This is a genomic window from Halobellus marinus (genome assembly GCF_032113415.1).
GTDB lineage: Archaea > Halobacteriota > Halobacteria > Halobacteriales > Haloferacaceae > Haloquadratum > Haloquadratum marinus.
The window spans coordinates 226872-337027 of record NZ_CP134946.1 but is presented as its reverse complement, the minus strand read 5'-3'; the positions used below and the strand labels follow the sequence as shown (position 1 = coordinate 337027).

Here is a 110156-nt window from a genome sequence, read left to right as displayed (position 1 = left end):
CGGGGGCACTCATCTCCGGTTTGAGATCGTACGTGGGGACGTCCGGACTCTCCACGATACACCGGATTTCGCCATCGAACTCGACCTCGCGGCCGCCGTTGAGAAAGTAGGTGACGTGGGCGTACTTCTCGGATTCGGCGATTCTGAGCTGCGTCTTTCCGGCCGCCGCGAGCGCCTTGCCGAGCGTCTGTTTGGGCTCTTCCGGGGGGAACGCCACCGGGAGGTCGAACGTCTCGTCGTACTCGGTCATCGTGACCACCCGCGTCTCCGGCGGCGACGTCTCGACGGGCCACTCGGGATCGATGTCGGCGAGCATCCTGACGAGCTGGCGCGCTCGGTCCGGGCGGAAATTGAAGAAGAGGACCGCGTCGCCGTCCGCAAGCGCGGGGGCGTCGTCGACGAGCGTCGGTTCGACGAACTCGTCGGTATCGCCGCGGTCGTAGGAGTCGCGGACGGCCGCAACGGCCGTCGGTGCTCTGTGGTCGGCTTCGCGGTTGACGATGGCGTCGTAGGCGCGCTTCGTCCGCTCCCAGTTCTCGTCGCGGTCCATCGCGTAGTAGCGTCCCGAAACGGTGGCGACGTCGCCTGTGCCGTGCTCCTCGACGACCGCTTCGAGGGTTTCGAGGTACTCTTCGCCGCCGTACGGGTCCGTGTCGCGACCGTCGGTGAACGGATGCGAGACGGCGTCGACGCCGCGGTCGCCGGCGAGCTCGATCAAGGCGTGGAGGTGGCCCTGCTCGGAGTGGACGCCGCCGTCACTGAGGAGCCCCATAAAGTGAACGCGGCCGCCGGTCTCCTCGACGTGATCGAAGACGGAGGCTATCGCCTCGTTCGTCCGGAAACTCCCGTCTGCGATGGCGTCCTCGATGCGGGTGTACGCCTGCTTGACCACGCGCCCGGCGCCGATGTGGAGGTGGCCGACCTCGCTGTTGCCCATCTGTCCCTCGGGCAGGCCGACGCGGCGCCCGGAGACGTCGAGCGTCCCGTACGCGCCGGCCTCGGCGTACCGATCGACGTTCGGCGTCGACGCCGCCTTCACTGCGTCGCGTCGGTCGTGATCCCCGAGACCCCACCCGTCGAGGATGACCAGCGCTGCTTGCATACCTGTCGCAAGGTCGACCGAGGGTGAATAGCCTTCGCTTCACCCCGGTCGCGCCCAACTTGGCCGTTTGGCCTCGTCGACGAAGTCGCGCCCCGACGCGACACCTTCTTTCGGCTTCCCGCCGTCCTCCGAGGCGATGGCCGACGACCGCGGGATGGGGGACGGGCGTTCGGAGCGCGGCAGTGACGAGCGTTCGGAGCGCGGCGCGGACGCGGGTGAGGAAAGCCGGTGGGCGCGACTCCGACGCCCGATCCCCGAGCGCTGGGTGCAGTACTACCTCGGCAACGGCGCGAGTCTCGGCTGGCTTTTGATCGTCGACGCGGCGGCGTTCCTCCTCGGCGTCAGCTTCTACGTCCACTCCGATCCGTCGCTGGGCGACATCAGCGCGCTCGCCTATCCGCTCTTCGGCGATTCGCCGACGGCCCTGGCGCTCGCGACGCTGTCGGTCGCGACGCTGCTTCCCAACCTCGGGCGCCCCGTCACGGAGGCGCCGTCGAATCGCGTGCTCGCAGTCCTGCATACGCTCGCGTTCGTCTGGCTCGTGAAGTACGGGCTCTGGACCGCCATTGCGCTGAATCTCCGTCCGGACCTCTACGTCGGCTTCACGCCGGCACTCCTGTGGGAGTACTGGGTCATACTCCTCACGCACCTGCTTTTCCTCGTGCAGGCCGCGCTGATCCCGTACTACGGGGAGACGTCGCGAGAGGCGCTCGTGATGGCGCTCCTTCTGCTGCTCGTCAACGACGTCTTCGACTACGGACTCGGCCTCTATCCGCCGCTCCGCTACGAGGCGGGGGCACTTCTGGCGGCGATCACGGTCGCGCTCTCGTTCCTCGCGGTCGGATACGCCGCGCGGGCTTTCGACAGCCGTGAGTCACAGTAGGCGGAGACGGCGCGGGCCGGGAGCCCCGAAATACGGAGCTATTTTATATCTTGAAGGTTTACCTTCGGTTATGGACTCTGCGGTGCTCCTGGATCTCCTCGGCAACGAGAACAGGCGGCGCATCCTTCGACTTCTCTCGCATAAGCCCTGTTACGTCACCGAGATCAGCGAGTACCTGGGGGTCAGCCCGAAGGCGGTCATCGACCACCTGCGACGGCTGGAGGAGGCCGGACTCATCGAAAGCCGGACCGACGAAAAGCGGCGGAAGTACTTCCACATCGCGCGGAACCTCCGTCTCGAGGTGAGCGTCTCGCCGTACCGGTTCGGCGCGAAGAGCGCCTATCCAGCCAGCCGAAGCCTCGATATGCGGGGGCGGTGTGAACACATCTCGATCGACTTCCCGGCCAGCGAGGACGACGCCGAACCGAGCGCGGCCAGAGATGCTCCCGAGGCTGCAGTCGATGAACCCGAAGATCACGCCGACGTCCCGGAAATCGAGGGCCAGCGCATCAAGGCCAACGGCGGCGCCGAGAAAGCGGATCCGAACGACGTCGCCGCGCTCGCCCGCGAGTACGCCTACCTCGAAGACGTCGAGAGCGAACTCTCCCTGGCGCAACGGTGGGTGCACGGTCGCGTGACCGACATCCTCGATAGCCTCTCCGAGCGGTTGGGCACCGAGGCCGACAGCCGATTTCACGCGGAGGTTCTCGCAGCCATCGTCCGCGATGCGCGGAGCGCCCGCGAGGTGGCCCGCGAACTCAACGCCAGCCCCGAACGGGTCGAGACCGCCCTGGATCGGCTCGCAGAGCGCGGCCTCGTGGAATACGAGGGATCGCGCTGGCGAATCGCCTGAGACGGAACCAGATCACGCCGGCGAATCGCCTGAGACGCAACCGGGTCGGAGACGCGAATGCAGGGGACAGAGCGCCCTCGGGAACGCGGACGCACAAACTACCCTTTGAGCCTCCACGAAGTACTTGCACGTGCCCCATCGAGTACGGATATGCATCGACGGACGCTCCTGGTCGGGCTGGGTGTCGGAACGCTTTCGATCGCTGGGTGTCTCAGCGGCGCCGACGAACCCGGCGCGAGTGGAACGACCCCCGGCGATACAGCAACCGAGCACTCGGAAACGGCGACAGACGCCTCACCCGGTACCGACGACGGGAACGCACGCACCGACCTCCCCAGCGAGTGTCCGACGTCGCAGGACCTCGATGTCGAGTGGCCTACGGAACTCGACGAATCGACCGTCGAACCGTTCGTCGAGGAGTACGAGGACGCCTACTACCGCGAGGTCGTCGTCGAGTACGAACCCGAGTCCCAACTCGACGAATACGACCTGGCGGGGAGCGTGAGCGGGTCGCCCCGAGCGGCCGGTGATGGCTGGATCCTGCAGTACGCCGGAGGAGGTGGCGTCTATCGGCCGACCCTGCTCGGCGGTGCGACGCCCGCCGAGGCGCCCGACGGCGTCGAACCGATTCCGATCGCCGAAGTCGACGACGAGCGGGTCGTCGACACGCTCGAAGCCGCCGCCGAAACGGGGGAGGCCGAGTTCCACGTCGACACGCCCGGCGAGGAGGTCGACCGCTACGTGGACCTCTTCTCGTCGCTCTCGTCAGACTTCTATCTCTCGGGACCGGGCGACAGCGACACGCTGTACTTCGACGTCGACGGCACGACGGTCGAACTCTCGGTGACGGCGACCAACTTCCACGGCGACTACGCGTGGGAGGCGTGGTACTACGTCGACGAGCAGGTCGTCCGCCGGGCGGACGACGACGAGACCGATCCTCGCGAGGGTACGCTGCTCGAATGTCGAAGCGTGGAGTAACGCAAACCAGGACGAATGCAAACTAACGCGTGGAGTGACACAAACGAGGACGAACGCGAGAGTGACACAAACGAGGACGAACGCGAGAGTGACACAAACGAGGACGAACGCTAAAAACTACCACGCCCGCGCAGTGCGCACGCGGACAAATAGCCCGTTCAGATCTCCCGCGTGAGCCCGTCCCGGAGGTCGCGACCGAAGTAGTGACCGGCGAGTGCGGCGAGCACACCGGCCCCCGTGCCGATCCCAGCGATGGCGAGGCCGTAGTCGGCCAAGACGCCAATCGCGACCGGCGCAAAGAGGCTCGTGAGCGTTCCGATCACGAACGCGACGCCGGCGGCGATCGCACCCGCCAGCGCGACCTCGAAATACCGGCCGCGGGAGCCGACGAGGCCGACCACGAAGGCAGCGAGAAAGAGGCCGACGAACTGGCCGATCGACCCAACGAGCGGGATCGACCCACCGGCAACGGTACCGAAAAGCAAGAGCGCGAGGACGACGAGGAACGACCGGAGCGAAAACGAGGGGAAGAGCCCCCGGAGTCGGCCGCCGTTCTCCGTCGTCTCCGCAGCAGTTCCTTCGCCGGTGGCGGCCGCGGAGCCAGCCCGGTCGTCGATCCCGTCCACGTCGTCGAGCAGTGACGACGGGTCGACCCGCTCGGTCCGTTCCTCCTCGTTCGAGCGCTGCATACAGATACACTGTGCCCAGCGGCCCTGACTCTTGTGCCTCATTATCAGTGGCCGTCGGTCCCCGACGCGCCCGCCGCGAACGAGTGGATTCAAGTCCGCGCCACCGGTACCCGGAGGTATGAGCCCGGGAGACCGTGTCCGCGTCGAGCGCGCGGACGTCACGAACGAGGGCGTCCTGATGCCCTCCTCGACGCCTGAGCAGATCGTCGTGAAACTCGACGGAGGGTACAACGTCGGCCTCGATCGAGCCGAAGCGGAAGTCGAGGTCCTCGAGTCGGACGTCTACGACGTCGAGTCCGCACAATCCGAATCCGACGCCTCCGAGATCGCCTTCGACGACGAGCTGCCGACGGTGTCGCTCATCTCGACCGGTGGGACGATCGCCTCGACCGTCGACTACCGGACCGGCGCCGTGACGGCCCAGTTCGACGCCGAGGACGTGCTGCGGGCGGTCCCGGACCTCGCGGGCCGGGCCAACTACCGCGGCCGCGTGGTCGCCAACATCCTCTCGGAGAATATGACGCCAGCCGTCTGGCGCGACCTCGCCGAGGCCGTCGCCGAGGAGATCCGGGCCGGCGCCGACGGCGTCGTCGTGATGCACGGGACCGACACGATGCAGTTCTCCGCGTCGGCACTGTCGTATATGCTCGATACACCCGTACCGATAATCTTCACCGGGAGCCAACGCTCCGCGGATCGGCCCTCCTCAGACAACGTGATGAACGCCGTCTGTGCGGTCGAGGCCGCGAAGGCCGACGCCGCGGAGGTGCTGGTCTGTATGCACGCCTCGACGTCGGACGACGTCTGTGCGCTCCACCGGGGCACGCGCGTCCGCAAGAACCACACCTCCCGGCGGGACGCCTTCGAGACCGTCGGCGCGGAACCGCTCGGGACCGTCGACTACGACGCGGAGGAGGTCGAATTCCGACGCGAGTACACCGAACGCGACGCCGACGACCTCGCCCTCGATCCGGACCTCGACGAGAACGTCGACCTGCTGAAGTTCACGCCGGGGATGGACGTCGACCGCTACGGGGCGATCCTCCGCGAGGCCGACCTCGACGGTCTCGTCGTCGAGGGAACCGGACTGGGCCACGTCCACACCGACCTCATCCCCGTTCTCGGAGACCTGGTCGACGACGGCGTCGTCGTCGCGATGACGAGCCAGTGTCTCGAAGGCCGCGTCTGCGACCGCGTCTACGACACCGGCCGCGACCTCCTCGACGCGGGCGTCGTCGAGGCGGGCGACACCCTCCCGGGCACGGCGAAGGTGAAACTGATGTGGGCGCTCGAAAACCTCGACAGGCCGGAAGCGGCGATGGAACGCTCCCTCGCCGGCGAGCTACAGGAGCGATCGGTTCCCTGGACGTAGGCCATCGTCCCGGGAAAACGCTCGGGCGACAACCGACACCTGATTTCCGCAGAAATGACAGATCACCAATCCACGTCGACTGCGACTGCCTCGACCGAAACAGAGAGCCCGACGCACGTCTGTGACGTCTGCGGTCGCGCGTTCCACGCAGAGGAACTGCTCGTGTTGCACCGCGGGGTCAGGCACCCGAGTGACCTCGACGAGACCGAACGGCAGGCGTACCGCGAGGCCTATGCGGCCGAAGAGCGGGAGATCCGCTCGTTTCGGATTCGGGCGCTTTTCGTCCTAGTGATCCTGTACTTCGGCTTCCTCCTCCTGTATGTGTTCTATGCCTCCCCGTGAGGACACACGCCGCAGGCGTGCGGCACTGTGGCTCGGACGGCTCGGAGCGGTCGCGTTCGCTGTTGTGGGCGTTCTCGTCCTCGCACGCGGGGTGGCCGCAAGCAACGCTGCCGTCGGGCTCTCCGACGCGTCGCGCGAGGGGCTCGCGGTCCCACGGTGGCTCTACGTCGCCACGGGCGGCGCCGCGATCGGTGCCTCGGCGCTTTTGGCCGGGTTCGTGACCGATCGGCGGTTCGTCGCACGCGTCCACGAGTGGCGGGCCGACCTCGGCACCGACGGGCGATTCCGGCGAGTCGGCGGCGCGTTCGCGGGCGTCCTCGGGGTCGTCCTCCTCGCGCTGGTCGTCTACCGCGGGATCGACGGGCCACAGCTCGCGACGATCAATTTCGCGGTCGTGGTCGCCTTCGCCGGCGGACGCGCGGGCCTGACGATGGCGGCGTACGCCGTCGGGAACGTCTGGCCGGCGCTGAATCCGTTCCGGACCATCGCCGCACGGCTGCCGACCGGACTCCTTGCGTATCCCGACCGGTTCGGCCGGTGGCCCGCTGTCGCCGGGATCCTCGTTCTCGTGTGGATCGAGACGACGACGGGAATCACCGACAGCCCAGCCACGCTGGCGTGGGTCGTCGTCGGCTACACGGTCGTGTCCGTCGGCGGTGCGATCCTCGTCGGTAGCGACACCTGGTTCCGGAACGTCGATCCGATCGCGACGTTCTTCCGGTTCTACGGACGGGTCGCACCACTCTCGTGGGAGGATGGGCGACTCCGCGCGTCGCTACCGGCGATGCGTCTCGTCGAGCGCGAGGGCGGCGGGGCAGTCGACGAGACTGACGGTGGGTCCGGCTCGAATCTGCTCGTCACCGGTCTCGACGACGTCGGCGTCGCAATCGCGCTGATCTGGGAACTCACGTTCAGCGGGTTCGTCACGACGGAACAGGGCGCCGCGGCGATCCGTACCGTTGCTGGGCTCGGCGTCCCACCGATGCTCATCTACGTAGTGCTCTTTCTCGGTGGTTTCGGGCTCTTCTACGGCGCGTACATCGTCGCGGCACGGGTCTCGGTGCGTCGAATCCGCACGACACGGACCCCCCGGGAACTCGCGGTCGCCTTCGCGCCGTCACTGCTCGTCATCGCCGCGGGCTACCATCTCGCGCACTACTTCGGCTTCTTCCTGTCGCTGTCGCCATCGCTTCTGGCGGTGCTCGCCGCGCCGCTTTCGGCGCCGACGAATCCCGTCGTCCTCACGCTGCCGGCGTGGGTCTCGGCGCTGAACATTGCCTTCGTCCTCGGCGGCCACCTGGTGGCGATCTGGGTGGCGCATTCGACCGCCTACCGGCTCTTCCCGAGTCGGCTCCAGGCGATCAGGAGCCAGTACCCGTTCGTGCTCGCGATGATCAGCTACACAGTCGTGAGCCTGTGGCTGGTGTCGCTGCCGACGGCCTCGCCCGCGTTCATCGGCTGATACTGAACTCTCTTCGCTTCCCGCCGAGCGTAAGGCACTTGTCGCCGCGTCCACTCCGCGTTGTGGGATGCTCCTCGCAGGAACCGTCGTCGCCGATCCAGGGACCGTCCACGACGAGGGCGCAATCGTGATCGACGGCGATCGGATCGCGGCCGTGGGACCGCGCGCTGGTCTCGAAGACGCCTATCCGGATCAGCCGGTCCGGGAGTTCGACCTGCTCGCCCCGGGACTCGTCGGCGGACACGTCCACTCCGTCCAGAGCGTCGGCCGCGGGATCGCCGACGACACCGCGCTGCTGGAGTGGCTCTTCGAGCACATCCTCCCGATGGAGGCGTCGCTCGGCGCCGAAGAGATGCGGACCGCCGCGGAACTCGGCTACCTCGAACTCCTCGAGAGCGGGACGACGACCGCCATCGATCACCTCTCGGTCCGCCACGCCGGGGAGGCGTTCGAGGCCGCGATCGATCTGGGGATCCGCGGGCGACTCGGGAAGGTGCTGATGGACAAGCGCGCACCCGGGGGACTACAGGAGGACACTGACGAGGCCCTTGCGGAGACCGAGCGGCTGCTGCGGACGTACCACGGCGCCGCCGACGATCGGATCAAGTACGCGGTCACCCCCCGGTTCGCTGTGAGTTGTACGGAATCGTGCCTCCGTGGCGCCCGAGAGATCGCCGACCGCCACGAGGACGTCCGCATTCACACCCACGCCAGCGAGAACCACGACGAGATCGAGACGGTCGAAGAAGATACCGGACTGCGGAACATCGAGTGGCTCGACGAGGTCGGGCTGACTGGCGAGGACGTCGTGTTGGCCCACTGTATTCACACGAACGAGCGCGAGCGCGACATCCTCGAACGGACGGGGACGCACGTCACCTACTGCCCCTCCTCGAATATGAAACTCGCCTCCGGGATCGCGCCGATCGTCGACTACCTCGACCGCGGGATCGACGTCGCGCTGGGCAACGACGGGCCGCCCTGTAACAACACGCTCGACCCGTTCACGGAGATGCGACAGGCTAGCCTCCTCCAGAAGGTCGACCGTCTCGATCCGGAGGTCACGCCCGCGGCTGTCGTCTTCGAGATGGCGACCCTCGGCGGCGCTCGCGCGGCCGGGTTCGACGACGTCGGAGCACTCCGCGAGGGATGGAAGGCGGACGTGATCGCACTCGATACCGACGTGACCCGCGCGACGCCGATGTACGATCCGCTCTCGCATCTGGTCTTCTCGGCCCACGGCGACGACGTCACGTTCACGATGGTGGACGGCGACGTCGTCTACGATGAGGACTTCGGCGGCTTGCAGACCGGCGACGCCGCGGCGATTCGGCGGCGAGCCCGACGCGTTGCGGACGGTCTCACCGAGTGACGAATTCGGCTGCCTTCCGTGACTGACTCTTGCTCTACCGGCGGGACAAGGTGAGTGCCTTGGGGCTTGACCCCGAGGGTGAAACAGACACTATTATGACATAAGCCACCGTATCTTATAGCACAGTTGCGACGTGGGTTAAAGACCTTAATCCGAAGCAACTGCGCGCAGTTGCAGAGAAATGCGACACCTCTCAAAACCCACGCCGAAGGCGTGGTGCGACGGGTGTTGTCGGGCGAGGTGGAGTCGCCGACCCTCACGGACGCACCGGGCGTTCGGGTGTTAATTTCAACCGACCCGTTTCGGGGAGGCCGAGGGGAATTAAATTCGCCTGCGTCTGTCCGTCCGTTTCTGGACGACACAGACAAAACGGTGAAGCCTCGGGGCTTGTCCCGAGGTACTTCACGCGGGGTCGTGCTTCAATCGGTAGCCCTCCTCGGTTCGCCGCAGGTCGTCGACGACGCGGAGACGGATATCCCGCTCCTGTCGCGTCCGCACTGGAACGTCGTAGTGCGTGGCTTCGTACTCGAAGTCGGTCCCCTCGGCGCGTTCGGCCGCGACGAACTCCCGGTGGGACGCGAGACGGTCCGCGGTGACGCGACGGGAGCGTTCCGGGACCGTCTCGACCCGCACATCGAGTTCCGCGAGGACGTCGGCGTCGAGTTCGTACCCGACGGAGTTGCGGCCGGCCACCATCGCCGCGAGTGTGGTCGTGCCCGTCCCCAGGAACGGATCGAGGACGGTGTCACCGTAGACCGAGTACATACAGACGAGTCGGTAGGGGATCTCGAACGGGTAGGCCGCGGTGCGGTCGCGGACCTCGCGCTGCTCCGAGCCCTGATCGGAGCCGTCGGTGGCTCGTGAAGGCCGGTCCGCGTCGCGGGCCTGCCGGGCGCCGCCCACGTCGGTCCAGACGTCGGAAAACCAGCGGTTGCGCTCCTCCCAGAAGTACGCCGCCTCGTAGCGGCGCGTCGCGTTCGGCTCGAAGGATCGGCTCGACTCGCCGTTGCGGAAGAGGAGAATGTACTCGTGTTCGAGCGTCACGTAGGCGTTCGGTGGCACCATCCCGCTGCCCATAAACTTCGCCGCGCCGTTGGTCGGCTTCCGCCACAGCACGTCGGGCAGCGGATCGAACCCCAGCGACTCGAACGCCTCCGTCACGCGGGCGTGGTTCGGATAGACCCGGAAGCGACCGCCGAGACTGCGGGTCGCGTCGCCGACCACGACCGCTGCGATTCCTCCCGGCGCGAGCACGCGCTTGACTTCCTGCCAGACCGGATCGAGGACGTCGTGCATCGCCTCGAACGCGCGCTCGCCGTCGGCCTCATCGAGCGCCGCCGCCACCCCCTCGGAGCGCTCGGCGAACTGCTGGTCCCACAGTTCGATCATCGGATACGGCGGCGACGTGACGACCAACTCTACCGCGTCGTCGTCGACCGCCGCCATCTCGCCCGCGTCGCCGACGTAGGTTCGGTGGCGGGTCTCCACAGGACCGAGTGTGTGCCGACGGGTCTAGAGACTGTCGATTCTCAGGAACGTTGGTCGTGGTCGTCGGTGGATGAGCGGTACTCGTCGCCCTTTTGGAGGGTCGACGGCCTTCATCGACCGCAACGGGGATAAGCCTCCACGGAAATCAAGATAGCGCGTCGACGAGTCGGTCCCGAAGCGGCTCTTTGGCCGATTCTTCCTGGAGGTTCAACGCCGGACAGCCGGCGAGTTGCTCGACGAGGTCGATACCGGCCGATGTGTTCGTCGCGATTCCTGCCACGAGGTCGGGAGCGCAGTCGAACGCCTCTTCGATTCCGATGACAGCGTACGGATCCGAAGCACAGAGGAGGGTGAACGCGACCTGCTCTTCCACCAGATCGACCGCAGCGGCGCCGTTGTACGGTTCGAGCGGACTGGCCCCGACCTCGGCGACGATCACATCGGCATCCTGTAACTCGTCGAGAACGCCGCCGATCGCAGTCCGGAACCGCCGTTCGGGGACGATAGTCGTCGGCAACCCCCCGTCGACGAAGTCGTAGATGGGATCGGCGCCTGCCACTTCCATCGACAGCACATCTTCGTAGGTGCCCGCGCCGGTCAGTTTGCAGGCCGCGACCCTGTAGCCTTCCTCGACGAGGACGCGGGTCACCACGCGGCCGGTCATCGTCTTCCCGGCAGACATACTCGTGCCGAGAACCAGGACGACTGGCGTCGAAAGCGTCGGCGAATCGGCCCCCAGCCCGTAGTCAGCCATCCGAGCGACGGTACCGTCGACGACGACGTGACCCTCGTATTCGACCTCTACCGGCGTCAGCGTGAATGGGGAGGCGGACGTGAGCCGACCGAGCACGCCGCCGCCGGTCAGGACGTGCATACGACCGTCCGAACCCACGTCGCGCCAGTCCCCGACCAGTTCGCGGGTCGCTTTGCGGGTGCCAAGCGCGCCGACGATGGTTTCACCCTCCATCAACTCGACGCGGCGGCCCCGTGGATTTTCGACCCGGACGTCGGGCGCTGGTCGCTCTGTGACGCGGGCGAACACGTACTCGCCGGCCGCCCACTGCTCTCTCGCGCGTGGTTCGACCTCGTAGGACCGCGCTTCGAGGTCGGCGATTCGTGTGACCGATGTGTGGACGTCAGCGTTCATCGTTTCCTCCCAGTTCACGGTGCGGATCAGCCGGCAGCGGTTCGTCGAGCAGACAGGCCGAAAGCAGCGCGACCCGGTCGACGAGCGCGTCGAGTTTCACGTACTCGAACTCCTGGTGGGCGCCGTCGCCGACCGCGCCGAACCCGTCGATAGTGGGGGCGTGCTGGCTGGCGTCGTTGCCGTCGCTGGCGCCGCCGGAGTGGGTTCCTTCCAGTTCGAGACCGAGTCGCTGACCGACGTCAGTGACGCGCTCCCAGAGGAGTCGATTGCCCGGCGTCTGTTCCATCGGCGGCCGGCCGAACCCGCCCTCAACGGTGAGTTCGGTGCCCGGCAACGTCGCCTCCAGGGAGCGAATCTCCGCGGCGACGGCGTCTGCGGCGTCCGCAGTCGGCGCGCGGACGTCGACCTCTGCGCGGGCTTTCGGGGCGACCACGTTCGAGCGCAGGCCCGCCTCGACTTGGCCGACGTTCACCGTCACGCCCGAGTCGATATCGGTGAGGTTGTGCAGCCTATGGATGACGGTGCCGAGTTCCTCGGTCGCGCTTGCGCCCTCCTCCGGTTCGAGGCCGGCGTGGGCGGCCTTCCCCTTGATGGTGACCGTGAAATGGCCGACCGCCTTGCGGGCGATCTTGATCTTTCCCTCCGGGCCGCTTGCCGGTTCGAGGACGAACACGCGGTTGGCCTTCCGGGCGAGGTCGGCGATGCGGGCTTTCGACTCCGGACTCCCGATCTCCTCGTCGCTCGAAACCAGCACGTGTACCGGCAGCGACGGCGAAAGCGACAGTGCGTCGAGCGCCCGAAGCGCGAACACGAGCTGAGCCAACCCCCCCTTCATATCGAGTGCGCCCGGACCTTCGAGGACGTCTTCGCGAATCTCCGGGGGGTTGTTTTCGACAGTCCCTAGCGGCCAGACGGTGTCGGCGTGGCCGAGCACGAGCTGCACTTCTCCGTCGGGGTCCGGCGACCACGCCTCCAGTCGACCGCCCGTCTCCTCGCCCGGGGCGCGTTCGGTCTCTAGGCCGATCGCAGCGAGGTCGTCGGCCAGTCGGTCGAAAAACCGGTCGAAGGTCTCCGGCGCCTCCGACGGTGTCTCGGTCTCGACCAGGTCCAGAAGGTACGCCGAGAGCGCCTCCCGATGCTTTTCGGCCCACGTCTGAAGCGCTCGGTCGGTCGCCGGCGACTCTCCCGTGGCAGTCATCGGTGAAAGCCCTCCGGGAACGGGAACGCCTGTGAGTCGTCGACCTCCGCGAAGCGATCCGGGTAGAGGTACGCAAGCACCGGCGCGCGTTCAAGCAAGGTCTCCGGTTCGACGTCGTCAGATCTGTACGCGTCGCTGTGGACGTGTTTGCCGACGGTTTTGCCGACGACGAGTCCAGCGTCGCCGAAGTCGTCGACGATGCGGTCGAGTTCGAGCTCCAACACCCCATAGGCGTCCTCTACGGCCGGCGCGTCGACGGTGTCGGCGGCCACCGTCTCGACTTCCGTTAATGTCGGTTTGTCGCCGGATGCGTCCCGGGGAGCAGCGGCCAGGCTAGCGTCGAGGACGTTCTCGGGCCGGGGATAGCTGACGGTGAACTCGCCCGTCCGCTGGACGTTCCGGTAGGTGCTATGTTCCGGTGTGCAGACGAAGCCGAAATACTCCGACCATCCGAGCGGGAACGCGATGTGCTTGGGCGCCAGGTTTTCGGTGCCGTCCTGCTCGCGCGTGCCGACGATGACCAGCGGCGAGGCAGTGTACAACGCCTCGAAGAACGGCTGGTCCGGCTGCAGGGTGACGAGGTCCGAGTCCTCTGTGAGGGTCATCTGTCTCGTTCTACTACTGCATCAATCGGAAAACCGATTTCGGTCGGTGAGCCTTCGCCGAACCGGTTTGTTGTCGGTTTCGATCGAGGAGCGGCCGCCGGCCCGTGTCGGTCTTCCTATCGGACGGATCGCTCGCCATCGGCCTCGTCGAGCGCCGCCACCGCCTCGGAGCGCTCGGCGAACTGCTCGTCCCGCAGTTCGATCATCGGGTACGGCGGCGACGTGACCACCAACTCTACCGCGTCATCGACCGCGGCCATCTCGCCCGCGTCCCCGACGTAGGTTCGGTGGCGAGTCTCCACAGGACCGAATGTGTACTGACGGGTCTAGAGACTGTCGGTCCTCGACGGGTTCGTGCCCCGGAGGGCGGCGACCGCGCTCGATCAGGAGTTCCCGGCCAGCCGGGTTCCGATTATGCGTATCGGACAAACGCGTGGATCAGCGCGCGCGGCCGAACTTCGATCCGGTCCAGAGACAGCAGTTCCGAGAGCAGACCAGGCGCGGCCTCCCTCCCGGCGACAGCGATGACCGTCGTTCCGACCCGTATCTCGGCAGTCAGGTCGGCCTCCGAGAGCACACGGGAGAGCGCCGGGAGCCTGTCGTGTTCACTTCGCAGCAGGCGAACGCCAGCCCCCAGGGACGGGAGTTGGACCCGGATCCGGTCGTCGACGGTACCGACAGTGATATCGATACCGTCGATCGACACCGACAGATCGGCCGTGACACTGAGACTGGGACCGTCACGGGCGAGACGCTCGACAGTCGATACCAGGTCACCGCTCGCCGCCACGATCACTCACGCTCGTGTGTCGTGATGCGAACCGTTCCGTCGACGTGCCAATGTGCGTGTTCGGCGTCCTCACCGACCTTGCTCGGAACGGCCACGTCCATATCCTCGAATTCGTACACGATTTCCGCTCCGCGACCGGTCAGTCTGTCGTACAGACCGATAGCTAACTCGGGCCAGGACGTGGTCTCGTCGATTTCCGTGTGAGATTCAGTTTCACTCATAGGGCATACTATGCGACGTCGACTCTTATACCTATGGTCCGTTCGGGCCCCGATCGGCGGACTCTCGTGGGGATAGCTGATGGTCTTTTGCGGACGTGCTCGGCCAGGCGTAAACTACAGTCGCAACGGAACTGCCCCTGATTCAAATCCCTCCATAGGCACTGCACCGCTCACTTCGTTCGCAGAAACGGATGCTCGGTCAGGGATTTGAACCCTGGTCCTCGGCTCGAAAGGCCAAGATGATTGGCCGGACTACACCAACCGAGCCTGCATTTTGTCTTGACGGGCAGACTCGTTTAAATATTCCGTTACGGGGGCAGTGCGACACTCGTTCGCGCACGCTCGCCGTCCGCACCGCGGGTGGGTTTCACGCCGCCGTCGGCGCGATCACTGCCCCTCGAATTCGGGCTCGCCGTCGCCCATAAACGCGGTCATTCCCGCCATCAGATCGTCGGTGTCGAACAACAGCCCGAAGGACTGCGACTCCACGTCGAGTCCGGCGTCGAAATCGTCCCAGCCGCGGTGCATCGCGCGTTTCGTGTACCGCTGTGCGATCGGCGGCCCGGCGGCGAGGTCCCGTGCCCACTCGAAGGCTCGCTCCTCGAGGTCGCCGTTGTCGGTCACTTCGTTGATCAGGCCGTAGTCGGCCATCGTCTCGGCGTCGTAGCGGTCCGCGGTGAAGATGATCTCCTTGGCGCGGCCCATTCCGACGATCCGCGGGAGGCGGACGGTCCCGCCCCACCCCGGGAGGAGACCGAGGTCGTGCTCGGGTTGGCCGAACTCCGAACGCTCCGAGGCAATCCGGAGATCCGCGCCCAGCGCCAGTTCCATCCCGCCGCCGAGACAGTAGCCGTCGATGCCGGCCACAACCGGGAGGTCCGACGATTCGAGACGCCCGCACGTCTCCTGGCCCAGCCGGGAGATGTCGGCGGCGCGGTTGGCGTCGCCCGCGCCGCCCGCCATCGCCTGGATGTCAGCGCCCGCGGAGAACGCCTCGTCGCCCGTGCCCGTCACGAGGATCGTACGGACCGAATCCGACTCCTCGAATCGCTCGACGATGTCGACTACTTCCGTCAGAAGCTCCTCGGTGACCGTGTTCATCCGGTGGGGGCGGTCCAGTTCGATGTGCCCGACCCGGTCGCAGACCGAGATCCGGAGCGTCTCGTAGTCGTCCGTAAACTCGGCTTCACTCGCCTGAGCCGACTCCTGTGCACCAGAAGCGTCGGTATCGGCTCCGTCGTCCGCGGCGCCGTGGAACGACCGCCCGGCGTCTGCGAGTTCGCGGAGGTACGGGTCGGCTTCGTAGCGTGCCGCCCCCGTCTCGGCGTGCCGCTCGTCGAGCACGTCGAGCAGGTCCGAAAGCCCCGCCTGGTCGACCATCTTTGCGGGTCCGTCAGGCCAGCGAGCGCCGAGTTTCACCGCCGTGTCGATCGCCGCCGGATCCGCGACATCGCCGCCGACGAGGGCAGCGACTTCGTTGGCGAGGACGGCCTGCAGGCGCTCTTTGATCTCCTCACGAGTCTCGTCGGAGGGCACCTGCGCGCCGTCCCCGTCCTCGTACTCGTAGAACCCCGTGCCGGTCTTCTGACCGAACTCTCCGGCGTCGACTTTCGCCGCGAGCAACGGACACGGTTCGTAGGCGTCGCCGAGTTCCTCGTGCAGGTATTCGAGGACGTGATACGCGACGTCGATCCCGACCTGATCTGCGAGCTCGAAGGCACCCATCGGGAGTCCCAGGCCGTACTTCGTCGTCGAATCGACCGCTGCCATCGTCGCCTCGTCGGTATCGACCAGCCAGGCCGCCTCGTTCAGAAGCGGCACGAGCACGCGGTTGACGATGAACCCGGGGCTGTCCCGGTTGACGCGGACCGGCGTCTTATTCATCGATTCGGCGAGATCCTCAATTAGGTCCAGGGTCTCCTCGCTCGTGGCCGCGCCAGCGACGACCTCGACGAGGTCCATCCTGACGGGCGGATTGAAGAAGTGCATCCCGCAGAACCGCTCGGGTCGCTCCGTCACGTCCGCCAGTTCCGTAATCGACAGGCTGGAGGTGTTCGTCGCGAAGACCGTCCGGTCCGGCGCGACCGCCTCCAGGTCCTCGTAGACCTCCCGTTTGATCTCCATCCGCTCGGGCACTGCCTCGATCACCACGTCGGCGTCGGCGACGGCATCCCCCAGATCGACGTGCGTCTCGATCCGATCGAGTGTCGCGTCCGCCTCCTCGCGATCGATCCGGCCGTTTTCGACGAGTTTGTCGAGCGACCACTCGATCGACTCATAGCCCTCCTGGACGAGATCAGCTTCGATGTCGCGGAGCGTGACCTCGTACCCGGCGAGGGCGGCGACCTCGGCGATCCCGTGGCCCATACTGCCCGCGCCGAGAACCGCGACGGCGTTGACATCGTCGATGTCCATACCGGCGTGACGGCGGCTCGCTCTTTCAACGTTTCTGTCACCCGGGCTGGAAAACTCACGCGCCGTTTATCGCGCAGTCAGTCGACCGCGCGCCAGAGATACCGGCTCGCGTAACTCCGATACGGCCGCCACCGGTCGGCGTGCTCCACCATCGCCGCCCTGTCGCCGTCGTCGTATCCGTACAGTTCAGCCATCCCCGTCCGGATTCCGAGATCCTCGATGGGGAACACGTCGGGACGGCCGAGCACGAAGATGAGGTACATCTTCGCCGTCCAGGGGCCGACGCCCCGGATCTCCGTCAGCGACTCGATGACCGCGTCGTCGGTTTCGTCGCGCAGTCCGGCCCGGGTCAGGTCGCGATCCTGAAACGCCGCGGCGACGTTGCGGACGTACTCGACTTTCTGCCCGGAGAGCCCGACCTCGCGGAGAGTCGACTCGTCGGCCGCGAGGATGCTCGCGGGCGTCACCTCGACGCGGTCGAACAGGCGCTCGCGGATCGCCGCCGCGGAGTCGACCGAGAGCTGCTGGTTCACGATTGCGACGACGAGACGCTCGAACGCGTCGTCGGCCGTACCGATCGACAGTTCCCCGTGCTCGTCGACGAGCGGTCCCAGTTGCGGATCGGTCCGTACCGGTTCCATCAGTCTCTCGTCGCACCGGCGGAGAGAAAGGTGCGTCGTTCGGGCGGCCGTCAGGACTGAGATCGCTCCTAGGGGTCGAAGATCTCAGTCTCGCGGTCCGCGGAGCCGTCTTCGATCCCGGATTCGATATCCGAGAGCGGGTCCGTCGAGCCGACCTGCGATTCTATCGTATCGAGCAGGTCGTCGACCGCGGATTCCACCCGCCCGGAGCGGCGTTCGACCATCGCCCGGATCTCCGAGCGCTCGTACTCGATATCCGCATCGATCGTCTCGTAGGCCCTCGCGATGCCAAGGAGTTGTGCCTCGAAGGCGGTGCAGGCCGCGCCGACGAGTTGGCTCCGGAACTGTTCCCGGGAGCCCGGATCGTGATCGGTGCCGACGTGGTTTACGTAGGAGAATACAGCGTTACGGACGGCGTTTTCGATGAGCGCCTCCAGGATCCCGTCGAGTTTCGACTCCAACTCCTCGTTCATAGTAGCCATCTGTCAGAGAGCGAACTTAACAGTTTACACGACAGCGCCGAGGTTCTGTCGGGCGAGGTCAGAGCGGCACCGCTGCCGAATCTGTCGAAAACCACGTGTGCTCTTTCCACGCTACCGCCGACCCCAAACCCGACGATATTTTGCTCTCTCCGACGAACGGAGGGTATGGGGGAATCGGGCGAGACGGCCGATCGGGACCAGTCCCCGGACGCGGACGCCGCTGCGTCGTCCGAGCAGGTCACGATCGGGCGTCCCGACGTGGGCGTCGTCGACGCCCTCGTGGACCTGTGGGTTTCACTCGCGGGCGATCAGCGCGCACACGACTCGCACATCCTGCCGACGGAGAACCGGAGTCTGGTCCGCGAGACGCTCGCCCGCCAGGTCGTCGCCGACGGCGTCCGGATCGCCCAGTCCGGCGACGAGGTCGTCGGATTCGTCAGTTTCGATCTCGAACGCGGCTCCTTCGAGCAGGACGCGACCCGGGGCGTCGTCCGCAACGTCTACGTCCGCCCCGAGTACAGAGGCCGGGGAGTCGGGACCGACCTGATGGATGCTGCCGAGGACACACTGCGTGCGGCGGGCGCGAGCGTCGTCTCGCTGGAGGCGATGGCGGGGAACGACCGCGCCCGCGCGTTCTACCGCGATCGGGGCTATGCGCCCCACCGGATCCAGTTCGAGAAGCGGGTTCGCAGCGGCGACGAGATGGATGATGAATCCGGCGAGACGTCGTCCGACCCGTCCGCCGAAAACGACACACACTCAAAGGAGGACTGAATACGTCGACGCAGGCCAGGGGAGCATGGGCGGTTCATGCACTCGACTTGTAATCGAGACTTCGTGGGTTCAAATCCCACCCCTGGCTCGTCTCGGGTTTTTCGGCTCCCGCCTGCGACCCCCGCGTGGTGGATCGCTGCGGTTTTCGTAACGGCTTTGCCGTGGCCACCCAACACCCCGGTATGGACTGGCCACACGACCCCGACGGTGAGAAGGGCTCCGAGGGTAGACGCAAGTACGGCCACGCGGTAATCGCAAAGAAGGTCGACGAAGAGGAGGACTTCCCGCTCTCGACCGCCGAGTTCGTCGCGGAGTACGGGGACCATCCCGTCAGACTCGACTACGAGCGGGTCGTCTCCGTCGCGGAGATCTTCGAGCACATCGAGGAGGAGGAGTTCGCAGATTTCGTCTCGTTCCACAAGGCCGTCGGAAAAGCGATGCGCGAGAACGGCTACTGGTTCTACGAGGGCGCCGAGGAGTTCGTCGACGCGTCGGAAGCCTGACTCTGTCGAGCGCGTCGGCAACACTTTGGTATCCCGGAGCGACAACCCTCTCGCCGCCGATCAGACCGCCGCAACCCACGCGCGGTAGTCTTCCTCGCGACCGTAAACGCCGAGGAACACCTGATCGGCGAAGGCTGCGAGTCGGTTGGCGTCCGAGCGCGCGGTGACGCGGACGTTCGTCCCCTCGGCCTCCTCGGGCGATTCGATCTGGTCGATCCGGAACTCGGGGAACGATTCGATCAGATCCTTCAGCCGATCGAGTTCGTCGTCCTCGACGTCGAGATTGAACGTACTCTCGGAGAACTGCAACCACGGCGCGGGGGCGTCCTCGCCGTCGGGGTCGCTGTCGGCCCCGACTCCGGGATCGTCTTCACTCTCATCGTCGCGGTCGCTGTCGGCTTCGATCGTCAGAAACGGGCTGGCCCGCGCCCGGTGTGCGGCGATGGCGTCCGCGAACAGTTTCCGTCGCGCCTGCGGATCGTCGGCGTCGAATCTGGTCATAGGGGACAGTATCCGTCGCAGGGGTGAAAAAACGCCGATCGGCCGGCGAACGCCGGCGCCGCGCCGGCGACCACCCGGCGGACGCGTTTCTTCAACGTTATACGGACGGGCGAAGATTCCGGGATATGGGCAAGCACATCTTGCTTCTGGGCCCGCCGGGTGCCGGGAAGGGAACGCAGTCGAAGCGCCTCGCCGACGAGTTCGACCTCGAACACGTCACGACGGGCGATGCGCTCCGCAACAACAAGCAGATGGACATCAGCGGGATGGACACCGAGTACGACACGCCGGGGGCGTACATGGACGCCGGCGAACTCGTCCCCGACGAGGTCGTCAACGCCATCGTCGAGGAGGCGCTCTCGACCGCCGACGGGTACGTCCTCGACGGCTATCCGCGGAACCTCGAACAGGCGGAGGAGCTGTCGGAGATGACCGACCTCGACGCCGTCGTGTACCTCTCGGTCGACGACGACGAACTGGTCGACCGGCTGACCGGCCGCCGCGTCTGTCCGGACTGCGGTGCGAGCTACCACGTCGAGTTCGAACCGCCCGCCGAGTCCGGCGTCTGCGACGAGTGTGGCGCCGAACTCGTCCAGCGCGACGACGATACCGAGGAGACCGTCCGCGAACGACTCCGCGTCTACGAAGAGAACACCGCGCCCGTCGTCGAGCACTACCGCGAGGAGGGCGTCCTCGTCGAAGTCGACGGCGAGGGCACGCCCGACGAGGTCTTCGAGGCGATCGCCGACGTCGTCGACGAGTAACGCGCGAGGCGTCGCGGACACGTACGCGCGAGGCGTTGTGGACGAGTAACGCGCGAGGCGTCGTGGACACGTACGCGCTGGACGCGCGCCGTGGCCAAGCGAGCCGTCTTTGTTGTCGTGCTGACGCGCGCAGAGTGTAAGGTTGATAACCGACGGGCGGTTACCGACGGGCAGATGCCACGAATCGAATCGAAAGTCCGCACGCTCGTCTCCGACGACGGGATGCGCGAGGCCGTCGAGACGGTCCTCGAGGCGACCGACGACGGCGACAGCGAGGTCCAGTGGCTCGACGTGAAGGGCGATCTCACGTCCGGGCAGTGGGGCCGGCTCATCGAGAAGGAAATCCTCGTCGAGGGCGAGGCAGGGTTCAAGCTGGCTGATCCCGACGCGACTGAAGCGGGGCTGGAGCCCGCATCAAGCGCCTCGTCGGATACCAGCATCGACACCGAGATCCCCGACGACGACGAGTCCTCGTGGTCGAGTTACGACAAGGGCGCGGCGGTCCTGACGCTCGGCCTGTTCGTCGGCTACTCCTGGAAGCCGCTCCGGGACGTCATCGGCACGACGATGGACATTCCGCTGGGCCCGCTACAGGAGTTTCTGCCCTTCTACGCCGTCGTGATGATCCTCGCACTCGCGACTGGCCTGTATTCGACGTTGCTGCAGGCGAACCTGATGGATATGGACAAGATGGGCGCCTACCAGGAGCGGATGCAGGAGATCCAAGAGCGCCGGAAAGAGGCCAAAGAGGCCGGCGACGACGAGGCCCTCGACGCGATCCAGGAGGAACAGATGGACGCGATGGGCGACCAACTCGGGATGTTCAAAGAGCAGTTCCGCCCGATGGTGTGGATTATGTTCCTCACCATCCCGGTGTTCCTCTGGATGTACTGGTCGATCGGCGTCGGCCAGAACGCGACCGCCCACACCGCCCTGGACTCGCTCGTGCTCCCGCTGGTCGGACAGGTCGAGTGGACGGAGTCGGTGCTGGGGCCGATCCAGGCGTGGATCGTCTGGTACTTCCTCTGCTCGATGGGCTTCACCCAGATCATCCGCAAGAGCCTGAACATCGACATCTCGCCGACCTCCGCCTGATCCGGCGACCGGATCGGACGATCCCGCCCCGCGTTCGGCCGACCGCAAAGACAACCTCTTTTACCCGCCTTCTCCCAGCAATGGTATGTTGTTGACCGTCTCTGGCCCCCCCGGGGCTGGCAAGAGTACGACCGTGACTGCCCTCGCGGAGACGTTCGACCTGGAACACGTCAGCGGCGGGGATATCTTCCGCGAACTCGCCGCCGAGCGCGGAATGACCGCGGTGGAGTTCAACAGACTCGCCGAGGACGACGACCAGATCGACCGCGACCTCGATCGGCGCCTCCGCGAGGTCGCCCTCGAACGCGACGACGTGCTGCTGGAATCGCGCCTCGCTGGGTGGCTCGCCGGCGACGCCGCGGATCTGCGGCTCTGGCTCGATGCCCCCATCGAGGTCCGCGCGGCCCGCATCGCCGGCCGCGAAGAGAAATCCGCGGAGACGGCGCTCGATGAGACCCGCTCCCGAGAGGAGAGCGAGGCGCTTCGCTACCAGGAGTATTACGGGATCGACATCTCGGATCTCTCGATCTACGACGTCGTCCTGAACACCGCCCGCTGGGACGAACACGCCGTCCCGGAGATTCTGACGGCGGCGGTCGAAGCGTACGACCCGGCGGTCGACGAAGGGAAATACCCCACCGAAGGCGTCAGGTACGACTTCTGACGATGAGGGAACCCCAGACGACCGGCAAGGCCGAGACGGAGCGGCGGTGACGATGGCGACGCTTCGTAGCCCTCCGGGCGAGCGGTCGGTCGAGGAACTGCTGTCGTTCGGGGTCGTGAACCTCGACAAGCCGCCGGGTCCCTCGGCGCACCAGGTCTCGGCGTGGGCCCGTGACCTGGCCGGCGTCGGGCGCGCGGCACACGCCGGGACGCTCGATCCGAAGGTCACCGGCTGTCTCCCGATCCTGCTCGCCGACGCGACCCGGCTGGCGCAGGTGTTTCTGGAAGGGACCAAAGAGTACGTCGCGGTCCTCGAACTCCACGGACCGGCGCCGACCGACCTGGCGGCGGTGCTCGACGCCTTCGAGGGGGAGATCTACCAGAAGCCACCGCGGAAGAGCGCGGTCGCGCGTCGCCTCCGAACGCGGGAGCTCCACGCTCTCGACCTCCTCGAGGTCCGCGAGCGGCAGGCGCTCGTCCGTATCCGCTGTGAGAGCGGCACGTACGTCCGGAAACTCTGTCACGACATCGGCCTCGCAGCGGGGACCGGCGCCCACATGGGCGACCTACGCCGCACCGCTACCGACCCCTTCGACGACACGGATCTGGTCTCGACGGCGGATCTGACCGACGCACTCGCGTTCGCCGAGGAGGGCGACGAGGCGCCCCTCCGCGACGTGGTCGCTCCGGCCGAGCGCGCGCTGACGCATCTCCCCCGACTCACGGTCGCGTTCTCCGCGGCCGAACAGATCGCGGAGGGCGCACCGGTGTATGCGCCCGGCATCGTCGACGTGGGGCCAGACGTGGAAGCGCTGGACGAGGCCTCGGCGTCGACAGCGGAGAACGCGCCGCTCGTCGCCTGTTTCACGCCCGACGGGTCGGCGGTCTGTCTCGGGCACCTCACGGGAGATCCGCGGGCGGAGTCCGGCGAGGCCGTGTCGCTCGAACGCGTCCTGGTCTGATCGACAGTGTCGTTCCCGAGACGCCCGCAGGTCGCAGTGAAACGAAGGACTTAACGTCGACACTCGTCTCCTTTCGAGTGCACACTGGGACCGTGGGGTAGTGGTATCCTCTGCCGATGGGGTCGGTAGGACCTGAGTTCGACTCTCAGCGGTCCCACTTTTCGCGAAGCGAAAATGGGAGGACGAGATTCCACCTGCTGGAATCTCAGCGGTCCCATACCAGTTCTGCTGGAAATGACACGGGAGCGGTGCGTCTCGTGGACCGTCACTCCGGCCCGTCGAGGTACGAATCGAGTGGCACGCGCTCGACGCCGACGGTGTCGTAGTCTGTCTCTGTCGAGAGGGCGATATCGCCGTTGACGTGGGCAATACCCGCGTGGATAGCATCGAACGGCGTCGTTCCGTACTCGTCGATGAAGGCTGCGGCGGCGAGCAGCGCTTCCTCGTGTTCCTCGGGGCGGACTGGCACGAGTTCGAGGAGGTTCGGCACGATCGACGCCGCATCGATCGCGTATGTTCCGGTGTCTTCGTCGTACCAGTACACCAGAAATTCCGTATACGCAGCGAGTGAGGTGTATACGGCTTCCGCATCGAGCGCGGCTTCGGCGTTCTCCTTCAGCCAGTCCTCCGGCTTCGCGAGCGCGAAGAGGAAATCACTCTCGACGTACATACCGAATCAGGCCCTATCGTTCGAGTTGCGTTCGTCTGCGACCTCGCGGGCAGCTTTCTCGCGGGCTTCGACTTTGAGTTCGTCAAGGTCTTTATCAGCCAGGGCGTCGCCGACTTCCGCCTCGATTGCAGCCAGCGGATCGTCGGCGACGGGAAACAGCGCGACGTGGGACGGGAGTTCGACGATGCGGAATTTCCGTCCGTGTTTCTCTCTGATCTCCTTTGGAAGATAAATCCGACCCCGCTTGTCGGCTTTCGACGTCATAGACGCAGATAACGCCTGTACAGACAAAGTTTTTCCCGTTATTCGGAAGATCTTCCCGTACAACTAACTCGCCGGAGTCGGCGAAGAGTAAGCAGTATCACCGCTCGTCGCCGAAGTCGTCGAAGTCGTCGAAGTCGTCCGGTTCCTCGGGCACTTCCGGGTCGGAACCGCCGCCGAGTTCGAACCGCTCCGGCGGCTGCCCCGCCTCGTCGAGGACGACGTCCGCGATCTCGATGGGGCAGTCGACCCGGACCGCAAGCGCGATCGCGTCGCTCGGGCGAGCGTCGAAGACGAACTTCCGCGCCGTGCCGTTATCATAGCGCTCGGCGTCGATCTTCGCGTAGAACGTGCCGTCAGCGACATCGTCGACCCGGACTTTGTCGATCGCGCCGCCGAACTCGGTGAGTATCTCCACGAGCAGGTCGTGGGTCAGCGGCCGCTCGAACGGCTCTCCGGAGAGCGCAAGCTGGATGGCGCGGGCCTGATCGGCGGTCACCACGATCGGCAGGAACTCAGACCGGGCCGCAACAACGACCGCGGGGATGTTCTCGCCCTCGGCGTCGACGCCGACGGCGATGCCCTCGACCTCGCCCGGATGATTCATACGAAACAGTAGAACGCCCGGGTACGAATACTTACGGGAGCGAAGTCCGTGGCGATCTGCCAGCGACGCTCCCCGTGGTCGCGGCGACAGCGCCGTGCCGGGGGCCGGCGGAGCCGCAAGAAGCTACCGCTGGCGGACGAACCAGACCGCGAACCACACCAGCAGGACGGTCAGGCCGCCCAGAAAGACCAGGAGACCGGGCGGCGGGCCGGTAGCGGCGGCCGTATCCGCGGCCACCTGGACCGAATCGGCCGTCTCCGCCGAGTAGCCACCGCCCGTCTGTGCGCCGAACGGCAGTCCTTCGATCGCGAACTGCGCGAGGAGACTCACGAATGCGACGACGGCGACGCCACCGAGCAGGCGCGTGAGCATCGCCGAGAGCCCGTCGGTCTCCTCGTCGTCGGCCGCGACGACGACGAGCGGCTGGTCGGCCGGGGCGTAGACGTTCATCTCCCGGCCCTTCTCGGAGTAGACGGTGTCGACGACCTCGACCGCGCCGGCGGATTCGAGACGTTCGAGGTGGTACTGGACGTTCTGTAGCGAGGTGTCGACCGACTCCGCGAGGGCGGCGGGATTTGTCGGGTCCTCGTGGAGCGCTCCGAGGATGCGCCGCGCCGTCGACGACGAGAGTGCCGACAGCAGGTCGTCGGCGTCCTCGTCGTCGAGACCGACGACGCGGGGTTCGGCGGCGACCTCGGGGTCGGAACTGGAGGGCAGGAGGCGGGCCATCGCCTTCGGCTAGGCCGTGCTGCGATACAAAACTGTTGTTTGCGGGAGTACAGTCGCCTCGATCCCCCCGGCTGCAGGCGGGTGATCTGCTCATACTGTCGGACACAAGTCTATGAAGAATTTCGCCGCCCTGGGCGGCAAATGTCTTGAAACAGTTGTGTCCGACAGTATCAGACGAGGATGACTACGACCAGCGCGACGAGCACGGCGCTCGTCAGAATCACCTGCACCACCGTCGACGCGAGCACGCCGACCGTGGAATACAGCGCCACGCGGAATCCCGCCTCTGCGTCGGCGTGCTGTGCGAACTCGACGGCGAATACGGTCGCAGCGAGTCCCAGAATAAAGCCGAGCGGGCCGGCGACGAAGAGGAGGACGAGGCCGACGAGCACTGCTGCGGCGGTCGTGAGCACCGATGCGCCGCCCGCGCGAGCCGCGATCGCGCCGGCGAAGTAATCGACGAACGTCGTGAGAAGCCCGACGGCGACGAGGGCAGCCACGAGAACGACCGAGGGCTCCGCATAGCCCGTCGAGTGCCAGTAGAGGAGCACGCCGGCCGCAGAGAGGAGACCGCCGGGAAGCAGCGGGAGCACCGCGCCAACGACGCCGACGGCGACGAGGACGAGAGCGAGCCAGCCGAGCGGGGTCATACGGGGAAGAGCGGCGGCAACGGTGATGAAGCCGACGGTGTCGGAACAGTCCCGCCTACCCCTCCTCGAACCGCGCACGCTCTTCCCGAACGGCGTCGACGTCAGCGCCGTAGCGATCCACGAGCGACGCGTACGCCGAGCCGAGCGCCCGGAGACACGTCCGGACGGAGGCGTACCCCAGTTCGTCAGCGACCGCCGACGCCGGGTGCGCTTGCAGGATTTTCCGAACCAGCAGCCGTTCTTCTCGCGGCGTGAGCGGCCGTTCGGAGTCGTCGCCGTCGGCGGTCGCGCAGGAGTCAGTCCGTTGGTCTCCCGGCACGTCGAGCAGCGCGGCGAGCGCGAGTCGGCGGAACGCCTCCGGCGCGGTCGCGTACTGTCCCGGTCCCGTGGCAACCCCGACCACGATTCGCCACTCGCGGTCTGTGAGTTCCACCGACGCGTCGACCCCGCAGGCCGAAAGCGCGCCGCGGACGACGTCCGGATCGGCGTCGCGGAGTTGATCCGCGAGGACGGCCCCGATCCGGTCCCGGAACCATCGCGCGTGCCGGTCGCGGAGTTCCCGTCCCGCCGAGGAGAGCGGGTCGAGCATCACCGCGGAGTACTCCCCGCTGGCCTCGTTGCGCGTCGTCGAGAGGTGGACCGTCTCGAAACCGTTCTCGGCCCAGAAGTCGAGCAGGTCGGGCGTCGCGCCGTAGCCGACGCCGAGATAGTCCGCCTCGCGGTCGAACTCGGCGCGGACCTCAGAGAGGAGCCTCGACCCGAGCCCTCGGGAACGCGCGGCGTGGTGTGTCGCGATCCGGACGACGCGGTACCCGACCGGAATGGCTGCCGCCTCGTCGCGGAGTTGGCTGGTGAGGATGTCCGGCAGCATATTGCCCCGGACCCGCTCGCCCTCGTACATCGCGCGCCTGGTGTCGGCGTCGAGTCCGCCCTCGCGGGCGAGCAGCGCGACGCTGACCACGTGCCCCTCGTGTTCGAGGACCCGGACGCGAAGGTTCGGCGCATCCAGCAGGCGCGCCAGATCGTTGGGCTCGGTCCGGTAGTGGGCGAACACGAGGAGGCCGAACACCGCCCGCAGCAGGTGTTCGTCGGCAGCGAGTTCGTCCGACTCGACCGCACGGTAGGTCACCGACGACGGCGACGCGTCGGCGACGAGGTCGGCGACAGGCGGGCGGGCATCGAAACACAGCGTCCGGAACGCCCACGCCTCGATCGGATCCGCGGGCGCGTACCGGATCGGTTCGCTCATCGTCACATCCCGCACCGCGTGGTCCGTCTCCGTCAACTGCTCGCGGAAACGGACCGAAAAGCCCCGCCCGGCACCCTCGTAGCCGTGAACAGTCGTGAAAAAGGCGATGTCGGGGCAAGCGAGGAAGGCCGAAAGTCGTCGCACTGACAGCCCCGCCGCCTCGTCGACGAGGACGACGTCGGGGTCGCCGGGCAGCGCCGTCGCCTCAGCGGGTGGGACAAACCGAATCCGACCGCCGTCGGCGGTTTGCAGCGCATCCGGTGGCGCATCCGTCTCCGTCGACGCGGATCCGTCCGGCGGGTCGAACGTCGAGTCGTCGAGCCCGTCAAGCGTCGAGAGCAGTTCCCGGGCGCGGGCGAACAGATCGCTGGCGTTTCGGGATTTCGGGGCCGTGACGAGAACGTCGTCGCCGGCAGCCGCAAGCGACGCCCCGGCGAGACCGGCAGCACTCGATTTCCCGCGGCCGCGATCCGCCTCCACGACGACCGCGTTCGCGCCCGCGTCCGCAGTCGGCGGGTGCAGCGACTCCAGCGCCCGGAGCACCCGCGACTGGTCGGCAGTCAGACAGGCCTCGTAGGCTGCCCCCGGGAACCGACGCCGATCGGCGGGCGGGACGACCGGCGAGGAGCGCGACGGACTGGCTTCGGAAGCCTCGCCGCGGCGTTCGACCGTGCCCGAGTCGACGTCGACGACCGCGACACCAGGATGTTCCCGGAGCGTCCGAGCCAGCCGCCTCCGGAACTGCCCACCGACGTCCGCCGCTCCGTAGGGCGGGACCGCCAGCGAGGATTCGAACTTCCCGTCGCGGTCGGGCCAGGAGGAAAGCGGCGGTGTCAAGAGCACGAACAGGCCGCCGCCGTCGACGACGCCGACGAGGCGGCCGAGGACGTTCGGGGAGAACCCTTCGTGGGCGTCGCAAATCACGGCTGTCCGCGTGGTCCCGAGGAGCCGGCCAGCGTGGTCAGGGTGGAGGCGCTCGAAGCGAAACCCCTCCCAAGTGGAGACAAGGGCCGTCTCCGTGGCCGGAATCTCGGCGCCCTCGATCGCAGAGAACGCGGCGTCGATGCAGGCGTCCCGCTCACCCGCGAGAACGAGCAACCGACGGTGGTCGGTTCGGCGCGCCGCCGCGCGGAGGTCCGCGGCGAGGGCGGCAACGGTCATACCCGACTCGTGGCCGCGGCCGCGTAAGGTGATTTCGTTTGTGGGGATTCGTCGGCGCTCAGATCGCTGAATCGACGGCGGGCTCAAAGTCGCGTGTGGCGGCGTGTCACGGCACGACGCCAACGAAAGCCCTTTTATGCGATCCCGGGCTACCGGACTGTACAGCCTGCCCGGGGTTGATGATGCTCCCCGCCGTCAGGGAATGCGTTTCCGGCGGGGCAGTCGAGCCCGCGAGCAGGAGAGGTGAACAACAATGCCAGTCTACGTAGAATTCGACGTTCCAGCCGACCTCGCCGAGGACGCCCTCGAGGCGCTCGAGGTCGCCCGAGACACCGGTACAGTGAAGAAAGGTACGAACGAGACGACCAAAGCCGTCGAGCGCGGCACCGCGGAACTCGTCTTCGTCGCCGAGGACGTCTCCCCCGAGGAGATCGTGATGCACCTGCCCGAACTCGCAGACGAGAAGGGAATCCCCTACGTCTTCATCGAGACGCAGGACGAACTCGGGGAGGCCGCAGGCCTCGAAGTCGGCTCGGCCGCCGCCGCGATCGTCGACGCGGGCGAGTCCGAGGACGACCTCGAAGACATCACCGCGAAGGTCGAGGAACTGCGGTAAGCGACGATGAGCGCAGAAGAGACCGCCAGCGACTCGACGTCCGCGGAGGTCATCGAGATCGTTGGCAAGACAGGGATGCACGGCGAGGCGATGCAGGTCAAGTGCCGCATCCGCGAGGGCTCGAACCAGGGCCGAATCATCACCCGGAACGTCCTGGGCCCGGTTCGCGAGGGCGACATCCTGCAGCTTCGCGAAACCCAGCGCGACGCCGACTCCATCGGAGGGCGATAACCTATGGTCGAGACACGAACCTGCGATTTCACCGGCGAGGAGATCGAACCTGGCACGGGCACGATGCTCGTGAAAAACGACGGAACGATCCTCCACTTCAAGAACTCGAAGGCCGAGAAGAACTACCGGCTCGGCCGCGAGCCCCGCGATCTGGAGTGGACGGAAGCGGGACGCGCCGAGGGCAGTAACGAATGAGCGAAGACGAACGCACGTTCGTGATGGTCAAGCCCGACGGCGTCCAGCGTGGGCTGATCGGCGAGATCGTCTCCCGGTTCGAGGAGCGCGGGCTGAAACTCGTCGGCGGGAAGTTCATCCAGATCGACGAGGAACTGGCGCACGAACACTACGGCGAGCACGAGGACAAGCCGTTCTTCGACGGGCTCGTCGACTTCATCACGTCCGATCCGGTCTTCGCGATGGTCTGGGAGGGCGCCGACGCGACCCGACAGGTCCGCTCGATGGTCGGTGAGACCGACCCCGCCGAATCGCCGCCGGGAACGATCCGCGGCGACCTCGGTCTGGACCTCGGGCGCAACGTCATCCACGCCTCAGACCACGAGGACGAGGGCGCAAACGAGCGCGAGATCGACCTCTTCTTCGACGACGAGGAACTGCTCGACTACGAGCGGATCGACGAAGCCTGGCTCTACGAGGAGTAACCGGCGCCGTCGCTTCTTCGCACCAACTCGCTCGTTCCATCTATCGCTGATACTGTCGGACGTACCTATCTGGAAATTCTCAGCACCTCGTGGTGCCGAAATGTTCCACGAACGTACGTCCGACAGTATGAATCCCACCGAGCGGGAGCCACCGGTTGCCTCTTCACTCGCCGGTGGGTACTGTCTCCTATGCGAATGGTGCCTACCCCAATGTGTGCTGCGATGGCGATGGTCTTCGGACTCGTCGGCGCCGCGTTCCCCCGACGCGTGCTGGACACCGCCGGGCGCTTCCTGCTCGCGGGCTATGAGAACCCCGAGGATCTCGAACCGAGCGACTGGTACGTCGCCGCGACGCGGGCACAGTTCGGCCTGTCGGCGCTCGCCGGCGGCATCGTGCTCGCGCTGGAATACGGTCGTGGCGACGGCAACGACGGCTCCGAGGCCGAGGCGGACGCTGAATAAGAAGTAGATCCCGCCCCGCCCTACACCTGCGGCGGCGCGACGTCGAGTTTCCCGGCGTCGAGTTCGGCCTCGATCTCGCGGGCGGCCGTCACCAGGTTCTCGATCTTCTGGTAGGCGATCTCCCGCGGCAGCAGTTTCACGCCGCAGTCCGGTGAGACGGTGAGTTTCTCGGGCGGGACCACCTTCAGGCCCTGTTTGATGTTACGTTTGATCTCCGCGACTGGCTCGACTTTGGCCTCGTGGACGTCGACGACGCCGAGGCCGAGATCGGGCTCGAAATCGGGCTCCTGGAAGGTCTCGATCTGCTGGTAGCCGTCGTTGCAGAGTTCGACGTCGAACTCGTCGATCGGGAAGTCGTTGATCTCGGGGTAGATCCGCGAGTAGTCGCCGTAGCAGACGTGAAGGCCGATCCGGACGTCCTCGGAGATCCCGTCGACGATGCGCTCCAGTGACTCGCCGACGATGGCGTGATCGTCGGGCGTCGTCGCGAGCGCGGGTTCGTCGATCTGGATGTAGCGCGCACCGGCGTCGACGAGCCCTTCGATCTCCCGGTTGACGAGATCCGCGAGGTCGTAGGCGAGTGCCGCCTCGTCATCGTAGGCCTCGTTGAACGACCACCGCGCGAGCGTGTACGGGCCGGTGATCGGCACTTTCACCGGCTTGCTCGCGACGTCTGCGGTGAACTCGAACTCGTCGAGGAGCCACGGGTCGTCGTACTCGACTTCCGAGACGACCGAGGGCTTGTCGAAGTAGTTGTGGCCCCACACCTTCACCGGGCCGTTGAACTCGTAGCCGGGGATGCGACCCGCGAAGTACTCGACCATCTCCTCGCGGCGCATCTCGCCGTCGACGACGGTGTCCAACCCCGCTCGCTCGTGTTCCCGCGTGATGAGCCGGGCGGCGTCGTCGTGGGCCTCCGCCAGGTCGTCGTCGTCGAACTTCGCATCGGGGTCCTCCGAGAGGTCCCGGGCGCGGTTGAGCCACTTCGGTTTGGGGTAGCTTCCGACGACCGTCGTCAGGAGGAAGTGGTCGCCGTCGTGGCCGTCGGGCCGGAACTGCGCGCGGTTGTCTGCGTCTCTGGCCATCAGACGCTCACCTCCCGGTCGAGTTCGACGGCTGCCGCAAGCGACTCGAGTTTATCCTCGTATTTGTTCACCGGCAGGTAGAACGGCTCGGTGTTGGTCGTCAGATAGACCGTCTCGAAATCGGCAGCGGGGACACCATCGGCGAACCACTCGACTCGTTCGCGGAGGGTTCCGGGCGACTCCACGAGCGTGTTCTGCCCGTCAGCGACGCCGAGTGCGACATCGTCCGTCACACCGTACTCCGAGGCGTTGTAGACGGTCTGGTCTCGGTCTCCGGCCACGATGTCGAACCCGAGCGCCGAGACGTCGGTATCCATCAGGTGCGCGTACGTCTTTTCGTCGAGCGCCCCGAAGTACGTGTAGACGACGACGTCGGCGTCTGTGGCGTCGGCGACCGTGTCGATCGCTTCCGGCACGGCCGCGGCGATGTCGTCGTCCGGTGGGGCCGTGACGAGCGACGGTTCGAGCAAGAACAGCGTCTCGTGGGCGGGGAACATCCCGACCTCCTCGGCGAGAAACGTCGCGATGGCGGAGAGAAACTCCCCGTCGTCGCCGTAGTACTCGTCGGTCGCCAGATCGGCGAGTGAGTACGGCCCGGGCAACACTGCCTGGAGGGGCTCCCCGTCGAGGAGATCGACCGCCGCCTCGAGTTCCGCGGCGACGTCGCCGGAGGCGGTGAGTCCGTCGACGACACGCGGGTCGCGATAGAAGTTGTTGTTGTCGTAGTAGCGGACGATGCCACCGGTCTCGACCCCTTCGGCGACCGCAAGCGGGTGGGCGAGCATATCGTCCCAGCGGAGCCCGCCCTCGACGATGCGATCGAGACCGGCCTCACGCTGGTCGCTCACGACCGCCGATCGGGCGTCGGCGTACGTCTCACGGATCTCTTCGGACTCCTCGCCGGAAATCAGGTCACCCTTCTGGTGGCCCTTGAGGTCGGACAGCTCCGACTTCGCCCAGTCCGGTAGCGGGAACAGCCCGGGCGTCGTCGCGACGTAGTGCGTCATCGGCCAGGGCTAAGAAATGCTGCCGCTTAATATTTGCTATCGTAATATACGTTTCAGTTATTTATCCGCGTTCGCAGCCCGTTCAGCTCCCTCGCGAGTCAACGCCACGACCGAGAGCGTCTCGAAGGGGTACGACTCTTCGACGACGACCTCGTGTGTGAAACCGCGAGACTCGGCGCGGTCGAGGACCGCTTCGTACCCCGTCAGCGAACTCACGAGGAGCAGAACCACGCCGCCGGGGGCGAGGACGCGTCCGACCGAGTCGATGAACGGGTCGACCAGTTCGCGGCCGGTCTCGCCGCCGGAGAGGGCCTGTTCCATCCAGTCGTCCCACTCGTTTTCGGGGTCGGTCGGGAGATACGGCGGATTGAACGCGACCGTGTCGAAGGCGTCGGCGGCGAACGGGTCGACGAGGTCGGCTCTGACGACATCGAAAGCGGGGGGGACGTTCGTCCCGTCGCCCGTCGCAGCGACTGAACGGAGGCGGGCCTCGTGACAGGCGTGTGGACTGAGGTCGCTCGCCACGACTCTGGTCACGCCCTCGGCGTCCCGGACTGCGCGCTCTGCGACCCATCCTGAGCCGGTGCCGACTTCGAGCAGCCGGCCGCGGCCGCGGTCGACGACCGCCGAGGCGAGCAGCCCGGAGTCCTCCGCCGGCTGGTACACTTTCGTGTCGACGCCGCGGCGCTCGGCCAAGCCACTCCGCGTGTCCTCGCCTGCGTCGCGTTCGGTCCCCGTCTCCGCCGCCGCGGCGCTTTCCTTTCCTGTCTCCGCCGCCGCGCCACTTTCGTCCTCCGCGTCGTCTGATTCGTCGGTCACGCTCTGTCTCCCTCGGCCTCGGCCTGTGGGGCCTCCTCGTTGTCCTCTCCGGCGAGGACGAATCCCCCGGCCTCCTCCCGCCCGGCGAGTTCGCGCTGCGGGAAGGGAATCTTGATACCTTCCTCCTCCAAGGCCGCCTTGACGGCGCCGATGACAGCGGTCTTCGAGCGCCACTGCCGGCGCGCACTGGGGTTGTCGATCCAGTAGCGGACGCCCAGCACGACCGCCGAGTCGTCGAGGCGCTTGAGAACGACCTGCGGTGTCGGGACGGTCATCGTGTCGTCGACTTCGGCGACAGCCTGCCGGGCGACCGTCGCTGCCCGCTCTGGATCCGCGTCGTAGTCGACGCCGACTTCGACCTCGATCCGGAGGCGACCCTTCCGGCTCCGATTGACCAGACTCTCGGAGGACACCACGTCGTTAGGGATCATCACGTACTCGCCGTCGTACGTCTGGATTCGCGTGTTGACGATCGTGATGCCGGTGACGATCCCCTCGTGGTCGCCGACCTGGATCCAGTCGCCGATCTCGAAGGGCCGGGAGAACATCAGGACGAAACCCGCGATCATCGCACCGAGGGTCTGCCTGGCGGCCATCCCGACGACGATGCCGAGGAAGCCGGCCCCGACGAGGATGCCGCCGATATTCACCCGCCACAGCGAGAGCACGATCAGGAGCGCGATCAGATATACGGTGACCTGCCCGACTCGGAACGCGATCTCGCTTTCGTGCTCGCCGAGCGACGAGCGACTTTCGGCGAGTTCCTCGACCAGCTGCCGGATCAGCCCGATCATCGTGTACGCGCCGATCAGGAACAGAAGCGAGATCCCCAGCCGGACGAGCGCCTCCGGACCGAGGTTCTCGGCGAACATACCGAGCAACTGGTCGGAGAGTCCCCAGACGCCGACGATCACGAGCCCGGCGGCCGCGGCGATAGCCATCGTCCCGGCCGTCACGAGCAGGTGCCACACCGTCGACGGGATCCGGTCGGGACCGACGGCGTGGAACCGCCCTGTCCGGGTCAGAAGCGCCATCACGAGGAGCGCGAGGACGAGGGTGATCGCGATCCGCGCGGTGAGCGACGGTACCACTTCGGGAATCGCCGCGAGCGCGCCACCGACGTCTGTCCCGGGCGTCGGTGTCGGCGTCGTCTGCAGCAGGGAGAGAGCAGGCACGGTCGACACCTCAGCGCCCGTGTTCGTCCGCGAGGGCAGTCAGTTCGGCGAACTGTTCGGGCGAGAGCGATCCGGCGCGCCGGCGCAACAGCTCCTCGTCCTCGGCCTCGACGGCCGCGACGACCGCTTCGGGGTCCGAGAGCCCGGAGATGTGTGCCGTATTGCGGATGCCGTTGCGGATCGTCTTCCGCCGCTGGGTGAAAAGCGCCTTCACGAAGTCGAAGAAGAACGATTCGTCGTCGACTTCGTACGTTGGCTCCGCGGGACGGAGTCGGACGATCGCGCTCTCGACGGCCGGGGCGGGTTCGAACGCCGTCGGCGGGACCACCTCGACGACTTCGACGTCTGCGTAATGTTGGGCGCTCACCGACAGGCGGCCGTAGTCGTCGGAGCCCGGTTCGGCCGCCATCCGCTCTCCGAACTCCCGCTGGAACATCAGCACCTGTGGCCGTTTGCGCGGGAGCAAGCGGAAGGCGATCTCCGAGGAGATGCCGTACGGGAGGTTCGAGACGCACGCCGTGAACTCAGGGAGGTCGACCGCGAGCGCGTCGCCCTCGATCACGTGGAGCCGGTCGGCCGCGATCTCGCCGGCGAACTCCTCACGGAGAAACGCCGCGAGCGCGGCGTCACGCTCGACGACGGTCACCTGCTCGCCCACGCGGAGCAGGCGATCGGTGAGCGCACCCGTCCCGCCGCCGATCTCCAGGAAGTGGGTCGTGTCGGCGTCGGCCGGCAGATACGTCGGGACGCGGTCCAGCACCCGGTCGTCGACGAGGAAATGTTGGTCGCGGTCCGGGTCGCCGCGGACGCCCGCCCGCCGAAGGAGATCGTCGGGATCGCGCGGGGGGGCCGCACGGTCGCCGGCGGTAGTTTCGGTATCGGGCGTCTGATCAGTCATCGAACGTGGTAGCGACCGGGCGCGTGTAAACGTCTCGACTTCGGGCTACTCGTCGCGGCCGACGAAGGCCTTGTACTTCAGGTCGTCGTCGCGGAGTTCTTCGAGAATCCGTTCGACGAGAACCTCCTTCGGGCGGTGCAGGCCCGACACCCGCTCTTCGACCTCCTCGAAGCTCTCGAAGGGTCCCCGCTTTCGCTGATCGAGCACGTTGTTCCGGAGTTTCTTCCCGATCCCCGGCAGGAGATTCAGCTGGTGGAGCCGCAGCGTGATCGGCTGGGCATCGTTGTAGAAGTCGACGAACCGTCGTTCGTGTTCGTCGATGATCGCTTCGATCGCGTACTCCAGTTCGCCGGTCGCGGTGTTGGAGAGTTTGTCGTACGGCACCTGCTTGAACCCGTCGACGGCATCGCGGGCCTCCGTGGGGCCGATGACGACCCGGTCGCCGATCGAGACGTCGGCGTCGTCCGTTAGCGTCAGCTCGAAAAGCCGGAAGTCACGTTCCCCGAGCGCGTAGGCCATCGGCGACTTCCGATGTCGCGGCCGGTCGTCGTCGGCGCGCCCGTGCGGGAGGTGATCGAGCACGACCGCGTGTCGCACTTCGGCCGCGTCGGTCTCTGAGCCCGCGTCGGACCCCTCGCCCGCCGCAGTGGCGTCGTCGGCGTCCTCGCTCTCGCTGGCAGTCATAGCTCCACGTACGACCACGGCGTATTTAAAAAGTGGGCCGGCAGATCCGCCCCGCGTTCCGCTGAAGTCGACAGAATCTTTCCGCAGGCGACGAAGTATAGTAGCGTTTGCAACTGATTGCACATCCGATCGCACGACTGCGTGCGATCGTGTGAGTGAAGACTTGCAAACGCTACTATAGGTGGATATGGTCCACCAGTTCGACCGTGACGACGGGACGAGATGTCGTCGCCCCGGGTGGGTACCTCCAGTTCGCCGGTCGCGGTGTTGGGTAACCAGATATAGTTAGGTACTCTTATTACGAAACCATATATGGTTCTCACTATGTCGGAGGAACCGACAGTGTCACGGCGGTCGTTCGTTGCTGCGGTCGGAACCGCGGCTGTCGGGAGTGCTGCCGGTTGTCTGAATATGTCGTCGCAGTCCGTCAGTCTGCTGTCGGCCGGAAGCCTCGCCACGACGTTCGAGGACTACGTCGGACCGGCGTTCGCGGAGGAGACCGGGATCAACGTTCACGGCGAGTACTACGGAACGAACGCCGTGATGCGGATGGTGGAAGATCGAACGAAACACCCCGACGTGATCGTGAGCGCCGATGCGACGCTCCTCCGCGATCGGCTCTACGGGGAGTTCACCGACTGGGACGTCGCCTTTGCGACGAACAGCCTGGGAATCGGCTACCGGGAGGCGACCCGGTTCGGGGAGGGACTCGCCGCCGGAGAGCCGTGGTACGAACTCGCCCGCGAGGCCGACGAAGGCGACATCGCCATCAGCGATCCGGATCTGGATCCGCTCGGCTACCGTGCGGTCCAGGCCTTCGAACTCGCCGAAGCCGAACACGGTCTCGACGGTTTCCGCCAGGCGATGCTTTCGTCGGTCTACACCGAACCGGAGGAGCCACAGATGATGGCGGGTGTCGAAACTGGTTCCCGTGCCGCAGCGATCGTCTACCGGAATATGGCCGTCGACCACGACCTGCCGTTCTTCCGGTTCCCCGATGCCTACAACTTCTCCGATCCCGAACTGAAAGACCACTACGCGACGGCCACCTACACCACGGACGACGGGTACACCGTCCCGGGGCGGCCGATCATCTACAATATGACGGTGAACGAGGCGGCAGACAGTCCGGAAGCGGGTCGAAAGCTGGTGTCATTTGTCGCGGAAAACCCGGAGATACTCGACGAGGCGGGGCTGACGACGCGGTCGAGCCTCCCGCGGACACACGGATCAGTTCCGGAGGCGATCGACGTATGAACCGACTCGTTCCGGAGGCGATCGCTGTATGAGCCGCGTCGACGCGATCCGCTCCCGGGAGTCGTTCCGAACCCCCGACCGGCTCGTGCCGGCGTTGCTAGGCGGGGTGTTACTCGTGTACTTTGCGATCCCGTTCGTGGTGTTCCTCTCGCGGACCGGCACGGCGAGCCTCGTTTCCAGGCTTGCCGCCCCGGAAACGCAGGTCGCGGTCAGAAACTCGCTCATCACGGCCCCAGTCTCGACAGCGATCGCGACGGTCTTCGGCGTCCCGCTGGCGTACGTGCTTGCACGGACCTCGTTCGTCGGCAAACGGCTCGTCGAGGGCGTCGTGATTATGCCGCTGGTCGTCCCGCCGGTCGTGGGGGGTGCGATGTTGCTGACGGCGGTCGGCCGGTTCACCCCGATCGGGAGCGCGGCCGCCGCGATCGGGGTTCCGCTCACCGGAAGCCTCCTGGGAGTCGTGCTCGCTCAGACGTTCGTCGCGGCACCCTTCGTCATTATCACGGCCCAGGCGGGCTTCGGCGCGGTCGACGAGCGCCTGGAACAGGCGTCGCGGTCGCTCGGCTTCGGGCCGCTCGCGACGTTCTGGAACGTCTCGCTCCCGCTCGCGAGGGGTGCGATCCTCGCCGGCGTGGTCCTGACGTTCGCGCGGGCACTCGGGGAGTTCGGAGCCACGATGATGGTCGCGTACAATCCGCGAACGATCCCGACCCGGATCTGGGTGAACTTCATTTCGGGCGGCATCGACACCGTGGTGCCGCTGGCGCTCGTCTTGCTCGGGGTCACGCTCCTTGTCATCACCGCTGTCCAGCGGTTCGGACGGATCCCGACGGTGGTGGATCGATGATGCTCGACGTCGACTCGCTCACCCACCGCTACGGGGCCGAAACGGCCGTCGACGACGTCTCCTTCGGGATCGAACGGGGGGAACTGGTCGCGCTGCTCGGCCCCAGCGGGTGTGGCAAGACGACGATCGTCCAGGCGATCGCCGGGCACGTCTCGCCCGCTACCGGACGGATATGCCTCCGCGGCGAGGACGTCACGGACCGCCCGCCGGAAGCCCGACAGGTGGGGGTCGTCTTCCAGCAGCCGACGTTGTATCCGCATATGACCGTCGGCGAGAACGTGGCCTACGGGTTGCGGGCTCAGGGGATCGAGCCGCCGCGCCGGGACGAACTGGTCGGTGAATATCTGTCGTTGGTTTCCCTGGAAACGCAGCGCGAGGCTTACCCTGTCGAACTCAGCGGCGGCCAGCGACGACGGGGAGAACTCGCGCGAGCACTGGCCCCTCAACCGGACGTCCTGCTGCTCGATGAGCCGCTCTCGGCGCTCGATCGATCGCTGCGGACCCGGTTACGTGACGAGATCGCCCGCATCCAGCGGGAAACGGGCGTGACGACGCTTTATGTCACACACGACCAGTCGGACGCGATGGCGCTCGCAGATCGGTTGCTGGTAATGAACGAGGGACAGATCGCCGGGCGCGGCCGCCCCCGGACACTCTATGAATCGCCCCCGACGCCGTTCGTCGCGTCGTTTCTCGGCCGCTCGAACGCGGTGTCGGCGACGGTCGTCGACCGCGAGCCGCCGACGCTCGCCCTCGGGGAAGCGACGATCACGCTCCCGGAAACCGGGACGGACGTGCCGGTCGGGACGACCGTCACGTGTCACATCCGACCTGAACACCTGACGCTGCGTTCTTCGGGAGGGGAGGACCGCTCGCTGACCGCGACGGTCGACCGAGTCGCGGACGTCGGGAGCCGATACGACGTGACAGTGACGCTCCCGGGCGGCGAGGAACTCGTCGTGGAACGGCGGGGTGACCCCCCGGCGGCGGGCGAGCGTGTCAGCGTCGAGTTTTCGGCCGCGAGGACGGTCCTGTTCACGGGCGGCGAAAGGGCCGACCGCGCTCCGCAGGTGTAGGACGGCGGGGACGCAGGTATAGGACGGCGGGGACGCAGGTATAGGACGGCGGGGACGCAGGTATAGGACGGCGGAAACGCAGGCATAGGCGTGCGCTTGAATCGCGGGAGGGTGACTGCGAGCGGAGAGTGTGAACCTTCTGTCGGAAGTTCCGGCCGGAGCGGGAATCCAGGCGAAAGCTCCACCTCCGACGAGCGAACCCGTCAGGATGAGCGAAGTAGAGAGGCGTAGTTTACACGTACTTCGCGACGACGTTCAGAATCTCGTCGAGTTCGTCGCCGTCGAGCGCGTAGCGTTCCTGTGCGTACACAGCGCGGAGTTCGTCACGGCTCTCCGGGAGGAGGTCGGCGATCTTGATCGCCGTCGTGGCGTCGACCTTCTCGACTTCGAGGAGTTCCTCGACCAGATCGCGGGACTCCTCGGGATCGAGGGTGGCAAATCGGTTCACGTGTTCGATGGCGCGTGCAAGCTCGTAGCGAAGCTCCCGCTCCTCGTCGGCGGCGCGCTCGGCCTCGACGTCCTCGAGGAGCGTCTTGACCTCGGAGACGGTCAGATACTCCTCGTCGACCTTCTCTTTGAATATCGTCATCTGGGTGGGGTGTTACTCCTGCGCGCGCAGGTGTGCCGGACGAGCGATGATCGTCTTCTCCTTGCCGCCGTCGACGATCTGCACCTTGAACGCGCGGCCCTGTTTACCGATGACCTCGCCCGTATGGCCGTTGAAACGCGGGTGGAAGCGCCCCTCACGGACGCTCGGATCGATCGCCAGGTGGACTTTCTGTCCATCGTCGAACTCTTGGATCGCCCGCTGGGGCGGAGAGGTGCCGCGGTCGCGCGGTTTGTTCGAGAGCTTGTTGCGTGTTCCCTGAAGTGGACCGTTGGAACTGGGCATAGTCGTTGTAAGCCGTACTTCCGACGTGGTTATAAAACGCACGTTCCAGCCCCGCCGGGACGGGCGGTGATAGGGATCATCGTAAGTCCTCATAGATTTCTCGCCGATCGATCCGACGAGAATCGATGGATAGTTACGATGATCCCTATGAGCCCCTGGGATCGCCGCATTCGGTGACGCGCCGCTCGTCCTCCTCGACAACATCTATACGGAAGGCCGTTGTACAGCCGCCTATGAGCCAGGAATACGCGACCAGCAGTCAGCTCCCGGACGACGTCGACGGAACCCTGGAGGGTTCGACACACGAGGACTCGAGTTCTCGACTCGAACGGTTCGGCCTCGGGGTTGCGGCGAGCATCCTCCTCGGCGCCGTCGTCGGCGTCGCGGCCACGGCAGCGTTGGATGCCGGCGCGGTCCCGCTGCTTTTCGCGACCGGGATGGGCTTTATCCTGTCGCCGGTGATCGGTGTGCTCGTCCTCAAGCGCAACGAGTAGCGCGGACGTCGCGACGCAGCCTCCCTTTCCGGAAGACGCAGCTATCCGAACGCGAAAGGAACGGAGTCGATAGAACGGTGTGGGCCGAAAACGGCGACCGGCTCAGATCCGGCCGACGTTCTCGACGGCGACGCTCTCGACGCCCTCGACGTCGGCGAAGGCCTCTTCGACGGCTTCGGTGCCGCCGGCGTCGTCGGGGACGATCACGGTCGGGAGCAGCGCGACCAGCCCGAACGCGACGTCGTCACGCTCGAAGCCGTTGATTTTTGCGCCCTCCGGGAGCGACTGTTCGAGGCGCTCCTGGAGCTCGTCGAGGTCGATATCGGGGCTGTTCGGCATCACCTTGATCTTGGCAGCTACCTTTCCCATCGTTCAGGGTCCCATAAACCCGCAGTCGGGGCACTCATAGAGGTTGCTCTGTTTGCGACACTTCGCACAGCGGGAGATCTGGTGGCCACAGTCCGGACAGTTGAACGTCGCCGCGCTCATGCCGGAGATGTTGATGCCACAGGACACGCACTGTCGGGCGTGTCGCTGCTCGGACTGGCTCATACACTACAGCACCCGGCGCCGACTTTTAACGGTTGTCTTTCACGCCGGTCCGCAACCGAAACCCGACTCAGGCGAGTGCAAGCGGCCCGAGCAGCACCCCCATCAAGTGAACACGCCGCGCGCCGAGGCGGGGCGGCAGCAGTCCGACGAGCGTCGCCAGTGCGAAAACGGCGCCGCCGAGCACACCCGCAAAACCAATCGACAGCGCCAGCAGTAACCCGAGGACCGCAAGCACCAGGGGTTGGCGCGGGAGCCGTCGAACGAGGCGGAGATACCAGTCCCCAACGGAGACCAGGACGACGGTCCCCAGCCCCGCGGCCAAAACGATGACCAGAAGCAGCCCTCCCAATCCGAGAGTTCCGATGGCTGCCGCACTCCCACCGGCCGTCGCACCGCCGTTGCCGCCGGTCCCGAGTTCCGTGAGCGCGACCGTCACGCCGCTCCGCGGCGCACCGAGGATGGCGAGCGATGCGACAGCGAACACCGCGGTTGCCGTGTCAGCGCCGCTCGTGGCAACCACGTAAGCCCTGTCCGCGCCGCGCCCTGCCGGCCCGCTTCCGCCGGCACCGCCGAGCGCGAGGACCGCTGCCACCCCCGCGGAGACTCCCGGCAGATAGCCGACCAAGGCGCCGCCGCCGGTCCCGGCCAGCGCCGCGCGGAGGGTTTCGACCCTCGTGAGACCGAGCGTCGTCCCGTCCTGCGGCGGAATCGCGCCCTCGGCGTCGAGCGCGTCCAAGAGGACGGGCGCGCCGAACAGGCCGCCGAAGAGCGGCGCCAGCATCGAGGCCGCACCCTCGGGAGACAGCGGTCCGCTCGCCGGCAGATCCAGCGTGAGAAACCCCAGCGCTGTCGCCGCAGCGAGACAGAGCAAACCACCGAGGCGGGCGCGGTGGGTCGGCTCCGCGAGGACGAGCAGGGCGGCGATCGCTGCGAGCAAGAACGGCAGCGCCGCGAGGAGGTGCTCGCGCCCGGCGGCGATCACCTGCGACAGGGGGAGCGCGAGCGCCACCGCGGCGACGAGAGCGACCGAACTGCCGAGCGCCGACAGGCGGATCGCCTCCCGACCCCGTCCCGAGAGGACGAGTCGATGCCCTGGAAGTGCGCCCGGCGCGGTCGCCGCTTCCGGGACACCCAGAACTAGTGCGGGCACGATGGAGAGAAACGTATGGACGACTCCAGCGGCGAGGATCGCTGCCCCGACAGCCGCCGCCGGGCCGTCGATGCTCGGCGCGACCCCGACGAGGAGAAACGCGACGTTGTTGACGTGGAGTCCGGGGACGAGCCCCGTGAGCGTTCCGAACCCCACGCCGACACACGCGTAGGTGAGGACTGTCAGCGGCGGCGCCATCGCGACGGAGTGGTCCCGGTTTCGTACTTGAACGTTTGCGTGCATCGGCTGCGAATCGTCGAGACCACACGACTGCGCTGTCGCTCTCAGTTAGCGTCGAAAGAAAATCCGGTCGAACGGCAGTTCGGCGCGACGTCGGACAGCGGTCCGGTGCTCCGGCGTCAGCCGAAGAGGTTGCCGAGGCCCTCGCCGGAGGCCTCTTCGTCCTCGTCGTCGCCTTCGTCGGCTTCTTCCTCGGCTTCCTCGGCCTCGTCGGCCTCGTCAGCTTCCTCTTCGTCGGCCTCTTCGACCGCTGCTTCGCCGCCCGTGGCGGGCGCGGGAGCGGCGGCGGCCGTCTCGACGGCCTCCTCGATGTCGACGTCCTCGAGCGCGGCGACGAGCGCCTTCACGCGGGACTCCTCGACATCGACGCCGGCGGCCTCGAGGACCGCGGTGACGTTGTCTTCGTTGATCTCTTCGCCCGATTCGTTCAGGATGAGTGCTGCGTAAACGTATTCCATTGTCGTGTACCTCGTGTGTTATCCGAACATCGCGCCGAGTCCTTCGGCACCGTCGTCGTCATCGTCGTCGGTCCCGTCGTCGTCGGCGTCGGTTTCCGCATCGTCTTCGTCGTCCGATTCCGATTCCGCCTCGTCGCCGTCGTCAGCCGGCTCTGCGGCGGCTGGCTCGGGCGCTTCGACGCCCCGGAGTTCCTCCGGGAGCGCCTCCTCGTCGTCGACCTGGCTCGCGAGGGCACGCACCTGTGCGTCGGCCTTCGCGACGAGGTCGGGGAGGACGTCGGGGTCCTCGATCGCGGCGAACAGTCCGAGTGCCTTCGCCTCGCCAGCGGCCTTCGCGAGCAGCGTTCCGGCGGTCCCCGCCGTCGGGTAGCTCGCGTTGACCGAAAGGTTCCGCGCGGCGGCGGCGGCGGACTCGATGTCCGCGCGGTACTCGTCGACGTCGATCTCGAGTTCGTCGGGCTCGAAGAGAACGCCCTCGGAGAAGACGCCGCGGAGGTCGAGGCCGACCTCCTTCGGCTCGATGCCGAGTTCCGAGAGGACGCCTTCCAGTTCCGCGGAGACGGTCCCGCCGGCCTCGAGGACCTTCGAGTCCTCGGTGACGTGGATGGAGCCGTCCATAATCCGCGCGGCGGCGCCGACCTGCTGGAGTTCACCCACGAACGGACCGGGGTCGACCCCCGTATCGCCCTCGGGGATGACGATGTCGTTGGGGGCGACCTCGCCGGCGCTGATCGGCGCGGGCGTCTTCGAGGCTTCCAGTTGCTGGTAGAGCCCGAACGGGTTGTCGTTGGTGCCGACGAGCGCCACCTGGCCGGAGACGTAGTCGACGAGCTCTTCGAGCCCGTCGTCGACCTCCTCGAGCGCGCGGACGGTGAGCGTGTTGCGGCTCATCCGGAGCTCCGCGCTGCCGTGGAGGTCCCGGCGCATACTCTGTAGCTGGCGGCTCGGGATCCCGGCGACGTCGACCACGCCGACCGACTGGTAGCCTTCGAGGAACTCGACGAGTTCGCCGACCTCTTCGCGCTTCCACTCGGGGATCGTGTCCGTCCGGCGTGCGGAGGAACTCCCGCTCATGCGGGGACCTCCACGGACGGACCCATCGTGGTCTTCACGTACATCGAGTCGATGTTGAGCGGGCCCTTCTCGAGGCTCGCCTCGAGTCGACGGACGATGACGTCGACGTTGGTCGCGATCTCGTCGGGGTCCATATCTTCGGCGCCCACGCGGGTGTGGAACGTCCGGCGATCGCGAGAGCGGAGTTGCACCGTGTTCTTCATCCTGTTCACCGTCTCGACGACGTCGTCGTCCGGCTGGAGCGGCGTCGGCATCTTTCCGCGCGGACCGAGAACCGTCCCCAGATAGCGGCCGATGTCCTGCATCAGGCTGGCTTCGGCCACGAAGAAGTCGGTCTCGTCCGCGAGGTCTTTTGCCGCGTCGGTGTCGTCCCCGAGCTCCTCGAGGTCGTCGCCGTCCAGCACTTCGTCGGCGACGTCCTGAGCTCTGAGGGCGGTCTCACCGCTCGCGAAGACGACGATCTGTGTTTCCTGCCCAGTACCGGCGGGCAGCACCACAGACTCGTCGACTCGTTGCGACGGGTCGTTAAGGTCAAGGTCGCGCAGATTGACGGCGAGGTCGACCGTTTCGCGGAACTGCCGCGGCGGCGCCTCGTCGAGTGCGCGAGAGACTGCGTCAACTATCGTATCTGCCATCATTCACCTCCGTAGTACGCAGGATTGCTCCTACGGGTCAGTGACACAGGCATCTGCCTGTCTCGTCGTAGGGAAGGCGGATGCCGGACTTAAGTCCGTCGAAGCGGAGCCCTCGTACTGCCGGTTTTCGGGGGCGAGACGCCCGATCCGTGGGAACTGTCGGCACGGAATCGCGGGATTCTATCAGCCACACCGCCCCGGTGCACGAGTCACCAGACGTAACCGTGGCAGGATCCGAGCGGGAGTGTGACGACAGCGAGATTCCGACGGTTTGCGCGAAGAACCAGAGCCGAGACACTGGCTGACAGCGAGACGGGAGAGAAATCCGCAGGCGGGGAGGACGTATGAACCGACGTACGTTCGTGACGGCCGCGGCTGGCGCCGGGAGCGTCCTGCTCGCCGGTTGTTCGGGCGGCGTTGGCGGCGGCAGCGACGGCGGGACTGACACCGACGGCGGTGGCGGTGAGACTGATACCGACGGCGGTGGCGGCAGCGGGATCTTCCGCCTCCTGATCAGCGATCAACCGGCGGCCATTGAGGACTTCGAGTCGCTGAACGTGACGCTCTCGTCGGCCCGCGTGTTCCGTGCCGGCGAGGACGAGACGATCACGCCATCGGCGATCACCACGACAGTGACGGCGACTCCTGAATCGACTGCGACGAACGAAACGGCGACAGAGACGGCCGAGCCGACGGACACCGAGACCACGGCCCCGGGAACCGACGACGATGCGACCGGATTCGTCGAGTTCGGCCTCGACGACGTGACGGTCGATCTCACGGAAGTTCTCGGCACCCGGGCCGTGTCGGTGCTTGAAGGCGAACTCGACGAGGGACGCTACGCCGGAATCGAACTCCGCGTGGCCGCCGCCGAGGGCGTCGTCGACGGCGAAACCGTCGACGTGATGGTTCCCAGCGACCGGCTCCGGATCATCAAGCCGTTCGAGATCGCCGCCGACGCGGAACTGAGCTTCGTGTTCGACATCAACGTCGTCCAGAAGGGCCCGAACGGAGGGTACAATCTCCTGCCGGTCATCGGCAAAAGCGGCGTTGCGGGCGAAGATGTCGAGGTCGCGGAAATCGAGGAAGCCGACAGCGACGACGACACCACCGAGACTGAGACATCAGACGGGACAGTGACAGCGGGCGAAGACGGTGCAGACGGCGGCCAGGCGAACGAATCCGGCGCCTGATCTGCGGGCGGTTGGTTCTCGCCGCTACGGCGGTACGAACTGTTTTTTCGATGCTACCGCGTGATCAAACGCGTCCAGCAGCAGGGACGGCTCGGGGCGTGCCGCCGAAACGAGGCTCCCCGTTGGAGCAGAAAGTCGCAGTTCCCGGATGCCGCCGCGTTACTCCGCGAAGACGTCGTCGTACTCGCCGTCTTCCATCCGCTCTTTGAACTGGCGCGGGTCGTTGCCCTCGATCGTCACGCCGAGGGAGGTACAGGTACCGACGACCTCCTTCGCCGCGTTGAACAGGTCGTAAGACAGCAGATCCGAGGACTTCTGCTCTGCGATCTTCTTCACCTGCTCGACGGTCAGATCGGCGACGAAGTTCTCCTGAGGTTCGCCCGAGCCGGTCTCGAAGCCGGCCTCGTCCTTGATGAGTTCGGCCGTCGGCGGGACGCCGACGGAGATAGAGAAGGAGCCGTCGTCGTCGTATTCGACGGTGACGGGGACTTCCATCCCGTCGAACGCTGCGGTCTCGTCGTTGATCTCTCCGACGACGTCCTGGACGTTCACGGGGGTCGGGCCGAGTTCCGGGCCGAGCGGCGGACCGGGGTTTGCCTCCCCGCCGGGAACGAGTACTTCGATGGTTCCAGCCATACCTCACAACACCCTGTGACGACTTTTAACGGTTTTCTTTCGGCCGAACGGGCGTGTCAGAGAGCGACACGGCTCGACACGGCGTAGCGGGAGAGCAGACTGGGCGGCGCTCACTCGGGGTGAGACCGAACGGGCCGTTCACCCCAGATCGAGGCCGAACGGTGCGGCGTCGGCCGCCGCAGCCGCCATCGTCCCGAGCAGTTCGGCGACGGCGTCGAGATCCTCGGTGTCGACGACTTCGACGGGCGTGTGCATATAGCGGTTCGGAATCCCGAGATTCAACGCCGGAATCCCGCTACGGGACGTGTAGAACGCATCGGCGTCGGTTCCGGTCCGCGTTCCCGTGGCCTGCAACTGCACGTCGACGTCGGCCGTCGCGGCCGAATCTCGGGCGAGTTCGACCAGCGACGGGTGGTTCGCGCTGCCGCGGGAGACGACGGGCCCCTCGCCCAGTTCGACGGGGCCGACCCGCTTGCCCGGGATGTCGGGATTGTCGGTGGCGTGGGTCACGTCGATCGCCACCGCGGCGTCGGGGTCGAGATCGAACCCGACCATCTTCGCGCCCTGGACGCCGAGTTCCTCCTGGACGGTGCTGACGGCGTAGACAGTCGCCTCGACGTCGGCCTCGACGGCCGCGCGAAGGCCCTCGGCGGCCGACCAGATCCCCACGCGGTTGTCCATTCCCCGCGCGGCCATCCGTGTCCCGTGTAGCGGTCGCACGCGGGTCTCGACAGTCACCGGATCGCCGACTTCGACGAGGTCGCCGGCCTCCGCTTCGTCGTCGGCCCCGACGTCGACGAACTGCTCGCCGATGTCTTCGTACTCCTCCTCGCCGACGTCCCGCAGGTGGATCGCGGTCTGTCCGATCACGCCCGCGACGGGCGTCTCCGCGTGGACGGTGACGTGTTGTCCCTGGGAGACCGTCCGGTCTGCGCCGCCGATCGAACCGATCCGGAGGAAGCCGTCGTCGGTGATGTCGCGGACGATGTACCCGATCTCGTCGGCGTGGCCGCCGAACGCGATCGAGGCGTCGGCGTCGCCCTCGTGGACCGCGACGGCGTTGCCGTAATCGTCGGTCCACACGTCGTCGGCGAATTCCTGCACGTAATCGATCCACACTCGCTGGCCGACCGCCTCGAACCCCGAGGGACTCGGCGTCGTCAGCAGATCCGTCAGAAACGTGCGTCTGTCGTCGTCCATACCTTCGCTCCGACTGCCCGACACCTGAAACCACCGGCTGATGGCCCGGCAGGCGGTCGGTAGGGCCGGCGGTGCCGCCACAGCGACTCCCGACGCCGATCCTCGGACCCACAATCGTTTTACTTTCTATCGGCGTATCGAGATATGTGATGACCGACAAATCGTTCACGCTCCTGGAAGTCCACCTGCACGACGGACTCAGTTTCAGCGCGACCAACACCGCACCCGCGATCGGCGGGTCGGGCGAGGACGGGACGGACAGCGAAGCAGCCACCGAGGCGGGCGAGGAGACGTATTCAGTCGGCCTGCGCACGGGGGCACTCGTGGCACTCGTCCTCCTCGTCGCCCTGGCGGTCGCGGCGAAGTATCTCCGCGGCGACGACGACCTCGGGGTCCGCGGCGACGACGACATCGAGGAACTGGCCGACCTCGACGATTTCGCCGAGGAATAGGCGAGACGCTTGTCGGAAGCGGCTCTTTTCACCCGCTGACCGGAGCGCGCCACGCTTAAGCGGCACCCGGGGTATCTTGCGCCTATGACCGTCTCCAGCGCTCCCGGGAAGGTGTATCTGTTCGGGGAGCACGCGGTCGTCTACGGCGAACCGGCGGTTCCGTGTGCGATCGAGCGGCGGGCGACCGTCACCGTCGAGGCGCGCGAGGACGACCACATCAGAGTCGAGGCGCAGGACCTGAGCCTCGACGGCTTCACCGTCGAGTACGCGGGCGACACCCATCACCGGCCGGACGTCGACGTGCCGGCGGGCCTCGTCGACGCCGCGGTCGGCTACGTCGACGCCGCCGTCGAGCAGGCCCGGGAGGCGGCCGATGCCCCGTCTGCGGGCTTCGATATCACCGTCGAAAGCGAGATTCCGCTCGGGGCAGGTCTCGGGTCCTCCGCCGCGGTCGTCGTCGCCGGAATCGACGCGGCGACCCGGGAACTCGGCGAACCGCTCGACCGGACCGAACTGGCCGACCGAGCCTACCGCGCTGAGTACGATGTCCAGGAAGGCCAGGCCTCCCGGGCGGACACGTTCTGTTCGACGATGGGCGGCGCAGTCAGGGTCGAGGGCGACGACTGCCGCCGGATCGACGCGCCGAACCTCCCCTTCGTCGTCGGCTTCGACGGCGGCGCGGGCGACACTGGCGAACTGGTCGCGGGCGTGCGGAAACTGCGAGACGAGTACGATTTTGCGGCCGACACCGTCGAGAACATCGGCGACATCGTCCGGGCCGGGGAGTCGCGTCTGGCGGATGCCGATTCCGACGCCGACCCCGACGAGGAACTGCTCGCCGAACTCGGTCGGCTGATGGACTTCGACCACGGCCTGCTGGAAGCGCTGGGTGTCTCCTCTCGGACGCTCGACAATATGGTCTGGGCGGCCCGGGAAGCGGGTGCCCACGGCGCGAAACTCACGGGCGCGGGCGGCGGCGGCTGTATCGTCGCCCTCGACGAGACGCCCGAGACGAGTACGGCGCTCCGGTACACGGCGGAGTGTCACGACGTCTTCCGCGCCGAACTGGACCGCGAGGGCGTCCGCGCCGAAGGTGCGACCGACGGAGCGGCGAGCGACAAGAGGGGCACGGGAGGTGAAGTGACGTGACGGTCGTCCTCAAACTCGGCGGGAGCGTCATCACCGACAAGGAGACACCCGAGACCGTCGACGAGGACGCGCTCGATCGGGCCGTCGAAACCATCGCCCAGTCGGACGAGTCGTCGCTCGCGCTGGTTCACGGTGCGGGGAGTTTCGGACACCACTACGCCGAGAAGCACGGCGTCACGCCCACCGACGGGAGCCACGACGCCGACGGGGTCTGGGCGATCCACGATTCGATGCGACGGCTGAACGACGAACTCCTCGGTCGGCTTCAGGCTGCCGGCGTCCCGGCGCTGCCCGTCCACCCGCTCTCGGTGGGTGCGCGGGACGCCGAATCGACGCTTTCGCTCGCGCTCGATTCCACGGTGACGATGCTCGCGGAGGGCTTCGTTCCCGTCCTCCACGGCGACGTGATCGCACAGGCGGGCGCGGGCGCGACGATAATCAGCGGCGACGAACTGGTTGCACGGCTCGCTGACGGCCTCGACGCCGACCGCGTGGGCCTCTGTTCGACCGTCCCGGGCGTCTACGACGACGACGGGGACGTGATCCCCGAAATCACCGACTTTTCCGAGGTGGAGGCGGCGCTCGGCGCTGCCGAGACGACGGACGTGACCGGCGGGATGGCCGCAAAGGTCCGTGCGCTCCTGGAACTCGGTGCGCCGGCGCACATCTTCGGCCCCGACGCGCTCGCCGCGTTTCTCGCTGGCGACGCCGCGGGAACGGTGGTCCGGGGAACGTAGGGACTGCCACGCGGGTACACGAGAGCGGCACGGATCCGGCCTCGCGGTCCTCGGAACGACTGCCGAGGCCCCTGGTGGACGACGGTCGAGGAGAGTTGCTTCGGCGGGGCGGGGTTCAGTTTCGAGACCGAACCGGAGAGCGACGGTCGGTTTTCCGACGGCCTCGACACGCGGTTGGAGGTGGCGGGAACGGATGCTCGCGGTTCCGTCGAAAACGGCTTCGTTGATCGTCTAAACGCCGATCGAAAGCTGAGGAGTTATGACGCTGGAGTACTCCCCACGAGATACCTACCCAAACCAGAATATGTCAGGACAGTATGACCTCGTCATCGTCGGCGGCGGTATCAGCGGCGCATCGCTCCTCTATACGACGGCGAAGTTCACCGACATCGATTCGATCGCGTTGATCGAGAAGGAGTCGGAGATCGCGGCGATCAACTCCAACCACACGAACAACTCGCAGACGCTACACTTCGGCGACATCGAGACGAATTACACCTTAGAGAAGGCCGAAGGCGTCAAGACCGGCGCGGAACTCCTGGCCGGCTATTTGGAGAACCACGACCCCGACCGGGAGATGCACGCAAAGCGCAGCAAGATGGTGCTCGGCGTCGGCGAGGAGGAGGTCGAGGCCCTCGAGCGGCGGTACCACGACGAGGGCTTCGGCGATCTGTTCCCGAAGCTGCGGCCGATCGGTCGCGAGGAGATCGCCGACCTCGAACCGAAGGTCGTGGAGGGTCGCGACCCCGACACCGAACTGCTCGCGCTGCAGACTCCGGACGGGTACGTCGTCGATTACGGCGCAACCACGAAGTCGTTCGTCGAGGAGGCGCGCGAGGAGTCGACGGTGGACGTCTACACGGGGACCGAAGTCGAGGAGATCACCAAAAACACCGAAGGGTACACGCTCACGACGCCGACGGGGCCGTTCGACTGCGAGGTGGCGGTCGTCGCCGCCGGCTCACACAGCCTCCAGATCGCGAAAGAACTGGGCTACGGCGAGGAGATGTCCCTGCTTCCGGTAGCGGGGAGCTTCTTCCTCGGTGAGGATCTCCTGAACGGCAAGGTCTACACGCTGCAGATGAAGAAACTGCCGTTCGCCGCGATCCACGGCGACGCGGACGTCCACGACCCGAGCGTCACGCGCTTTGGGCCGACAGCGAAACTCGTCCCGGCGCTGGAACGTGGTCGCATCTCGACAGTGAGCGACTTCCTCGACGTCTTCGGCTTCAACGCTGCCTCCTTTCTCAGCTACGCCAACATCCTCGCGGACCGTATCCTGTTGCCGTACGTGCTCCGAAACCTCCTGTACGACGTACCTGGGGTGGGCAAGCGGGCGTTCCTCCCGCACGTACAGAAGGTCGTCCCGAGCGTCGAAGCCGACGATATCGAGCGTGCGACGGGCTATGGCGGCGTCCGGCCCCAGATCGTCGATACGAGCGCGAAGTCCCTGGATATGGGTGAGGCAAAGATCGTCGGCGACGACATCATCTTCAACATCACGCCCTCGCCGGGGGCCTCGACCAGCCTGAAGAACGCGATGCGCGATACGGAGACGCTCTTGGACTTCTTCGACGCCGACTACGAGTTCGACGAAGACGCCTTCCGCGCCGACACCATCGAGAACTTCCCGCGGGACGAGGAGCAATCGGCCCAGTTGGTCGATCCGCCCGCCAGCCACTGACGCGGGCTCGATAGCGGGCGAGATCGAACGGTTTCATACTGATTACTCTCGCCTCCCAAGAACGGAACCGCAGCGTCGGAAAACCGATCGTTTGGTCCGTCTGCCAACTAGTGGAACGATATTTGAATTTTCTTTGTTTTCCTGCTCTATTTTCGATTTGATTGCGGAAGGCTTATACGTCAATCCGGCATCAGACCGTTTGCAATGGCAAACGGTACGGTTGATTTCTTCAACGACACAGGCGGTTACGGTTTCATCGAGACAGAGGACGCTGACGAGGACGTGTTCTTCCACATGGAGGATGTCGGCGGCGAGGACCTCACCGAGGGGACCGAACTGGAATTCGAGATCGAACAGGCCCCCAAGGGCCCCCGCGCGACGAACGTCGTCCGCGTCTAATCAGGTCGAACGCGTCCGAACGGAGACCGTCGCCGCCCGATGTTCGCGGGAGTTCCTTCCCGCGTGTCGGCATCACGCGACGCATTTCGGTGACGACGCACGATCCGCGATTTTCCTTCCAGATTCAGTTGTGAGCGACGGCGCTGTGTCTCTAAGCGAGATCCGGAGCGAACCGGCAATCTCTCGTGAGGACCAGTAGACCCTTTATCGCCCGACCGCTCGGTTGTCAGTGTGAGTGTATCAGTCGTTGACACGATCAGGGGAATGGCGAACCGGGCGAACCCGGCGTTCGGGGCGGGGGCGGTGCTCGTTCCGCTGGCGCTTTTCGTCGGTGCGGTCCTGTTCGGAACCGTCGAACAGCTCACGTACGTCCACGTGATGGCGGGGGTGCTGTGGACCGGTATCGACCTCTTTATGGCAATGGTGTTGGGGCCGGTGCTCGGCGGGCTGGCTGTCGAACAGCGCGCTGCGGTGTTTCAGCGGTTCACGCCGAAGATGACCTTCCTGATGCCGACGCTCGCGTTCACCACCATCTTCGGCGGGATGGTGCTGGCGGCGGAGATGGGACTGCTCCCCGGGCTCGCGGCGTGGGGCGGGCTGTTCTCGGTCGTAGCGATGGGGCTCGCGCTTTTGGCTGTCGGTTATCAGTTCGGCTCGTTCACCGACCCGCGGTGGCTCGCGCTCTTCGTCGTCATCGTCGGCGGCGGCGCCGCCTCGCTCGTGACGAACCTCGGCAGCTTCGCGATGCCGGGGATCCCGATTCTGGTGGCGCTCGGCATCGTGAGCGTGCTCACGATCCTCGGGTTCGGCGTACTGCTCCCCGGGGAGGCGCGGATGTATCTGGAGATGACGTCGGAAGATCCCGACGCCGACCTCATCGCCTCGATCGGGATGCGAAACGCGAAGCTGAGCGGGGTACAGGGCTTCCTTCAACTCAGCATCGTCGCCGTGATGGTCTACATCCGCTGGGGCGGTCTCGGGTTCTGAGCCGGTAGATTTCGGCCGTTCTCGCGGTTTTGACCTGCGGCAAAAGACACATAAAACCGGAGAGAGACCTTCCGGCGAGTCCAATGTCCCCGACCGTAGCTGTCGCGCACTACCCCGAGGGTGCGGGACACGCGACGCGGATGTTAGCCATCGCCGAAGCCATCGAGTCCGCCGGCGGATCGGTGCGGATGGCGGGCGGCGGCGCCGGCCGCGAGTTCGTCGCACTCAACGGCTACGACGAGTTCGAGCCGACGAACGTCGACTACATCGACGCCTACCAGAACGGGTCGCTGTGGCAGGCCACGAAGCGGAGCCTCCCGGCGAGCCTGGGCCGGATCGCCGACTATCAGGCCTGGCTGTCGACGACCGAGCCGGACGCTTTGGTCACCGACGATATGTTCGCCGCGATGGCGGCGACCCGGTGTGACGTCCCGCTCTACGTCCTGAAACACGATATGCCGGGGCTGTACGACGACTTCGCCGAGCGGACCGGCGCGCGGTTCCACACGCTCTTTCAGCTCTCCGCGGCGCGGGAGTTCTTCTACCCGGTTGTCTGGCCGGAGTCCGGCGCGGACCCGGAAGCTGCGACGCGGATCCCGCCGGTCGCACTCGACGGCCAGCCGCCGGTTCGGAACGACGCCGACGTGGTGGTGGTGCCGAGCCACTACTCCTCGCTGTCCCGCGTCGCGGGACACCTCCGCCGGCAGGGGTACGACGTCCTGAACGTCGCCGACGAGGGCTGGGAGCCGGTGCAGTCGCTCCTGCCGTACATCCGCGGCGCCGACGTCGTCGTCTGTTCGGGCTACTCGACGATTATGGACGCCGCGGTGGCCGGCACCCCGTGTGTCGTCCACCCGGCGACCGACGAGCAGGACGCCGTCGCCGACTGGCTCGAGCGGTTCGACGTCGGCGGCTTTTCGGTCGCCCCCGAGCCGATCGACGTCCTCGACGCCGTGGCCGACCCGCCGGCGGCCCCGGAGTTCCCGAACGGCGCGACCTTCATCGCGCGGAAGGTCCTCCTCGACCTGCAGGATCCGGACCCGTACGCGACGCCGGACGTCGAGGAGGCCAAAGCCGACGAGAACGCGACCGAGATCACCGCCGACTCCCGTCTCGGATCCGTCGCGGCCGTCCCGACGCTCGCGGCGGTCTGTCTCGCGACGACCACGAGTCTCGCGGCACCCTCCCGTCTCGGCCGAAAGCTCCGACAGACGGCGTCCGGTATCGCGGGGGCGAGCCGACGGGGTATTGCGTGGACTGCCAGGGCGGGCCGCCGCCTCGCGAGCGGCGTCACGGCCGGCCTGTCAGCGACGGCCGACGGCTGCGTCGACGCACTCGACCGCTGTCGGCGGGCGATCCCGGGCCGCGTCGGACTGTCGTAATCAGTTTCTCGCTGTCGGCCTCGCAAGTGGGTCGGCGGCGTCGGCTGTCGTACTTAGTTCGTCGGCGTCAGTTTGCCGCAATCAGTTCGTCGGCGTCGCGTTCACCGCCCCCGACTCGTTCGCCCGGGTGCGCACGTACCGCTGCCCGACCATCCCGTCGAGCAGGCTGTCGACCGGCGCCCGGTCGTCCCGGAGGACCGGCACGTCGTCGGTGGGTTCGTCCCGGCGGTAAGACCGCAGGTCCGCCGAGAGGTCGATGCCGATGTCGCGCTTCTCGTTTCGCGCCTGCAGTTGTTCGCGGGTGAGGAGCGTCTCGTCTTTCGTCGCGACGACCTCGATGTTCTGGACGACCGGGCCGCCCGCGGTCGGGAAGCTGTAGACCCGCGGGAAGACCCGTTCCATCGTCTTGTACTCCGCGCGGTAGAACTCCGAGGCGGGGCCGGTCGGCGCGGAGATGATGTTCGCGAGTAACACCCCATCGTCGTCGAGGCGCTCCGCGGCGAGGCGCATAAACTCGACCGTCGTCAACTGGAACGGCACGGTGTCCTTCCGGTAGGCGTCGAGGACGATGACGTCGTAGGTGCGGTTCGTCTCCGCGAGATACTGCCGGCCGCCCCCGACGTGGACATTCATCCGAGGGGAGTCGGGCACCCCGAAGTACTCGTCGGCCGCGTCGACGACGGCGGGATCGAGTTCGACGACATCGACGGTGACGTTCGGATACCGCTCGTGGAAGATCCGTGGGCCGGTGAAGCCGCCGCCGCCGACGAACAGGACGCGGTCGACGTCGTCGGTGAAAAGCAGCGGCGCGTGGAAGTACCGGGTGTACTCGAAGACGTGCCGCGTGGGGTCCTCCCGGTCCATCGCGCTGTGAGGCTGCCCGTCGAGATAGAGCGTCCGCGTGTCGTCGCGATCGACGACGCGCAGTTCCTGATACGCGGTCTGGGTTCCGTAGACGGTGTCGCCGGTGACGCCCGGGCCGACCCCGCCCACTGCTGCAGCAGCCACCAGCGCGACGGTGACCACGCCGACACGGAGCCCCGAATGGCCCCGAAGATCCGGCGCGCCGACGGCGGCCGCAGCTGCGACGGCCGACAGTCCCAGCACGAGGCCTATCTGTGGGACCGAGAGCGTCGGCACCAGCACGTATGTCGTCGCGAACGCGCCGACGATACTCCCGACGGTGCCGACCGCGTAGACGTGACCGGCGGTGGCGCCGACGTCGCCGCCGGCGAGTTCCGCCGCGTAAGGGCTCACGTAGCCGAGCAGGTACGTCGGCGGACCGAAGAGGATCGTGATCGCCGGCAGCGACGCGAACTGGCTCGGCAGCGGGAACACGTCGGTCGACTGGACGACCAGATCGCCGAAGAGGACGACGCCGGCGACGTACAGCGCCGTCACGAGAAAGACGCCCACGAGCCGGCTGTGGGAGGCGTTCGACGCCGCCCGCTTCCCGCCGCGGTGGTAGCCCAGGCTGAGCGCCGCCAGGAAGACGCCGATGATGCCGCCCCAGGTGTAGATGCTGTTACCGAACTCCGGGGCGAGGATGCGCCCGGCCAGGATTTCGAGGCCCATACTCGTGACGCCGGAGACGAAGACGGCGATCTCGGGCCGCGTGGGCAGCCGATCCGGAACCAGCCGCGAGTCCATTGTGCGACTGGACGAGGCCGACCGCCTTCAACGCCGCGGCCGCGGTCGCAGTCGCGATGAGTCACACCGGCGTCCGGATCGAGACGAGAAAGGAGGATATAGGGTGCCGCGGCCGAAAGGGCCGATAGAACCATATGTTCGAGCGAATCTTGTTGCCCACTGACGGGACCAACTCGATGGAGACGGTTATCGAGGCCGCCGCCGACATCGCCGGGCGACGTGACGCCGAGGTGCACATCCTCTACGTCGTCGACGACCGGGCGTTCCTCACGCTACAGGACGAAATGAAGACCGAGGTCCTCTCGGAGCTGAAAGGCGAGGGCGAGGCGGCAACCGACCGTGCCGCGACACGGCTTCGGGAGGCCGGCATCGACGTCGAAACCACGATCCGACAGGGCGATCCGGCCGACCAGATCCTCGCCCACGAGAAGAAACTCGACGCCGACCTGATCACGATGGGCACGCGCCGCGGCGACTACACCAAGAACCTGATGGGGAGCGTCTCCCAGAAAGTCGTCGCTCGAGCGTCGGCGCCCGTGCTGACGGTGAACCTCGCGAGCGACGAGTAACCGACGAGAGCGCTCTCAGTTGGTCGGTGTCGGGCCCTCACTCCTCGGGGTCGAAGTCCAGGGCCGCGGAGTTGATGCAGTACCGCTGCCCGGTCGGTTCGGGGCCGTCGTCGAAGACGTGTCCCAGGTGCCCGCCGCAGTTGCTGCACAGCACCTCAGTGCGGCGCATCCCGTGCCGTGTGTCGGTCTCCGTCTCGATCGCGTCCTCGTTGGCGTCGAAGAAGGAGGGCCACCCAGTTCCGGAGCCGAACTTCGTCTCGCTGTCGAAAAGTGCTGCGCCACAGCCGGCACACCGGAAGGTCCCGTCCTCGTCGACGTCCAGGTACTCGCCGCTGAACTTCGGTTCCGTCCCGCGTTCGCGCAGGATCCGGTACTCCTCGTCGGTGAGTCGCTCTCGCCACTCCGAGTCCGAGTCCGGAAGGTCCTCGATCGTTTCGTCTGACATAGGTGTCCTTCGGGCCGGAGAGATAAGAACTCCCGGCCCGGCCGGGGCGGCAGTTAGCCCGCGTCCCGAGCCGCCACTCCTCGTCCCGCGATCGGATCCCCCACTACTCGTCGCGCGTGAGCAGGGACGGCAGCCGGAGCTTTTCGAGGTCGTCGACGTCGAAGCCGCCGAGCAGCGACGGGCGGTCGACCGCGTCGGGGATCTCCGAGGGGCGTCCCTCCTCCGTCGAGAGCGACTCCGGCGGCGGCGACGGCGAATCGGCGGTCTCGATGAGCGTCTCCCAGGCCGCCTCGTCTGACTCGTGGTGGGGACGGACGTCCTGTACCTTCCGTTTGCCCTCCTGAAAGGCTAAATCGAGGACGCTCCGCTCGTAGGCGCTGGAGGCCAGATCGCGGATCCGCGACCGTTCCTCCGGGTAGCGGTGGCCCAGTTCCGCGGAGATGCCGAGGGCGTACATCCGCCGGATCGCCTCCTCGCCCGAGAGCGACTCCCAGTCGGTGTCGAAGGCGTGTTCGTACATCTCAGAAGTCAACGCGTTTGGTCGGATCGACGACGATCCCCTCGTCGGTGAACCGTAGCGACCGGATGTCACAGTCGATATCGGTGCCGCGCATCTTCACCACCTGAATCCCCCGCCTCATTCCCGTCGCTTCCAGGTAGTTGTGGAAGAAGATCACGCCGTGAGCGAGGTAGTGTTCGTCGGAGTAGGCGCTCGGATCGGTCATCTCGGAGATGAGAAGCGTCGTCGCGCTGCAGCTTTTCAGCGCCGTGAGAAAGCGCGTCATCTCCTCGTCGCCGTCCGCGAAGAGCAGTTCCAGGAGCATCGTCGAATCGATCACCAGCCGATCGATCTCCCGGGTGTTGACGAACGCGACGATCTTGTCCGCGAGACTCTGTGCGCCCGAGTTTCCACTCTGTGAAAACTGATTCAGGAGGCGTTCGCCCTTGTTGCTCGCCAGGTTGACGTAGCGGAACTGCTCGGAGTTGGCGAGGGTCTCGAAGCCGAACTCGAAGTTCGACATATCGTCGACGAGTTCCTCTCGCGATTCGTGCATCGTGACGTACAGACAGTCCTCGCCGTTCCGGAGCCCCTCGGCGACGAACTGCGCTGTGAAGGTCGTCTTGCCGCTTCCCGGCGGCCCCGACAACACGTACAGCCGTCCCGGCAGGAACCCCCCCTGGATCAGATGATCGAAGCCGCTGACCCCACTCGGAATCCGCATACTCGCAACTCACCCGTCTCCGGTTTAACCGTTCCGTCCCGGTTTTCACCGAGCGTAACGCCAGCCGTCGGCCTCGATCCACGACCGGCCGGTCGAAAGCGACTGTCGGAACCCAGCCAGAACGGTGAAGCACGTCGCGTCCGTCGCTCCGTTCGTGACTCAACGAGCCGATCCCTCGGGCCCGTCGGCGACCGACGAGCCGATGCGTGTCGGAATCGTCGGTGCGGGTGCAGCCGGTTCCGGTGCGGCGTACGCCCTCCGTGACGCAGACGCCACGGTGACGATCGTCGAGAAGAGCGGCGGCGTGTGCGGCCGTGCAGCGACTCGTCGGAAGCACGGCTGTCACTACGACCACGGCGCGAACTACCTGAAGGAGGCCGACGACCGGACGGCGTCGTTGCTCTCGTCGCTCGGGACCGACGGCCTGGTCGATATCGAACCGCCGGTCTGGACGTTCGACGGCGCAGGCGACATCACGGCCGGCGACGACCGGGGCGGCCACAAGTGGGCGTGGACTGAAGGAATGACGCAACTGGCCAAACGCCTCCTCGCCCGGACCGACGCGACCGTCCACCGTCGGACCCGGGTCACGGAGATCGCCCGCGACGGCGGTTCGGACACCGACCGGCGCCCCTGGACTCTTGTCGCCGAGGACGGGGAGCGATACGGCCCGTTCGACGTGGTGCTCCTGACACCGCCGGCACCGCAGACGGCCGAGTTGCTCCGTGCGACCGACTGGGCGGACGACCGCCTGGACCGGCTCCGCGACGCCGTCGAGGCTGTTCCGTACCGGACGATCAGAACGGTCGTCCTCCACTACCCGTTCCGGGAGTCGTATCCCTGGTACGGCCTCGTGAACACGGACAAAGCGCACGCAATCGGCTGGCTCTCCCGCGAGGAGTGCAAGGACGGCCACGTGCCGGACGGCGAAAGTCTCCTGATAGTCCAGATGAGCCCGGAGTGGTCGACCGCCCGCTACGACGAGGGGCTCGACGATATTCTCCCCGACGTGACGGAACGCGTGGCGGCGTTGCTCGACGACGATCGATACCGCAATCCCGACTGGGTCGACGACCAGGGCTGGCGCTACGCGCTCCCGGATTCGGGGGTCGAGACCGCCGCTGGGGCCGCGAGCGACGCCGGACTGTACGTGGCTGGTGATTGGGTCGCCGGCGAGGGGCGGGTCGAGCGCGCACTCTGGAACGGCCACGAGACCGGCGAGCGGATCAAAGACGCGAGCCCGTAACCCGGGAGAGTACTCCTCCGAATGCCGTGGAGACAGCCTTTACTACCGTCGACACCAATAACGTGTAGTGTCGCTTACCGTCAGAATCGATCCGCACGTCCATTCGGACGCCTCATACGATGGCACGGACCCCGTCGAGCTCCTGCTGGAGCAGGCCGCCGAGATCGGCCTCGACGCCGTCGTGGTCACCGATCACGACGTCATCCACGAATCCGTCCGCGCCGCGGAGCTGGCGCCGCAGTACGGACTCGTGGGCATTCCGGGCGTCGAGGTCTCGACCGCCGACGGGCACCTGCTGGCGCTCGGGATCGAGGAGATGCCCCCGCGGCGGGCGTCGATGGCCGAGACGGCCGCCTGGGTGCGCGAGCGGGGCGGCACCTCGATCGTACCCCACCCGTTCCAGCGGAGCCGTCACGGCGTCCGGAAGCGGCGACTGCAGGGCGTCGAGCCCGACGCCATCGAGGTGTACAACTCCTGGGCGTTCACTGGCTGGAAGAACCGCCGGGCGCGACGGTACGCGGAGGCGTACGGCTATCCCGGCGTCGCCGGGAGCGACGCGCACAAGGTCGGGTACGTCGGCCGCGCGTACACCGAAATCGGGATCGACGGCGTCTCCCGGGCGGAGCTGACGGCCGACGTGATTCTGTCGGCGATCAGCGACGGCGCGACCCACGTCGAGGGACGACGGACGCCGATCCCGACGTCGGCGCGGCACTACGCCGGTGCCGGGGCGAGAAAGAGCAGTTTCTACGCGAAATACGGGGCCTACCGGAGCGGCGCGCTCGCGAAGATGGGTGCGCTCTCCGCCGCACGAACCCTCTATCGGGTTTCGCCGCTCTCCCAGTGAGCGGGGTTCGCGGGACGGCGTCCGTCGATATCGATCCAGCCGCTGGAGCAGAAGCCGGACTCGACGACGGAAGGATAGAAGACAGGAGCGTGTGAGGAGTCAGACAGCTACACGTAGTCGATACCGTCCCAGGTCGGGCCGCCACCGAGCCACTGGTGGTTCGTCGGGCCGCCGAGGGACTCCTCTTTCCACTCGATCGGCTCCCAGTCGGGCTCGAAGTTGAGGTACCCCGGACCGGCGAAAAGCTCCAGACGGAGTTCGCTCGCGGGGTCTTTCACGTACATACAGTCCGCTCGCGTGATCGCGTGCATCGCCGGCCCGTTGCTGCGGTTGTTGATTTCGAGACCGTACTCGCTGCAGATGTCCGCGGCCGTCCAGAGGTCCTGCAGGCTGTCGAGGTGGAAGGCGACGTGGTGGAACTGCGTGGGGTCCTCGGCGCCCTCCCGGTGGATGGCGATGTCGTGCGGCAGCGGCGTGACCGCGTACCACCAGCCCCAGTACTCGCCGGATTCGGCCTGGTATCGTTCGTTCAGCTGGAAGTTCAGCGTCTCGCGCAGCCACTCGTCGTGTTTGAACGCGTTCTCGCCGGGATCGTTCACGTGGATGTGGTCGATCCGGCGCGGCGCGATGCGGTTGCCGACGGCCTCGCTGTAGACGCGGTTTCCGAGCCCCGACCGCTTGCCCTCGGGGGCGTCGGGCTTCTCGACGTCCCAGTAGAACTCGTAGTTGTGGCCGAACTTGGTGACGCGGATCGCCTCGCCGATGCCGTTCTCCTCACCCGCCTCGACGTAAGTGATTTCCTCGCCGTCGTCTTTCAGTTGCTGTTCGAGTTCGTCCAGCGCCTCGGCGCTCTCGGTTCGGAACGCGAAGTGATCGACGCCCTGCTTCCCGCTTTCGGTGAGACTGAGCGTGTGGTGTTCCCAGTCACGCATTCCGCGAAGATAGGCCGTATCACCGTCGCGTTCGGTGATCTGCATCCCCATCACCTCGTTGAAGAACCACAGCGATTCGTCGAGGTCGGGTGTGTGCGCTGCGACGTGTCCGAGTTTCGCGACAGGGGAGTTTCGTCGTTTCATTGGTTGCTTGCGTCTGCTCTCGTCGGGAGCAATTTTATCAGGCGTGGGTGAAGCACGAAAAAATATTTTCCGGGAAGCCGATTATAGATCGGACCACGATATACGGGGTTTTTTTACGCTGAACGGGGTCGCCGCCGGATCGAGGCCGAACGTTCTTTGGATTCCCCTTCCTCTCGCCGCATAGATGAGCGGCATCCGTGCAGAAATACACATCGGCTCTCCGGCCGACTGCCCGGCCGCCCGGGCGTCGGCGGCAGCGGGCGGGGAGGCCTCGGCGGTGTCGAAATCCGTGCCACGGGACGCCGAGGAACCCATTACCGAGGAGTTCACCCTCAGTGCGGAGGCACCGGCGGAGTCGGTCGAGGCGTCCGTCGACACGGATCTCCGCGAAGTGTTCGCCTCCGGTGAGGGGCGCGTCTACCGGTTCGAGCGTTCACAAACGCGCACGTGTCTCTGTGAGTGCATCGAGCAGTACGACTGTCCGGTCCGGGACGTCTACTCCCGGGACGGCGAACTCACGATCTCGTTTTACGCCCCCGACGTCGACACCCTGCAGTCGGTGGTCGCACAGCTCGACGAGCGGTGGTCGGACGTCGCCGTCCATCGGCTCATCCGATCAGACCACGAGGAAAACGGCCAGGACCTCGTCTTGGTCGATCGGAGCGAACTCACCGATCGCCAGCGGGAAGTACTCCGGACGGCCCACGAGATGGGGTACTTCGAGCATCCCAAGCGCGCAAACGCCGGCGAGGTCGCTGCGGAACTCGGAATCGACCCCTCGACGTTCACCGAGCATCTCGCCGCCGCGCAGGGAAAACTGCTCTCGACGATTCTCGACACCTGAAGCGAAACGTTACTGTCCGGATTCCGACCCGGCGCTCACGAGTTCGTCGTAGCGTGCCCCCGTCTGTTTCAGCGTCTCCGTCGAGTAGAGCCGCTCGTGCTCGAAGGGGAGGTATTCGTCGGCGAGTTCGTCGATCTTGTCGTCGACGGCCGCGCCCTCGCGGCCGTGGATCATCGTGAAGAGGTTGTACGGCCATTCCTGGTTGGGGCGCCGCGGCCGGTGGTAACAGAGGGTCACGTAGGGCAGTTCGCCGACCGCCTCCCCGCGGGCGTCGAGTTCCTCGTCGGGGACGTCCCAGACCACCATACAGTTCGCGTCGAAGCCGGTGACGATGTGGTTGACCACACAGCCCACGCGCTTGATACAGCCGTCCGCGAGTAGCCGTTCGACGGCCTCGACGACCGCGTCGACGTCGGCGTCGATCGCGTCGGCGACGTCGCGGTACGGCGTCGCCGTGAGCGGAAAGCCCTCCTGAATCTCCACGAGTAGCGCGGCCTCCAGTTCCGAGAGCCCGCCGACGGCGTCCTCAGAGATTCGGGTCGCAGACGCGTCCGTGCCGTCGAAACCATCGCCTCCTGCGGTCGCGCTCGCCGCGTCGTCGGTGGCCGGAGGCTCCGAGGGTCCGTCGCCTCCCACGTGCGTCTCGCGCGCGAAGGAGTCGTCGTTGACGACGGGGAACTCCAGATCGATGTAGTAGTCCGTTCGCATCGGGAGATTCAGCACCGAACAGCCGGTTTTCGATTCGATCTCCGCGAGGATCGAATCGCGCTTCTCGCGGGAGGCGGCGGTGACGACGAACCACATATTCCACTCGTGGTCGCGGCGGTAGTTGTGGTTCACCTGCCGGTAGCCGTTGATGATCTCGGCGATCTCCGCGAAGCGATCCTCCGGCGCGGCGACGGCCGCGAGCGTCGAACTGCCGATGACCGGCGGATTCAACACCGCGCCGAAGCGGCGGAAGATACCCCGCTCGCGGAGCCGGCGGACCCGATCGAGTGCCTCGTCCTCGTCGATCCCGAGGTCGTCGGCGACGACACGGAACGGCCGCTCGACGACGGGAAAGCCGCTCTGGTACTCGTCGACGAGCGCGGCGTCGACGTCGTCGAGGTCGGCGCGCCAGTCGTCTTCCAGCGTACTCATTACCCGTCTTTTGGACCGGACGAACCTACCTATTTCGGCCTCGTGCCGCGGGGAGACCCAGCACCTACTGAGAGCCAACAGTTTGAGAATCAGGCGGGCCACTTTTGACGATCCGCCACCAACGGGTCGTTATATGGCGCAAGCGCCGGAGACTGCCGAATTCGGGGAGTGGCCGCTGAAACGACTGATGACCGAAGTCGTCGGGTCGGGCGTCAAGTCCGCCGAGGATATGACGCGCGAGCAGGCGACGGACGCGATGCAGCGAATTCTCGCGGGCGAACCCGACCCCACGACCCTCGGTGCCTTCTGGATCGCCAACCGCTGGAAGCACAACGTCGCCGAGGAACTCGCCGCCTACGCCGATGTGATCGCCGAGGACGTCGTCTCAGCCGAACCCGACGCCGATCCGGTCGACTGCGGCGCGAACTACGACGGCAAGGGCGACACCGCGATTCTCGGCGCCGCGGCGGGCATCGTCGCCGCGGGTGCGGGCACGCCTGTCGTCGTCCACTCCGGGGACCGGGTCCCGACGCAGAAACAGGACGCGTACAAGCACGTGCTCGACGAACTCGGGGTCCGTACCGAGATCGAACCGACCGAGAGCGCCGCGATGGTCGACGAGACCGGGTTCGGATTCTACTACCAGCCGGAGTTCGCGCCGCACGTCCACGACCTGTGGGACCGCCGCGACCAGGTCGGCGTTCGGACGTTCCTCAACACCGTCGAGACGATCGCGAACCCCGCGAACGCAGACGTCCACCTGGGCTCGTTCTACCATCTCGCCTTCGCGAAGAAGATCGTCGAGACCTTCGAGAAAATGGAGTCTGACGACCCCCGCCGGGTCGTGATGTTCCAGGGGATGGAGGGGTACGACGACATCCGCCCGGGCTACACGAAGGTCGGCGAGTTCACCGACGGCGAGTTCACCGACTACGAGATCGAGACGCCCGAGTACGGGATGGACTTCGAGTACGAGGACCTGGAAGTCGATCCCGACGACGTCGCCGGCGACTCCGCACGGCTCACCGAGGAGATCGTCGCGGGCGAGCGCGACGACCACTTCGCCGACGCGGTCGCGGTCAACGCCGCGTTCCGGATCTACGCCCGCGAGGACGCCCAGACGCTCGACGAGGGGCTCGAACTGGCCCGCGAGAGCATCGACTCCGGGGCTGCGGCCGCCGTCCTCGAAGATCTCCGCGCGTTCTGAAGGGCGCATTCTGGGGGCACATTCCCTCACCATCTGTCGGCCGTCGGGGGGACCGGCGTCATTCGCCAGCCACCGACAGCCAACAGTATATATACGATCCCGACCCAGGAGTGGGTATGTCCGAACTCGATCTGTACGACGAGGCGCGCGCGAACCTCGACCCCGCAGAGGGCGAGGTCACGACCGCGGAACTGGTGGTCACAGACGACGTGCTCGTGAAGGCGTTCGCGCTCGGCCCGGGTGCCGAACTCGACCCCCACGAACACGGAGAGAGCACGAACGTCTTCCACATCCTCGAAGGCGAGGTCGTCGTCGTTCGCGAGGACGAGGAAGAACTCGTTGCGGCGCCGGGTGTCGTCCGCCACGACCGCGGTGTCGAACACGGCGCGCGCAACGAGTCCGACGACGTCGCCCTCTTCACCGCGAGCCTCTGCCCGCTCCCCTAATCACGAGACTGCACCCGGGTGTTGGAGCGCGCCGGCGAAGCGCCGCTTCCGACACCGGGTCCGATTGCCACGGTCGAAATCCCCAACCGCCCGCTCCCGGTAGCGGATAGTGATGAGACGCGCCCGCGTCGCGGCCGGCGGCCGACTCCACTTCGGCTTCCAGAACCTGAGTCTGGCACACGAGCGCCTCTACGGCAGCCTCGGAGTCGCCCTCGACGAGCCCCGAACCGTCGTCGTCGCCGAGCCTGCGGATAGTGTCGAGTGTCGCGATACGACCGGAGGAGGACCCATAGCCGCGATCCCCCAGTACACCGAACGTGTGGTCGAGATTCTCGACGTTCCGGGTGCCGCGGTTCGCGTCGAATCGGCGCTCCCGCGGCACGTCGGTCTCGGCAGCGGGACGAAACTCGCGCTGTCGCTCCTCGAAGCGATCGGCCGCGCGTACGGCCGCGATCCGGACATCCGACGGCTTGCGCCGGAACTCGGTCGGGGCGGGCGGTCGGGTGTCGGCGTCGGGACCTTCCGCCGCGGCGGGTTCGTCGTCGACGGCGGTCACCCGTCGGCACGGTTTACGCCCGATCGGCCGGCTGACGGCGCGTGGGAGGTGCCAGCGGTCAGCGTCCGGCGGGCGATACCGGACGAGTGGCGGTTTCTGCTCGTCGTGCCCGACGTCGAACCGGGACGCAACGGCGACGACGAGGACGGGAGCATCCGCGCGGTAATCCAGCAGGCAGACCCGGGGGTCGCCGACCGGATCGCGGGCGAGGTGACCCGCCGACTACTGCCGGCAGTCGCCGAAGAGGACGCAGTGCGCTTCGGTGCGGCGGTCGAGACCATCGGGCGCCTGAACGGGCAGTGGTACACGGACGAGCAGGGCGGCGTCTACCGGTCGCCGGTCGATCGCGTCGTGGACGCACTCGGCGATCACCCCGCGTGCTACGGTGTCGGCCAGTCCTCTTGGGGTCCGTGCGTATACGCCGTCACCGACCGCGACCGTGCGGCGGCGGCCCGCGACGCCGGAGAGTCCGCGCTCGACGCCGCGGGCCTGGACGGCGAGGTGCGTGTCGTCGCCGGCCGCAACGACGGCGCTACAGTTGATCTCACCGGGATTTCGGCGGGAGATACGGGTCGGAGCGCCCGAAACGATTAACGGCGCCGGAGGCGACGCTTCGGTATGGATCGCATCCCGTTTGGCGTCTCCCGCTTCGACGGCGTCGTCGACGGCGGCGCCCCACCCGGGACAGTAGTGCTCCTCGTCGGCGAACCCGGCGCCGGCGCGAGGGAGTTTATGTACACGAGCGTGACGATGAACGCGGTCGCTCACACCGACCGGGAGCTTTTCGACCTCCACTACGGCGACCTCCACGAGGACGCCACGCTCCCGCCGGAGGTCCATTACCTCTCGTTCACCGACGACGAGTCGAACATCCGCCGGGAGATCTCCTACGTGCTGGAGGACGACCTCGTCTCCGCGGCGGTCGACCGCGTCACGGTCCGCGACTTCTCCCCCGAGTATTTCCAGCTGAGCCCGGTCCCGCGGCAGTGGTATATGGGCAAGACGACCGCCCTCCGCGATCTGAGCGGCACGGAGGGCCGCACGGACGTCCTGACGGCACTCGGACAGTATCTCAACCGCCACGCGGCGGGGAACCTCGTCGCCATCGATTCGATCACGGATCTCGTGGCGGGCATCTCCGACGAGATGACGTGGAACGACATCGCGATGCTGGTTCGGGGACTCGCGAAGGCTGCACACGGCTGGGGTGGGCTCATCCTCGCGTACGTCAGCCGGGCGACGCTCGAACCCACCCAGCTGGGCCATCTGATGGACGCCGCCGACGGGACCCTCACCTTCGAGTGGGAGTCCGGGGGCTCGAAGCGCGCCCGGACGATGGTCGTCCAGGAGTTCCAGGGCGTGCTCTCGCAGATCGAACGCGAGAACATCGTCCGCTTCGAGACGGAGATCCACGAGGGCGGATTCGACGTGAGTGACGTGCGGAAGATCCGCTGAAGCGGGGAGAGGCGTCTCTGACCCCGCGTGCTTCACTCCTCGACGACGTCGATGCCGCGGATCTCGAACCGCGCGCCCCCGTCGGTCCCGTCGGTCGCGTGGATATCCCATCCGTGGGCCTCGGCGCACTGCTTGGCGATCGACAGCCCGAACCCCGTGCCATCGTCCGTCGTCGAGTAGCCGTACTCGAAGACGCGGTCGCGATCCTCGGCCGGGATTCCGGGTCCGTCGTCCTCGACGTAGAACCCGGGCTCGTCCGAAAGGAGACCGACCGTCACCGTCGTTTCCTCACCTCCGTGTTCGACGGCGTCCCCCTGAGCGTCGGAAGGAGGGTCCGTCGAACCGTCTTCGCCGGCGTCCCCCTGAGCGTCCGAAAGGGGGCTCGTCGACCCGTGTTCGACGGCGTTACCGAGGAGGTTCTCCAGCAACTGCCTGAGTTGCGTCTCGTCGGCACGGATCGTGACGTCTCCTGTGACATCGAGCGTCGCCCCGGTCGTATCGACGTTGTTCCAGGTCTGCTCGACGAACGGCGCCAGATCGATCGAGACCAACTCGACGGCCGTTTCGCGGTCGCGAGCGAGCGTCAGGAGGTCCTCGATCAGCGTCTCCATCCGCTCGTGAGCGCGGGCGACCCGGTCGAGGTCGTCGCTGTCGCAGGACTCCCGGAAGAGTTCCAGCCCGCCTTTTGCCACGCTCAGCGGATTGCGGAGGTCGTGAGACACGACGCTCGCGAACTCCTGTAACCGGGCGTTCTGTCGGGTCAGTTCCCGCTCACGCTCGCGGAGCCGGCCGGTCCGCTGGACCTGTTCGAGCGCGGCTGCGAGCGTCACCGAGAGGAGTTCGCCGAGCACCACATCAGCTTCGTCGAAGGCATCGGGCGTCGACGACCCGGCGATCAGGATTCCGTGCTCGCCGAGCGGGAGGTGCAGTTCGCTCCGAATCGGCGTCTCCGGATTATACTGGTCTTCGTCCGTTCGGATGTCGTCGATGGCGGTCGGCTCGCCCTGCTCGAACACGCGCCACGCGATGCTCTCGTCGCCGGTGAACGTCGGCACTTCCCCGATCAGATCGAAGACCTCATCGGTGGCGGCGATCGGAACCAACGCCCCGTCCTCGTGGAGATGGATCGCGTTCGCATCGAGGCCCAGCACTGATGCCGCCGCCTCGACGCCGATCTCGGCGACCTCCTCGCGGGTTTCTGCCGCCATCAGCTCACGTGCCGTTCCGTTGAGCGCTTCGAGCCGCTCGGCGCGTTCCGTGCGGTCCGTGACGTCGTAGTACACCCACAGGTGGCCTTTGCCTTCCGGCAGTTCGATCGGGCGGTAGTTCCGTTCGAGCGTGCGCCCGTCGTCGAACACCACCTCGTCGTTCCAGACGGGTTCTCCACCTCTGATGCGGCGATTGATCTCCGAAACGAACCCCTCCGGATCTTCGAGGCGGTCGCTCACCTCCCACGCGAACGCCTCGCAGTCGGCGCCGGTCATCTCCTCGGGAGATCCGGACAACTCGAACAGCTCGAGCAGCCGCTCGTTGATCCGCAGTACGGAGCGGGTTTCGTCTTCCACCAGGATGCCGACCGGAAGCGTCTCGAAGAGCGACGTGCGCACGGCGCTCGATCGACGGAGCTCCGCCTGCCGACGCCGTTCCTCGGTCACGTCCTCGAACTGCGAGAAGATGGTGATGACCTCGCCGTCCTCGTCGGTGACGACGTGGTTGTGCCACACGCAGAGCCGCCGTTCGCCGTCATTCCGGACGATTTCGTTGACGCTGTGGTAGCCGCCCTGATCCGCCAGCAGTTGCCGCTCTACCTCGGCGACGTGGCGCTTTTCTTCCTCGGGGACGATCGGCAGCCACGTCCCGCCGACGAGTTCGTCGACGTCGTAGCCGGTGATCTCCGTTGCGGCCTCGTTTACCCGCACGATCTCGAACGACTCGTCGTACTCGATGGTGCCCAGCGGCGACTGCTCGATGAACTTCGAGAGCCGCTTTTGGCTCTCGGCCAGCGCCCGCCGAGAGCGGTGCTGTTCGACGGCGTTTTTGATCCGGTTCGCCAGGACGGTGTACTGGTCTGTCCCGGTCTCCTTCTGGAGGTAGTCGGTTACGCCGGCGGAAATGGCGTCGCTTGCGACTTCCTCGGAGCCCTTGCCGGTGAAGAGCACGAACGGGATCTCCGGATCGAGGTTTCGGATCCGTTCGAGTAGTTCGACCCCGTTCATCTCGGGCATCTCGTAGTCGCTGACGACGCAGTCGAAGGCGGTCGATTCGAACCGGCCGAGTGCCTCACTCGGACTCGTGGCGGTCTCCACAGCGAACGATTCGTCGATCCGCGTCAGAAACGAGGCGGTCAGATCGACGAACGCGGGATCGTCGTCGAGGTGCAGGACCCGGATCTCGTCGGCGAACTCCGCAGAGAGATCCCCGATCCCCGTCTCGGCCATACTCCGTGTAGAGAAACGTGATAAAAATACCTTCGCACCGGTGCAAGCGAGGGCCGTAGCTCTTTGGCCCTCGCGTTCGATTGTCGGGTATGCTCACGGCGCTCCGTCGGCTGGGACTCGAAGTCGCGGATCTCGATTCGGCCCGCGCGTTTTACGAGGAACGCTTGGGACTTGCTCCACAGACAGGCGACGGCGACGCGGCGTCGACAGATACCGGGGCGGAGGCCGCCGACTATGCGGTCGGAGCGACGACGCTCCGCCTCCGTCGGCCGACCGATCGACCGCGCGGCGGGGTTCACACCCATTACGCGTTCGCGACGACCCCGGCGGCCTACAGCCGATGGGTGCAGCGACTGGCCGATCTCGACCCCGTCGAGTTCTCTTTCGGCACAACCGACTCCCTGTACGTCGACGATCCCGCGGGCCACTGCGTGGAGATCGGGAGCGTTGATCGCAGCGGTGCGGGAGCGCACGAACACGGCGGGAGCGACGGAACCGGAGAGGGCGACGACCCAGCCACCGGAGCGGCACCCCCACTCACGGGAATCTTCGAGGTGGTGCTGGAGGTGATCGATCTCGCGGCCGCCGAGGAGCGCTACCGACGGCTCGGCTTCGAGGTCGTCGACCGCGGCGACGAACGGCGGCGGGTCCGGCTCTCGGGGCCGGTCGATCTCGAACTGTGGGAGCCGCAACTGGGAATCGCCGACGGCCGCGGCGGGCTCCACGTGGACCTGGCGTTCGAGACCACCAACCCCGACGCGGCGGTCGAGGCGGGCGCGCCCTGGCGGACGGGGCCGTACCCCGTCGACGGCGGTCTCCGGGTGGTTGACGACGACGGCCACGTGTTGACGTTTCTCCGGCCGGGGCAGTAGTAGAGAGAACTCCCGCTCCCTGATGGACGGTCCGCCTCGCGGACGACCACGGCGTAACAGCCGCTCCGACAGCGGTAAAAGCCGTGACGCGGTAGGGGAGTCAAATGAGTCAGGAAGCGGCCGGGGAAGGTCGCGTCCGCGTGGTCGGGACGGCACACGTCTCCGAGGAGAGCGTCCGCGAGGTCGAGGAGACGATCGAGGCCGAGCGTCCCGACGTCGTCGCCGTCGAACTCGACGAGGGGCGGTACCGCCAATTAAAAGGCGGCGAGCCGGACGACATCGAGCCCGGTGACCTCCTCAGCGGCAACACGGTATTTCAGTTCATCGCCTACTGGATGCTGTCGTACGTGCAGGCGCGCCTGGGCGACCGGTTCGACGTAACGCCCGGTGCGGATATGCTCGCCGCCGTCGAGACCGCCGAGGACCTCGGCATCGACGTCGCGCTCGTGGACCGCGACATCAACGAGACGATGCGGCGGTTCTGGTCGCGGATGAGCTTCGTCGAGAAACTGCAGATGATCGGCGGCCTGGCGTTCGGCATCGGCGACAGTCGGGGTGTCGGCCTCGCCGGCGGAGTCATCCTCGGCGTGTTACTCGGCCCGCTCGTGGCGATCTTCGGCGGGAGCGTCGGGCTGGGTCTTCCCCTCCTCTCGCGGATTACGGGCGGCGTCGTCGTCGCCGTCGGCGTCGCCGCCGCGATCTGGGTCTTCGGCTCCTCGGTACTTTCGACGGAGGATCGGCTGCTCGCAGCGCTCGCGGCCGGGATTGCGATCGGCGGGATCGGCGGCGTCGGCTTCGGACTCGCGGCACCGGTCGTCGACGCGCTGGGCGATTTCACCGTCCGCGTCGTGGGGAGTATGGCGGTCGGGATCGTCGGCGGCCTGTTCGTCGGTGGCGTCATCGGCCAGTTCGCGGCGGTATTCGGGGCCGCGGAGGTCGACGACGTCGAAGAGCTCGACATGTCGCGGATGACCGACACCGACGTCGTGACCGCGATGATGGAGGAGTTCCGGCAGTTCTCGCCCGGTGGCGCAGCGGCGCTCATCGACGAACGGGACGCGTTCATCGCGTACAAACTGGTCGCGCTCCGGCAGTCAGGCGCAGACGTGCTGGCGATCGTCGGCGCGGGCCACCGCGAGGGGATCGAACGCTATCTGGAGCACCCCGAGGAACTCCCGCCGATGGCCTCGCTGACGGGAACGGACGGCGGCGGGATCCCGTGGGGGAAGGTCGTCGGCACTGCCATCTCGGTGGTGGTGATCGGCTTCTTCGTGCTCCTGGCGCTGTCGTCGGCCGGCGACGACACCCTGCTCCGACTGTTCGGCGCGTGGTTCCTCGTCAACGGGCTGTTCGCCGCGGGGCTGGCGAAGGCCGCGGGCGCGCGGTGGTCCTCCTCGATCGTCGGCGGCGCGGTGGCGTGGATGACGTCGATCAATCCGTTTCTGGCACCAGGCTGGTTCGCGGGCTATATGGAACTCCGGCACGATCCGGTGAACATCTCCGACATCAGCACGCTCAACGACCTCCTGGCCGACGAGGAGAAGCCGATCGGCGACCTCGTCGAGGAGATGTTTTCGGTGCCGCTGTTCCGCCTCATCATCGTCGTCGCCGCGACGAACATCGGGAGCATCGTCGCCTCGGCGCTGTTCGTCGCGTACCTGCTGCCGCTTTTCGCCCTCGATCTCGGCGGGGCGGCCGGCGTGACGCGACTGCTCTTCGAGGGCGCACGGAACGGCTGGGAGATCCTCTGGGGGTCGGTGGCGTAATGGACGTCGCCAACCTCTCGTTTAGCTCCCGGGAAATCCGGGATCTCGCCGCCGCGTGGATCGCTCTCGGCGTCGCGTTCGCGCTCTTCTTCGCCGGCGGGGGCCAGCGCGCGGTGCTCGGTATCCTCGAAGGGGGAATCGTCGGCCCCGTGCTCGTCAGCCTGCTGTCAGCGGGCGTCGGCTTTCTTTTCCACGAAATCGCCCACAAGGTCGTCGCCGTTCGGTTCGGGCAGGTCGCGGAGTTCCGCGCCGACTACGGAATGCTGTTTCTCGCGGTGGTGAGCGCCCTCGCCGGGTTCATCTTCGCGGCTCCCGGCGCTGTCCACCACCGGGGACGGCTGACCGCGCGCGAACACGGCCTCATCGCGCTGGCCGGTCCGGCGACGAACGCCGTGCTCGCGGCGATCTTCCTGCCGGTGTTTCTGATCGGCACCACGGTCGGTGCCGAATTCCTGGCGCTCGTCGGGTCACGCGGGCTCATAATCAACCTCTTCCTGGCGGCGTTCAATATGCTCCCGTTCGGCCCGCTCGACGGGAAGACCGTGCTCGGCTGGAGTAAATCCGTCTTCGTGGCGTTCTTCGTGCCCGCGATACTTCTCACTGCGGGCGCCTTTGTCGTCGGGTTCGGCTTCTAGGGCGGAGCCGTCGTTCGTCGGACGTTGAGAGAACGCAAGGCCGTTACGACCGTTCGTTCACGCCAGCTACGGGGAGGGATCGTAGTCGTGGCCGAGGACGAACGCGAGGGCGTTGATCGCGACGAGGGCGACAAAGAGGAACAGCTCTCCGCCGGTCAGCCCGCCCAAAAGCAGCGGGAAGTACGTGAAGGGGAGGACGATCGCAGCCCAGAAGCTCACGACTGTGAGACCCTGGAGGCTCGTTCTGACTGCGGTGTTTGCGACGCTAAAGCCGCGACGGAGGGAGTCACGTTCGAGGGAGGACTCGAGGGAGCGGGGGACACTTGACATCTGTTTCGCCTCACTACCCCATAGGAGAGACAACCACATATAATGCCCAGAGCGTTCAGTCGTTTCGTGACGGTTTATCGGGGGTTATAGACTTTTTACCGATGTTTTAATACTCTCTCTGAACGGCCGATAAAGTTTAAAACGTCTTCTAAAACTGTAACTCGGATTCGGTGAGCTATCGGCCCCTGCTGGCCACCAGTTTCGAATCCGCGGTCGTCGGTCCCCGGAGACGCGGGCGGCAAGACGTCGTCGACGCTGTGAGGCGTAGACGCTCGGCACCGATCCCCGATCGACCGCCTCGCGTCCGAGACCGGACGTATTTTCTCCCTCGGCCGCGGGAATTCGGATATGACCGAGGAGGCGGTTGACGGCGGCACAGGATCCGACGGGGAAGAACTGACCTACGCCGAGGCGGGTGTCGACATCGAAGCGAGTGAGGCGGCGACGGCGGCGCTGATCGGCGCGGTCGGCGAGAGCGAGGGCGATTACGCCGGCCTGCTCGATATCGGCGACCGCTATCTCGCGCTCGCGACCGACGGCGTCGGGACGAAACTGCTCGTCGCGGAGGCGCTCTCCGACTACTCGACGGTCGGGATCGACTGCATCGCGATGAACGCAAACGACCTCGTCGCCGCCGGCGTCCGTCCGGTCGCGTTCGTCGACTACCTCGCTGTGGACGAACCCGACGAGACGTTTTCCGAGCAGATCGGCGAGGGGCTCCGCGCCGGCGCCGACGAAGCCGACCTCGAACTCGTCGGCGGCGAGACGGCTGTGATGCCGGAGGTGATCAAGGGGCTCGATCTGGCGGGGACCTGCGCCGGCCTGGCCGCGAAGGACGCTATCTTCGCTGGCGAGGCCGAACCGGGCGACGCGCTGGTCGGCTTCCCCTCCTCGGGGATCCACTCGAACGGCCTGACGCTCGCGCGGACCGCGGTCACGCGCGACTACGAGTACACCGATCCCTGTCCGTTCGGCGAGTACGACACGCTCGGCGCGGCGCTGCTCGAACCGACGCGGCTCTATACCCACCTACTCGATCCGATGCGGGAACACGACGTCAGGGCCGCCGCCCACGTCACCGGTGGCGGCTGGACGAACCTCGAACGGCTGGGCAATCACCGCTACGTCGTCGACGACGCTTTCGCTCCGCAGCCGGTTTTCGAGTTCGTCCAGTCGGAGGGGAACGTCTCCGACGAGGAGATGCACCGGACGTTCAATATGGGTACGGGCTTCGTCTGTGCGCTCGCTCCCGACGACGCAGAAGCGCTGGCCGACGCGACCGACGGCCGCGTGATCGGTCGCGTCGAGGCGGGAGAAGGAGTCTCGATCCGCGGACTGGAACTCTGAGTGCGGCGGTGAAGTCCCTCGGAGTCAAGCCCCGAGGCCTCGCCTTATTTCTTCTGTCGACGGCGCCGCTACAGGTGGGCGGCGACGTCGGCTTCGGTGATGATCCCGATCGTCTCGCCGCCTTCGACCACGAGCACGGCCGAGTGGTGATCCAGCGCCGCGTCGATCTCTTCGAGCGTTGCCGACCGCTCGACGGTCGTGACGGATTCGCGCATCACGTCGGCGACCGGCAGCGTGCCGACGTCTTCGCCCTCCTGGGCGTGCCGGATGTCGCTGTTGGAGATGAGGCCGACCGGCCGGCCGTCGCGGATGACGGGCAACTGCGAGAACCCCTCATCGAGCATCACGTCCCGCGCGAAGCGGACCGAATCGTCTGGCGCGACGCTCACGACGTTCTCGTTCATCAGGTCGTCGGCGCGAACGATGCCGCCCTCGGCTTCCTCGAGGGCGTTGACGATTCGCCGAAGCGTGGACAGCCGTGGGTCGACGTCGCCGCCCTCGATCCGCGCGATGAGCGGCTGGGAGACGCCGGCTGTCTCTGCGAGGGTGCTCTGGGTCAGGTCTAACTCCGTGCGACGCTGCCGCAGATCCTCCGGGGTCGGGAGCTCCATACTGCTAATTACCCGAAGTTATACGAAAGTGTTTCGGGCGCGTCCCGCTCGCGGGGTCACTCGTCGGAGTAGACCCGGGTGTCGTCCTCGTCCTCCTCGTCGGCCTCGGTCTCGATCACTTCGATCACGGAGAGCGGGACGTCCCGAAGCGCGCCGCCGACTTCGCTTTTCGCAATGCGGGAGGCGTGTTCCTCGCTGTCGGCGTTGAACACGTCGATCTCTAAGACGAGACCGACCAGGGCCGTGTTGGCGGCGATGAACGCCGAGTCGAACGGCTCTCCGCAGGCGGGACACGGCGTCGCCCCCACTTCGACCTCGACGTACTCCTTGTTCTTGTCGTTCAGTCGCTTGCCGGCCTCGCTGACAGCGACGCCGATCGCGTCGTCGATGTCCTCGACGTCGCGGACCAGCCACGCGGCCTCCATCGCGACGAGATAGTTGCTCATACGCTCTCGACGTGCCGTGGGGTTTCGTGTCTTGTGGTTTGCGCGTGTCGGAGATGGATACAGTCGGTTTGCGTCAGCTCGGCGTGACGAAGTGCTCGCCACAGGTGCTTCCGGGGGAATCGCCAGACGTCCGTTCGGGAGGGTCGCCGAGCGCGTACGCCACGTCGATACTGCTCATAACTTATGCGAACGAGCGGTGCAAATGACTGCGCTCTTACGACACCAATCGACCCAGTCGACTTCGGTGGTCGTCGGACCGGACCAGCAAGTAGAACCGCATCACAGCGTCGACGCTATTCCGATCGACGGCCGGAAAGAGTTATATACTCCCGTCGCTCCTGACCGAGCAAGCCGATGATGAATGACCTGCACCGGGGCGCGGCCTTCCTGCTGTACCAGACGACGCTGCTTTTCGGTATCCTGGCGATGCCGATCGCGCTGTTCGCGCGACGACTGGGGCTGACGCTCCCGGTCCGCACGCTGATCGAGACCGCCGAACGGACCTACGAACGCACGGACGGCCACCGCCGTCACCGCTGACTGGACGCCGACGCTTTTTCCGCGGGGTCGACGGACCCGTAGTCCCCTGTCTAGGAATGGAAGACACCGATACGGGCAACCCCGGAGGGAAGGGTGGCATTTATCTGCGGCGGGCAACTACCCCAGGTAATGCGTACCCCCACGAGCGACGACGCCTCGGGACGTCTCGATCCGCTGAACGGCGAGCACGCTGACGTGTTCTCGCCAGAACTCGGCGAGTTCACCAACGCGGAACACCGTGCAGAGCAGATGAGCGACAAGGAGACGAAGACCGGGACGACCACCGTCGGGCTGAAAACGTCCGAGGGGGTCGTCCTCGCGACGGACATGCGCGCCAGCCTCGGACGGATGGTGTCCTCGAAGAACGTCCAGAAGGTCGAGGAGATCCACCCCAGGGGCGCACTGACCATCGCGGGGTCGGTCTCGGCCGCCCAGTCCCTTATCAGTTCCATCCGCGCTGAGGTCCGTCTCTACGAGGCCCGACGCGGCGAGGATATGAGTATGCAGGCGCTGTCGACGCTCCTCGGGAACTTCCTGCGGTCGGGCGCGTTCTTCATCGTCCAGCCGATCCTCGGCGGCGTCGACGAAGAAGGACCTCATATCTACAGCATCGATCCCGCCGGCTCGATCCTCGAAGAGGAGTACACCGTCACCGGGTCGGGCAGCCAGTACGCTCTCGGTGTCCTCGAACAGGAGTACGACGAGGAACTGTCGATCGAGGAGGCAAAGAGCGTCGCCGCCCACGCGATCGACAGCGCCGTCGAGCGCGACCTCGCGTCCGGCAACGGGATGAACGTCTGTGTCGTCACCGAGGAAGGCGTCGAGATCACCCAGCACAAGGACTTCGAGGAGCTCCTGTAAAGCGCGCCGCTGCGGTTGAGCGCGGTCGATTTCTCCCGAACAGTCGGAATCGCGGCACGAACCGTACCGGGACGTGGCCGAACCCCTGTTTTCAGAGCCAGTCCGTAAACGATCCGTCCAGAAGCGTCTCCCGCTGATTCCGCACGTAGTCGCGCTGCATCTCCCAGACGGCGTCCTCGAAGGCCGCGCCGTCGGCGAGGTACTCTCTGACGCGGGCGATCTTCCAGTCGGCCGGCGTCGTCCCCCGTTCCACCCGCGCTCTGAGCGGTTCGACGTGCCGCTCGGCCTCCGATTCCGAACACCCGGCGGCCGTGAGCCCGTCGATCGCGTGTGCGAAGATGTCCTCGTACACTCGCTCCGTCTCGACGGTCTCGGCGCCGTCGTTGCAGATCCACCGCTGGCCGCTGTCGAGGCCGCCCCGCATCGCGGCGTAGAAGTTCTCGCGGGCGGTCGACCACTGCTGGTCGGTCGCGGGGTGCTGGCGGCGCGGGAGGCTCTCCATCAACCCGGCGAAGGTAGCCTGGAACGCGAGCGAGTCCCGAACGGTCGGCTGTGCGGCGATCGGCCGGAACTCGATACGGGCGTTCGCCGACGAGCGGGACGCGCCGTCGAACACCGGACGCACCCAGCGCCAGTAGGTGCCGTGCTTGCGGCGGAGGGTCGCGAACTCGTCGTCGAAGCGGTTCCCCGTCGGGACCGGCATCGGGACGACCGTGGCGTCGCCGGCGACCCGGTCGACGGCCTCCTCGACGCTGTCGAGGTCCTGCGGGAAGCGCACCTTCTCGACGCCGTCGTTGTTGAGTACCGACTCGAAGACCAGGATCCGGTTCTCGGCGTAGCCGTCCGCGAGAATCTTTCCGGCCCCGACGTCGTCGTAGAGGTCCGGCGGGAAAAACGGGGAGTTCGTCGCCAGCGCCAGAAGCGGCCCGGCGACCCGGAGCGCGTAGTTGAAGTACGTCGGGAGGTCGGCGGCGTGAGCCACCTGGTAGTGCGGCTGGATCGAGGTGATGAGCGACTCGGGCATCACCGTATCGGCCGAGAGTGAGACGTTGGGCGCGTCGATGGTCATCTCCTCCGGCGCGGCGGGACCGTTCGCCATCGCGTGATACCGCTCGGAGCCGCTCATATTCGTCGCGATCCGGACGCCCTCGGCCTCGACGCTGTCGGTCAGGTAACCGCTGGCAGTCTCGGCGGCCGGGGGAATCGTCCACATCCCGTCGCTCACCAGCCGGATTCCCTCGGCGCTCGTACATTCCTGCGCCGCCGCGAGGCGGGCGCGGACCTCCGACGCCTGGGCCCGCAGGCCGTCGGGGTTCAGCGGCTGTGGGTTGGTCGTCATCTCGGCGTTGTGGAGGCCCAGTTCCTTCTCGAAACCGATGAGTTCCAGGAGCCGCCGCGGTACACGCATCAGCGCATAGATACCCGCGTCGTCGGACGCTTCCCACCGGCCGTCGGCGACGGCGTAGAACTCGTACTCGAGTCCCACGATCGACTGGTGGTTGTCGAACGTCCCCTCGTGGAGTTCGGACTTCACCATATCGGCCTCCGTCCGCGCTTTTGCCTCGAACTCCTCAACGTCGACAGCGAGTGCGTCCCGGACCGACGCCGCCAGGTCCTCGGTCATAGCCAATCGTGGGCAATCGGAAGTCTTCAATCCCGCGCTTCGTGCACTAGGAGTCACTTCCCCGGACGGAGCCACCGCGACGAGTCGGGGGACTCTTGTCCGACGCGCCGAAACGAGCGCCCGATGCAGTTCGCCGAGTTCGCCGCACGCGCCGCCGACTTAGAGGAGGAACCGGGCGACCTCGCGACAATCGCGGCGGTCGCAAACCTCCTCGCCCACACCGACGAAGATCTGTCAACCGTCGTGCGGTTCCTTCTGGGACGGGTCTATCCTGCCTGGGACCCGACGACACTCGATATTGGCCCCGCCCTCCTTCAGGCGGCCATCGCCAAGGCCGCGGGGCCGAACGTCGACGCCGCGGACGTGGAGGCCGAACTCGCGGCTGTCGGGGAGATCGGCGCCGTTGCCGAGGGCTACGACTTCGGCGGCCAGCGCGGGCTCGGGGCCTTCACCGACGGACAGAGCGGAGGGGGAAGCGCCGGAAGCGACCTCTCCGTCGCCGAGGTCGACGAACGGCTCCGTTCGATCGCGACAGCCGCGGGCGAAGGAAGCGAGAGTCGACAGCTCGATATCCTCTTCGGGCTGTTCAACAGCGCCTCCCCGACGGAAGCGAAGTTTCTCGCCCGAATGGTGCTCGGCGAGATGCGGATCGGTGTCGGCGAGGGGACGGTCCGGGACGCCGTCGCCGCCGCGTATCTCGATTCAGACGAGGAGACCAGCAGAAGCGACGGGGATGTCGACGAAGACGACGACAATGCATCCGAGCACGACGGTGGGGCCGAGGCGGAGCACACCCGCCAGACCGACGATGCGGTCGCCACGGTCGAGCGCGCGCTGCAGGTCTCGAACGACTACGGAATGGTCGCTCGCGTCGCCCGCGAAGAGGGCCGCGAGGGACTCGACGCGATCGGCCTCGAGGTCGGCCGCCCGGTACAGGCGATGCTCGCACAGGCCGGCGAGGCGACGGAGGCGATCGAGGCGTGGGACGAGGCGGTCGTGGAGACGAAGTTCGACGGCGCACGGGTCCAGGTGCACTACGACGGCGAGACGACGGCGCTCTTCTCGCGGAATATGGACGACGTCACCGATCCACTGCCGGAGGTCGTGGAGTTCGTCGAGTCGGCTATCGACGTCCCGGTCGTTCTCGACGGAGAGGTCGTTGCGGTCGACGGCGAGGGGACGCCGCTGCCGTTCCAGGAGGTGCTCCGCCGGTTCCGCCGGAAGTACGACGTCGAGCGGATGCGCGAGGAGGTCCGCGTGGAACTCCGCGCGTTCGACTGCCTCCACGTCGACGGCCAGGATCTGCTGGACGCGCCGCTCACCGACCGGCTGGACCGACTCGACGACCTGCTCGGAGATACCGACGCCGTCGCCGATCCGACGATCACGGACGATCCCGCGGAGATCGAAGTGATCGAGGAGGACGCACTCGCGGCGGGCCACGAGGGGGTGATGCTGAAAGATCCCGACTCGACGTACGCGCCGGGAAAGCGCGGGCGGAACTGGCTGAAACGGAAGCCGGACGTCGAGACCCTCGATCTGGTCGTGACCGGCGCGGAGTGGGGCGAGGGACGGCGCGCGAACCTCCTCGGGACGTTTCTCCTGTCGGCGCGGGTCGACGGCGGAGAGTATCAGACCATCGGGAAGGTCGCGACCGGGATCACCGACGAGGAACTCGAAGCACTGACCGAACGACTGGAACCGCACGTCGTGACCGAAGAGGGCCAGACGGTGTCGATCGAGCCCGCGGTCGTCTTCGAGGTCGGCTACGAGGAGATCCAGCGCTCGCCGACGTACTCCTCGGGCTACGCGCTCCGCTTTCCCCGGTTCGTGACCGTGCGCGACGACAAATCGCCCGCCGACGCCGACAGCCTCGAACGAGTCGAGCGGCTCGCGGACGGAGAATAGAACGAAGCGCGGCCCAGCGACGACCGGACTACACGACGCCCATCGCCGACAGCCGCTCGGGGAGATACGTTTCCGTCACGAAATCCAGTCCGCGGGACGCCAGTGACTGCTGTTCGGCCTTCTTCTCGATGTCGAGCTGGAGTTCGATCTGCTCGCTCCAGTAGTCGGTCTGGAACCGCGGATCCTCCAGTTCCGACTCCAGGGCGTTGATGTCCGAATCCGCCAGGGGATCGGTCGGGAGATCGTACTCCACGATGTCCTCCGGCTGGATGCCGACGAAGCGCGCCTCCGGCGTCGCGAGATACTCCGAGAGGTGCGCAGATTTGATCGAGCCGTACGCGACCGAGCCGTAGATCCGGTAGGACCACGGGTCGCCGTCTGTGAAGACCACGACCGGGAGGTCGAGTTCGTCGTGGAGCCGCTTCGTGATCCGCCGGGTCGCCCGCGCGGGCTGACCCTTCAGGTGGACGACCAGGCAGTTGTACTCCTCGTCGAAGCCGTTCTCGACGAGCCGATCGCGCATCCCGCCGGTCTCCACACAGAGGACGAAGTCGATGTCGTGGTCCAGGAAGTCGATCGTGTCGGGGTTGTTCGGGATCTGGTAGCCGCCCTCGCCGACGTCCTCCTGACAGTGGATCTCCCGCTCGCCGCGTCGGGTCTGCTCGCGGAGCTCCAGCGGCCCCATCAGGGTTGCGCCCGACTCCTCGGGCCGCATATGGAAGTCCTCGCGGGTGACCTCCGCGACGATTTCCAGATCCTCGATGAGCTGGTTCGACTCGTCCTGGCTGGAGAACTGCGCCTCCTCGTTGTCCCACGACTCCGAGAGGTAATACAGCTCACGCAACGTCGAGGAGCGACCCTGTTCCAGTTGGTTCACGAGGAACTCGATTGCGTACGCCGCCTTCAGGAGCTTCCGTGCGCCGCGGACGCTGTTGGCCGACCGCGTCGAGGTCCGGTCGCCGTACACCCAGACCTTCGAGTCCTCGTCGAAGACGATGTTCGATTTCGTCCGCGTGGGGATCTCCATCCGTGGGACTTCCCCCGACGCGAACTGGTCGTAAAACTCCGCGGCGAGGTCGATGAGGCGTTCCTGTGCGAGGTCGTCGTCCGATTTCGTGCTCATTGTGGTAGGTTCGTAGTTCCGTGCTCGTTGTGGTCGGTCCGGTAGTTCCGTGCTCGTTGTGGTCGGTCCGTCCGACTCAGGCGTTGATCGTCAGTTTCTCGGCCTCGACGCCGTCGACGTCGACGTCGAAGGATGGGTCGCCCGCGGCGGTGTAGGTGAGTTCAGCCGACTCGCCCGCCGGCACCGACGGTTCCCAGGAGATGAACCACTCGCCGTCGAGGTCGACGGCGCTGGCGTCCTCGGGAAGATTCGACGGTTCGGCCGAGACGATGTCGGTGATCTCTGGGCTTTCGCTCCGGTCCGAGTGGTTTTCGACGACCAGGGTGACATCGTCGCCGTCGACCTCGCGCTCGACGCTCACGTTGTTCATAATCTGCGCCAGCGCGCCGTCGATGTTCGGCCGGGGGCGGTTCGTGACCTCGGAGAGTTTGTCGGCCATCTCCGGCAGGATGCGCCCGAGAACGTCCTGTTTCTCCCGCCGCTTCTGCATCGACCGCCGTTTGTTCAGATACGATTTGAGGTCGCGGGCGGCCTCGCGGACGGCCAGTTCGATCTCGTCTTCGATCTCGGGGATGTTCGCGACCGCGTCCTTCGACTCGCTCGTGAAGGGCACGTTCGTGGAGGCGACGTGGATCATAATCACCGCCGGACCGCTCGGCAGCCCCGAGCCGCCGGGCTGATCGAGCCCGTAGTTGCGCCAGCCGATCCCCTTGATCACGTCGGTCGTGGCACACGCTCCGCGCTTGTAGACGAGGGGAACGCGGTTCGCAAAGCGGAGCAGGCCGACCGTCCCGTCTTCCAGTTCGCCGCCGTAGGCGATGCCGGCCTCGACGACGAAGGGATCGCCGCCGTGGACCTCCGCGTCCCGCGTCGCCGCGGCGTAGAAGTCGGCGTCGAACTCCTTCCGCAGACCGGCCTCGACGAGTTCGGCCGTGATCGGCGACAGGCAGTTCGTCGGCGGCGCGAGGATGTCGGTCTCGCGCATCGCTTCGAGCAGTTCCGAGGCGATGTCGCGGGTGCCGGCGACCGTCCCGACCTTCGGCACGTCGTCGGGAACCGTCCGCATCGCGGCCCATACCGCCTCGACGACGTTCTCGCGGGCGGTTTCGCCGAAGGAGGTGTCCTCGTCGACGAGGCGGTCCGCCGAGCGATCGACGTAGTCGACGAGCGTCTCGCGGGTGGCCCGGTGTCTGGAGTCGCCCTTCCGGAACTTCTCGGCCAGTCGCTCGGCGAGTCCCGCGATCGTCGCATCGTCCTTCCGAGTGCTCGTCGCCTCGTCGACCAGGGAGTACAGGTCCGGGTCGAGATCCGAGGTCAGAACGTCCCAGGCCGCCTCGACTGCGTTCTCGCGGACCGTCGCGCCGAAGTTCGCGTCGAACTCCGCTTCGATGTCGTCGGCGACGGTGTCGACGATCTCCGAAAGCTCCGAGTGAGTCGTCCGTTCCCGGGAGGAGAGCGTCTCGGCGACCCGCGCTGCGAACGCCGCCGTCGCCTCTTTGCCCTTGTTGGCGACGGCGTCCTCGATCGCCGTCTCCAGTGGGGTATCGGGATCCTGCGGGACCGCCCACCCCATCTCGCGGCCGAAGTGCCGGTCACGGAAGCGATCCAGCACCTTCGTGGCCGTCTTCGAGCCGACGCGGGTGAACTCCTCCTGGAGGAACCCCGACACCGAGTACGACTCGGTCGCCTCGAGCATCCTGATGAGCATCCCCAGTTCGACGCCGTGGGGGTGTGGGCGGATCTCCTCGGTCTCGGCCGGCAGGGAGGCGCCGTCGACCCGCTCGTAGCGCCGCGGCTCCTCGAGTCCCGGTTCGTCGAGGACGAGTCGCGCGTGCGGGTTGACGACCGCGGTGTGTTTGATGTAGTCGTGGAGCTGCGTTCGGGCCCGCATATTCGCCTCCATCTCCATCTCGATGCGTGTCCCGTGGGTCGGCGAGAGGTCCGACTCGCCAGGGGCGCGCTCCTCCTCCACGGAAATCTCCGGCTCGTTGGTGTCGGTGTCGATGATGAGCTCGAAGTACTGGGCGCGCTCGGAGCGCTGGGTCCGGGAGGTGATCTTGACTGGTTTGCCGGAAGTCTCCTGAGCGTACAGTACAGCCGCTGAAATGCCAATTCCCTGTTGTCCACGGGCCTGCTTACGGGCGTGAAACCGGGAGCCGTAGAGGAGTTTCCCGAAGACCTTCGGGATCTGCTCGCGGGTGATCCCGGGGCCGTTGTCCTCGACAATCAGCGTGTAGTAATCGCCCGACTCCCTGATCTCGACGGAGATGTCCGGCTTGATCCCGGCCTCCTCGGTGGCGTCGAGGGCGTTGTCGACCGCCTCCTTGACGGCGGTGACGAGTCCTCTGGCTCCCGACCCGAAGCCGAGCATCTGCTTGTTTTTCTCGAAGAACTCGGCGATGGAGATCGCCCGCTGCCCCCCCGCCAACTCCTCGGCGATCCCGACATCTTCCTCGGCTTCCTCCGTGCCGACTTTCTCCTCCTCGGCTTTTTCCTCGCCGAGTTCCGACTGAAACGAGGTCATTCTGTGCGCCCATCTACCCGACGGATCGTTAAGAAGGGTTCGGCAGCACAGTGAAAGTGGACGCGACCTGTGCGACGGTTGCCCCCCGTCTCCAGCGATCGGAACCCGCTTTTGGCCCCGCTCCCGTCTCCGACGCTTGGGACCCTCCACACGTCGATGCGCGCCCGCGCGTGCGAGGGTTTATGAGTGGAGATGAACTAACCCCTGTACGTTCAATGTCACGCGAAACTGAGTACGGGGCCGGGCAGATCCAGGTCCTCGAAGGGCTCGAGGCCGTCCGGAAGCGCCCGGCGATGTACGTTGGGTCGACGGACTCCCGCGGCTTACACCATCTCGTCTACGAGGTCGTCGACAACGCGATCGACGAAGCGCTCGCGGGGTACTGCGACCACATCACGGTCACGCTCCACGACGACGGGTCGGTGTCGGTCTCGGACAACGGCCGCGGCGTTCCGGTCGACACCCACGAGCAGTACGACCGCCCCGCGGTGGAGGTCATCATGACGGTCCTCCACGCCGGCGGGAAGTTCGACAACAAGTCCTACCAGGTCTCCGGGGGGCTCCACGGCGTCGGCGTCTCGGTGGTCAACGCGCTCTCGCGACGCCTCGACGTCGAAATCAAACGCGACGGGGCGTTGTGGCGCGACAGCTTCGACCACGGCGAACCGAAGGAGGGCGCCTTCGAGCGCGTCCGCGACCTCGACCCCGACGAGGAGACCGGCACGACGGTCCGCTTTTGGCCCAACGGGGAGATCTTCGAGACGGTCGAGTACGAGTTCTCCACGCTCGAAAACCGGCTCCGGGAACTCGCCTTCCTCAACTCCGGGGTCGAGATCCAGTTGATCGACGAGCGGGGATCGGACGACGACGCGCCCGGAACGGCGGACGACTCCGACGCCGAGCGCCGAGAGCGCACCTTCTGCTACGAGGGTGGGATCCGCGAGTTCGTCCGCTATCTCGACGAGACGAAGACGGTCATCCACGACGACGTCATCTACTACGCCGACAGCGCGAAGGGGATCGAAATCGAGGTGGCGTTGCAGGCCACCGAGGAACTCCAGGGGTCGATCCACGCCTTCGCGAACAACATCAACACCCGCGAGGGTGGCACCCACCTCACCGGATTCAAGACGGCGCTCACCCGCGTCGTCAACGACTACGCACGCGAACACGACCTCCTCGGCGACCTCGACTCGCTGAAGGGCGAGGACGTCCGCGAGGGGCTCACTGCGGTCATCTCGATCAAACACCCCGACCCGCAGTTCGAGGGGCAGACGAAGACGAAACTCGGCAACAGCGACGTTCGCGGCATCGTCGAGTCGATCACCCACGAGAAACTGGGCACCTATCTCGAGGAACACCCCGACACCGCCGAGGCAATCGTCGGGAAGGCCGTCGAGGCCGCGAAGGCCCGAAAGGCCGCAAAGCAGGCCGAAGAGCTCACCCGCCGAAAGTCGGCGCTGGAGTCGACGTCGCTGCCGGGGAAACTCGCGGACTGTCAGAGCCGCGACCCCGCGGAGTCGGAACTGTTCGTCGTCGAAGGCGACTCGGCGGGCGGTTCGGCGAAGCAGGGCCGCGACCGGCGGTTCCAGGCGATTCTGCCGATCAAGGGGAAGATCCTCAACGTCGAGAAACACCGGCTCGATCGCGTCTTGGAGAACGACGAGGTCCGCGCGCTCATCACCGCGATCGGCGCGGGCGTCGGCGAGGAGTTCGACATCGACGACGTCCGCTACGAGCGGATCATTCTGATGACCGACGCCGACGTCGACGGGGCACACATCAGAACGCTGCTCTTGACGCTTCTGTACCGCCACATGCGCCCGCTCGTCGAAGCCGGCTTCGTGTACGCCGCGAAGCCGCCGCTGTACCGCGTCCGCTACGGCGGCGAGACCTACGACGCGATGACCGAGGCCGAGCGCGACCGGATCATCGAAGAGAAGTGCGGCGGCAACCCCACGCAGGTCCAGCGGTTCAAGGGCCTCGGCGAGATGAACCCCGATCAGCTCTGGGACACGACGATGAACCCGGAGAACCGCATCCTCAAGCAGATCACCGTCGAGGACGCCGCCGCCGCGGACAAGATGTTCTCCGTGCTGATGGGCGACGCCGTCGAACCGCGCAAGCAGTTCATCAAGGACCGAGCGACCGACGCCAAATGGGTGGACATATAGATGCAGTTCCGACGCACACGAGGTGGTCGATAGATGAGTTCCGACGCACCGAGAGAGTTCGACCCCGGGACCGGAATCGCCGCGGAGGTCGAGACCGCACGCATCGAACAGGAGATGGAGCAGTCCTACATCGATTACGCGATGTCGGTCATCGCGGGGCGGGCGCTGCCGGACGTCCGTGACGGGCTCAAGCCCGTCCACCGGCGGATCCTCTATGCGATGCACGAGTCGGGCGTGACCGCCCGCTCCTCACACCGGAAGTCCTCCTCGATCGTCGGGGAGACGATGGGTGACTACCACCCGCACGGCGACTCCGCGATCTACGACACGCTCGCGCGGATGGCTCAGGACTTCTCGATGCGCTATCCGCTGGTCGACGGCCAGGGGAACTTCGGCTCCGTCGACGGCGACCCGCCGGCCGCGATGCGGTACACCGAGGCGCGGATGTCGCCCATCGCCGAGGAGTTGCTCGACGACATCGAGATGGACACCGTCGACTTCACGTCGAACTACGACGACCGGCTGACGGAGCCGGAGGTCCTCCCCGCGGCGTTCCCGAACCTGCTCGTCAACGGCTCCTCGGGCATCGCCGTGGGGATGTCGACGAACATCCCGCCGCACAATTTGGGAGAGGTCATCGACGCGACAGTCCACCTCATCGAACACCCCGACTGTACGATCGAGGACCTGATGGAGTACGTCAAGGGGCCGGACTTCCCGACCGGGGCGAACATCGTCGGCCGCAACGCGATCCACAAGGCGTACAAGACGGGTCGCGGCCGGCTCCGCGTCCGCGCGGAGTTCGAGGTCACGGACGATCGGATCGTGATCACGGAACTCCCCTTCCAGGGGAACAAGGCGCGGCTGGTCGAGCGGATCGCCGACGACGTCAACGAGGGGAAGATCGAGGGAATCCGCGACCTGCGCGACGAGTCCGACCGCGACGGCATCCGCGTCGTCATCGAACTCAAACGCGGCGCCAACCCCGAGGTCGTGAAAAACCAGCTGCTGGAACACCACCTCGAATCGACGTTCGGCGTCATCAACCTGGCATTGGTCGACGGCCAGCCGCAGGTCCTCACGCTCAAGGAGACCCTCGTAGAGTATCTCGAACACCGCCGGACGGTGGTCCGTCGGCGCTCACAGTACGAGCTACAGGAGAAGGAGGACCGCGCGCACATCCTCGAAGGCCGACTGACGGCGCTTGAGAACGTCGACGACGTCGTCGAGGTCATCAGAAACTCAGAGAGCCGCGACGACGCGAAGGCGGCGCTGCGCGGCGAGCACGTCGTCGAGGTCGACGGCGAACCGCTGCCGTCCTTCGACTTCTCGGAGGCGCAGGCCGACCACATCGTCGCGATGCAACTCGGGTCGCTCACCGCGATGGAGGCCGACGAGATCCGCACCGAGTACGAGGAGGTCCAATCGCGGATCGATCGCTTGGAGACGATCCTCAACGACCCCGACGAACTCGACGCGGTCGTCAGGAAAGAGCTCTTGGCGATCAAAGACGAGTACGACGACGACCGCCGGACCTCGATTATCGAGGACACCGGAACCGTCACCCACGAGGACCTCATCGCCGAGGAGGACGTCGTCGTCGTCGTCACCGAGGACGACTACATCAAGCGGATGCCGCTGGACCGGTTCAAGGCCCAGCACCGCGGCGGCAAAGGCATCATCGGCACCGGACTGAAAGAGGGCGACCGGGTGTCGTCGGTGTACGTCGCCAGCACCCACGATTACCTGCTGTACTTCACCACCCACGGGAAGGTCTACCAGCTGAAGACCTACCAGGTCCCGGAGATGTCTCGGACCGCCCGCGGGAAGTCGGCGGTGAACCTGCTCGATCTCGACGACGGCGAGGAGATCACCGCGGTCGTCAACACCGCCGAGATGGATACCGACGCCGACGAGTATCTCACGATGGTGACCCGCGAGGGCTACATCAAACGCACGAGCGTCGAGGAGTTCCAGAACATCCGCTCGACGGGCATCATCGCCACGAAACTCGACGACGAGGACGCCCTGGTCGACGTCGAGGTGACCGAGGGTGAGCGCGACCTGATCCTCGCGAGCCGCGAGGGGATGTCGATCCGGTTCGAGGAGGCCGACGTTCGAGCGATGGGCCGCTCGGCCCGCGGCGTCCGTGGAATCCAACTGGAGGGCGACGACGAGGTGGCCGCGCTCGCGGCCGTCGAACCCGACCGCACAAGCTGGGTGCTCACTGTCACCCAGAACGGCTACGGCAAGCGGACCGACATCGACCAGTACCGCCGGCAGTCCCGGAACGGGAAGGGACTCATCGACATCAAGACGAACGAGCGCAACGGCCTCGTCTGCGAACTGGAGACCGTCGGCCCCGGCGACCACCTGTTCGTGATGAGCGGCGACGGGCAGATCCTCCGCACGCCCGTCGAGGACATCTCGACCGTCGGCCGGAACACGATGGGAGTCACGATTATGGATCTGGAACCCGGCGACGCCGTCGCCAGCGTCGACGTCCACTTCGCCGGCGAGGACGCCGACGACCCCGCTGACGACGCCGACGAATCCGCCAAAGACGCCGACGACCCCGCCGAGGACTCGCAGGCCACCGAGTAGCGACAGAGGGACGTATCGGACCGATCCGGAACTTTTCACCGGAAACGTGGTGTGTTCGGCTGTCTCACAGGACCGCCACGAGGGCCGCAGTTCAGAGGATCCGCTTGCCGAGCGCGCTCGCCGCCAGTTCCGTCGCGAGCGACGCGGTCTCGTTGTGCTCGTCGAGGATCGGGTTCACCTCGACGAGTTCCAAAGAGCGGAGACAGTCGGACTCGGCGACGGCTTCCAGGGCCGCGTGGGCCTCGCGGTAGGTGACGCCCCCGCGGACGGGCGTCCCGACCCCCGGCGCCTCACGCGGATCCAGCCAGTCGAGGTCGAGGCTCACGTGGATGCCGTCGGTGCCGCTCGTGGCGACATCCAGCGCGTCGGCGACGACGGCGGAGATCCCCCGAGCGTCGATATCGGACATCGTAAAGGCCGTCACGTCGCTGTCGGCGATGGCCGCCCGTTCGGCCTCGTCGACGTCCCGGAGTCCGACGAGCGCGACGTTCGACGCGTCGAGTCCGGCGGCGTTCGCCCACTCGACGTCCGCGAAGGCGCCGACGCCGAGCAGCGCCGCGAGCGGCATCCCGTGAACGTTCCCCGAGGGCGACGTTTCGGGCGTGTTGAAGTCGCCGTGGGCGTCGAACCAGACCGCACCGACGTCCCCCTCCCGGGCCGACCCGACGACCGACCCGATCGCGACCGAGTGGTCGCCGCCGAGAACGAGCGGGAGGGCGCCGTCGGCGAGCGTTCGGTCGACCCGGTCGGCCAGGCGGGTCGCGACCTCACGCGTCTCTCTGAGAAACAGCGTCGAGCCAGCGGCCAGGGTTTCGACTTCCGGATCGCGTTCTTCGGGGCGTGGCGCGCGGACGTCGCCGTCGTCGACGACCTCACGTCCAATTTTCGTCAGTTCGTCCGCGAGACCGGCGTAGCGAATCGCTGACGGGCCCATATCGACGCCGCGGCGATTCGCGCCGTAGTCGACCGGCGCGCCGACGATCCGGACGGGCTCTTTCATCGCCTCACTCCTCCAGATACGGTGCACAGACGCGGGCGACGCCCTCCGCGAAGTCGATCTCCGGCTCCCAGCCGGTCGCCTCCCGGATCTTCGTGCTGTCGGCCATCGTGTCGTGAACGTAGACGTCTAAGGGGTTTTCGACGTATTTCGGCTCGACGTCGGTTCCGAGTCCGTCGTTGATCAACTCGATCATCGTGTTGAACGTGTAGCTCTCGCCGGTGCCGAGGTTGTAGATCCCCTGCAGGCGGTGGTCGGCGGCGAGTTCGATTCCGCGGACGATGTCGTCGACGTGGGTGAAATCGCGGGTCTGGGTGCCGTCACCGAAGACCTCCGGGCGCTCGCCGTTGGCGATCTTGTGCGTGAACTGCGCGACGGTGTTTGCGTACTCGCCTTTGTGCTCCTCCGCGCCCCCGTACCCCTGGTAGACGGAGAAGAAACGCAGCCCGGCGAGCGTCATATCGTAGTGGTGATGAAAGTACTCGCCGTACTTCTCGCGGGCGAGTTTCGACGCCTCGTAGCAGGTCCGTGCCTCCACCGGAAGCTCCTCGGGGGAGGGCTCTGTCCGAGAACCGTAGATCGACGAGGTCGAGGCGTAGACGACCGTCTCACAGCCGTCCTCGCGGGCCTGTTCGACTGCGTTGACGAACCCCTCGACGTTCACGCGAGTCGCGTCGCGTTTGTGCTCTTCGGCCATCGTGTACGAGGAGTACGCCGCGAGGTGAAACAGCACGTCGACGTCCGCGGTCGGGAGGTCGTCGTCCAAGACGCTGGCGTCGACGAACTCGACGTCTTCGTCGATGTTCTCGGGCGTACCGAGATGTAGGTCGTCGACGGCGATTACCTCGTTGTCCGTCGCGAGGTGATTCGCAAGGTTCGAGCCGATGAATCCGGCCCCGCCGGTCACCAGAGCGCGTTGATTTTGCATACCTACTACACATACGAGGGCTCACAAAGTGGTGTCGAATAGCGGTCGACGAATCAGACAGCCGGTCGTGTCGATCGCTGCCGATTTTCCCAAGAGGCGAGTCGAAAATCCAACGAACGCGTCCCAATCGAACGAAAATCGGGAGACTGTTTCACACTCCGTTCATCCATCCACCGGATTTAAGACCGTATACGGCTTACCAGACTGTATGTCATCCATCGAGCTGACGTCCAGTCAGAAAACCATTCTGACGGCATTGATCAACCTCCACCGGGAGACCGAAGACGCAGTAAAGGGCGAAGACATCGCAGAAGAGGTCGACCGGAACCCGGGAACGATCAGAAATCAGATGCAGAGTCTGAAGGCGCTACAGTTGGTCGAGGGGGTCCCAGGACCGAAGGGCGGGTACAAGCCGACGGCAAACGCCTACGAGGCGCTCGACGTCGACCAGATGGACGAACCGGCCTTCGTCCCGCTGTATCACGACGGCGAGGAGGTCGACAACGCCAACGTCGACGAGATCGACCTCTCCTCGGTTCACCACCCGGAGCTGTGCCGCGCGGAGATCCACATCCAGGGCTCGGTCCGCGAGTTCCACGAGGGCGACAGCGTCACTGTGGGACCGACGCCGCTCTCGAAGCTAGTGATCGAAGGCACCGTCGACGGCAAAGACGACACGAGCAACATCCTCATCCTCCGGATCGAGGATATGCGCGCGCCCGTCGAAGAGCCGTCCCACTGAAGCGCCGGTAGCCCGGAAAAAACTCCGTCTGGCTTCGCTCTTTTCGGTCTCTCGTGGCCGCTCAGAGGCTGTCCCACGCCTCGACCGCGGCGCGCGGTGACGCGATGTCCTTGATCCAGCGGGCGGCGATGGTCTTCTTCAGCGTCCGCGCAGCAGGGCCGCCGAAGACGTTCATCGGGACGTCGCCGACCATCGGCAGTTTGACCGCGTGGGCGACGGCGTCGTCGCCGACGGAGATCACGGTCCCTTTGTCGTCGTGGCGCCACGTCTTCAGCGGCTTGCCTTCGATGGCGCGAGCGACGTTCTCACCCGCAACGTCGGCGGCCTGCCAGGCGGCCTGGGCCGTCGGGGGTGCGACAGCGTCCGGCCCCTGCTCGACCAGCGCCGTGTCGCCGACGGCGAAGACCCGATCGTCCGACGTCTGGAAGTCTGCGTCGGCGTTGATCCGCTTCGAGCGGTCGTCCTTCTCGACGTCGATGCCGTGAACCTCTTCGTGGGCGGTGATGCCCCCGGTCCAGACGAGGACGTCGTACGGCAGCGCTTCCGGCTCGACCTCGTCGCCGCCGCCAATGTAGACTGCATCCTCTCCGGCCCGCGAGATGAAATCACCCGTGAGGATTTCGACGTCCAGCGCCTCGAGGCGCTTGCGGAGCGCACCCTGCAGTTCCGAGTCGTTGCCGGGGAAGATCTCGTCGAGCCCCTCGACCAGTGTGATCTCGATCGGCGCCCGGTGCTCGTCGCGGTACTCGGCGATTTCGCCGGCGGTCTGGATTCCAGAGAGGCCGGCGCCGCCGATGACGACCTGTGCGGGATCGTCGCGGGAGGCCGCCTCGGCTGCGTCCCGGACGTCCGCGTGGATCGCACGCGCGTCGTCGAGCCCTTTCAGTTGGTGAGCGTGTTCCTGTAGCCCATCGATGCCGAAGAAGGCGGTGCTGGAGCCGACAGCCAGCAGTAGATAATCGTACTCGACCTCGTCGTCTTCGAGTTCGACCACTCGCTCGTCGACGTCGACGTCAGTAACGTGTCCCTTGCGGAACTCCGTCGACGGGGATTTGATCTCGTCGACCGGGATGGCGATCTTCGATTCCACGCTGGGATCGCGGATGCACCGATGAACCTCGTGCAGGACGAGGTGGTAGTCGTTCTCCGAGATCCACGTGAGATCCGTCTCCGCATCGAGTTGCTCTTCGAGGCGCGCCACGGCGCCGGCGCCCGCATATCCGGCTCCGACAACGACGACCTGTGTACTCATAGGTAGATGCGTCTCAGGAGGCCTCGGATAAAGGGACTGCGGAAACGGTCTTCGAGGAGCAGCCCACGCTACCGGTGGATTTTCCGGGGTCGGCCAGGCACCTCCTCGCCGGTATCAGTCGATTGAAAGGCCGGGATGCCAGTGGTCGACCCCCGCCGCCTGCTTTTCTTCCGCCATCTTCGCGAGCAGGTGAACCGCGAGGCTCGCCGTCTCGGCCGCCCGGGATTCGCCCTCGGTCCGGAATTCGCCGGTGATCCGATTCGCGTACACGGAACAGACCGCCCCCGCCCGGAGTCCGTAGATGTTCGCAAGGGTGAGAAGTGCTGCGGCCTCCATCTCGATGTTCTTCACGTTCGCTGCCCTCAGGTCTTCGACCAGCGATTCCGATCCGGCGGCGCGGAAATCCTCGAAGCCCGGGCGTCCCTGCCCGGCGTAGAACGAATCGGCACTCATCGTGAGGCCGACGTGGTAGTCGTATCCGAGTCGCTCTGCTGCGGCGACGAGTGCGGAGACGACCTCTCGGTCGGCGACCGCCGGGTAGTCCTCGCGGACGTACTCCGCGGAGGTGCCCTCCTGTCTGACCGCGCCGGAGGTGATGACCAGATCGCCGACGTCCATCTCCGGTTGGATCGCGCCGCAGGACCCGACGCGGATGAACGTCTCGGCGCCGACGCGGGCCAGTTCCTCGACCGCGATGGCGGCGGAGGGACTCCCGATCCCCGTCGACGTCGTCGAGATCGGCGTCCCCTCGTACGTTCCGGTCGCCGTCCGGTACTCCCGGTGAGAGGCGCGCTCCTCGGCGTCGTCCCACAGCGCGGTGATCTTGTCGACGCGCTCGGGGTTGCCGGGGAGGAGGACGCTGTCGGCGACGTCGTCGGGACCGACGTCGATGTGGTACTGGACCTCGTCCCCGGGATCTTCGCTGTCGCTCATACGGGCCTTCCAGCGCCCAGCGAAAATAGGCTGTCGGCTGCGGGGACCGGTGGCAGTCTCGACCGATTGTGACGAAATTCGGTTACGCGTCGGCGGGGATCGCGTCCCAGTTACGCGTCGGAGTCGTCGTCTACGTCGGCACCGCCCTCCGCGGACGCCGCACGCTCTGCAGCGGCCGCATCCAGCGTCGCCGGCGAGATCGTGTCCGGGAGTAACTCCCCCAAGGTGTAGGTTGTCGTCTCCTCGCCGCCCTGGTCGCAGATGACCTCGAAATCCTCGTCGGCGAACTCCGCGAGCGTCTGGCGACACATCCCACAGGGTGTCACGCCGTCGCGAGCGCCCGACGAGACCGCGATGCGCACGAATTCGCGGTAGCCGTCTCTGATGGCGGCCGCCACGGCGACCTCCTCGGCGTGGAGGCTGTTCGAGTAGTTCGCGTTCTCGATGTTGCAGCCGACGTACACAGAGCCGTCGGCGGTTTCGAGCGCCGCTCCCACGCGGTACTCCGAGTACGGGACGTAGGCCTCCGAAAGTACCGTCCGGGCGCGTTCCACGAGGTCGTCAGTCATCAAGTCCGCTTTTTCGCGGCGGGCGCTTTACGCTGTCGTCGGATCGGCGTGTCGGGCCCACCGAGCGGCCGGACTGATCAGCATCGCCTCGAAGAACAAGACCAAAGCCGTCCCCGCACGTAACGACGGTGTGAACTCCGAGTCGGACACGAACGAACCGGGGAAGCCGACTGGTACCCCGGGCCTCGGCCGCAAGATCCTCCTGGCGGTCGGTGTGAGCGTGATCGTGATCTCGGGCTTCGTCGGGGCGATCATCGGGGGCAACGGCGCCGCAGTCGTGCCGGAATCCGCGATCCTGGGGACCGCCCTGACGATCCCGACGAGTCCTGTCGCGATGGCGCTCTACGGGATGGCCGTCGCGACGCTCGTGCTCGGCACGCTCTTCGGACTCGTCGAACTCGCTTCGCGCCTCGAAGACGCGGAGGGGCCCGAGGGGCGGACCTGAACAGCGAGGTCGTGATCGCAAGGGACACGCCGACAGCGCACCGTTTTTATCCGTCGAGTGCCGACTTCGGGGTATGACGACGCCCACGTCCGCGGAGGATCGCGCCGAGGGCGCGGGGCCGCCCGACGAGGAGTTCGATCCGAACGCCCCGCTTGGGGAGTCCGGATCGCGGAACCGAAAGCGGGCGGCGCTCGCGGTCGCGCCCTTCCTCCTGATCGGTCTCGGGAACGTGGTGCTGCTGCTCGGGTGGGGGATCGAACCGCTGTGGGCCTTCGCGATCCTGCCGCCGATTCTCTTCTGTACCGTCCTCGCGTACATCGTCTTCAGCACGGACTTCCTCGACGATCGGACCTGACTCCCGCGGCGAGATCCGCGCCCACCGGCCGCCCTATTTACTACGTCTGAGCACGACCGCGGAGTATGCTCGTCCAAATCCTGATTTTCGATGGGTTCGACGAACTGGATGCGCTCGGCCCCTACGAGGTGTTCCAGAAGGCAGCACACGTCGGCGCGCCCTGTCGAGTGTCACTGGTCACCCACGACGAACGGGCCACTATTACCGGGCTGAATGGAGTCGAGATCGTTCCGGACGGTGTTCTCCCCGCCCCGGCGGACGAACGAGCGCCGGATCTGCTACTCGTGGCGGGCGGTGGATGGAATACCGAGGACCGGGGCGTTCGCCGTGAGATCGAACGGGGCGGCGTGCCGGAACTCGTCTACGAACACTGGAGTAGCGGCAACCGGATTGCAGCGGTCTGTACGGGCACAATGCTCCTGGAAGCGGCCGGCGTCCTGGATGACCGCCCAGCGGTGACCCACCAGCACGCACTGGAGGACCTTCGGGACAGGGGCGTCGAGGTTATCGAAAAACGGGTAGTCGACGCCGGGGACGTCGTGACCGCTGGCGGGATCACCAGCGGTATCGACCTCGCACTCTATCTCGTCGGCCGTGAGTTCGGGACCGAGGTTGCCGACGAAGTGGCCGAGATTTTGGAGTACGATCGCGAGACGGACGTCGCGGCGGCCGAGTAAACGCTCCGACCGGAACACGACAGCGAAAGGGGAGACGTGTGACGCCGTCCCTCTCAGCTGCCGGTGTCGTATTTATAGGTCGCTTCCGACGGGTCGATCCCGAAGTCCTCGGCGGTCTCCTCGACGTTGTCCCCCTCCTCGGGTTCGTCGGCCGGCGACGCGTTCTTGAACCGCTCGCGGAACGTCTCCGGAACGTCGAAGTCGGCCGCATTGACCGCCATCGCGATTACGTCGTCGCCGCGGGTCTCGCGGACGGCCTCCAGTCGCTCCTCGACGGGCGCCGGAAGGTCGGTGACCTCCCGCGGTTCGAAGCCGAAGGGCGTGAAGTACGACGGCTGGCGCGTGAAAGTGTAGACCGTCTCGTAGCCCTCGTCGCTCGCCTCGTCGACGAGCCGCTCCATCACGTGGGCGCCGACGCCCTGCTGTCGCCACTCCGCGAGGGTGTAGACAAAGGCGAGTTCGCAGAACTCTCCCTCGTCGGTCTTGTGGACGCGAATGCGGCCGAAGCCGGCCTTCCGCGACGTCTCCTCGTCGAGAGCAATCACGTAGTCCCGGGACCGAAACGCGGGATCGTCGATGTCCGCCTCCTCGATCCTGTCGAGTAACCAGACCTCGTCGCGGTTTTTGGCGTCCCGGACGTACATAGCGACGTCTACGACACCGGGATGGAAGTGTATTGCGGAGCGGTCAGTTGGATACGGACTGTGGGACGGGATCTGAATCGGGGAGCCGCTTCTTCGTGATAGTGGTTCAGATTTTACCGAACAAACGCCTCATAATAGGATTACTACACTTTGAACGAGCATCGTTCAGTCCAGCGGGTTGCTGAAGTGGTAGTTTCAGCTATCTCGCAGATTAAGTAGTTCGTGGCGTAGGACCACATATGGTCCTCGCATCCTCTCTGACTGGCAATGAGGTAATGACGACCGAAGGCACGGAACTCGGCGTCGTCGAAAGCATCACAATGGATCCCAAGACAGGAGATCTACAGAACCTACGGCTGAGGGCACACGGTGGCGGCGGCGGTGGCTATCATCAGATCGATGATGGCCAGCTCCTGGTCCCGGCCGATCGTATTGAGGCAAGACAGGACTACCTACTCGTCCGGCCGCCGCAGAAGAGCCGAGCCGGGACGCTTGACGAACCGTAGTGTCGTGAGTAGTCAGTTTGCGTGAAATAGTGCTGCACAGATGGTTCTGAATAATTGTCGGGCCTGGTGAGAATGACCAAAGACAGTATCAAACCAGTTCCGAACAAGGCCCCACACCAGATGAGAATATAGTAGCGTTTGCAACTGATTGTACATACGATCGCACGCAGTCGTGCGATCGTATGAGCGAAGACTTGCGAACGCTACTATAACTCAGTATAGTTCACTCATATTCCGTATGAGGAGATACTGATCACTTCCCCTGCGGAGTTCTGATGGGAGCATAAAAACTGTATGCGGGCGTGAATCGCCTCGGGGTCAAGCCCCGAGGCTTCCCGTTTCTACGACGTGACTTGCAGACACACACTGAAATTCAGGTGTGTCCGTAGCGGTCACAGTCTCCACGGGCGTGTCTTCGGGCCATCCCAGCCCTAGTTCAGAAAAGCCTCTCTGCAACACATTCATCGCCGCGTTCGCATCTCTATCCGTCTCGAATCCGCACGACGGACAGGAGTGTTCCCGCACCCAGATGGGCTTTGCCGTCTCCACACCACACGACGCACACTCCTTGGTCGTGCCTCGTGCTTCGACCTGTACGACGTGACAACCGTACAGGTCTGCTTTGTATTCCAGGAGGGTGATGAATTGTCGCCACGCCGCATCCTGCTTGTTCCGAGCGTTATGCGACTGTTCGAGCATCCCCTTCACGTCCAAGTCTTCCACGAACACGGCGTCGTACTCGCGGACGAGCCACGTCGTAATCTTGTGCTGGTAGTCCAGCACCTTCCGCTTGATGTGGCGTTTGACCTTGGCGACCTTCAGACGTTGTTTCTCGTAGTTGCTCGACCCCTTCTCTTTCCGTGAGAGTTTGCGTTGTTCTCCTCGAAGTCGTTCGTAGTCGTCTTCGAGGTCGAGCCAATCCACAGTGTGACCGTCGCTCGTGTGGATGTAGTTGAGTATTCCGAGGTCGATACCGACGCTGTTGCTCGCGTCAAGCGAGTCTACGTCGAGTTTCTCGGGCAGGTCAGCTTCATCAGTTTCCAAACCAAATGTGACGAACCACTCGCCAGTCCGTTCCTTCTTGAACGTGACCTCTTTGATGGTGGCGTGGTCGGGAATCGGACGGTGGTAACGAATCTTCACCCAGCCAATTTTGCTGAAGCGGACGTACGCATACTTGTCGCGCCCCCTCTTTTCATCGAGGTCGAAACCGGACTGGTTGTACGTCGCGCTTCGGTAGTCGGTGGGTGCTTGCCGTTTGAGCCGACCAACGTTGTACCCCTTCTCTTTCTTCTTGCGAAGATTCGAGAGGTTTCGATGGAAGCGTGCAACGGTGGCTTGGGCGGCCTTCGAGTGAAGTTCACTGAAGACAGGCCACTTACGTTTCCACTCAGGGAGTTTGTTGTTCTGGTCGTACTCACTCGGCTTATCGTCCTCTGGGGCTTGTTCGTAGTCCCAGCGGACATGGTTGTAGAGTTGGCGATGAACATCTAGATGATGTTCCAGTCCCTCCGCTACCTCTCCTTTTGGGTAGGCGTGGTAGCGGTGACTGTGTTCCATCGCTGTCTCTTGATTAGGAACGTTTTGACTTAGTGGTTTGTATCACGAGTCGTCGGCTTCATTCCCGAGGTCAAGCCTCGGGGTATTCGCCTTGTCCGCTGATAAAGAGTGGTCAGTATGCCCTCCCGCCGAAGATTCGTCACTGCTTGCATAGCCGGTATTTGGCTGATAACCGGCTGTCTTGGGACCATCACACAACCGGACATTCCCCGTGAGACGCAGATACTCGACGAGCAAGCGACAATCGAGCCGGGTGCCTATCAAGAGTGGCCCCTCTCCGACCGCATCGACAACTCTACGTTTACTCCTGAGGATGAAAATCCCATATTTAGTTACGAGTTTGTCGTTAGAGACGGACCAGCGGTAGTAGTCGCTGCGACCACCAGCGAGGAGCTCAAACGCCGCGCAGAGACAGGTGGCCAATATAGAATATGGGGTGGAACTCGGAGCGAGGGTCAACGAGGAGCAACGAGTGAACCGATGCCCACAGAGCTACTCGAAGTGCTCGTGGCCGATAACCAATATATGGGTTCGAAGACGCTGACACCAGACCGTGATCCTGCAACAGTTCACGTCCAAGCCTATCTCAGCACCCCGAAACAGGGCTGAATCAGTTAACACCATCTACCTGAACCAACTCGTATAGGGTATCATAGAAAGGTCATCACACCCAGAGTAGAGATCGGTCAGTTCAGCCCACCTTTTTACTGCGTCGGGTGCGCCGAAGGCGCACTCTCCACGGGCGACCCGCAAGTCGCCCGTGGGGAAGCGAGACGGCTTCGCCGTCTCGCCCTCCTTACAAAAAGCTGTCTCGCTGACGGAGCGAAGCGAGGCTCGTGAGACGCTTGCGTCTCACGGTGGACCAAAAACGGGCCGCTCACTCGGCCTTCGACCTCGCTCGCGGACGCTCTCCCCAGGACGTCTACCGTACGATAGCATCCGCGAGCGAACGTCGCGAGCGAGCGGTTCGCCGACGGCGACCGCCGGGAGCCGTCGGGCTTTTTTGGTGCAGATTTTTTGCGCGAGTGGTCGGCGAAGCCGACCCGAGCGGAAAAAAGGTGCTCACAATCAGTTTGATAGTTGATTCAGTCTTGGATTCGTGGAAAGAACTCTAGCGAACACCTCTGTGACTCTTTGTTATCATATACACAACCACGCTCACCGTCGCTCGGACACGAAGTGCAGGGGATGGGATTTGAACCACGGTCACAGCGTAGCTGCTCCCTGACTCAAATCCCACCGTACGAACCGGACTGCTCGCTTCGCTCGCAGACGCGGATGCGGGGGATGGGATTTGAACCACGGTCACAACGTAGCTGCTCCCTGACTCAAATCCCACCGTACGAACCGGACTGCTCGCTTCGCTCGCAGATACGGATGCGGGGGATGGGATTTGAACCCACGAACCCCTACGGGAGCGGATCTTAAGTCCGCCGCCTTTGGCCTAGCTCAGCCACCCCCGCGCAGACGAACATTCCCCTGACGCCCGGTTAGTGGTTTCGCTTCCGCAACTCCGGCGGATCACTGCGAGATTTATAAGTACTGTTGAGATAGTATCACAAATGGTAGGGTATTTGATTTCACGGAGACATCGGCAAATAGCCTCCAAAACGAGTGTGAATCTCTCCCAGTAAAATTACTATCAGGTTATATTTATATATTGAAACCGGCCGAATACAGATTCCGTATCCAAACCCGAGAATCTATTTGTGATAGGTCTCTGAACAGTCCACGCGTATGCCAGAATCACAGGTGGGTTTAGATGATCTTTGGATCGAACATATATCTCGGGTGGTCGGTTTCGAGACGGTCTCGAAACGTTTCACTGGCACGTCACGTTGGGCACCGTATCTTTTCATCGTCGCCGTCATCGGACTACATCTTCCTGTCCTGTCTTTTGTCGGGTGGCTTCAGACAGGAAGATTGTCAATTGCCGCGAACCCCGGCGAGATCTTCCAAGTTATCGCGTGGCCCGCAGTCGTGTGGATGCTGCTCCGGACGAAACGGAAGTATGCTGGAGCCGTCCAGGACCTCCCAGACGCGATCGACGAAGATATTCGGGACCTTGACAGAGGGAGGAACCCCGTCTCTCGGCTCCTCACGATCGCCGGAGTTCCGGCGAAGCCATCCGGGAAAACGGACGCAAACCTCAACGAGATCAGTTCACCTCTAGTTCGATATAGTGTCCTGTGTGCTGGGCTGGCATTTTATGCATGGCAATTACTAACCAATCCCGCTGGATTGGTTGGTCCTGTAGCTGATCTTACTGGCCCCGTTGTTGCGACTGTTAGATTCTATCTGATCATCCCGTTCGTGCTCTATCCCATTGGAGCTGAGTTTTTGGCTGTCGTTATCGGCGCGCTTGTACTTCTCCCCTTCAAGATTCGACGGGCTGGACTCATTGACTTCTCTGACCCCCACGGCTACGCGGGATTGGAACCGACCGGCGAGATGTTCAAAAACGTCTCTGTCTCGTATTTTATTCTTCTTACACTCTTTATGCTGTTTCAGACGGTCGCTGTTGGGGCAAGTCCAATGGACCAATTTTCCCTCCCACTGCTGCTTGCAGGCCTCCTTGTCGGCCTAATCCTCTTTTTCGGTCCGATGCTATGGATGAAGTCGTTTATCAACGCCGCGAAGCACATCAAGATCGAAGCCCTCGCAGAACAATCACGAGAGGTCGGATCTACGGAAGATATCTTCCCCTACGCCGAGCCCGAATCAGTAGAGGATGCGAATCAATACACGTACAATCACATTCGGATGCAACGCGTCGAAATGGCGAGCGAGTTCCCCCTCAATATTACGATGATTCAGGAGGTACTGTTCGCACTCTTGTTACCATATATCACATCACTCGTATTTGACTTTGTGCTTCAGAATTATGTTTGAACGCTCTTGCGTGGCGCGTTGTTGATCCGGAGAAGCCTTGCGATTTCGCCGCAGACCACACGAAGTTGGAACCAGTTTGCTGAACGGTTTGACACACAGGTTCTATAGTAGCGTTTGCAACTGATTGCATATCCGATCGCACGACTGCGTGCGATCGTGTGAGTGAAGACTTGCAAAGGCTACTATAGCCTCGTCTCCCGATAGCGAACTCTATCGACACTCTTCTACTGGAGAGGATTGTTTGAATGTGAACACCAGAAAATGACGACAATAGTCCGTCTCAGCCGTCGCCCGTCTCGCTCGCGAGCGTCGACAGCACGAGTCGTTTGAGACCGCGTCTGAGGCGACCGCCCGCAGCGGGCTGGGAGATCCCCAACTCGGCGGCGACCTCGCTGAGCGTCGCTTCCCGCGGCTCCTCGAAGTATCCCATATTCAGAGCGAGCAACACGGCCTCCCGCTGCTCGTCGGTGAGGCTGTTTTCGGCCTCGCCCGGCGAGACGTAGTCACTCACGCGCTGCAGCGTAAAGCGGATGTCGTGACCGGCGGCGTACTCCCGCAGCGCCGCGAGTGCCGGCCTGTCGGGGAGCCACACCCGCACGGTCCACTCGGTTCCGTCGTTCGTCCAGTCGAGCGAAACCCCGTTTAATGCGGCCACTGCCGGCGAAAAGAGCGTGGCGTCGGCGCTGTACTCGAAGCTGTAGACTGCCTCGACGCCGAGATCCACCACACGCTCGAAGCCGTCGATCGTGTGATCGCGGGCAAGCGCCGTTTCGAACCGGTCGAAGTCCGCCGTGCGGATGGTGAAAAGATACCCTTCTGCATTCGGGACCGTTCCCGCGCCGGTAACCGGCTGTACAGACGCGGACTCGTCGTACGTGACAGTCTCGGTCAGCGCGAGGTCGGGCGATTCGAGGCCGATCGTGGCGGTGAGGTCGCTCATAGGGATCAGTCGACGGCCGGGTCTATCAGCGCTCCCGCTCGACTGCGGCGTCGACACCGACACCTTCGAGACGCCGGCGTATGGTTCGTTCGACACTGGGCGCGGTGAGCACGACGCCGAAGATGATCAGGACCGCCCCGACCGCGATCGAGACTGTCAGGATCTCGCCGAGGAAGGCGACCCCGAGCAGGACCGTCGTCAGCGGCTCGCTCGTGCTGGCGATGCTCGCGCGGCTGGCTTTGATCCGGGTGAGCCCCTCCGTGTACAGGAGGATCGGCAGCAGCGTCCCGAACACCGTGATGCCGACGATCAGCCACCAGCCCGCCGCTCCCTCGGGCATCGCGAGCGAGCGCGTCGCGACACCGTATCCGAGAATCGACGCGGTCACGCCGAGGAAGACGTAGGCGACGTGAACCAGCGGATCGATGTCGGCGACCATCGCGCGCGTTCCCATCGTGTAGACCGTATAACAGAGCGAGGCGACAGCGACGAGCAGGACGCCGGTCAGCGCGATCGTGATCTCGTCACCCAGCACGACGAGCGCGACGCCCGCGGTCGTCGCAAGCAGCGCCGAGAGCTTCGGGAGCGTGATTGGTTCGTCCAGCACGACAGACGAGACGGCCATCACCTGCACCGGATACGTGAAAAGCAGCAGCGCGGCGACACCGGCCGAGAGCCACGCCAGGCTCTCGAAGTACGCGACCGACATAATACCGTAAACGGCGCCGAGACCGACCTCGACGCCGACGGTGCGCACGGGGAGACGAATGAACCGACCGGTGACGAGCAAAAGCCCCCACAGCAGAACGGTCGCCGCCACGAACCGACTGGCGAGCAGCGTCGCGACCGTCAGATCGACGCCGACGGCCGCCTTCCCGAAGACGCCGAGCGTCCCGAACAGCGCCGCACCGGAAAGCGTGAACACCAGTCCGAGACGTCGCTGACGCATACCTGCACTCGCACGCCCGGGGATACCGGCCTGACGCATATACTGATAACCCGTTTAAATATCGCTGCTTTTGTGTTCCGTTTCTCACACGAGTACGCGACGGCGTGCAGCCAGAGGCTGCTCGTGGAGCCGCTCGGAGACCTGGGGCCTCGGAGACGACGAGCGCGGTAGGCGCTTCACTCCGGAGCCAGGGACCGTGGTTTACCAGTCGACGCTCAGCGTGCCGTCGCCGTGCGGGTCCGGCGCGATCTCCTCGTCCGTTCGGCGGTCGATAACGTGGATCACGCCCTCGCCCTTCTTCGCGGGGCAGACCTCCGCGGCCCGGACGTTCTCGTCCAGTTCGTCCTCGCCGATGAAGTACGACTGTGGGCGGCCGAGGCCGGAGGTGATGTCCATCTCCCAGTTGTCCGCGACCTCGGCACACCGACCCGCCCCGATGCATTTGTTCCCCTCGAAGATGATCTTGTAGGGCTTCTCCGCTACCGGCGGGGCGTTCTCCTCGCTGCCGACGTCGCTCGGCTGTACCGGGGCGTCGTCCGCGTCGTCTGCGGCATCGCTCATACCCCACCGTTGCGGCGGCGACGTCTTTGCGCTGTCGATCGACCGCGTCCTTGGGTGTCCATCCACCCAGGGATATCATTACGGTCGACCCACACGGAAATAGGTATGTTTGCGCTCGCCCAGACGTCCGGAACGGATGCGCTTGCGGTCGTCGCGGGGATCGTGATTCTCCTCCTCATCAGCGCCTTCTTTTCCTCCTCGGAGATCGCGCTCTTCTCGATCGACGACCTGTTCGTCGCGAGTCTGGCGGACGACGGCGCAGGCGACGGGCGGGTCGCCGCACTCCGCCGGCTCCGGGAGGATCCCCATCGCCTGCTGGTGACGATCCTGGTTGGCAACAACGTCGTCAATATCGCGATCGCCTCGATCGCGACGACCTTTCTGGTCGATCGCCTCCCCGCCGGCTACGCTGTCACCGCGTCGACGGTCGTCGTGAGCGTGCTCGTCCTCGTCGTCGGCGAGATATCGCCGAAGTCCTACGGCGTCGCCAACGCCGAATCGTGGGCGCTCCGGGTCGCCCGGCCCCTGGAGATCGTCCAGCGGATCCTGTACCCGCTTGTGGCAGGGTTCGAACTCGTCACACGCGGCGTGACTCGGCTGACTGGGGGATCGACCGACTACCAGCCGCCTGCGGTGACCCGCGCCGAGATAGAGGCGCTCGTTGCGTCGGCCGAGCGCGCCGGGACGCTCCACGCGGGCGAACGGGAACTGATCGACCGTGCCCTGGAGTTCTCGGGGACGGCGGCCCGGGACGTGATGACGCCGCGAGCCCGGGTGACCGCGATCGACACCGACATCACCGTCGAGCGCGCGATCCGCGTCTGTGCCGACCACAGAGTAACGGCCCTCCCGGTCTACGAGGGCTCGCTCGACAGCGTCGTCGGCTCCGTGGATCTCCGCGATCTCGTCGGCGCGATAGACACCGGAGGACGCACCCACGACGATGACAGCGAAGGCGGTGGCGACCGCGGCGACGACAACGACAGCGATCCAGGCGACACCAGCGGTGACGCCGCCGGAACGGTCGCGTCGCATCTCCGCCCGGTCCTCTCGTCGTTCGGCGATCGGGCCGTCGACGGCGTCCTCCGGGACCTCCGGGCCGGGGGCTACGAGATGGCGGTCCTGCGGGACGGCTCCGGGAGCGTCGAGGGCGTCCTCACCACCGAGGCCATCGTCGAGGAACTCCTCGGCGGACTCGCCGACCGTGGCACCGGACAAGAAATCACTCGATCCACGGAGGGGGCCGTGATCGCGCCCGGCGACGCGACGCTCGAAGACGTCGTCGGTCCGCTTGGCGTGACGCTGTCGTCGGCAGCGGCGTCGGCTTCGGTGCTATCGCTCCTGCGAGAGGAACTCGGCCGACAGCCAGTCTCCGGCGACGTCGTCCGCGTCAGCGGGATGCGACTCACCGTCGGCGCCGTCGACGGCGACAGCGACACCCGTGTCAGAATCGAAACCGATCCCGGGCCGACAGAGGGAGACGGGCCGGAGGGCTGATCGCGGGGACGGCGTCCGTGACCGTATCGGTATCGTCGGTTTCGGTCTGTTCGGTATCGTCGGTTTCGGTCTATTCGGTATCGTCGGTTCCGGTCGAGTCTACAGCTAGAACAAGGCGAGTGCCTCGGGGCTTGACCCCGGGGCGGTTCACTCTCTGTAGATCTACGTCCCGTCGCTGTCGTCCACGACGGCGACAGTCTCGATTTCGATGTCACGAACCGGTTTGTCGTCGCTGTCCGTCGGGACGTCGCCGATCTCCCTGACGACATCCATCCCGTCGACGACGTGGCCGAACACGGCGTGGCGGCCGTCCAGGTGCGGCTGGGGGCCGAGTGTGATGAAGAACTGCGAGCCGTTCGTGTTGGGACCGTGGTTGGCCATCGAGAGGATGCCCGCCTTGTCGTGGTTCAGGTCCTCGTGGAACTCGTCGTCGAACTCGTAGCCGGGGCCACCGCGACCTGTTCCCTCGGGATCGCCGCCCTGGATCATAAAGTCCTCAATCACCCGGTGGAAGATCGTGCCCTCGTAGAGCGGATCCGTTCGGGTCTCGCCGGTTTCGGGGTCGCTCCATTCCTTTTCGCCGGTCGCGAGGCCGAGGAAATTCTCGACCGTCCGAGGCGCACGCTGCTCGAACAGTTCGAGCGTGATGTCTCCGTTCGTGGTGTGGAGCGTGACGAGCGGGTTCTCCGGGTTTTCGAGTTCGGAATCGTCGACCATACGCACAGGAGGACCGACGGATACAAAACGGTGTCCTTGCGGTGCGGGAGCGGAAGACCGATCGAGACGGTCACCCGGTCCGGATCTCGAAGCGGGCGCCGCCCTCGGCACTCTCGGTTGCAGTGATCTCCCAGCCGTGCGCCTCGGCGATCTCCGAGACGATCGCGAGCCCGAACCCGGTCCCGTCGGAGGCAGTCGTGTATCCCGCCTCGAAGATCTCGTCGCGCTTCTCCTCGGGGATGCCCGGGCCGTCGTCCGCGACGTAGAAGCCTTCGTCCTCTTCGAGCGCACCGACAGTGATGGTTACGTCTGTGCCGCCGTGCTCCACAGAGTTCCGGAACAGGTTCTCGAACAGTTGCTGCAGTCGCTCCGGATCGGCCGCCACCGACAGATCGAACTCCGGTTCGATCGACAGCGACGTCGTCTGTACGGCGACCATCTTCCAGGATCGTTCGGCGACCGTGCTGATCAGGACCTGCTCTGGTTCGTCGATCGAGACACCCTCCCGTGCGAGCGTCAGCATCTCGTCGATGAGTTGCTCCATTCGATCGTGCGCCCGGACCACCGGTTCCAGGTGATCGGTCTCGTCTTCCTCGATGGCGAGTTCGGTCCGTCCCTGCGCGACCCCGAGCGGATTCCGCAGGTCGTGGGAGACGAGGCTCGCGAACTGTTCGAGCTTCTCGTTTTTCTCTTCGAGTTCCTGCCGGTACTGCTCGCGGTGGGTGACGTCGGAGAGGATGACCGACCGGCCGGTCTTTGCGCCGGCGGTAGTGAAGGGGGTCGAAGCGACGCTGTAGTATCTCGTTCGTCCGCCGACCTCGATCTCGAACGTCGAATCCGAATCGTCGAGTGCCGTCGCGAGTGACGGGAGTTGTTCCGAGAGCGACTCGCCGCTCGAGCCGACCAGTGTCGGCAGTAGTTCCGCCGCCTCGGTGTTGAAATCTCTGATGCGGTCGCGCTCGTCGAGAACGATGACAGGGTCGTCGGTCTCGCCCGTCGCGCGGACGAACTGGAACTGATCGAAGTACACGGCGAAGACGCCGACGGCGAAAATCGCGACGCCGAGAGAGGCGTAGGTGAGATCGAGAACAGACGAACGGATCGCGCCGAGTACGTCGAAGACGACCGGCAGGCCAGTCAGTCCGACGAGTACCAAGAGCGGCCGGGCGTTGGAGTTGACTCGGTCGAACAGTTCGTACAACATAAAGAACCCCACGGCCGAGAGCGCGTACGCGAGCCCCATCGCGATCCAGTGGAGCGGCCGGTGTTCGATCCGGAGGTAGGCAAACGGCGTTACGGCCTGCTCGGCGGCGAAGTACCAGCCGTGGAGCGGATTCGTCACCTTCACCACGACGAAGAAGAGGAAGACGGCCACGAGTGCCCAGCGGGCGCCGGAGTTCCGGTGGATCGACCGGCCGGTGTAGGCCGAACAGAAGTACAGCCACGGGCCGACCGACGCCAGGCCGACGATGAGGCCGACGACGTAGAAGACGTACTGCAGTTCCGGCGTCGGCATCGTGAGGTAGCCGACGTGTGCGGCCGCCCAGCCGCCGCCCGTGAGCAGCAGCCAGAACAGCCCGCGTCGGGTGTCCTCGTGGGAGATCTGCGTCGTTCTGGGCAGCATCCCGAAGCATACCACAGCGGCGGACGCGAACGCCAGCACGTACGCAGCGTAGAGCACGTTCGGGGGTAACGACGGCAGAATCACTGTTAGTCACGTCTACGAAACATTGGCACACTCATCAACCCACCGACCGCTCCGTGGCTGGGTTCGGTCGGGGCCAGTGGTGTCGAAAAGGGGGTGTCGATCAGCCGGACGGGTGGGGGCGTCCGGAATCGGGTGCCTCTGCGCACTCCCCCAGTTGGGCCGACCGTTCGTCGTGGTCGGAGTGTAGGCGGGTGATGTCCCGCCTATGCGGGCGACGAACGCCGGGACGGGAGAACCGGCGTCCGTCATCGGGTTCGCAGCCGGTGTGGGGTCCCGGACGCCAGTGGGGGTGGCAGTCCGGAGGGCCGGCGTGCGACTGTGGCGTCGCCGAGGGGCAATCGGCGCGGCCACGTCGCGACGCCGCAGGGCGACGTCGCATCCATCTTTTGGCGAGGAGACCACTTGAACGGGGTAGACAGTCAATCCGAATTCGGCACCGCCGTCGCGACAAAATCCGGGTGAATTCGGCTAAATAGTCACGATTCCGATAGTATCCTGCGATTACTCGGGCGGTGAAAATCGGGGGACGTGAGAGCAAACAGCGACGATCACCGGCGAAGGAAGACCCTACCGACTACGGTTCGGCCGACGGTTTTTGTACGATGCCGCGCCAACCCGGGATATGGCGACGATCAAGGACAGCGTCCACGACCACATCGAGGTCGGCGGCGTCGCCGCAGCCCTCCTCGATACGGAGCCGGTCCAGCGGCTCCGTCACATCAAACAGCTGGGGACCGTCCACCTCGTGTACCCCTCGGCTAATCACACGCGCTTCGAGCACTCGCTGGGCGTCTATCACCTCGCGGACCGCGCGCTCACACACCTGGGTATCGAGGGAACCCAGGCCGAGCGGATCCGCGCGGCAGCACTCCTGCACGACGTCGGCCACGGCCCCTACAGCCACAACGTCGAGACGGTCACCCAGCGACACACGGGCAAGTACCACGACGAGGTGCACGAACTCCTCGCGGCGGGCGAAGTCGGAGACGTGCTGCGAGATCACGATCTGGATCCCGCGCGGGTCGCCGACCTGGTCGCGGGCGAGAGCCAGTACGGGCAACTCGTCTCCGGGGAGCTGGACGTCGATCGGATGGACTATCTCGTCCGCGACGCCCACCACACGGGCGTGCCGTACGGGACGATCGACCACGAACGGCTCGTGCGGGAACTCGCCTTCGTCGACGGCGAGCTCGTCCTGCGGGAGGGGAACGTCCAGACCGCCGAGTCACTGCTCTTAGCGCGGGCGCTGATGAACCCGACCGTCTACCAGCACCACGTCGCCCGCATCTCGAAGGCGATGCTCCGGCAGGCGGCCGAGCGACTGCTGGACCGGACGGAGACGACGCCGGCGGAACTCCGGCGGATGGACGACCACGACCTCCTCGTCGCGCTCCGGACGACCCCGGAGACGGCAGCGGTCGCGACCCGACTACGGACCCGGGATCTCTACAAGCGGGCCGTCTGGGCCGAACTGGACGCCGTCCCCGAAGACGTCCTCGATGCCGACTTCGACACCCTGCGCGACCTCGAAGCGAGGATCGCCTCGCGGGCTGATCTGTCTCCCGAGGGAGTCATCCTCGACGTCTCGGACCGACCGTCGATGACCGAATCCACCTCGCGCGTGATGGTGGGCGGTGAGATGCGACAACTCGGGAAACAGTCGCCGCTGGTGTCGGCGCTCCGGACCGCCGGGGAACAGCAGTGGCGACTCGGCGTGTACGTCCCCGACGAGTCGACGGACAGTGTGGGGCAGATCGCCGTGGACGTGCTCGATCTCGACGTCGACGGCGCGCCGGTCACCGACGTTCGACCGGGCGTGACGGCCACCCTCGACGAGTTTACCGGCTCGTAAGCGGGCGACTGCCTCGCAACGAGCGGCGAATCGTCCCGTTTCGTGGGGTTTCAAACCGATGCGCCGGTGACGTCCTTGCAATGATCGTCGAGGGAACAGTGCTGCGGGGGCCCGAGTTCGAGCCGATCGAGGGGCGGGTCGTCGTCGAGGACGGTGAGATCAC

Annotated in this window: 116 protein-coding genes, 4 tRNA genes and 1 pseudogene (2 of these 121 cut by a window edge); 59 read left to right on the top strand and 62 right to left on the bottom strand. The window is 65.8% G+C overall.

Annotated elements, in window-relative coordinates; translation table 11 throughout:
• Positions 1–1102, bottom strand: the 5' portion of a protein-coding gene (gpmI, locus tag RJT37_RS01730) for a 2,3-bisphosphoglycerate-independent phosphoglycerate mutase (protein WP_313687264.1). The gene continues 413 nt to the left of window position 1, outside the view; only the first 1102 of its 1515 coding nucleotides appear in the window; the start codon lies at positions 1100–1102; the stop codon falls past the left edge of the window.
• Positions 1103–1238: 136 nt separating this feature from the next.
• On the opposite strand from gpmI, the gene RJT37_RS01725 reads away from it, so the two are divergent.
• The 3 genes from RJT37_RS01725 (at position 1239) to RJT37_RS01715 (ending at position 3819) form a co-directional block, all read left to right on the top strand.
• Complete coding sequence (locus tag RJT37_RS01725; RefSeq protein ID WP_313687263.1) at positions 1239–1985, top strand: DUF1405 domain-containing protein; 747 nt, start codon at positions 1239–1241, stop codon at positions 1983–1985.
• Positions 1986–2055: 70 nt separating this feature from the next.
• The gene (locus RJT37_RS01720; RefSeq protein ID WP_313687262.1) at positions 2056–2838 is read left to right on the top strand and encodes an ArsR family transcriptional regulator; all 783 of its coding nucleotides are present in this window, start codon (positions 2056–2058) and stop codon (positions 2836–2838) included.
• Positions 2839–2988: 150 nt separating this feature from the next.
• Positions 2989–3819 carry a hypothetical protein gene (locus RJT37_RS01715; RefSeq protein WP_313687261.1) on the top strand — a complete coding sequence of 277 codons (831 nt, stop codon included), beginning with the start codon at positions 2989–2991 and terminating at the stop codon, positions 3817–3819.
• A 158-nt stretch (positions 3820–3977) separates the two neighbouring features.
• Here RJT37_RS01715 and RJT37_RS01710 read toward each other — a convergent pair whose 3' ends face one another.
• Complete coding sequence (locus RJT37_RS01710) at positions 3978–4508, bottom strand: hypothetical protein (protein ID WP_313687259.1); 531 nt, start codon at positions 4506–4508, stop codon at positions 3978–3980.
• Positions 4509–4626: 118 nt separating this feature from the next.
• Between RJT37_RS01710 and gatD the strand changes: the two genes are divergently transcribed.
• The 4 genes from gatD to RJT37_RS01690 all read left to right on the top strand — a co-directional run bounded on the left by gatD (position 4627) and on the right by RJT37_RS01690 (position 9056).
• Positions 4627–5880, top strand: a complete 1254-nt coding sequence (gene gatD / locus RJT37_RS01705; RefSeq protein ID WP_313687258.1) for a Glu-tRNA(Gln) amidotransferase subunit GatD — start codon at positions 4627–4629, stop codon at positions 5878–5880.
• A gap of 54 nt (positions 5881–5934) precedes the next feature.
• Positions 5935–6222 (top strand): DNA-binding protein, encoded by a 288-nt coding sequence (locus RJT37_RS01700; protein ID WP_313687257.1) that lies wholly within the window; start codon positions 5935–5937, stop codon positions 6220–6222.
• On the top strand, positions 6209–7684 hold the full coding sequence (locus RJT37_RS01695) for a hypothetical protein (RefSeq protein ID WP_313687256.1): 1476 nt from the start codon (positions 6209–6211) through the stop codon (positions 7682–7684). The genes RJT37_RS01700 and RJT37_RS01695 overlap by 14 nt, the downstream gene beginning before the upstream one ends.
• Before the next feature lie 67 nt (positions 7685–7751).
• Complete coding sequence (locus RJT37_RS01690) at positions 7752–9056, top strand: 5'-deoxyadenosine deaminase (protein ID WP_313687255.1); 1305 nt, start codon at positions 7752–7754, stop codon at positions 9054–9056.
• 402 nt (positions 9057–9458) lie between these two features.
• Here RJT37_RS01690 and RJT37_RS01685 read toward each other — a convergent pair whose 3' ends face one another.
• The 11 genes from RJT37_RS01685 to RJT37_RS01635 all read right to left on the bottom strand — a co-directional run bounded on the left by RJT37_RS01685 (position 9459) and on the right by RJT37_RS01635 (position 18034).
• Complete coding sequence (locus RJT37_RS01685; RefSeq protein ID WP_345785375.1) at positions 9459–10544, bottom strand: DNA-methyltransferase; 1086 nt, start codon at positions 10542–10544, stop codon at positions 9459–9461.
• A 145-nt stretch (positions 10545–10689) separates the two neighbouring features.
• Positions 10690–11691 carry a hypothetical protein gene (locus RJT37_RS01680; RefSeq protein WP_313687254.1) on the bottom strand — a complete coding sequence of 334 codons (1002 nt, stop codon included), beginning with the start codon at positions 11689–11691 and terminating at the stop codon, positions 10690–10692.
• The gene (locus RJT37_RS01675; protein WP_313687253.1) at positions 11681–12889 is read right to left on the bottom strand and encodes a M20 family metallopeptidase; all 1209 of its coding nucleotides are present in this window, start codon (positions 12887–12889) and stop codon (positions 11681–11683) included. The genes RJT37_RS01680 and RJT37_RS01675 overlap by 11 nt, the downstream gene beginning before the upstream one ends.
• A complete protein-coding gene (locus RJT37_RS01670; protein ID WP_313687251.1) occupies positions 12886–13494 on the bottom strand; it encodes a flavin reductase family protein in 609 nt (202 codons plus the stop codon). Before RJT37_RS01670 ends, RJT37_RS01675 begins: the two co-directional genes overlap by 4 nt.
• A 116-nt stretch (positions 13495–13610) precedes the next feature.
• Positions 13611–13796, bottom strand: coding sequence for a hypothetical protein (locus tag RJT37_RS01665; protein ID WP_313687249.1), 186 nt, complete (start codon positions 13794–13796; stop codon positions 13611–13613).
• A gap of 110 nt (positions 13797–13906) precedes the next feature.
• Positions 13907–14284: a hypothetical protein gene (locus RJT37_RS01660; protein WP_313687247.1), complete on the bottom strand. Its 378-nt coding sequence runs from the start codon at positions 14282–14284 to the stop codon at positions 13907–13909.
• Positions 14285–14286: 2 nt separating this feature from the next.
• A complete protein-coding gene (locus RJT37_RS01655; protein WP_313687245.1) occupies positions 14287–14505 on the bottom strand; it encodes a hypothetical protein in 219 nt (72 codons plus the stop codon).
• 192 nt (positions 14506–14697) lie between these two features.
• A tRNA-Glu gene (locus RJT37_RS01650) sits at positions 14698–14772 on the bottom strand.
• A gap of 120 nt (positions 14773–14892) precedes the next feature.
• Positions 14893–16920 (bottom strand): 3-hydroxyacyl-CoA dehydrogenase/enoyl-CoA hydratase family protein, encoded by a 2028-nt coding sequence (locus RJT37_RS01645; RefSeq protein ID WP_313687244.1) that lies wholly within the window; start codon positions 16918–16920, stop codon positions 14893–14895.
• Between the two features lie 77 nt (positions 16921–16997).
• Positions 16998–17561 (bottom strand): DNA-3-methyladenine glycosylase family protein, encoded by a 564-nt coding sequence (locus tag RJT37_RS01640; protein ID WP_313687243.1) that lies wholly within the window; start codon positions 17559–17561, stop codon positions 16998–17000.
• Positions 17562–17629: 68 nt separating this feature from the next.
• Positions 17630–18034, bottom strand: a complete 405-nt coding sequence (locus RJT37_RS01635) for a hypothetical protein (protein ID WP_313687242.1) — start codon at positions 18032–18034, stop codon at positions 17630–17632.
• A 174-nt stretch (positions 18035–18208) separates the two neighbouring features.
• On the opposite strand from RJT37_RS01635, the gene RJT37_RS01630 reads away from it, so the two are divergent.
• The 3 genes from RJT37_RS01630 (at position 18209) to RJT37_RS01620 (ending at position 19320) form a co-directional block, all read left to right on the top strand.
• Entirely contained in the window at positions 18209–18817 is a 609-nt protein-coding gene (locus RJT37_RS01630) for a GNAT family N-acetyltransferase (RefSeq protein WP_313687240.1), read from the top strand.
• 14 nt (positions 18818–18831) lie between these two features.
• A tRNA-Thr gene (locus RJT37_RS01625) sits at positions 18832–18905 on the top strand.
• A 94-nt stretch (positions 18906–18999) separates the two neighbouring features.
• On the top strand, positions 19000–19320 hold the full coding sequence (locus RJT37_RS01620) for a DUF5785 family protein (RefSeq protein ID WP_313687238.1): 321 nt from the start codon (positions 19000–19002) through the stop codon (positions 19318–19320).
• A gap of 60 nt (positions 19321–19380) precedes the next feature.
• Here RJT37_RS01620 and RJT37_RS01615 read toward each other — a convergent pair whose 3' ends face one another.
• The gene (locus RJT37_RS01615; protein WP_313687236.1) at positions 19381–19821 is read right to left on the bottom strand and encodes a DUF7975 family protein; all 441 of its coding nucleotides are present in this window, start codon (positions 19819–19821) and stop codon (positions 19381–19383) included.
• 125 nt (positions 19822–19946) lie between these two features.
• On the opposite strand from RJT37_RS01615, the gene RJT37_RS01610 reads away from it, so the two are divergent.
• From RJT37_RS01610 to RJT37_RS01590, 5 genes are all read left to right on the top strand, one after another.
• On the top strand, positions 19947–20585 hold the full coding sequence (locus RJT37_RS01610; protein WP_313687234.1) for an adenylate kinase: 639 nt from the start codon (positions 19947–19949) through the stop codon (positions 20583–20585).
• Between the two features lie 174 nt (positions 20586–20759).
• Positions 20760–21680, top strand: coding sequence for a DUF106 domain-containing protein (locus RJT37_RS01605; RefSeq protein ID WP_313687232.1), 921 nt, complete (start codon positions 20760–20762; stop codon positions 21678–21680).
• 85 nt (positions 21681–21765) lie between these two features.
• The gene (cmk, locus tag RJT37_RS01600; protein WP_313687230.1) at positions 21766–22344 is read left to right on the top strand and encodes a (d)CMP kinase; all 579 of its coding nucleotides are present in this window, start codon (positions 21766–21768) and stop codon (positions 22342–22344) included.
• A 52-nt stretch (positions 22345–22396) separates the two neighbouring features.
• Positions 22397–23305, top strand: coding sequence for an RNA-guided pseudouridylation complex pseudouridine synthase subunit Cbf5 (locus tag RJT37_RS01595; protein WP_313687228.1), 909 nt, complete (start codon positions 22397–22399; stop codon positions 23303–23305).
• Between the two features lie 86 nt (positions 23306–23391).
• Positions 23392–23462, top strand: a tRNA-Pro gene (locus tag RJT37_RS01590).
• A 108-nt stretch (positions 23463–23570) separates the two neighbouring features.
• Here the strand turns inward: RJT37_RS01590 and RJT37_RS01585 are convergent.
• The 6 genes from RJT37_RS01585 to tmcA form a co-directional block, all read right to left on the bottom strand.
• Complete coding sequence (locus tag RJT37_RS01585; protein ID WP_313687226.1) at positions 23571–23975, bottom strand: PIN domain-containing protein; 405 nt, start codon at positions 23973–23975, stop codon at positions 23571–23573.
• Positions 23976–23981: 6 nt separating this feature from the next.
• Positions 23982–24239, bottom strand: a complete 258-nt coding sequence (locus RJT37_RS01580) for an AbrB/MazE/SpoVT family DNA-binding domain-containing protein (RefSeq protein ID WP_313687224.1) — start codon at positions 24237–24239, stop codon at positions 23982–23984.
• Positions 24240–24336: 97 nt separating this feature from the next.
• Positions 24337–24843 (bottom strand): bifunctional nuclease family protein, encoded by a 507-nt coding sequence (locus tag RJT37_RS01575; protein WP_313687222.1) that lies wholly within the window; start codon positions 24841–24843, stop codon positions 24337–24339.
• A gap of 123 nt (positions 24844–24966) precedes the next feature.
• Positions 24967–25572 (bottom strand): ArsR/SmtB family transcription factor, encoded by a 606-nt coding sequence (locus tag RJT37_RS01570; protein WP_313687220.1) that lies wholly within the window; start codon positions 25570–25572, stop codon positions 24967–24969.
• Between the two features lie 170 nt (positions 25573–25742).
• Positions 25743–26222 (bottom strand): DUF456 family protein, encoded by a 480-nt coding sequence (locus RJT37_RS01565; protein WP_313687219.1) that lies wholly within the window; start codon positions 26220–26222, stop codon positions 25743–25745.
• Between the two features lie 55 nt (positions 26223–26277).
• Positions 26278–28632 (bottom strand): tRNA(Met) cytidine acetyltransferase TmcA, encoded by a 2355-nt coding sequence (tmcA, locus tag RJT37_RS01560; RefSeq protein ID WP_313687218.1) that lies wholly within the window; start codon positions 28630–28632, stop codon positions 26278–26280.
• 253 nt (positions 28633–28885) lie between these two features.
• On the opposite strand from tmcA, the gene rpl7ae reads away from it, so the two are divergent.
• The 5 genes and pseudogenes from rpl7ae to RJT37_RS01535 all read left to right on the top strand — a co-directional run bounded on the left by rpl7ae (position 28886) and on the right by RJT37_RS01535 (position 30600).
• Positions 28886–29248, top strand: coding sequence for a 50S ribosomal protein L7Ae (rpl7ae, locus tag RJT37_RS01555; RefSeq protein ID WP_313687217.1), 363 nt, complete (start codon positions 28886–28888; stop codon positions 29246–29248).
• A 6-nt stretch (positions 29249–29254) separates the two neighbouring features.
• On the top strand, positions 29255–29479 hold the full coding sequence (locus RJT37_RS01550) for a 30S ribosomal protein S28e (RefSeq protein WP_049986948.1): 225 nt from the start codon (positions 29255–29257) through the stop codon (positions 29477–29479).
• Between the two features lie 3 nt (positions 29480–29482).
• Positions 29483–29656: pseudogene (locus RJT37_RS01545) on the top strand (50S ribosomal protein L24e); the annotation flags it as partial.
• A gap of 14 nt (positions 29657–29670) precedes the next feature.
• On the top strand, positions 29671–30138 hold the full coding sequence (gene ndk, locus RJT37_RS01540; RefSeq protein ID WP_313687211.1) for a nucleoside-diphosphate kinase: 468 nt from the start codon (positions 29671–29673) through the stop codon (positions 30136–30138).
• Between the two features lie 189 nt (positions 30139–30327).
• Positions 30328–30600: a DUF6199 family natural product biosynthesis protein gene (locus tag RJT37_RS01535; protein ID WP_313687209.1), complete on the top strand. Its 273-nt coding sequence runs from the start codon at positions 30328–30330 to the stop codon at positions 30598–30600.
• Between the two features lie 20 nt (positions 30601–30620).
• On the opposite strand, the gene RJT37_RS01530 is transcribed toward RJT37_RS01535, so the two are convergent.
• The 6 genes from RJT37_RS01530 to RJT37_RS01505 all read right to left on the bottom strand — a co-directional run bounded on the left by RJT37_RS01530 (position 30621) and on the right by RJT37_RS01505 (position 36268).
• A complete protein-coding gene (locus RJT37_RS01530; protein ID WP_313687207.1) occupies positions 30621–31685 on the bottom strand; it encodes a methionine synthase in 1065 nt (354 codons plus the stop codon).
• Complete coding sequence (locus RJT37_RS01525) at positions 31685–32692, bottom strand: 5-methyltetrahydropteroyltriglutamate--homocysteine methyltransferase (RefSeq protein ID WP_313687206.1); 1008 nt, start codon at positions 32690–32692, stop codon at positions 31685–31687. The genes RJT37_RS01530 and RJT37_RS01525 overlap by 1 nt, the downstream gene beginning before the upstream one ends.
• A 57-nt stretch (positions 32693–32749) precedes the next feature.
• A complete protein-coding gene (locus RJT37_RS01520) occupies positions 32750–33388 on the bottom strand; it encodes a HemK2/MTQ2 family protein methyltransferase (RefSeq protein WP_313690051.1) in 639 nt (212 codons plus the stop codon).
• A 119-nt stretch (positions 33389–33507) separates the two neighbouring features.
• A complete protein-coding gene (locus RJT37_RS01515; RefSeq protein WP_313687204.1) occupies positions 33508–34686 on the bottom strand; it encodes a mechanosensitive ion channel family protein in 1179 nt (392 codons plus the stop codon).
• 10 nt (positions 34687–34696) lie between these two features.
• Positions 34697–35584, bottom strand: a complete 888-nt coding sequence (locus tag RJT37_RS01510) for a 16S ribosomal RNA methyltransferase A (RefSeq protein ID WP_313687202.1) — start codon at positions 35582–35584, stop codon at positions 34697–34699.
• A 45-nt stretch (positions 35585–35629) separates the two neighbouring features.
• Positions 35630–36268, bottom strand: a complete 639-nt coding sequence (locus tag RJT37_RS01505; protein ID WP_313687200.1) for a DUF655 domain-containing protein — start codon at positions 36266–36268, stop codon at positions 35630–35632.
• Between the two features lie 324 nt (positions 36269–36592).
• Between RJT37_RS01505 and RJT37_RS01500 the strand changes: the two genes are divergently transcribed.
• Genes RJT37_RS01500 through RJT37_RS01490 form a run of 3 tightly spaced genes read left to right on the top strand, consistent with a single transcriptional unit; the run spans position 36593 to position 39448 of the window.
• Positions 36593–37525, top strand: coding sequence for an extracellular solute-binding protein (locus tag RJT37_RS01500; RefSeq protein WP_313687198.1), 933 nt, complete (start codon positions 36593–36595; stop codon positions 37523–37525).
• 28 nt (positions 37526–37553) lie between these two features.
• On the top strand, positions 37554–38372 hold the full coding sequence (locus RJT37_RS01495; RefSeq protein WP_313687196.1) for an ABC transporter permease: 819 nt from the start codon (positions 37554–37556) through the stop codon (positions 38370–38372).
• Positions 38369–39448 carry an ABC transporter ATP-binding protein gene (locus RJT37_RS01490; protein ID WP_345785374.1) on the top strand — a complete coding sequence of 360 codons (1080 nt, stop codon included), beginning with the start codon at positions 38369–38371 and terminating at the stop codon, positions 39446–39448. The genes RJT37_RS01495 and RJT37_RS01490 overlap by 4 nt, the downstream gene beginning before the upstream one ends.
• A 232-nt stretch (positions 39449–39680) precedes the next feature.
• Here RJT37_RS01490 and RJT37_RS01485 read toward each other — a convergent pair whose 3' ends face one another.
• Positions 39681–40037: an RNA polymerase Rpb4 family protein gene (locus RJT37_RS01485; RefSeq protein ID WP_313687192.1), complete on the bottom strand. Its 357-nt coding sequence runs from the start codon at positions 40035–40037 to the stop codon at positions 39681–39683.
• Between the two features lie 12 nt (positions 40038–40049).
• On the bottom strand, positions 40050–40340 hold the full coding sequence (locus tag RJT37_RS01480) for a 50S ribosomal protein L21e (protein WP_311171902.1): 291 nt from the start codon (positions 40338–40340) through the stop codon (positions 40050–40052).
• A gap of 233 nt (positions 40341–40573) precedes the next feature.
• On the opposite strand from RJT37_RS01480, the gene RJT37_RS01475 reads away from it, so the two are divergent.
• Positions 40574–40834, top strand: a complete 261-nt coding sequence (locus tag RJT37_RS01475) for a glycine zipper domain-containing protein (protein ID WP_313687190.1) — start codon at positions 40574–40576, stop codon at positions 40832–40834.
• Between the two features lie 102 nt (positions 40835–40936).
• Here the strand turns inward: RJT37_RS01475 and RJT37_RS01470 are convergent, their stop codons facing one another.
• The 6 genes from RJT37_RS01470 to RJT37_RS01445 all read right to left on the bottom strand — a co-directional run bounded on the left by RJT37_RS01470 (position 40937) and on the right by RJT37_RS01445 (position 44943).
• A complete protein-coding gene (locus tag RJT37_RS01470; RefSeq protein WP_311171904.1) occupies positions 40937–41203 on the bottom strand; it encodes an elongation factor 1-beta in 267 nt (88 codons plus the stop codon).
• 3 nt (positions 41204–41206) lie between these two features.
• Entirely contained in the window at positions 41207–41386 is a 180-nt protein-coding gene (locus tag RJT37_RS01465) for an HVO_2753 family zinc finger protein (RefSeq protein WP_311171905.1), read from the bottom strand.
• A 67-nt stretch (positions 41387–41453) separates the two neighbouring features.
• Positions 41454–42779 carry a tripartite tricarboxylate transporter permease gene (locus RJT37_RS01460; RefSeq protein ID WP_313687188.1) on the bottom strand — a complete coding sequence of 442 codons (1326 nt, stop codon included), beginning with the start codon at positions 42777–42779 and terminating at the stop codon, positions 41454–41456.
• 116 nt (positions 42780–42895) lie between these two features.
• Complete coding sequence (rpl12p, locus tag RJT37_RS01455; RefSeq protein ID WP_311171907.1) at positions 42896–43234, bottom strand: 50S ribosomal protein P1; 339 nt, start codon at positions 43232–43234, stop codon at positions 42896–42898.
• An 18-nt stretch (positions 43235–43252) separates the two neighbouring features.
• The gene (locus tag RJT37_RS01450) at positions 43253–44308 is read right to left on the bottom strand and encodes a 50S ribosomal protein L10 (RefSeq protein ID WP_313687187.1); all 1056 of its coding nucleotides are present in this window, start codon (positions 44306–44308) and stop codon (positions 43253–43255) included.
• Positions 44305–44943 (bottom strand): 50S ribosomal protein L1, encoded by a 639-nt coding sequence (locus RJT37_RS01445; protein ID WP_313687186.1) that lies wholly within the window; start codon positions 44941–44943, stop codon positions 44305–44307. Before RJT37_RS01445 ends, RJT37_RS01450 begins: the two co-directional genes overlap by 4 nt.
• Before the next feature lie 344 nt (positions 44944–45287).
• Between RJT37_RS01445 and RJT37_RS01440 the strand changes: the two genes are divergently transcribed.
• A complete protein-coding gene (locus RJT37_RS01440; RefSeq protein ID WP_313687185.1) occupies positions 45288–46136 on the top strand; it encodes a DUF4382 domain-containing protein in 849 nt (282 codons plus the stop codon).
• Positions 46137–46295: 159 nt separating this feature from the next.
• On the opposite strand, the gene RJT37_RS01435 is transcribed toward RJT37_RS01440, so the two are convergent.
• Positions 46296–46772 carry a 50S ribosomal protein L11 gene (locus RJT37_RS01435; RefSeq protein ID WP_313687184.1) on the bottom strand — a complete coding sequence of 159 codons (477 nt, stop codon included), beginning with the start codon at positions 46770–46772 and terminating at the stop codon, positions 46296–46298.
• Between the two features lie 138 nt (positions 46773–46910).
• Positions 46911–47972 (bottom strand): M20/M25/M40 family metallo-hydrolase, encoded by a 1062-nt coding sequence (locus RJT37_RS01430; protein ID WP_313687183.1) that lies wholly within the window; start codon positions 47970–47972, stop codon positions 46911–46913.
• Positions 47973–48121: 149 nt separating this feature from the next.
• Here RJT37_RS01430 and RJT37_RS01425 point away from each other — a divergent pair, with 149 nt between their 5' ends.
• The 7 genes from RJT37_RS01425 (at position 48122) to RJT37_RS01395 (ending at position 54762) form a co-directional block, all read left to right on the top strand.
• Positions 48122–48424 (top strand): hypothetical protein, encoded by a 303-nt coding sequence (locus tag RJT37_RS01425; RefSeq protein WP_313687181.1) that lies wholly within the window; start codon positions 48122–48124, stop codon positions 48422–48424.
• An 84-nt stretch (positions 48425–48508) separates the two neighbouring features.
• The gene (mvk, locus tag RJT37_RS01420) at positions 48509–49573 is read left to right on the top strand and encodes a mevalonate kinase (protein WP_313687179.1); all 1065 of its coding nucleotides are present in this window, start codon (positions 48509–48511) and stop codon (positions 49571–49573) included.
• Complete coding sequence (locus tag RJT37_RS01415) at positions 49570–50310, top strand: isopentenyl phosphate kinase (protein ID WP_313687177.1); 741 nt, start codon at positions 49570–49572, stop codon at positions 50308–50310. Before mvk ends, RJT37_RS01415 begins: the two co-directional genes overlap by 4 nt.
• Positions 50311–50614: 304 nt before the next feature.
• A complete protein-coding gene (locus RJT37_RS01410) occupies positions 50615–51994 on the top strand; it encodes an FAD-dependent oxidoreductase (RefSeq protein WP_313690050.1) in 1380 nt (459 codons plus the stop codon).
• A 204-nt stretch (positions 51995–52198) separates the two neighbouring features.
• Positions 52199–52393 carry a cold-shock protein gene (locus RJT37_RS01405; RefSeq protein WP_089766429.1) on the top strand — a complete coding sequence of 65 codons (195 nt, stop codon included), beginning with the start codon at positions 52199–52201 and terminating at the stop codon, positions 52391–52393.
• A gap of 264 nt (positions 52394–52657) precedes the next feature.
• On the top strand, positions 52658–53380 hold the full coding sequence (locus tag RJT37_RS01400; protein ID WP_345785400.1) for a hypothetical protein: 723 nt from the start codon (positions 52658–52660) through the stop codon (positions 53378–53380).
• An 83-nt stretch (positions 53381–53463) separates the two neighbouring features.
• Positions 53464–54762 carry a glycosyltransferase gene (locus RJT37_RS01395; RefSeq protein WP_313687171.1) on the top strand — a complete coding sequence of 433 codons (1299 nt, stop codon included), beginning with the start codon at positions 53464–53466 and terminating at the stop codon, positions 54760–54762.
• An 81-nt stretch (positions 54763–54843) separates the two neighbouring features.
• Here RJT37_RS01395 and RJT37_RS01390 read toward each other — a convergent pair whose 3' ends face one another.
• Positions 54844–56412 (bottom strand): spermidine synthase, encoded by a 1569-nt coding sequence (locus RJT37_RS01390; protein WP_313687170.1) that lies wholly within the window; start codon positions 56410–56412, stop codon positions 54844–54846.
• 134 nt (positions 56413–56546) lie between these two features.
• Here RJT37_RS01390 and RJT37_RS01385 point away from each other — a divergent pair, with 134 nt between their 5' ends.
• Positions 56547–56981 carry a universal stress protein gene (locus RJT37_RS01385; protein WP_313687168.1) on the top strand — a complete coding sequence of 145 codons (435 nt, stop codon included), beginning with the start codon at positions 56547–56549 and terminating at the stop codon, positions 56979–56981.
• Between the two features lie 37 nt (positions 56982–57018).
• Here the strand turns inward: RJT37_RS01385 and msrB are convergent, their stop codons facing one another.
• From msrB to RJT37_RS01370, 3 genes are all read right to left on the bottom strand, one after another.
• Positions 57019–57426, bottom strand: a complete 408-nt coding sequence (gene msrB / locus RJT37_RS01380) for a peptide-methionine (R)-S-oxide reductase MsrB (protein WP_313687166.1) — start codon at positions 57424–57426, stop codon at positions 57019–57021.
• Positions 57427–57529: 103 nt separating this feature from the next.
• Complete coding sequence (locus RJT37_RS01375; RefSeq protein WP_313687165.1) at positions 57530–57946, bottom strand: DUF8057 family protein; 417 nt, start codon at positions 57944–57946, stop codon at positions 57530–57532.
• A gap of 1 nt (position 57947) precedes the next feature.
• Positions 57948–58649, bottom strand: a complete 702-nt coding sequence (locus RJT37_RS01370; protein ID WP_313687164.1) for an RAD55 family ATPase — start codon at positions 58647–58649, stop codon at positions 57948–57950.
• Positions 58650–58851: 202 nt separating this feature from the next.
• Between RJT37_RS01370 and RJT37_RS01365 the strand changes: the two genes are divergently transcribed.
• Both RJT37_RS01365 and RJT37_RS01360 read left to right on the top strand, forming a co-directional pair.
• Complete coding sequence (locus RJT37_RS01365) at positions 58852–59895, top strand: NAD(P)/FAD-dependent oxidoreductase (protein ID WP_313690048.1); 1044 nt, start codon at positions 58852–58854, stop codon at positions 59893–59895.
• A 67-nt stretch (positions 59896–59962) separates the two neighbouring features.
• Entirely contained in the window at positions 59963–60742 is a 780-nt protein-coding gene (locus RJT37_RS01360) for a CehA/McbA family metallohydrolase (protein WP_313687162.1), read from the top strand.
• A 107-nt stretch (positions 60743–60849) separates the two neighbouring features.
• On the opposite strand, the gene RJT37_RS01355 is transcribed toward RJT37_RS01360, so the two are convergent.
• Complete coding sequence (locus RJT37_RS01355) at positions 60850–61818, bottom strand: VOC family protein (RefSeq protein ID WP_313687161.1); 969 nt, start codon at positions 61816–61818, stop codon at positions 60850–60852.
• Positions 61819–62002: 184 nt separating this feature from the next.
• On the opposite strand from RJT37_RS01355, the gene RJT37_RS01350 reads away from it, so the two are divergent.
• Entirely contained in the window at positions 62003–62662 is a 660-nt protein-coding gene (locus RJT37_RS01350) for a helix-turn-helix domain-containing protein (protein WP_313687160.1), read from the top strand.
• A 9-nt stretch (positions 62663–62671) separates the two neighbouring features.
• Here the strand turns inward: RJT37_RS01350 and ahbB are convergent, their stop codons facing one another.
• Positions 62672–63802 (bottom strand): siroheme decarboxylase subunit beta, encoded by a 1131-nt coding sequence (ahbB, locus tag RJT37_RS01345; RefSeq protein WP_313687158.1) that lies wholly within the window; start codon positions 63800–63802, stop codon positions 62672–62674.
• Positions 63803–63935: 133 nt separating this feature from the next.
• Between ahbB and RJT37_RS01340 the strand changes: the two genes are divergently transcribed.
• The 4 genes from RJT37_RS01340 to RJT37_RS01325 all read left to right on the top strand — a co-directional run bounded on the left by RJT37_RS01340 (position 63936) and on the right by RJT37_RS01325 (position 67466).
• Positions 63936–65009, top strand: a complete 1074-nt coding sequence (locus tag RJT37_RS01340; protein WP_313687156.1) for an anthranilate phosphoribosyltransferase — start codon at positions 63936–63938, stop codon at positions 65007–65009.
• A gap of 116 nt (positions 65010–65125) precedes the next feature.
• Positions 65126–65455 (top strand): cupin domain-containing protein, encoded by a 330-nt coding sequence (locus RJT37_RS01335; RefSeq protein ID WP_313687155.1) that lies wholly within the window; start codon positions 65126–65128, stop codon positions 65453–65455.
• 112 nt (positions 65456–65567) lie between these two features.
• Positions 65568–66605 carry a beta-ribofuranosylaminobenzene 5'-phosphate synthase family protein gene (locus RJT37_RS01330; protein WP_313687153.1) on the top strand — a complete coding sequence of 346 codons (1038 nt, stop codon included), beginning with the start codon at positions 65568–65570 and terminating at the stop codon, positions 66603–66605.
• Positions 66606–66629: 24 nt separating this feature from the next.
• On the top strand, positions 66630–67466 hold the full coding sequence (locus RJT37_RS01325; protein WP_313687151.1) for an RAD55 family ATPase: 837 nt from the start codon (positions 66630–66632) through the stop codon (positions 67464–67466).
• 32 nt (positions 67467–67498) lie between these two features.
• Here the strand turns inward: RJT37_RS01325 and RJT37_RS01320 are convergent, their stop codons facing one another.
• Entirely contained in the window at positions 67499–69904 is a 2406-nt protein-coding gene (locus RJT37_RS01320) for a hybrid sensor histidine kinase/response regulator (RefSeq protein WP_313687150.1), read from the bottom strand.
• An 89-nt stretch (positions 69905–69993) separates the two neighbouring features.
• Here RJT37_RS01320 and RJT37_RS01315 point away from each other — a divergent pair, with 89 nt between their 5' ends.
• The 3 genes from RJT37_RS01315 to RJT37_RS01305 all read left to right on the top strand — a co-directional run bounded on the left by RJT37_RS01315 (position 69994) and on the right by RJT37_RS01305 (position 73177).
• A complete protein-coding gene (locus tag RJT37_RS01315) occupies positions 69994–70776 on the top strand; it encodes a VOC family protein (protein WP_313687149.1) in 783 nt (260 codons plus the stop codon).
• Positions 70777–70880: 104 nt separating this feature from the next.
• Complete coding sequence (locus tag RJT37_RS01310) at positions 70881–72542, top strand: TraB/GumN family protein (RefSeq protein WP_313687148.1); 1662 nt, start codon at positions 70881–70883, stop codon at positions 72540–72542.
• Entirely contained in the window at positions 72542–73177 is a 636-nt protein-coding gene (locus RJT37_RS01305; RefSeq protein WP_313687146.1) for a zinc metalloprotease, read from the top strand. The genes RJT37_RS01310 and RJT37_RS01305 overlap by 1 nt, the downstream gene beginning before the upstream one ends.
• Positions 73178–73243: 66 nt before the next feature.
• Here the strand turns inward: RJT37_RS01305 and RJT37_RS01300 are convergent, their stop codons facing one another.
• Entirely contained in the window at positions 73244–73507 is a 264-nt protein-coding gene (locus tag RJT37_RS01300; RefSeq protein WP_311171936.1) for a DUF8028 family protein, read from the bottom strand.
• 348 nt (positions 73508–73855) lie between these two features.
• Here RJT37_RS01300 and purM point away from each other — a divergent pair, with 348 nt between their 5' ends.
• Complete coding sequence (purM, locus tag RJT37_RS01295) at positions 73856–74854, top strand: phosphoribosylformylglycinamidine cyclo-ligase (RefSeq protein WP_313687144.1); 999 nt, start codon at positions 73856–73858, stop codon at positions 74852–74854.
• Between the two features lie 68 nt (positions 74855–74922).
• Here purM and RJT37_RS01290 read toward each other — a convergent pair whose 3' ends face one another.
• Together RJT37_RS01290 and RJT37_RS01285 are read right to left on the bottom strand one after the other, a co-directional pair.
• Positions 74923–75465 carry a CBS domain-containing protein gene (locus RJT37_RS01290; protein ID WP_311171938.1) on the bottom strand — a complete coding sequence of 181 codons (543 nt, stop codon included), beginning with the start codon at positions 75463–75465 and terminating at the stop codon, positions 74923–74925.
• A gap of 56 nt (positions 75466–75521) precedes the next feature.
• Entirely contained in the window at positions 75522–75911 is a 390-nt protein-coding gene (locus RJT37_RS01285) for a DUF555 domain-containing protein (RefSeq protein WP_313687142.1), read from the bottom strand.
• A gap of 357 nt (positions 75912–76268) precedes the next feature.
• Here RJT37_RS01285 and RJT37_RS01280 point away from each other — a divergent pair, with 357 nt between their 5' ends.
• Entirely contained in the window at positions 76269–76451 is a 183-nt protein-coding gene (locus tag RJT37_RS01280; protein WP_313687140.1) for a hypothetical protein, read from the top strand.
• 129 nt (positions 76452–76580) lie between these two features.
• The gene (gene psmB / locus RJT37_RS01275; protein ID WP_313687138.1) at positions 76581–77312 is read left to right on the top strand and encodes an archaeal proteasome endopeptidase complex subunit beta; all 732 of its coding nucleotides are present in this window, start codon (positions 76581–76583) and stop codon (positions 77310–77312) included.
• Between the two features lie 91 nt (positions 77313–77403).
• On the opposite strand, the gene RJT37_RS01270 is transcribed toward psmB, so the two are convergent.
• Positions 77404–78936, bottom strand: a complete 1533-nt coding sequence (locus RJT37_RS01270) for a glutamate-cysteine ligase family protein (protein WP_313687136.1) — start codon at positions 78934–78936, stop codon at positions 77404–77406.
• A 123-nt stretch (positions 78937–79059) separates the two neighbouring features.
• Here RJT37_RS01270 and ligA point away from each other — a divergent pair, with 123 nt between their 5' ends.
• Positions 79060–80844: an ATP-dependent DNA ligase LigA gene (gene ligA, locus RJT37_RS01265; RefSeq protein WP_313687134.1), complete on the top strand. Its 1785-nt coding sequence runs from the start codon at positions 79060–79062 to the stop codon at positions 80842–80844.
• A 28-nt stretch (positions 80845–80872) separates the two neighbouring features.
• Here ligA and RJT37_RS01260 read toward each other — a convergent pair whose 3' ends face one another.
• Positions 80873–81967 carry a DNA topoisomerase IV subunit A gene (locus tag RJT37_RS01260; protein ID WP_313687132.1) on the bottom strand — a complete coding sequence of 365 codons (1095 nt, stop codon included), beginning with the start codon at positions 81965–81967 and terminating at the stop codon, positions 80873–80875.
• Between the two features lie 76 nt (positions 81968–82043).
• Positions 82044–84491, bottom strand: a complete 2448-nt coding sequence (locus tag RJT37_RS01255; protein WP_313687130.1) for a DNA topoisomerase VI subunit B — start codon at positions 84489–84491, stop codon at positions 82044–82046.
• 215 nt (positions 84492–84706) lie between these two features.
• Between RJT37_RS01255 and gyrB the strand changes: the two genes are divergently transcribed.
• Together gyrB and gyrA are read left to right on the top strand one after the other, a co-directional pair.
• Positions 84707–86665 carry a DNA topoisomerase (ATP-hydrolyzing) subunit B gene (gene gyrB, locus RJT37_RS01250; protein ID WP_313687127.1) on the top strand — a complete coding sequence of 653 codons (1959 nt, stop codon included), beginning with the start codon at positions 84707–84709 and terminating at the stop codon, positions 86663–86665.
• Positions 86666–86698: 33 nt separating this feature from the next.
• On the top strand, positions 86699–89269 hold the full coding sequence (gene gyrA, locus RJT37_RS01245; protein WP_313687125.1) for a DNA gyrase subunit A: 2571 nt from the start codon (positions 86699–86701) through the stop codon (positions 89267–89269).
• A 91-nt stretch (positions 89270–89360) separates the two neighbouring features.
• Here the strand turns inward: gyrA and rocF are convergent, their stop codons facing one another.
• Both rocF and RJT37_RS01235 read right to left on the bottom strand, forming a co-directional pair.
• Positions 89361–90269 (bottom strand): arginase, encoded by a 909-nt coding sequence (gene rocF / locus RJT37_RS01240; protein WP_313687123.1) that lies wholly within the window; start codon positions 90267–90269, stop codon positions 89361–89363.
• A 4-nt stretch (positions 90270–90273) separates the two neighbouring features.
• Positions 90274–91194, bottom strand: coding sequence for an NAD-dependent epimerase/dehydratase family protein (locus RJT37_RS01235; RefSeq protein WP_313687121.1), 921 nt, complete (start codon positions 91192–91194; stop codon positions 90274–90276).
• 208 nt (positions 91195–91402) lie between these two features.
• On the opposite strand from RJT37_RS01235, the gene RJT37_RS01230 reads away from it, so the two are divergent.
• Complete coding sequence (locus RJT37_RS01230) at positions 91403–91936, top strand: Rrf2 family transcriptional regulator (protein WP_311171951.1); 534 nt, start codon at positions 91403–91405, stop codon at positions 91934–91936.
• Positions 91937–91997: 61 nt separating this feature from the next.
• On the opposite strand, the gene RJT37_RS01225 is transcribed toward RJT37_RS01230, so the two are convergent.
• From RJT37_RS01225 to cdd, 3 genes are all read right to left on the bottom strand, one after another.
• Entirely contained in the window at positions 91998–93188 is a 1191-nt protein-coding gene (locus tag RJT37_RS01225) for an NAD(P)/FAD-dependent oxidoreductase (protein WP_313687118.1), read from the bottom strand.
• 114 nt (positions 93189–93302) lie between these two features.
• A complete protein-coding gene (locus RJT37_RS01220; protein ID WP_313687116.1) occupies positions 93303–94121 on the bottom strand; it encodes a nucleoside phosphorylase in 819 nt (272 codons plus the stop codon).
• A 110-nt stretch (positions 94122–94231) separates the two neighbouring features.
• Positions 94232–94690, bottom strand: coding sequence for a cytidine deaminase (gene cdd, locus RJT37_RS01215; RefSeq protein WP_313687114.1), 459 nt, complete (start codon positions 94688–94690; stop codon positions 94232–94234).
• Positions 94691–94820: 130 nt separating this feature from the next.
• Here cdd and RJT37_RS01210 point away from each other — a divergent pair, with 130 nt between their 5' ends.
• From RJT37_RS01210 to RJT37_RS01200, 3 genes are all read left to right on the top strand, one after another.
• Complete coding sequence (locus tag RJT37_RS01210) at positions 94821–95135, top strand: DUF7520 family protein (protein WP_313687112.1); 315 nt, start codon at positions 94821–94823, stop codon at positions 95133–95135.
• A 73-nt stretch (positions 95136–95208) separates the two neighbouring features.
• Positions 95209–95490, top strand: a complete 282-nt coding sequence (locus RJT37_RS01205) for a DUF8142 family protein (protein ID WP_313687110.1) — start codon at positions 95209–95211, stop codon at positions 95488–95490.
• Between the two features lie 65 nt (positions 95491–95555).
• A complete protein-coding gene (locus RJT37_RS01200) occupies positions 95556–96167 on the top strand; it encodes a DJ-1/PfpI family protein (RefSeq protein WP_313687108.1) in 612 nt (203 codons plus the stop codon).
• A 53-nt stretch (positions 96168–96220) separates the two neighbouring features.
• On the opposite strand, the gene RJT37_RS01195 is transcribed toward RJT37_RS01200, so the two are convergent.
• The gene (locus tag RJT37_RS01195) at positions 96221–96811 is read right to left on the bottom strand and encodes a GNAT family N-acetyltransferase (RefSeq protein ID WP_313687106.1); all 591 of its coding nucleotides are present in this window, start codon (positions 96809–96811) and stop codon (positions 96221–96223) included.
• A gap of 239 nt (positions 96812–97050) precedes the next feature.
• Between RJT37_RS01195 and RJT37_RS01190 the strand changes: the two genes are divergently transcribed.
• Complete coding sequence (locus tag RJT37_RS01190) at positions 97051–97317, top strand: PRC-barrel domain-containing protein (RefSeq protein WP_313687104.1); 267 nt, start codon at positions 97051–97053, stop codon at positions 97315–97317.
• 318 nt (positions 97318–97635) lie between these two features.
• Here RJT37_RS01190 and RJT37_RS01185 read toward each other — a convergent pair whose 3' ends face one another.
• Positions 97636–98877 carry an RNA-guided endonuclease InsQ/TnpB family protein gene (locus RJT37_RS01185; protein WP_313687103.1) on the bottom strand — a complete coding sequence of 414 codons (1242 nt, stop codon included), beginning with the start codon at positions 98875–98877 and terminating at the stop codon, positions 97636–97638.
• Between the two features lie 480 nt (positions 98878–99357).
• On the opposite strand from RJT37_RS01185, the gene RJT37_RS01180 reads away from it, so the two are divergent.
• Positions 99358–99486, top strand: coding sequence for a hypothetical protein (locus RJT37_RS01180; protein ID WP_313687102.1), 129 nt, complete (start codon positions 99358–99360; stop codon positions 99484–99486).
• Between the two features lie 769 nt (positions 99487–100255).
• Here the strand turns inward: RJT37_RS01180 and RJT37_RS01175 are convergent.
• A tRNA-Leu gene (locus tag RJT37_RS01175) sits at positions 100256–100340 on the bottom strand.
• A 274-nt stretch (positions 100341–100614) separates the two neighbouring features.
• Between RJT37_RS01175 and RJT37_RS01170 the strand changes: the two genes are divergently transcribed.
• Positions 100615–101769 carry a hypothetical protein gene (locus RJT37_RS01170; protein WP_313687101.1) on the top strand — a complete coding sequence of 385 codons (1155 nt, stop codon included), beginning with the start codon at positions 100615–100617 and terminating at the stop codon, positions 101767–101769.
• A gap of 280 nt (positions 101770–102049) precedes the next feature.
• Here the strand turns inward: RJT37_RS01170 and RJT37_RS01165 are convergent, their stop codons facing one another.
• The 3 genes from RJT37_RS01165 to RJT37_RS01155 all read right to left on the bottom strand — a co-directional run bounded on the left by RJT37_RS01165 (position 102050) and on the right by RJT37_RS01155 (position 104219).
• The gene (locus RJT37_RS01165) at positions 102050–102709 is read right to left on the bottom strand and encodes a helix-turn-helix domain-containing protein (protein WP_313687100.1); all 660 of its coding nucleotides are present in this window, start codon (positions 102707–102709) and stop codon (positions 102050–102052) included.
• A gap of 25 nt (positions 102710–102734) precedes the next feature.
• On the bottom strand, positions 102735–103658 hold the full coding sequence (locus RJT37_RS01160; protein ID WP_313687099.1) for a DMT family transporter: 924 nt from the start codon (positions 103656–103658) through the stop codon (positions 102735–102737).
• 201 nt (positions 103659–103859) lie between these two features.
• Positions 103860–104219 (bottom strand): ferredoxin, encoded by a 360-nt coding sequence (locus tag RJT37_RS01155; protein WP_313687097.1) that lies wholly within the window; start codon positions 104217–104219, stop codon positions 103860–103862.
• A 105-nt stretch (positions 104220–104324) separates the two neighbouring features.
• Between RJT37_RS01155 and RJT37_RS01150 the strand changes: the two genes are divergently transcribed.
• Positions 104325–105716: a hemolysin family protein gene (locus RJT37_RS01150; RefSeq protein ID WP_313687095.1), complete on the top strand. Its 1392-nt coding sequence runs from the start codon at positions 104325–104327 to the stop codon at positions 105714–105716.
• Positions 105717–105878: 162 nt separating this feature from the next.
• Here the strand turns inward: RJT37_RS01150 and RJT37_RS01145 are convergent, their stop codons facing one another.
• Complete coding sequence (locus RJT37_RS01145) at positions 105879–106433, bottom strand: peptidylprolyl isomerase (protein ID WP_313687093.1); 555 nt, start codon at positions 106431–106433, stop codon at positions 105879–105881.
• Between the two features lie 70 nt (positions 106434–106503).
• Entirely contained in the window at positions 106504–108057 is a 1554-nt protein-coding gene (locus tag RJT37_RS01140; protein WP_313687091.1) for a sensor histidine kinase, read from the bottom strand.
• Positions 108058–108763: 706 nt separating this feature from the next.
• Here RJT37_RS01140 and RJT37_RS01135 point away from each other — a divergent pair.
• Positions 108764–109993, top strand: a complete 1230-nt coding sequence (locus tag RJT37_RS01135) for an HD domain-containing protein (RefSeq protein WP_313687089.1) — start codon at positions 108764–108766, stop codon at positions 109991–109993.
• 80 nt (positions 109994–110073) lie between these two features.
• Positions 110074–110156, top strand: the 5' portion of a protein-coding gene (locus tag RJT37_RS01130) for an amidohydrolase family protein (protein ID WP_313687087.1). It continues 931 nt past the right edge of the window; only the first 83 of its 1014 coding nucleotides appear in the window; it begins with the start codon at positions 110074–110076; the stop codon falls past the right edge of the window.

Coding starts and splice junctions, on each gene's coding strand:
- RJT37_RS01725 (WP_313687263.1), top strand. CDS start 1,239: ATGGCCGACGACCGCGGGATGGGGGACGGGCGTTCGGAGCGCGGCAGT.
- RJT37_RS01720 (WP_313687262.1), top strand. CDS start 2,056: ATGGACTCTGCGGTGCTCCTGGATCTCCTCGGCAACGAGAACAGGCGG.
- RJT37_RS01715 (WP_313687261.1), top strand. CDS start 2,989: ATGCATCGACGGACGCTCCTGGTCGGGCTGGGTGTCGGAACGCTTTCG.
- RJT37_RS01710 (WP_313687259.1), bottom strand. CDS start 4,508: ATGCAGCGCTCGAACGAGGAGGAACGGACCGAGCGGGTCGACCCGTCG.
- gatD (WP_313687258.1), top strand. CDS start 4,627: ATGAGCCCGGGAGACCGTGTCCGCGTCGAGCGCGCGGACGTCACGAAC.
- RJT37_RS01700 (WP_313687257.1), top strand. CDS start 5,935: ATGACAGATCACCAATCCACGTCGACTGCGACTGCCTCGACCGAAACA.
- RJT37_RS01695 (WP_313687256.1), top strand. CDS start 6,209: ATGCCTCCCCGTGAGGACACACGCCGCAGGCGTGCGGCACTGTGGCTC.
- RJT37_RS01690 (WP_313687255.1), top strand. CDS start 7,752: ATGCTCCTCGCAGGAACCGTCGTCGCCGATCCAGGGACCGTCCACGAC.
- RJT37_RS01680 (WP_313687254.1), bottom strand. CDS start 11,691: ATGAACGCTGACGTCCACACATCGGTCACACGAATCGCCGACCTCGAA.
- RJT37_RS01675 (WP_313687253.1), bottom strand. CDS start 12,889: ATGACTGCCACGGGAGAGTCGCCGGCGACCGACCGAGCGCTTCAGACG.
- RJT37_RS01670 (WP_313687251.1), bottom strand. CDS start 13,494: ATGACCCTCACAGAGGACTCGGACCTCGTCACCCTGCAGCCGGACCAG.
- RJT37_RS01655 (WP_313687245.1), bottom strand. CDS start 14,505: ATGAGTGAAACTGAATCTCACACGGAAATCGACGAGACCACGTCCTGG.
- RJT37_RS01645 (WP_313687244.1), bottom strand. CDS start 16,920: ATGGACATCGACGATGTCAACGCCGTCGCGGTTCTCGGCGCGGGCAGT.
- RJT37_RS01640 (WP_313687243.1), bottom strand. CDS start 17,561: ATGGAACCGGTACGGACCGATCCGCAACTGGGACCGCTCGTCGACGAG.
- RJT37_RS01635 (WP_313687242.1), bottom strand. CDS start 18,034: ATGAACGAGGAGTTGGAGTCGAAACTCGACGGGATCCTGGAGGCGCTC.
- RJT37_RS01630 (WP_313687240.1), top strand. CDS start 18,209: ATGGGGGAATCGGGCGAGACGGCCGATCGGGACCAGTCCCCGGACGCG.
- RJT37_RS01620 (WP_313687238.1), top strand. CDS start 19,000: ATGGACTGGCCACACGACCCCGACGGTGAGAAGGGCTCCGAGGGTAGA.
- RJT37_RS01615 (WP_313687236.1), bottom strand. CDS start 19,821: ATGACCAGATTCGACGCCGACGATCCGCAGGCGCGACGGAAACTGTTC.
- RJT37_RS01610 (WP_313687234.1), top strand. CDS start 19,947: ATGGGCAAGCACATCTTGCTTCTGGGCCCGCCGGGTGCCGGGAAGGGA.
- RJT37_RS01605 (WP_313687232.1), top strand. CDS start 20,760: ATGCCACGAATCGAATCGAAAGTCCGCACGCTCGTCTCCGACGACGGG.
- cmk (WP_313687230.1), top strand. CDS start 21,766: ATGTTGTTGACCGTCTCTGGCCCCCCCGGGGCTGGCAAGAGTACGACC.
- RJT37_RS01595 (WP_313687228.1), top strand. CDS start 22,397: ATGGCGACGCTTCGTAGCCCTCCGGGCGAGCGGTCGGTCGAGGAACTG.
- RJT37_RS01585 (WP_313687226.1), bottom strand. CDS start 23,975: ATGTACGTCGAGAGTGATTTCCTCTTCGCGCTCGCGAAGCCGGAGGAC.
- RJT37_RS01580 (WP_313687224.1), bottom strand. CDS start 24,239: ATGACGTCGAAAGCCGACAAGCGGGGTCGGATTTATCTTCCAAAGGAG.
- RJT37_RS01575 (WP_313687222.1), bottom strand. CDS start 24,843: ATGAATCATCCGGGCGAGGTCGAGGGCATCGCCGTCGGCGTCGACGCC.
- RJT37_RS01570 (WP_313687220.1), bottom strand. CDS start 25,572: ATGGCCCGCCTCCTGCCCTCCAGTTCCGACCCCGAGGTCGCCGCCGAA.
- RJT37_RS01565 (WP_313687219.1), bottom strand. CDS start 26,222: ATGACCCCGCTCGGCTGGCTCGCTCTCGTCCTCGTCGCCGTCGGCGTC.
- tmcA (WP_313687218.1), bottom strand. CDS start 28,632: ATGACCGTTGCCGCCCTCGCCGCGGACCTCCGCGCGGCGGCGCGCCGA.
- rpl7ae (WP_313687217.1), top strand. CDS start 28,886: ATGCCAGTCTACGTAGAATTCGACGTTCCAGCCGACCTCGCCGAGGAC.
- RJT37_RS01550 (WP_049986948.1), top strand. CDS start 29,255: ATGAGCGCAGAAGAGACCGCCAGCGACTCGACGTCCGCGGAGGTCATC.
- ndk (WP_313687211.1), top strand. CDS start 29,671: ATGAGCGAAGACGAACGCACGTTCGTGATGGTCAAGCCCGACGGCGTC.
- RJT37_RS01535 (WP_313687209.1), top strand. CDS start 30,328: ATGCGAATGGTGCCTACCCCAATGTGTGCTGCGATGGCGATGGTCTTC.
- RJT37_RS01530 (WP_313687207.1), bottom strand. CDS start 31,685: ATGGCCAGAGACGCAGACAACCGCGCGCAGTTCCGGCCCGACGGCCAC.
- RJT37_RS01525 (WP_313687206.1), bottom strand. CDS start 32,692: ATGACGCACTACGTCGCGACGACGCCCGGGCTGTTCCCGCTACCGGAC.
- RJT37_RS01510 (WP_313687202.1), bottom strand. CDS start 35,584: ATGACTGATCAGACGCCCGATACCGAAACTACCGCCGGCGACCGTGCG.
- RJT37_RS01505 (WP_313687200.1), bottom strand. CDS start 36,268: ATGACTGCCAGCGAGAGCGAGGACGCCGACGACGCCACTGCGGCGGGC.
- RJT37_RS01500 (WP_313687198.1), top strand. CDS start 36,593: ATGTCGGAGGAACCGACAGTGTCACGGCGGTCGTTCGTTGCTGCGGTC.
- RJT37_RS01495 (WP_313687196.1), top strand. CDS start 37,554: ATGAGCCGCGTCGACGCGATCCGCTCCCGGGAGTCGTTCCGAACCCCC.
- RJT37_RS01490 (WP_345785374.1), top strand. CDS start 38,369: ATGATGCTCGACGTCGACTCGCTCACCCACCGCTACGGGGCCGAAACG.
- RJT37_RS01485 (WP_313687192.1), bottom strand. CDS start 40,037: ATGACGATATTCAAAGAGAAGGTCGACGAGGAGTATCTGACCGTCTCC.
- RJT37_RS01480 (WP_311171902.1), bottom strand. CDS start 40,340: ATGCCCAGTTCCAACGGTCCACTTCAGGGAACACGCAACAAGCTCTCG.
- RJT37_RS01475 (WP_313687190.1), top strand. CDS start 40,574: ATGAGCCAGGAATACGCGACCAGCAGTCAGCTCCCGGACGACGTCGAC.
- RJT37_RS01470 (WP_311171904.1), bottom strand. CDS start 41,203: ATGGGAAAGGTAGCTGCCAAGATCAAGGTGATGCCGAACAGCCCCGAT.
- RJT37_RS01465 (WP_311171905.1), bottom strand. CDS start 41,386: ATGAGCCAGTCCGAGCAGCGACACGCCCGACAGTGCGTGTCCTGTGGC.
- RJT37_RS01460 (WP_313687188.1), bottom strand. CDS start 42,779: ATGCACGCAAACGTTCAAGTACGAAACCGGGACCACTCCGTCGCGATG.
- rpl12p (WP_311171907.1), bottom strand. CDS start 43,234: ATGGAATACGTTTACGCAGCACTCATCCTGAACGAATCGGGCGAAGAG.
- RJT37_RS01450 (WP_313687187.1), bottom strand. CDS start 44,308: ATGAGCGGGAGTTCCTCCGCACGCCGGACGGACACGATCCCCGAGTGG.
- RJT37_RS01445 (WP_313687186.1), bottom strand. CDS start 44,943: ATGGCAGATACGATAGTTGACGCAGTCTCTCGCGCACTCGACGAGGCG.
- RJT37_RS01440 (WP_313687185.1), top strand. CDS start 45,288: ATGAACCGACGTACGTTCGTGACGGCCGCGGCTGGCGCCGGGAGCGTC.
- RJT37_RS01435 (WP_313687184.1), bottom strand. CDS start 46,772: ATGGCTGGAACCATCGAAGTACTCGTTCCCGGCGGGGAGGCAAACCCC.
- RJT37_RS01430 (WP_313687183.1), bottom strand. CDS start 47,972: ATGGACGACGACAGACGCACGTTTCTGACGGATCTGCTGACGACGCCG.
- RJT37_RS01425 (WP_313687181.1), top strand. CDS start 48,122: ATGACCGACAAATCGTTCACGCTCCTGGAAGTCCACCTGCACGACGGA.
- mvk (WP_313687179.1), top strand. CDS start 48,509: ATGACCGTCTCCAGCGCTCCCGGGAAGGTGTATCTGTTCGGGGAGCAC.
- RJT37_RS01410 (WP_313690050.1), top strand. CDS start 50,615: ATGTCAGGACAGTATGACCTCGTCATCGTCGGCGGCGGTATCAGCGGC.
- RJT37_RS01405 (WP_089766429.1), top strand. CDS start 52,199: ATGGCAAACGGTACGGTTGATTTCTTCAACGACACAGGCGGTTACGGT.
- RJT37_RS01400 (WP_345785400.1), top strand. CDS start 52,658: ATGGCGAACCGGGCGAACCCGGCGTTCGGGGCGGGGGCGGTGCTCGTT.
- RJT37_RS01395 (WP_313687171.1), top strand. CDS start 53,464: ATGTCCCCGACCGTAGCTGTCGCGCACTACCCCGAGGGTGCGGGACAC.
- RJT37_RS01390 (WP_313687170.1), bottom strand. CDS start 56,412: ATGGACTCGCGGCTGGTTCCGGATCGGCTGCCCACGCGGCCCGAGATC.
- RJT37_RS01385 (WP_313687168.1), top strand. CDS start 56,547: ATGTTCGAGCGAATCTTGTTGCCCACTGACGGGACCAACTCGATGGAG.
- msrB (WP_313687166.1), bottom strand. CDS start 57,426: ATGTCAGACGAAACGATCGAGGACCTTCCGGACTCGGACTCGGAGTGG.
- RJT37_RS01375 (WP_313687165.1), bottom strand. CDS start 57,946: ATGTACGAACACGCCTTCGACACCGACTGGGAGTCGCTCTCGGGCGAG.
- RJT37_RS01370 (WP_313687164.1), bottom strand. CDS start 58,649: ATGCGGATTCCGAGTGGGGTCAGCGGCTTCGATCATCTGATCCAGGGG.
- RJT37_RS01365 (WP_313690048.1), top strand. CDS start 58,852: ATGCGTGTCGGAATCGTCGGTGCGGGTGCAGCCGGTTCCGGTGCGGCG.
- RJT37_RS01355 (WP_313687161.1), bottom strand. CDS start 61,818: ATGAAACGACGAAACTCCCCTGTCGCGAAACTCGGACACGTCGCAGCG.
- RJT37_RS01350 (WP_313687160.1), top strand. CDS start 62,003: ATGAGCGGCATCCGTGCAGAAATACACATCGGCTCTCCGGCCGACTGC.
- ahbB (WP_313687158.1), bottom strand. CDS start 63,802: ATGAGTACGCTGGAAGACGACTGGCGCGCCGACCTCGACGACGTCGAC.
- RJT37_RS01340 (WP_313687156.1), top strand. CDS start 63,936: ATGGCGCAAGCGCCGGAGACTGCCGAATTCGGGGAGTGGCCGCTGAAA.
- RJT37_RS01335 (WP_313687155.1), top strand. CDS start 65,126: ATGTCCGAACTCGATCTGTACGACGAGGCGCGCGCGAACCTCGACCCC.
- RJT37_RS01330 (WP_313687153.1), top strand. CDS start 65,568: ATGAGACGCGCCCGCGTCGCGGCCGGCGGCCGACTCCACTTCGGCTTC.
- RJT37_RS01325 (WP_313687151.1), top strand. CDS start 66,630: ATGGATCGCATCCCGTTTGGCGTCTCCCGCTTCGACGGCGTCGTCGAC.
- RJT37_RS01320 (WP_313687150.1), bottom strand. CDS start 69,904: ATGGCCGAGACGGGGATCGGGGATCTCTCTGCGGAGTTCGCCGACGAG.
- RJT37_RS01315 (WP_313687149.1), top strand. CDS start 69,994: ATGCTCACGGCGCTCCGTCGGCTGGGACTCGAAGTCGCGGATCTCGAT.
- RJT37_RS01310 (WP_313687148.1), top strand. CDS start 70,881: ATGAGTCAGGAAGCGGCCGGGGAAGGTCGCGTCCGCGTGGTCGGGACG.
- RJT37_RS01305 (WP_313687146.1), top strand. CDS start 72,542: ATGGACGTCGCCAACCTCTCGTTTAGCTCCCGGGAAATCCGGGATCTC.
- RJT37_RS01300 (WP_311171936.1), bottom strand. CDS start 73,507: ATGTCAAGTGTCCCCCGCTCCCTCGAGTCCTCCCTCGAACGTGACTCC.
- purM (WP_313687144.1), top strand. CDS start 73,856: ATGACCGAGGAGGCGGTTGACGGCGGCACAGGATCCGACGGGGAAGAA.
- RJT37_RS01290 (WP_311171938.1), bottom strand. CDS start 75,465: ATGGAGCTCCCGACCCCGGAGGATCTGCGGCAGCGTCGCACGGAGTTA.
- RJT37_RS01285 (WP_313687142.1), bottom strand. CDS start 75,911: ATGAGCAACTATCTCGTCGCGATGGAGGCCGCGTGGCTGGTCCGCGAC.
- RJT37_RS01280 (WP_313687140.1), top strand. CDS start 76,269: ATGAATGACCTGCACCGGGGCGCGGCCTTCCTGCTGTACCAGACGACG.
- psmB (WP_313687138.1), top strand. CDS start 76,581: ATGCGTACCCCCACGAGCGACGACGCCTCGGGACGTCTCGATCCGCTG.
- RJT37_RS01270 (WP_313687136.1), bottom strand. CDS start 78,936: ATGACCGAGGACCTGGCGGCGTCGGTCCGGGACGCACTCGCTGTCGAC.
- ligA (WP_313687134.1), top strand. CDS start 79,060: ATGCAGTTCGCCGAGTTCGCCGCACGCGCCGCCGACTTAGAGGAGGAA.
- RJT37_RS01260 (WP_313687132.1), bottom strand. CDS start 81,967: ATGAGCACGAAATCGGACGACGACCTCGCACAGGAACGCCTCATCGAC.
- RJT37_RS01255 (WP_313687130.1), bottom strand. CDS start 84,491: ATGACCTCGTTTCAGTCGGAACTCGGCGAGGAAAAAGCCGAGGAGGAG.
- gyrB (WP_313687127.1), top strand. CDS start 84,707: ATGTCACGCGAAACTGAGTACGGGGCCGGGCAGATCCAGGTCCTCGAA.
- gyrA (WP_313687125.1), top strand. CDS start 86,699: ATGAGTTCCGACGCACCGAGAGAGTTCGACCCCGGGACCGGAATCGCC.
- rocF (WP_313687123.1), bottom strand. CDS start 90,269: ATGAAAGAGCCCGTCCGGATCGTCGGCGCGCCGGTCGACTACGGCGCG.
- RJT37_RS01235 (WP_313687121.1), bottom strand. CDS start 91,194: ATGCAAAATCAACGCGCTCTGGTGACCGGCGGGGCCGGATTCATCGGC.
- RJT37_RS01230 (WP_311171951.1), top strand. CDS start 91,403: ATGTCATCCATCGAGCTGACGTCCAGTCAGAAAACCATTCTGACGGCA.
- RJT37_RS01225 (WP_313687118.1), bottom strand. CDS start 93,188: ATGAGTACACAGGTCGTCGTTGTCGGAGCCGGATATGCGGGCGCCGGC.
- RJT37_RS01220 (WP_313687116.1), bottom strand. CDS start 94,121: ATGAGCGACAGCGAAGATCCCGGGGACGAGGTCCAGTACCACATCGAC.
- cdd (WP_313687114.1), bottom strand. CDS start 94,690: ATGACTGACGACCTCGTGGAACGCGCCCGGACGGTACTTTCGGAGGCC.
- RJT37_RS01205 (WP_313687110.1), top strand. CDS start 95,209: ATGACGACGCCCACGTCCGCGGAGGATCGCGCCGAGGGCGCGGGGCCG.
- RJT37_RS01200 (WP_313687108.1), top strand. CDS start 95,556: ATGCTCGTCCAAATCCTGATTTTCGATGGGTTCGACGAACTGGATGCG.
- RJT37_RS01195 (WP_313687106.1), bottom strand. CDS start 96,811: ATGTACGTCCGGGACGCCAAAAACCGCGACGAGGTCTGGTTACTCGAC.
- RJT37_RS01190 (WP_313687104.1), top strand. CDS start 97,051: ATGGTCCTCGCATCCTCTCTGACTGGCAATGAGGTAATGACGACCGAA.
- RJT37_RS01185 (WP_313687103.1), bottom strand. CDS start 98,877: ATGGAACACAGTCACCGCTACCACGCCTACCCAAAAGGAGAGGTAGCG.
- RJT37_RS01180 (WP_313687102.1), top strand. CDS start 99,358: ATGCCCACAGAGCTACTCGAAGTGCTCGTGGCCGATAACCAATATATG.
- RJT37_RS01170 (WP_313687101.1), top strand. CDS start 100,615: ATGCCAGAATCACAGGTGGGTTTAGATGATCTTTGGATCGAACATATA.
- RJT37_RS01165 (WP_313687100.1), bottom strand. CDS start 102,709: ATGAGCGACCTCACCGCCACGATCGGCCTCGAATCGCCCGACCTCGCG.
- RJT37_RS01160 (WP_313687099.1), bottom strand. CDS start 103,658: ATGCGTCAGCGACGTCTCGGACTGGTGTTCACGCTTTCCGGTGCGGCG.
- RJT37_RS01155 (WP_313687097.1), bottom strand. CDS start 104,219: ATGAGCGATGCCGCAGACGACGCGGACGACGCCCCGGTACAGCCGAGC.
- RJT37_RS01150 (WP_313687095.1), top strand. CDS start 104,325: ATGTTTGCGCTCGCCCAGACGTCCGGAACGGATGCGCTTGCGGTCGTC.
- RJT37_RS01145 (WP_313687093.1), bottom strand. CDS start 106,433: ATGGTCGACGATTCCGAACTCGAAAACCCGGAGAACCCGCTCGTCACG.
- RJT37_RS01140 (WP_313687091.1), bottom strand. CDS start 108,057: ATGCTGCCCAGAACGACGCAGATCTCCCACGAGGACACCCGACGCGGG.
- RJT37_RS01135 (WP_313687089.1), top strand. CDS start 108,764: ATGGCGACGATCAAGGACAGCGTCCACGACCACATCGAGGTCGGCGGC.